This window comes from Ensifer sp. EB106-03-01-XG145 (assembly GCF_058792075.1).
In genome coordinates this window covers 10850-126192 of sequence record NZ_JBYTEC010000011.1, presented here as the reverse complement: position 1 = coordinate 126192, position 115343 = coordinate 10850, and the positions used below count along the sequence as shown (strand labels likewise).

At 62.5% G+C, this 115343-nt stretch carries 99 protein-coding genes and 1 pseudogene (1 of these 100 cut by a window edge); 61 read left to right on the top strand and 39 right to left on the bottom strand.

Annotated features, from left to right (window positions below):
* The 8 genes from AC3WWH_RS23760 to AC3WWH_RS23725 form a co-directional block, all read left to right on the top strand.
* A protein-coding gene (locus AC3WWH_RS23760) for an ABC transporter ATP-binding protein (protein WP_058324998.1) crosses the window boundary here: on the top strand, nt 1-249 show its final stretch. The gene continues 690 nt to the left of window position 1, outside the view; 249 of the gene's 939 nt are visible here — the last part of the coding sequence; its start codon lies off the left edge, out of view; the stop codon is at nt 247-249.
* The gene (locus AC3WWH_RS23755) at nt 249-986 is read left to right on the top strand and encodes an ABC transporter permease (protein ID WP_058324997.1); all 738 of its coding nucleotides are present in this window, start codon (nt 249-251) and stop codon (nt 984-986) included. Before AC3WWH_RS23760 ends, AC3WWH_RS23755 begins: the two co-directional genes overlap by 1 nt.
* Nucleotides 987-1063: 77 nt before the next feature.
* The gene (locus AC3WWH_RS23750; protein ID WP_058324996.1) at nt 1064-1876 is read left to right on the top strand and encodes a pirin family protein; all 813 of its coding nucleotides are present in this window, start codon (nt 1064-1066) and stop codon (nt 1874-1876) included.
* Nucleotides 1877-2117: 241 nt separating this feature from the next.
* Entirely contained in the window at nt 2118-3275 is a 1158-nt protein-coding gene (locus AC3WWH_RS23745) for a Gfo/Idh/MocA family protein (protein WP_058324995.1), read from the top strand.
* A 12-nt stretch (nt 3276-3287) separates the two neighbouring features.
* A complete protein-coding gene (locus AC3WWH_RS23740) occupies nt 3288-4172 on the top strand; it encodes a carbohydrate ABC transporter permease (protein ID WP_058324994.1) in 885 nt (294 codons plus the stop codon).
* The gene (locus AC3WWH_RS23735; protein WP_058324993.1) at nt 4169-5026 is read left to right on the top strand and encodes a carbohydrate ABC transporter permease; all 858 of its coding nucleotides are present in this window, start codon (nt 4169-4171) and stop codon (nt 5024-5026) included. The genes AC3WWH_RS23740 and AC3WWH_RS23735 overlap by 4 nt, the downstream gene beginning before the upstream one ends.
* A gap of 37 nt (nt 5027-5063) precedes the next feature.
* Entirely contained in the window at nt 5064-6293 is a 1230-nt protein-coding gene (locus AC3WWH_RS23730) for an ABC transporter substrate-binding protein (protein ID WP_058324992.1), read from the top strand.
* A gap of 95 nt (nt 6294-6388) precedes the next feature.
* On the top strand, nt 6389-7522 hold the full coding sequence (locus tag AC3WWH_RS23725) for an ABC transporter ATP-binding protein (protein WP_058324991.1): 1134 nt from the start codon (nt 6389-6391) through the stop codon (nt 7520-7522).
* 109 nt (nt 7523-7631) lie between these two features.
* Here the strand turns inward: AC3WWH_RS23725 and AC3WWH_RS23720 are convergent, their stop codons facing one another.
* Both AC3WWH_RS23720 and AC3WWH_RS23715 read right to left on the bottom strand, forming a co-directional pair.
* Nucleotides 7632-9113, bottom strand: a complete 1482-nt coding sequence (locus tag AC3WWH_RS23720; RefSeq protein ID WP_058325079.1) for a M81 family metallopeptidase — start codon at nt 9111-9113, stop codon at nt 7632-7634.
* 26 nt (nt 9114-9139) lie between these two features.
* Complete coding sequence (locus AC3WWH_RS23715; protein WP_058325078.1) at nt 9140-9631, bottom strand: hypothetical protein; 492 nt, start codon at nt 9629-9631, stop codon at nt 9140-9142.
* Between the two features lie 113 nt (nt 9632-9744).
* On the opposite strand from AC3WWH_RS23715, the gene AC3WWH_RS23710 reads away from it, so the two are divergent.
* From AC3WWH_RS23710 to AC3WWH_RS23675, 8 genes are all read left to right on the top strand, one after another.
* On the top strand, nt 9745-10134 hold the full coding sequence (locus AC3WWH_RS23710; protein ID WP_058324990.1) for a RidA family protein: 390 nt from the start codon (nt 9745-9747) through the stop codon (nt 10132-10134).
* 87 nt (nt 10135-10221) lie between these two features.
* The gene (locus AC3WWH_RS23705; protein ID WP_057249162.1) at nt 10222-11085 is read left to right on the top strand and encodes a MurR/RpiR family transcriptional regulator; all 864 of its coding nucleotides are present in this window, start codon (nt 10222-10224) and stop codon (nt 11083-11085) included.
* A 21-nt stretch (nt 11086-11106) separates the two neighbouring features.
* Nucleotides 11107-11883, top strand: coding sequence for an SDR family oxidoreductase (locus AC3WWH_RS23700; protein ID WP_058324989.1), 777 nt, complete (start codon nt 11107-11109; stop codon nt 11881-11883).
* A 21-nt stretch (nt 11884-11904) separates the two neighbouring features.
* A complete protein-coding gene (locus AC3WWH_RS23695) occupies nt 11905-13824 on the top strand; it encodes a beta-N-acetylhexosaminidase (RefSeq protein WP_058324988.1) in 1920 nt (639 codons plus the stop codon).
* Between the two features lie 11 nt (nt 13825-13835).
* Entirely contained in the window at nt 13836-15278 is a 1443-nt protein-coding gene (locus tag AC3WWH_RS23690; protein ID WP_058324987.1) for a M81 family metallopeptidase, read from the top strand.
* Between the two features lie 184 nt (nt 15279-15462).
* A complete protein-coding gene (locus AC3WWH_RS23685) occupies nt 15463-16689 on the top strand; it encodes an MFS transporter (RefSeq protein WP_058324986.1) in 1227 nt (408 codons plus the stop codon).
* Between the two features lie 46 nt (nt 16690-16735).
* Nucleotides 16736-17365, top strand: coding sequence for an IS607 family transposase (locus tag AC3WWH_RS23680; protein ID WP_492377292.1), 630 nt, complete (start codon nt 16736-16738; stop codon nt 17363-17365).
* Nucleotides 17359-18558, top strand: coding sequence for an RNA-guided endonuclease InsQ/TnpB family protein (locus AC3WWH_RS23675; RefSeq protein WP_492377291.1), 1200 nt, complete (start codon nt 17359-17361; stop codon nt 18556-18558). The genes AC3WWH_RS23680 and AC3WWH_RS23675 overlap by 7 nt, the downstream gene beginning before the upstream one ends.
* Nucleotides 18559-18602: 44 nt before the next feature.
* Here AC3WWH_RS23675 and AC3WWH_RS23670 read toward each other — a convergent pair whose 3' ends face one another.
* The 13 genes from AC3WWH_RS23670 to AC3WWH_RS23610 form a co-directional block, all read right to left on the bottom strand.
* Entirely contained in the window at nt 18603-19241 is a 639-nt protein-coding gene (locus tag AC3WWH_RS23670) for a hypothetical protein (RefSeq protein WP_058324983.1), read from the bottom strand.
* Nucleotides 19242-19509: 268 nt separating this feature from the next.
* On the bottom strand, nt 19510-21183 hold the full coding sequence (gene hutU, locus AC3WWH_RS23665; RefSeq protein ID WP_058325077.1) for a urocanate hydratase: 1674 nt from the start codon (nt 21181-21183) through the stop codon (nt 19510-19512).
* A 2-nt stretch (nt 21184-21185) separates the two neighbouring features.
* Nucleotides 21186-22004 (bottom strand): N-formylglutamate deformylase, encoded by an 819-nt coding sequence (hutG, locus tag AC3WWH_RS23660; protein ID WP_058324982.1) that lies wholly within the window; start codon nt 22002-22004, stop codon nt 21186-21188.
* A gap of 1 nt (nt 22005) precedes the next feature.
* Nucleotides 22006-23541, bottom strand: coding sequence for a histidine ammonia-lyase (hutH, locus tag AC3WWH_RS23655; protein WP_058324981.1), 1536 nt, complete (start codon nt 23539-23541; stop codon nt 22006-22008).
* A complete protein-coding gene (gene hutI, locus AC3WWH_RS23650) occupies nt 23538-24782 on the bottom strand; it encodes an imidazolonepropionase (protein ID WP_058324980.1) in 1245 nt (414 codons plus the stop codon). Before hutI ends, hutH begins: the two co-directional genes overlap by 4 nt.
* A gap of 319 nt (nt 24783-25101) precedes the next feature.
* On the bottom strand, nt 25102-25689 hold the full coding sequence (phnN, locus tag AC3WWH_RS23645) for a phosphonate metabolism protein/1,5-bisphosphokinase (PRPP-forming) PhnN (RefSeq protein ID WP_058324979.1): 588 nt from the start codon (nt 25687-25689) through the stop codon (nt 25102-25104).
* Entirely contained in the window at nt 25686-26825 is a 1140-nt protein-coding gene (locus AC3WWH_RS23640; protein WP_058324978.1) for an alpha-D-ribose 1-methylphosphonate 5-triphosphate diphosphatase, read from the bottom strand. The genes phnN and AC3WWH_RS23640 overlap by 4 nt, the downstream gene beginning before the upstream one ends.
* A 1-nt stretch (nt 26826) precedes the next feature.
* Nucleotides 26827-27534, bottom strand: coding sequence for a DUF1045 domain-containing protein (locus tag AC3WWH_RS23635; protein ID WP_113398809.1), 708 nt, complete (start codon nt 27532-27534; stop codon nt 26827-26829).
* A 127-nt stretch (nt 27535-27661) separates the two neighbouring features.
* Nucleotides 27662-29179 (bottom strand): phosphonate ABC transporter, permease protein PhnE, encoded by a 1518-nt coding sequence (phnE, locus tag AC3WWH_RS23630; protein ID WP_058324977.1) that lies wholly within the window; start codon nt 29177-29179, stop codon nt 27662-27664.
* Between the two features lie 9 nt (nt 29180-29188).
* Nucleotides 29189-30151, bottom strand: a complete 963-nt coding sequence (gene phnE / locus AC3WWH_RS23625) for a phosphonate ABC transporter, permease protein PhnE (protein ID WP_058324976.1) — start codon at nt 30149-30151, stop codon at nt 29189-29191.
* Nucleotides 30152-30332: 181 nt separating this feature from the next.
* The gene (phnD, locus tag AC3WWH_RS23620) at nt 30333-31238 is read right to left on the bottom strand and encodes a phosphonate ABC transporter substrate-binding protein (RefSeq protein WP_058324975.1); all 906 of its coding nucleotides are present in this window, start codon (nt 31236-31238) and stop codon (nt 30333-30335) included.
* 86 nt (nt 31239-31324) lie between these two features.
* Entirely contained in the window at nt 31325-32167 is an 843-nt protein-coding gene (gene phnC / locus AC3WWH_RS23615; protein WP_058324974.1) for a phosphonate ABC transporter ATP-binding protein, read from the bottom strand.
* 262 nt (nt 32168-32429) lie between these two features.
* Nucleotides 32430-32807 carry a YciI family protein gene (locus AC3WWH_RS23610; RefSeq protein ID WP_058324973.1) on the bottom strand — a complete coding sequence of 126 codons (378 nt, stop codon included), beginning with the start codon at nt 32805-32807 and terminating at the stop codon, nt 32430-32432.
* 420 nt (nt 32808-33227) lie between these two features.
* Between AC3WWH_RS23610 and AC3WWH_RS23605 the strand changes: the two genes are divergently transcribed.
* The 3 genes from AC3WWH_RS23605 (at nt 33228) to AC3WWH_RS23595 (ending at nt 36398) form a co-directional block, all read left to right on the top strand.
* Nucleotides 33228-34055, top strand: a complete 828-nt coding sequence (locus tag AC3WWH_RS23605) for a transporter substrate-binding domain-containing protein (RefSeq protein ID WP_058324972.1) — start codon at nt 33228-33230, stop codon at nt 34053-34055.
* A 73-nt stretch (nt 34056-34128) separates the two neighbouring features.
* Entirely contained in the window at nt 34129-35409 is a 1281-nt protein-coding gene (locus AC3WWH_RS23600) for an NAD(P)/FAD-dependent oxidoreductase (RefSeq protein WP_058324971.1), read from the top strand.
* A gap of 17 nt (nt 35410-35426) precedes the next feature.
* Entirely contained in the window at nt 35427-36398 is a 972-nt protein-coding gene (locus AC3WWH_RS23595; RefSeq protein ID WP_112997023.1) for an amino acid ABC transporter permease, read from the top strand.
* A gap of 101 nt (nt 36399-36499) precedes the next feature.
* On the opposite strand, the gene AC3WWH_RS23590 is transcribed toward AC3WWH_RS23595, so the two are convergent.
* Together AC3WWH_RS23590 and AC3WWH_RS23585 are read right to left on the bottom strand one after the other, a co-directional pair.
* The gene (locus AC3WWH_RS23590) at nt 36500-37312 is read right to left on the bottom strand and encodes a PfkB family carbohydrate kinase (protein ID WP_058324970.1); all 813 of its coding nucleotides are present in this window, start codon (nt 37310-37312) and stop codon (nt 36500-36502) included.
* Between the two features lie 84 nt (nt 37313-37396).
* On the bottom strand, nt 37397-38410 hold the full coding sequence (locus tag AC3WWH_RS23585) for an SIS domain-containing protein (protein WP_058324969.1): 1014 nt from the start codon (nt 38408-38410) through the stop codon (nt 37397-37399).
* A 239-nt stretch (nt 38411-38649) separates the two neighbouring features.
* On the opposite strand from AC3WWH_RS23585, the gene AC3WWH_RS23580 reads away from it, so the two are divergent.
* Complete coding sequence (locus tag AC3WWH_RS23580; RefSeq protein WP_057249142.1) at nt 38650-39381, top strand: GntR family transcriptional regulator; 732 nt, start codon at nt 38650-38652, stop codon at nt 39379-39381.
* A gap of 68 nt (nt 39382-39449) precedes the next feature.
* Here AC3WWH_RS23580 and AC3WWH_RS23575 read toward each other — a convergent pair whose 3' ends face one another.
* The gene (locus AC3WWH_RS23575) at nt 39450-40577 is read right to left on the bottom strand and encodes an NAD(P)/FAD-dependent oxidoreductase (RefSeq protein WP_058324968.1); all 1128 of its coding nucleotides are present in this window, start codon (nt 40575-40577) and stop codon (nt 39450-39452) included.
* A gap of 95 nt (nt 40578-40672) precedes the next feature.
* Nucleotides 40673-41626, bottom strand: a complete 954-nt coding sequence (locus AC3WWH_RS23570; protein WP_058324967.1) for a LysR family transcriptional regulator — start codon at nt 41624-41626, stop codon at nt 40673-40675.
* Between the two features lie 208 nt (nt 41627-41834).
* Between AC3WWH_RS23570 and AC3WWH_RS23565 the strand changes: the two genes are divergently transcribed.
* Both AC3WWH_RS23565 and AC3WWH_RS23560 read left to right on the top strand, forming a co-directional pair.
* Nucleotides 41835-43022: an acyl-CoA dehydrogenase gene (locus AC3WWH_RS23565; protein WP_492377290.1), complete on the top strand. Its 1188-nt coding sequence runs from the start codon at nt 41835-41837 to the stop codon at nt 43020-43022.
* 11 nt (nt 43023-43033) lie between these two features.
* Entirely contained in the window at nt 43034-44218 is a 1185-nt protein-coding gene (locus AC3WWH_RS23560) for a CaiB/BaiF CoA transferase family protein (RefSeq protein WP_113398806.1), read from the top strand.
* 93 nt (nt 44219-44311) lie between these two features.
* Here the strand turns inward: AC3WWH_RS23560 and htpG are convergent, their stop codons facing one another.
* A complete protein-coding gene (gene htpG / locus AC3WWH_RS23555; RefSeq protein ID WP_058324964.1) occupies nt 44312-46201 on the bottom strand; it encodes a molecular chaperone HtpG in 1890 nt (629 codons plus the stop codon).
* Nucleotides 46202-46563: 362 nt separating this feature from the next.
* Here htpG and AC3WWH_RS23550 point away from each other — a divergent pair, with 362 nt between their 5' ends.
* Genes AC3WWH_RS23550 through fabI form a run of 4 tightly spaced genes read left to right on the top strand, consistent with a single transcriptional unit; the run spans nt 46564 to nt 51745 of the window.
* A complete protein-coding gene (locus tag AC3WWH_RS23550; RefSeq protein WP_058324963.1) occupies nt 46564-48780 on the top strand; it encodes a DUF3141 domain-containing protein in 2217 nt (738 codons plus the stop codon).
* Between the two features lie 18 nt (nt 48781-48798).
* On the top strand, nt 48799-49755 hold the full coding sequence (locus AC3WWH_RS23545; RefSeq protein WP_058324962.1) for a phosphate acetyltransferase: 957 nt from the start codon (nt 48799-48801) through the stop codon (nt 49753-49755).
* A 2-nt stretch (nt 49756-49757) separates the two neighbouring features.
* On the top strand, nt 49758-50942 hold the full coding sequence (locus tag AC3WWH_RS23540) for an acetate/propionate family kinase (RefSeq protein WP_058324961.1): 1185 nt from the start codon (nt 49758-49760) through the stop codon (nt 50940-50942).
* A 17-nt stretch (nt 50943-50959) separates the two neighbouring features.
* Nucleotides 50960-51745 (top strand): enoyl-ACP reductase FabI, encoded by a 786-nt coding sequence (gene fabI, locus AC3WWH_RS23535; RefSeq protein WP_058324960.1) that lies wholly within the window; start codon nt 50960-50962, stop codon nt 51743-51745.
* 28 nt (nt 51746-51773) lie between these two features.
* Here the strand turns inward: fabI and AC3WWH_RS23530 are convergent, their stop codons facing one another.
* Both AC3WWH_RS23530 and AC3WWH_RS23525 read right to left on the bottom strand, forming a co-directional pair.
* Nucleotides 51774-53249 carry an NAD-dependent succinate-semialdehyde dehydrogenase gene (locus tag AC3WWH_RS23530; RefSeq protein WP_058324959.1) on the bottom strand — a complete coding sequence of 492 codons (1476 nt, stop codon included), beginning with the start codon at nt 53247-53249 and terminating at the stop codon, nt 51774-51776.
* A 222-nt stretch (nt 53250-53471) separates the two neighbouring features.
* Nucleotides 53472-54740, bottom strand: coding sequence for a 4-aminobutyrate--2-oxoglutarate transaminase (locus AC3WWH_RS23525; protein WP_058324958.1), 1269 nt, complete (start codon nt 54738-54740; stop codon nt 53472-53474).
* A 227-nt stretch (nt 54741-54967) separates the two neighbouring features.
* On the opposite strand from AC3WWH_RS23525, the gene AC3WWH_RS23520 reads away from it, so the two are divergent.
* From AC3WWH_RS23520 to AC3WWH_RS23500, 5 genes are all read left to right on the top strand, one after another.
* On the top strand, nt 54968-55777 hold the full coding sequence (locus AC3WWH_RS23520) for a MerR family transcriptional regulator (RefSeq protein WP_058324957.1): 810 nt from the start codon (nt 54968-54970) through the stop codon (nt 55775-55777).
* Nucleotides 55778-56104: 327 nt separating this feature from the next.
* The gene (locus tag AC3WWH_RS23515) at nt 56105-57304 is read left to right on the top strand and encodes an acyltransferase family protein (RefSeq protein WP_058324956.1); all 1200 of its coding nucleotides are present in this window, start codon (nt 56105-56107) and stop codon (nt 57302-57304) included.
* Nucleotides 57305-57319: 15 nt separating this feature from the next.
* Nucleotides 57320-58423, top strand: a complete 1104-nt coding sequence (locus AC3WWH_RS23510) for a glycosyltransferase family 2 protein (RefSeq protein ID WP_058324955.1) — start codon at nt 57320-57322, stop codon at nt 58421-58423.
* A 46-nt stretch (nt 58424-58469) separates the two neighbouring features.
* A complete protein-coding gene (locus tag AC3WWH_RS23505) occupies nt 58470-59453 on the top strand; it encodes a glycosyltransferase family 2 protein (RefSeq protein ID WP_058325075.1) in 984 nt (327 codons plus the stop codon).
* An 11-nt stretch (nt 59454-59464) separates the two neighbouring features.
* A complete protein-coding gene (locus tag AC3WWH_RS23500; RefSeq protein WP_113398804.1) occupies nt 59465-61261 on the top strand; it encodes an ABC transporter ATP-binding protein in 1797 nt (598 codons plus the stop codon).
* Between the two features lie 181 nt (nt 61262-61442).
* Here the strand turns inward: AC3WWH_RS23500 and fba are convergent, their stop codons facing one another.
* On the bottom strand, nt 61443-62486 hold the full coding sequence (gene fba / locus AC3WWH_RS23495) for a class II fructose-bisphosphate aldolase (RefSeq protein WP_057248781.1): 1044 nt from the start codon (nt 62484-62486) through the stop codon (nt 61443-61445).
* 768 nt (nt 62487-63254) lie between these two features.
* Between fba and AC3WWH_RS23490 the strand changes: the two genes are divergently transcribed.
* Genes AC3WWH_RS23490 through AC3WWH_RS23475 form a run of 4 tightly spaced genes read left to right on the top strand, consistent with a single transcriptional unit; the run spans nt 63255 to nt 68556 of the window.
* On the top strand, nt 63255-64853 hold the full coding sequence (locus tag AC3WWH_RS23490) for a peptide ABC transporter substrate-binding protein (RefSeq protein ID WP_057248532.1): 1599 nt from the start codon (nt 63255-63257) through the stop codon (nt 64851-64853).
* A 53-nt stretch (nt 64854-64906) separates the two neighbouring features.
* A complete protein-coding gene (gene oppB, locus AC3WWH_RS23485) occupies nt 64907-65830 on the top strand; it encodes an oligopeptide ABC transporter permease OppB (RefSeq protein WP_057248531.1) in 924 nt (307 codons plus the stop codon).
* Nucleotides 65823-66953 carry an ABC transporter permease gene (locus AC3WWH_RS23480; protein WP_057248530.1) on the top strand — a complete coding sequence of 377 codons (1131 nt, stop codon included), beginning with the start codon at nt 65823-65825 and terminating at the stop codon, nt 66951-66953. Before oppB ends, AC3WWH_RS23480 begins: the two co-directional genes overlap by 8 nt.
* 1 nt (nt 66954) lies before the next feature.
* Complete coding sequence (locus tag AC3WWH_RS23475) at nt 66955-68556, top strand: ABC transporter ATP-binding protein (protein ID WP_058324954.1); 1602 nt, start codon at nt 66955-66957, stop codon at nt 68554-68556.
* An 86-nt stretch (nt 68557-68642) separates the two neighbouring features.
* Here the strand turns inward: AC3WWH_RS23475 and AC3WWH_RS23470 are convergent, their stop codons facing one another.
* Together AC3WWH_RS23470 and AC3WWH_RS23465 are read right to left on the bottom strand one after the other, a co-directional pair.
* A complete protein-coding gene (locus tag AC3WWH_RS23470) occupies nt 68643-70001 on the bottom strand; it encodes a sigma-54-dependent transcriptional regulator (protein ID WP_058324953.1) in 1359 nt (452 codons plus the stop codon).
* Nucleotides 69998-71824: a sensor histidine kinase gene (locus AC3WWH_RS23465; RefSeq protein ID WP_113398803.1), complete on the bottom strand. Its 1827-nt coding sequence runs from the start codon at nt 71822-71824 to the stop codon at nt 69998-70000. The genes AC3WWH_RS23470 and AC3WWH_RS23465 overlap by 4 nt, the downstream gene beginning before the upstream one ends.
* Nucleotides 71825-72062: 238 nt before the next feature.
* On the opposite strand from AC3WWH_RS23465, the gene AC3WWH_RS23460 reads away from it, so the two are divergent.
* Both AC3WWH_RS23460 and AC3WWH_RS23455 read left to right on the top strand, forming a co-directional pair.
* Nucleotides 72063-72995, top strand: a complete 933-nt coding sequence (locus AC3WWH_RS23460) for a VOC family protein (RefSeq protein ID WP_058324951.1) — start codon at nt 72063-72065, stop codon at nt 72993-72995.
* Nucleotides 72996-73158: 163 nt separating this feature from the next.
* Nucleotides 73159-73761, top strand: coding sequence for an alpha/beta hydrolase (locus AC3WWH_RS23455; RefSeq protein WP_058324950.1), 603 nt, complete (start codon nt 73159-73161; stop codon nt 73759-73761).
* Between the two features lie 2 nt (nt 73762-73763).
* Here the strand turns inward: AC3WWH_RS23455 and AC3WWH_RS23450 are convergent, their stop codons facing one another.
* The 7 genes from AC3WWH_RS23450 to AC3WWH_RS23420 form a co-directional block, all read right to left on the bottom strand.
* Nucleotides 73764-74876 carry an ABC transporter permease gene (locus tag AC3WWH_RS23450; RefSeq protein WP_058324949.1) on the bottom strand — a complete coding sequence of 371 codons (1113 nt, stop codon included), beginning with the start codon at nt 74874-74876 and terminating at the stop codon, nt 73764-73766.
* A 1-nt stretch (nt 74877) separates the two neighbouring features.
* Nucleotides 74878-76026 (bottom strand): ABC transporter permease, encoded by a 1149-nt coding sequence (locus AC3WWH_RS23445; RefSeq protein WP_156433243.1) that lies wholly within the window; start codon nt 76024-76026, stop codon nt 74878-74880.
* The gene (locus AC3WWH_RS23440) at nt 76023-77753 is read right to left on the bottom strand and encodes an ATP-binding cassette domain-containing protein (RefSeq protein ID WP_058324948.1); all 1731 of its coding nucleotides are present in this window, start codon (nt 77751-77753) and stop codon (nt 76023-76025) included. The genes AC3WWH_RS23445 and AC3WWH_RS23440 overlap by 4 nt, the downstream gene beginning before the upstream one ends.
* On the bottom strand, nt 77750-78757 hold the full coding sequence (gene hlyD / locus AC3WWH_RS23435) for a secretion protein HlyD (protein WP_113398800.1): 1008 nt from the start codon (nt 78755-78757) through the stop codon (nt 77750-77752). The genes AC3WWH_RS23440 and hlyD overlap by 4 nt, the downstream gene beginning before the upstream one ends.
* Nucleotides 78754-79458 (bottom strand): CerR family C-terminal domain-containing protein, encoded by a 705-nt coding sequence (locus AC3WWH_RS23430; protein ID WP_492377289.1) that lies wholly within the window; start codon nt 79456-79458, stop codon nt 78754-78756. Before AC3WWH_RS23430 ends, hlyD begins: the two co-directional genes overlap by 4 nt.
* A 242-nt stretch (nt 79459-79700) precedes the next feature.
* Nucleotides 79701-81053, bottom strand: coding sequence for a sensor histidine kinase (locus AC3WWH_RS23425; protein ID WP_058324946.1), 1353 nt, complete (start codon nt 81051-81053; stop codon nt 79701-79703).
* Nucleotides 81050-81724 (bottom strand): response regulator transcription factor, encoded by a 675-nt coding sequence (locus AC3WWH_RS23420; RefSeq protein ID WP_057248518.1) that lies wholly within the window; start codon nt 81722-81724, stop codon nt 81050-81052. The genes AC3WWH_RS23425 and AC3WWH_RS23420 overlap by 4 nt, the downstream gene beginning before the upstream one ends.
* Before the next feature lie 271 nt (nt 81725-81995).
* On the opposite strand from AC3WWH_RS23420, the gene AC3WWH_RS23415 reads away from it, so the two are divergent.
* The 4 genes from AC3WWH_RS23415 to AC3WWH_RS23400 all read left to right on the top strand — a co-directional run bounded on the left by AC3WWH_RS23415 (nt 81996) and on the right by AC3WWH_RS23400 (nt 85972).
* The gene (locus AC3WWH_RS23415) at nt 81996-83708 is read left to right on the top strand and encodes a phosphoethanolamine transferase (RefSeq protein ID WP_162752529.1); all 1713 of its coding nucleotides are present in this window, start codon (nt 81996-81998) and stop codon (nt 83706-83708) included.
* Nucleotides 83709-83873: 165 nt separating this feature from the next.
* Nucleotides 83874-84245: a hypothetical protein gene (locus AC3WWH_RS23410; RefSeq protein WP_058324944.1), complete on the top strand. Its 372-nt coding sequence runs from the start codon at nt 83874-83876 to the stop codon at nt 84243-84245.
* A 264-nt stretch (nt 84246-84509) separates the two neighbouring features.
* The gene (locus AC3WWH_RS23405) at nt 84510-85178 is read left to right on the top strand and encodes a metallophosphoesterase family protein (protein ID WP_058324943.1); all 669 of its coding nucleotides are present in this window, start codon (nt 84510-84512) and stop codon (nt 85176-85178) included.
* Between the two features lie 80 nt (nt 85179-85258).
* The gene (locus AC3WWH_RS23400; protein WP_113398799.1) at nt 85259-85972 is read left to right on the top strand and encodes an HAD family hydrolase; all 714 of its coding nucleotides are present in this window, start codon (nt 85259-85261) and stop codon (nt 85970-85972) included.
* A 41-nt stretch (nt 85973-86013) separates the two neighbouring features.
* Here the strand turns inward: AC3WWH_RS23400 and AC3WWH_RS23395 are convergent, their stop codons facing one another.
* Together AC3WWH_RS23395 and AC3WWH_RS23390 are read right to left on the bottom strand one after the other, a co-directional pair.
* Entirely contained in the window at nt 86014-87603 is a 1590-nt protein-coding gene (locus AC3WWH_RS23395; protein WP_058324941.1) for an ABC transporter substrate-binding protein, read from the bottom strand.
* Between the two features lie 167 nt (nt 87604-87770).
* Nucleotides 87771-88457: a GntR family transcriptional regulator gene (locus AC3WWH_RS23390; protein ID WP_492377288.1), complete on the bottom strand. Its 687-nt coding sequence runs from the start codon at nt 88455-88457 to the stop codon at nt 87771-87773.
* Between the two features lie 240 nt (nt 88458-88697).
* Between AC3WWH_RS23390 and AC3WWH_RS23385 the strand changes: the two genes are divergently transcribed.
* The 4 genes from AC3WWH_RS23385 (at nt 88698) to AC3WWH_RS23370 (ending at nt 93560) form a co-directional block, all read left to right on the top strand.
* On the top strand, nt 88698-89729 hold the full coding sequence (locus tag AC3WWH_RS23385) for an amino acid ABC transporter substrate-binding protein (protein ID WP_057248512.1): 1032 nt from the start codon (nt 88698-88700) through the stop codon (nt 89727-89729).
* A 125-nt stretch (nt 89730-89854) separates the two neighbouring features.
* Entirely contained in the window at nt 89855-91003 is a 1149-nt protein-coding gene (locus AC3WWH_RS23380) for an amino acid ABC transporter permease (RefSeq protein ID WP_058324940.1), read from the top strand.
* 3 nt (nt 91004-91006) lie between these two features.
* Entirely contained in the window at nt 91007-92104 is a 1098-nt protein-coding gene (locus tag AC3WWH_RS23375; RefSeq protein WP_058324939.1) for an amino acid ABC transporter permease, read from the top strand.
* A 1-nt stretch (nt 92105) separates the two neighbouring features.
* Nucleotides 92106-93560 carry an amidohydrolase family protein gene (locus AC3WWH_RS23370; protein ID WP_113398798.1) on the top strand — a complete coding sequence of 485 codons (1455 nt, stop codon included), beginning with the start codon at nt 92106-92108 and terminating at the stop codon, nt 93558-93560.
* A 45-nt stretch (nt 93561-93605) separates the two neighbouring features.
* Here AC3WWH_RS23370 and AC3WWH_RS23365 read toward each other — a convergent pair whose 3' ends face one another.
* The gene (locus AC3WWH_RS23365; protein WP_058324938.1) at nt 93606-94193 is read right to left on the bottom strand and encodes a YqaA family protein; all 588 of its coding nucleotides are present in this window, start codon (nt 94191-94193) and stop codon (nt 93606-93608) included.
* A gap of 112 nt (nt 94194-94305) precedes the next feature.
* Nucleotides 94306-95208 carry an AraC family transcriptional regulator gene (locus AC3WWH_RS23360; RefSeq protein ID WP_058324937.1) on the bottom strand — a complete coding sequence of 301 codons (903 nt, stop codon included), beginning with the start codon at nt 95206-95208 and terminating at the stop codon, nt 94306-94308.
* A gap of 99 nt (nt 95209-95307) precedes the next feature.
* Here AC3WWH_RS23360 and AC3WWH_RS23355 point away from each other — a divergent pair, with 99 nt between their 5' ends.
* Nucleotides 95308-96051, top strand: a complete 744-nt coding sequence (locus tag AC3WWH_RS23355) for an SDR family oxidoreductase (RefSeq protein WP_058324936.1) — start codon at nt 95308-95310, stop codon at nt 96049-96051.
* Between the two features lie 48 nt (nt 96052-96099).
* Here the strand turns inward: AC3WWH_RS23355 and AC3WWH_RS23350 are convergent, their stop codons facing one another.
* On the bottom strand, nt 96100-98370 hold the full coding sequence (locus AC3WWH_RS23350) for a methyl-accepting chemotaxis protein (protein WP_058324935.1): 2271 nt from the start codon (nt 98368-98370) through the stop codon (nt 96100-96102).
* A gap of 154 nt (nt 98371-98524) precedes the next feature.
* Nucleotides 98525-99172: a TetR/AcrR family transcriptional regulator gene (locus AC3WWH_RS23345; RefSeq protein WP_058324934.1), complete on the bottom strand. Its 648-nt coding sequence runs from the start codon at nt 99170-99172 to the stop codon at nt 98525-98527.
* 145 nt (nt 99173-99317) lie between these two features.
* Between AC3WWH_RS23345 and ligD the strand changes: the two genes are divergently transcribed.
* The 6 genes from ligD to AC3WWH_RS23315 all read left to right on the top strand — a co-directional run bounded on the left by ligD (nt 99318) and on the right by AC3WWH_RS23315 (nt 105563).
* Complete coding sequence (gene ligD, locus AC3WWH_RS23340; RefSeq protein WP_058324933.1) at nt 99318-101780, top strand: DNA ligase D; 2463 nt, start codon at nt 99318-99320, stop codon at nt 101778-101780.
* Between the two features lie 26 nt (nt 101781-101806).
* Nucleotides 101807-102697, top strand: coding sequence for a non-homologous end joining protein Ku (gene ku, locus AC3WWH_RS23335; protein ID WP_057248502.1), 891 nt, complete (start codon nt 101807-101809; stop codon nt 102695-102697).
* On the top strand, nt 102697-103782 hold the full coding sequence (locus AC3WWH_RS23330; RefSeq protein WP_058324932.1) for a tetratricopeptide repeat protein: 1086 nt from the start codon (nt 102697-102699) through the stop codon (nt 103780-103782). The genes ku and AC3WWH_RS23330 overlap by 1 nt, the downstream gene beginning before the upstream one ends.
* A 1-nt stretch (nt 103783) precedes the next feature.
* Complete coding sequence (locus AC3WWH_RS23325; protein ID WP_492377287.1) at nt 103784-104425, top strand: alpha/beta hydrolase family protein; 642 nt, start codon at nt 103784-103786, stop codon at nt 104423-104425.
* Between the two features lie 13 nt (nt 104426-104438).
* Entirely contained in the window at nt 104439-105212 is a 774-nt protein-coding gene (xth, locus tag AC3WWH_RS23320; RefSeq protein WP_058324930.1) for an exodeoxyribonuclease III, read from the top strand.
* 135 nt (nt 105213-105347) lie between these two features.
* Nucleotides 105348-105563: a TOBE domain-containing protein gene (locus AC3WWH_RS23315; RefSeq protein ID WP_492377286.1), complete on the top strand. Its 216-nt coding sequence runs from the start codon at nt 105348-105350 to the stop codon at nt 105561-105563.
* Here the strand turns inward: AC3WWH_RS23315 and AC3WWH_RS23310 are convergent.
* A pseudogene (locus AC3WWH_RS23310) lies at nt 105545-105781 on the bottom strand (TrmO family methyltransferase domain-containing protein); the annotation flags it as partial. The gene AC3WWH_RS23315 and the pseudogene AC3WWH_RS23310 sit on opposite strands and share 19 nt — an antisense overlap.
* 248 nt (nt 105782-106029) lie before the next feature.
* Between AC3WWH_RS23310 and AC3WWH_RS23305 the strand changes: the two are divergent.
* From AC3WWH_RS23305 to AC3WWH_RS23265, 9 genes are all read left to right on the top strand, one after another.
* Complete coding sequence (locus AC3WWH_RS23305; RefSeq protein ID WP_058325072.1) at nt 106030-107799, top strand: cytochrome c biogenesis protein DipZ; 1770 nt, start codon at nt 106030-106032, stop codon at nt 107797-107799.
* A gap of 10 nt (nt 107800-107809) precedes the next feature.
* Complete coding sequence (msrA, locus tag AC3WWH_RS23300) at nt 107810-108547, top strand: peptide-methionine (S)-S-oxide reductase MsrA (protein WP_058324928.1); 738 nt, start codon at nt 107810-107812, stop codon at nt 108545-108547.
* Between the two features lie 223 nt (nt 108548-108770).
* Complete coding sequence (locus tag AC3WWH_RS23295) at nt 108771-108986, top strand: hypothetical protein (RefSeq protein WP_058324927.1); 216 nt, start codon at nt 108771-108773, stop codon at nt 108984-108986.
* A 406-nt stretch (nt 108987-109392) separates the two neighbouring features.
* On the top strand, nt 109393-110193 hold the full coding sequence (locus AC3WWH_RS23290) for an SDR family NAD(P)-dependent oxidoreductase (protein WP_058324926.1): 801 nt from the start codon (nt 109393-109395) through the stop codon (nt 110191-110193).
* Nucleotides 110194-110280: 87 nt separating this feature from the next.
* On the top strand, nt 110281-111624 hold the full coding sequence (locus tag AC3WWH_RS23285; protein WP_113398796.1) for an epoxide hydrolase family protein: 1344 nt from the start codon (nt 110281-110283) through the stop codon (nt 111622-111624).
* A gap of 52 nt (nt 111625-111676) precedes the next feature.
* The gene (locus AC3WWH_RS23280; protein WP_058324925.1) at nt 111677-112315 is read left to right on the top strand and encodes a VOC family protein; all 639 of its coding nucleotides are present in this window, start codon (nt 111677-111679) and stop codon (nt 112313-112315) included.
* A gap of 78 nt (nt 112316-112393) precedes the next feature.
* Nucleotides 112394-113335 (top strand): GlxA family transcriptional regulator, encoded by a 942-nt coding sequence (locus AC3WWH_RS23275; protein ID WP_058324924.1) that lies wholly within the window; start codon nt 112394-112396, stop codon nt 113333-113335.
* 161 nt (nt 113336-113496) lie between these two features.
* Nucleotides 113497-114549: an alpha/beta fold hydrolase gene (locus AC3WWH_RS23270; RefSeq protein ID WP_058324923.1), complete on the top strand. Its 1053-nt coding sequence runs from the start codon at nt 113497-113499 to the stop codon at nt 114547-114549.
* 284 nt (nt 114550-114833) lie between these two features.
* Nucleotides 114834-115250 carry an organic hydroperoxide resistance protein gene (locus AC3WWH_RS23265; protein ID WP_113398795.1) on the top strand — a complete coding sequence of 139 codons (417 nt, stop codon included), beginning with the start codon at nt 114834-114836 and terminating at the stop codon, nt 115248-115250.
* Nucleotides 115251-115343: the final 93 nt, after the last annotated feature.

Below are 115343 nucleotides of genomic sequence, written 5' to 3'. Positions count from 1 at the left end.
TTCGTCGAGAGCCTGATCGGGGTCAGCGAACGGCCTTATCGGTTGCTCGCGATCGAGCCGGTCTTGAGCGCCGTCGAACCAGGGTCAGCAGACGGCACAGCCATATCGAGCACGCTCAGCCAAAGGGAGGCGCTTGCCGAACTGCTTTGGTCCGGGCGGAGCGCGCTGCCGGTGGCTGATGCCGCGGGGGCTATCATCGGCAAGGTCAGTCTCGAAGGGCTGGCGAAACGGGCAGCCGGGCCAGTCTGATGCCGAAACTATCGACGCTTTTTCGCTTGGGAGTGTTCCTGGTTTTGCTCGCCTTCCTGCTGCAGCCGCAATGGTTCGAACCGTTGCTGCGGCCCCTGGTTCAAGCGAATGCGCCGGTGATCTACAATCAGGGCAGCCTGTTGCAGCTTACTCTATTGCACCTGCGCACCGTCGCCATCGCAGTGTCTGCTGCGGCATTGGTTGCGCTTGCTTTGGCAATATTGGTGACGCGCGAATCCGGGGCCGAATTCCTGCCGCTGTCGCGCAGCCTGGTCAACATCGGCCAAACCTTTCCGCCGGTGGCCGTTCTGGCGCTCGCCGTTCCCATCTTCGGTTTCGGTGAGAAGCCGACATTGATCGCGCTTTTTCTCTATGGCCTGCTGCCGATCTTCGAGAACGCGCTGACGGGGCTGACGACATTGCCGCCATCTGTCATGGAGGCGGCGCGCGGTGCCGGCATGACAGGCGGTCAGCGGCTCCTGAAGGTGGAGTTGCCGCTGGCGATGCCGGTTATCCTTGCAGGCATCCGACTTTCGGTGGTCGTCAGCCTGGCAACGGCCACGATCGGATCAACGGTCGCGGCGAAAACCCTCGGCGAAGTGATCATTGCCGGTCTGCAATCGAACAATCTGGCTTTCGTCGTTCAGGGTGGCCTGATCGTCGCGACGCTTGCGGTGCTGCTGCACGACGGATTGCAGGCGGCCGAAAGGAAACTCGCTACCCGAATGGGACGGTGAGGTGCCGTCGGAATGCGGGAAGCCCGGAAAGTGTTCACGGCCGTGCCAAATGCCGATGGCGCGTGATAGAGTGACCCATGCTCTACCGCGGCGCTAAAAGTCCTCTTGTCAGGGATATGGGCGGGTTCAAGGCCAGGCTCAACATGCCCGGTTGGCTGCTGCCACGGCCGCGTGATCACGGCTACGGCCCTCTGGCAATGGTTGTTGAGTCGATCCTGGAGCCGGGCAGGCTGATCGCCATGCACGAGCACCAGAACGATGAAATCCTTTCATGGGTGCCGGAGGGTGTCATGCGCCACGATGACCGCGCTACCGGGAGACTGGTCACGGACAGCGGGCACCTTATGGTGATGAACGCGGGAAAGAGCTTCTGGCATTCGGAGGAGACCCTGCCGAGCGATCCACCGTTGCGGATGCTCCAGATCCTTGTGCGCCCTCACGGTTTAGATCTCCCACCGGCCATCCAGCACGGCCCCATTGCAGTGGCACCTGTCAATCAATGGAGGCATCTTGTCGGGCCGGAAGGTGGCACAGCACCGTTTTTCGTGCGCAACAGCGTCGACTTTTTCGATCTCCGGCTCGAGGCTGAGACAAAGACTGCGTTTCCGCGGGCGGAGGGGCGACACCTTTACTTTTATCTCTTTTCGGGCTCGATAAAGGTCGGAGATATCGCCTTCGGTGAGGGGGATCAGGGGATATTCCTGTCGGACGACGCCCTGGAGCTATACGCCACTCGCAGCTCGCTGATCGTTGCGTTCCTGATCGAGCCGAGCGCGCGCGCCGCACGGCAGGGGACGGTTGGCGACCATCCCAAGATACCGCGACCTTATCTGGCTCGACCTTTACTGCGGCTGCTGCACTGGCGAAACCGGCTGGTCGGAAAGGGCTGAACTGATCAGAAGTCAACCACGCAACGTGCAGTGGTCTGGACCGCTTTCTTCCTGCCGTAGAGTTGCGGGATACGCACCCTTTTTAGTTGTCCATGAATTGCCTGCTTTCTCGGCATTTGCCTGTCGTATGAAAATGAATTTCACAATTTTACAAAATATGCGGATTTGAGTTGACTGCCTGAAAAAACTGTCCCAGTCTGCGAAAATAAATTACGCCAAAAGGCAGGGGAACGGGACGAGCATGAAAGTCGGCATCATCGGACTCGGATTCCGTTTGGGTTATCTGGGCTATGTCTTCAAAGCCATGGACGAGAACTTCGAGATCGCCGGCTACGTCGATCCGAACCCGGCTGGTCTGTCCACGCTCACCGAAAAAGGCATCTCGGCCGGCAAGGCTTACGCGACCCCCGAAGAGCTGATCGCCAACGAGAAGCTCGATCTCTTGATGATCGGCTCGCCGAACCACATGCACCTCGATCATATCCGGATTGGTCTCGAGGCCGGTCTCAAGGTGTTCAGCGAGAAGCCGATCGTCACGACGGTCCAGGAGAGCCTCGAACTCGCGGGGCTGATGGCGAAGTTCGGCCATGAGCGCCTGATGGTCGGTCTGGTGTTGCGTTACGCGCCCATGTATCGCGACCTGCGCGCAGCGCTTGCCGAAGGCACGCTCGGCCAGGTCGTCTCGATTGAGGCGTCCGAGCATATCGAACCCTATCACGGCGCCTTCTTCATGCGCGACTGGCGCCGCTACGAGCGCTATTCCGGCAGTTTCATGCTGGAAAAATGCTGCCATGACCTTGATCTCTACAATGGTGTCGTCGGCGCGCGGCCGGAACGGGTCGCGAGCTTCGGCGGCCGCAAGAGCTTCATTCCCGCCAACGATCCCGCACGCGAAGGTATCAACGACCTGGAACTCTTCCATCGCAAACCGAGCGGCTGGATGGGCTCCGACAAGGTCTTCGACAGCGACGGCGACATCATCGACTACCAGGTGGCGATCGTCGAATACGCTAACGGCGTCGGCATGAACTTCCACACCAATCTCAACGTGCCGGACCAATTCCGCCGCTTCTGCATCATGGGCTCGCGTGGCATGGCCGAGGGCGATTTCATCCGTGGCTATTTCGACGTTCACGAGATGCTGACCGGTAAGAAGGTCATCGAAAACAAATACGCCGCCACGGAACTGTCGCAGCACTACGGTGCCGACGAGCAGATGGCGACCGATATCATCGGCCACGTTCGTGACGGCCGGCCGCTGCCGGTCTCGACCCTCGATGCGCTTGAAGCGGGTATCCTGGCGCTTTCGATGGACGAGGCGCGACGCAGGAAGAGCGTCATAGATCTCCGGCCCATCTGGGACCGTTTCGACGAAGCACTGCATTCGCGCGCTGCGTAAGGGGAGGTGGGGATGAGTGTTCAACGCAGCACGGTCATCTTCGCCTGGATCCTGCTTCTTCCGGCTGTCCTCTACGTCACGGTGATCGTCGCCTATCCACTGGTCGACACCTTCATCCTGTCGTTCACGGACGCGTCGCTGAAGAAGACGACCAACTGGGTCGGCTGGGCCAACTACGATAAGATCTTCAACGAGACTTTCGCCGAAGTCATCTTCCGGACCTTCATCTGGACCTTCTTCTCGGTCTCGATCAAGATGATCATCGGCGTCTTCGGCGCGACGATGCTGAACGCCGCCGTGCCCGGCCGTGCGCTCTTCCGCCTGCTCACCATGCCGCCATGGATCGTGCCGATGGCGATCGGCATTTTCATGTGGGGCTGGATGTACAATGGGCAGTTCGGCATGATCTCGGGCGTGCTGCAGAACCTGGGGCTGTCCAACGGGCCCATCGCCTTCCTTGCCCACGGTTCCACCGCCTTCTGGGCGACGATCATCACCGACGTATGGATCGGCGTGCCGCTGGTGACGCTCTATATGCTGGCGGCGATGCAGGCGATCCCGCAGGATCTCTATGAAGCCGCCTGGACGGACGGAGCAGGGCGCCTCTATCGCTTCCGCCGCATCACGCTGCCGCTTTTGGTTCCGTCGCTGATCACGATGTCGATGCTGTCGCTGATCGCGACCTTCAATTCCTTCGACATCATCTGGATCCTCACCCAGGGTGGTCCCAACGGTGAGACCACCACGATGATCATCGATACCTACCGTACCGCCATCGGGTCGAAGAAATACGGTGAAGGCGCCGCGCGCGCCGTGCTGATCTGCATCTTCCTGTCGATCTTCTGCTTCGCCTATTTCCGGGTCACCAGCCGTCTTGCCGCGGGGGAGCAGAAATGAGCCAGCCTGCCATGATCAACCGTTATCGCTGGTACGAGCTCCTTGGCATCTATGCCGGTATCTTCGTCTTCCTGTGCTTCATTCTGGCGCCCTTCGTCGAAGGGTTCCTGGTGTCGTTGAAGCCGCTCGGGCTGCTGTTCTCCTCGCCCTATCGCTTCTGGCCGCAAAACGGCTCGTTTGCCGCCTACTCGACCATGTGGGTCAGCGTGCCCGGTTTTGCCCGCTACATCTTCAACTCCTTCTTCATCTCCACCATCGTGACCGCCATCGTGCTGATACTGGTGATCCCCGCGGCCTATGCCTTTGCCCGCTTCAATTTTCGCGGCGCCGGGCTGCTGCTCGGTGCCTTCCTCGCTGTCAACATGTTTTCGGGCGCAGTGCTGCTCATCCCGCTGTTCCGTCTGATGCGCACCTTGGGCGTGCTCAACACCTATCTCGCGATGATCGTGCCGGGCGTTGCCTTCCTGATCCCCTCGGCGATCTGGCTCTTGCGCACCTACATGACGCGCATCCCGCGTGAACTGGACGAGGCCGCTTTCGTCGACGGCGCCAGCCACTTCTATACGCTGCGCCGGGTGATCCTGCCGATCGCCATGCCGGGTATCACCGTAGTGGCGATCACGACCTTCATCGGCGCCTATGCCCAACAGTTCATCTATGCCCTGACCTTCAACTCCAAGAGCGAGTACATGCCGCTGCCGGTCGGCCTCTTCGCCTATTTCGGTCGCCAGGAGGTGGTCTGGAACGAGCTCATGGCCGCGAGCTTCGTCGGCATCGCGCCGGCTGTCGTCGTGATCTTCCTCCTACAACGGTATCTCGTCAGCGGCCTGACCGCGGGCGCGGTGAAACAATAAGACTTAAGTCAACCACCAGAGAACGGGAGCATAAAACGTGTCTATTCATTTCAAGACAGGGGTACTTGCCCTGGCGCTGCTCGGGTCGACCGCGCTCGGCGCTGTCACCGCGAAGGCGGCCGACCAGGAGATCAGCTGGATCTACTGCGGCGACACCATGGACGCGGTACACGCGAAATACATCAAGCAGTGGGAAGAAAAGAATCCGGGCTGGAAAGTCACGCCTGAGGTCGTCGGCTGGGCCCAATGCCAGGACAAGGCCACGACGCTCGCCGCCGCCGGCACGCCCGTTGCCATGGCCTATGTCGGCTCGCGCACGCTGAAGGAATTCGCGCAGAACGAGCTCATCGTTCCCGTGCCGATGACGGAAGACGAGAAGAAGACCTACTACCCCAACATCGTCGACACCGTGACCTTCGACGACAACCAGTGGGGCGTTCCGATCGCATTCTCGACCAAGGCGCTTTACTGGAACAAGGACCTGTTCAAGCAGGCCGGTCTCGATCCGGAGAAGCCGCCGAAGACCTGGGCTGAAGAAATCGAGTTTGCCAAGGCGATCAAGGAGAAGACCGGCATCGCTGGCTACGGCCTTCCGGCCAAGACCTTCGACAACACGATGCACCAGTTCATGCACTGGGTGTACACCAACAACGGCAAGGTGATCGACGGCGACAAGGTCGTCATCGATAGCCCGCAGGTGCTGGCAGCACTTCAGGCTTACAAGGACATCACGCCCTATTCCGTTGAAGGCGCTACCGCCTACGAGCAGAACGAGGTCCGCGCCATCTTCCTCGATGGCAAGGTCGGCATGATCCAGGCGGGCTCAGGTGCTGCAACGCGCCTGAAGGAAACCAAGGTCAACTGGGGCGTCGCGCCGCTGCCGCTCGGTCCTGAGGCCAAGGGCGAGGGCACGCTGCTCATCACCGACAGCCTGGCGATCTTCAAGGGCTCGGGCGTCGAGGAGAAGGCGATCGAATTCGCCAAGTTCATCACCTCGCCCGGTCCGCAAGGGGAATATGAGCTTCAGGGTGGCGCCGGCCTGACGCCGCTGCGTCCGTCGCCGATGGTCGACGAGTTCGTCAAGAAGGATCCCTACTGGAAGCCGTTCATCGACGGCATCACCTATGGTGGTCCGGAACCGCTCTTTACCGACTACAAGGGCTTCCAGAACGTCATCATCGAGATGGTCCAGTCGGTCGTGACCGGCAAGGCCGAGCCGGCCGACGCCTTGAAGAAGGCGGCCGCGGACCTCGAAGAATACAAGTAAGGCCACCGGGGTCGCGCGCCGATGGGATCGGTTCGCGGCCCCACCTAACTCTGCTATAAATGAGCCGCTTCTCGCCGGTGGCCGGAGACAGTTTCTTGGGACAGCTCAATCTCAATCGGATTCAGAAATTCTACGGGACTTTCGAGGTGCTGAAAGGCATCGATCTCGAAGTCAGGAACGGTGAGTTCGTCGTTTTCGTCGGGCCCTCCGGTTGCGGCAAGTCGACCTTGCTCAGGATGATAGCCGGTCTCGATGAGGCCAGCTCGGGGGACATCCTGATCGAGGGCAAACGCGTCAACGACCTGCCGCCGGTCAAGCGTGGTATCGCCATGGTCTTCCAGTCCTACGCGCTCTATCCGCACATGACCGTCTTCGAGAACATCGCCTTTCCGCTTCGCGTGGAAAAAATGGCCGAGGAGAAGTTGAAGGCGAAGGTGGAGCATGCAGCACGCATCCTGCACCTTGATCAGCGCCTGCAGCAGAAGCCCGGGATGCTTTCCGGAGGCCAGCGTCAGCGTGTCGCGATCGGGCGAGCGATCGTGCGCGAGCCGAAGATCTTCCTCTTCGACGAGCCACTTTCGAACCTCGACGCGGCGCTTCGGGCGGACATGCGCATCGAACTGGCGAAACTGCACCGGCAATTGCAGGCAACGATGATCTACGTCACGCACGACCAAGTCGAGGCGATGACGATGGCGGACCGGATCGTCGTCCTCAATGCCGGGCAGATCGCCCAGACGGGCGCCCCGCTCGAGCTCTATCATAAGCCAGCCAATACCTTCGTTGCCGGCTTCATCGGCAATCCGAAGATGAACTTCCTGCCGGTCACCTGCAAAGGCGTCAGCGACGCCGGCGTCGAGGTCGACTACAAGGGTCAGACGGTGGTCATTCCCGTCAACCCGCAGAGCGGCCTTGCCGGGCGGACACTGACGCTTGGTGTTCGGCCGGAGCATATCACGCTCGGAACCGGAGACGTGACCCTCAAAGTCACGCCAACGGTCATCGAACGCCTCGGCGCCCATACGGTCGCCTATGCGGCCATTGGGGGCGAAGGCGAGAACTACTGCGCCATGTTGCCGGGAACGGCCGCGATCCGGCCGGAGGAGACGATCCAGACCGGTATCAGGGTTGCGGATTGCCACCTGTTCGACGAGGCGGGCCTTGCGCTCGAACGTCGCGTCGAACTGACCGACATCGACATGGGCGTGCTCGATCCGGCGGCTGCCTGATCGTTCAGGACCAAGGAAAAAGACCGCTGTCTTGCGAAAGGCAGCGGTCTCTTTTGTCTGCGTACTAGGCCCGACGTACCCGGTGTCGGCGAGACGCGATGACCGCACTCTAGGCGCGGTTCCGGCCGTTCCCTTCTGCGTGCGGATCGGCGACCTTCGGCCAGATGTTCTTCGGTGCCCGCTTGTAGTCGGTCTTCGCAGGGTTGTTCGGATAGGGCGTGCCGGCCGAGCAATAGAGGATCTCGGACGCGATTTTCGAGAACGAGGCGTAGAAGTGATTGGTCGACTTGATGACCAGGATTTTCTTGGTCTTCGGGTCGATGCCCATCACCGAGAAGAGGCTCGGATCGAAGCTCTGCGCGCGCGTCGAATTGAGGATGATGTCGATGCCGTTGAAGACGATATGGGCGGCATCGCCGAACGGGGCGAAACTCTCGCCGAAGCGCATCTCTGCGTCGCGCACCAGCTTGACCACCCTGACCGTGCCATCGATCGGATGACCGGTTCCGGGAGCCGACTTGGCGCCGAAGCGCAGCGGGATCTCGGCGCCTTCGCCGGCGGCCATGCAGATCTGCACTGCCATCGGATCCCAGATCGTCCCGACCGCAACGTCGGTTGCGTCGCGCGCCAGAAGCTCTTCGAGAAGCACCGTTGCGTCGCCGGCGGTGCCGCCGCCTGGATTGTCCCAGACATCGGCGATCACGACAGGCCCCTTCGATGCAGCGAGTGCCTCGGAAACGGCCTGCTTCTCGTCGATCTGCGGCATGATGAAGGTTCCGCGGTGGGAAAAGAGTTCGAGACCCAGTTCCCGCGCGAGGTTTGCGCCCTTCTCCCTTTTGCCGTTGGTGACGGCAAGCAACTTGGTGCCCATTTCCGGAACGTCGCCCGCCATGAAGCCGTGGATCACGGAGAGCGAAAGAACATCCGCGTCTTCTCTTTCAATCCGCATCAGCTTGTCGACGAAGGAGCGCATCGGATCGCGTGAGGTCGGGTATACGTCGATCATCCGGCAGTCGAAGATCGACATGAGGGGCGTGACACGCCCGTCCAGTGTATCGACGACGATGCGCCAGAGATCTTCGGCACGGTCGACGAAGTCGGTGTGCGGAAACTCCTTGAAGTAGACGAAGAAGTTCGAGGCGGCTGCGCGCTTGGCCGTCAGGTGGCTATGGGGGTCGAGTTCGGCGCAGACGAGGATGTCGGGGCCAACGATCTCCCGGACGCGCGTTAGCAGGTCACCCTCGGGATCTTCGTAGCCGTCCGCGACCATGGCGCCATGCAGGCCGAGCACTACGGCGTCGATGGGCATGGCAGCGCGTAGCTGGTCGAGGATTTCGTCACGCAGGCCTTCGTATGTCTCCCGGTTGACGAGGCCAGCCGGGTCCGCCCAGGTCGCGGTGCCCTCGATCAGTTGCCAGCCCTTCTCCGCGGCGACGCGGCGGCCGACCGTGATCGGCGCGGTGCAGAGCGTCGGTGTTTCCGGGTGTTCTCCCGGCGGCGCGTAGAGCGAGGCTTCAAAGGCCCGGCGGTCGATGCAGATCGGGGAGAAGGTGTTGGTTTCGGTCGCAAGCGCCGCTGTGAAGATCCGCAATGCCATTGCCTTTTCTATCGCGTCTTTCAGGCCGGCCCCATCGGGTTCGGCAGGTAGCCGGTGAAGCCGGCAATCTTCCAGCGTCCCTCGTGCAGGCGGCAATAATAGACGGTCTGCCATTTCAGGATGTCGACGCTGCCGTCCGACTTCTTGAGGCTGCCATCGAATTTCTTGCGCGCCAGCGCCTGGTCGCCGTTGATCTCGATGTCTTCGAGAGTCGTCGTCGTGAAGATCGCATTGCGCGGATCTTCGGCGAAGCTCTGCGTCGCAAAGTCGTTAGCCTGGCGCAGCCACTCTTCGCGATAGGCCGCAAGCGACGGGAAGGTCAGCCGCCAATTGTCGGGATTGGTTTCGCGGCGGCCGTCGATGCCGATGAAGCCGTTCTCGACGAAATCACCTGCGACCATCGACCAGTCTGCGGCCAGGAAGGCGGTAATGTCGCGCGAGACGAGCATCTCCCAGATCGAGTGGCGTGCCGTGTCGGAGGAGGGGAATGGATTGAGGAAAGGATCCCGCATATTCGCGCCCTGGATTGAAATTCTTTTCATGAATGGTGTTTTTCGCTAGTCAAATTCAGCTTTCTATGGTCACTTGTCAACGATCAAAGAAAATAATTTGCACGAAGGCTGACATGACCATCAAGAGATATGGTGCGGAACAGGTTGGTGCTGGCGGTAAGCCCTTGCCGTTCGCACGCGCGGTCGAAGCGGACGGTTGGCTTTATGTTTCCGGCCAGGTTGCCATGGAAAACGGCGAGATCATCGAGGGTGGGATTATCCCGCAAACCCACAAGACGATTGCCAACGTGCTGGCCATCCTGACCGAAGCCGGCTACGGTCCGCAGCATGTGGTTCGTTGTGGTGTCTGGCTCGACGATCCGCGTGATTTCTGGACATTCAACAAGATCTACCAAGAGTATTTCGGTGCTCATCCGCCGGCGCGGGCCTGCGTCCAGTCGTCGATGATGGTCGATTGCAAGGTCGAGATCGACTGCGTCGCCTATAAGCCGAAGGAAGGCTGATCTTAGAGCGGGATGAGGAAAAGTGTATGCGGTTTTCCGCCCGCATCCCGCTCCCATTCATGATCTGAAGCAAGGCGCAAGCGGGCGATGGACATCTTCGCGACACTACAGGAAGAAAAAGGGCGGCTCTCCCAATCGGAAAACCGCATTGCCGACATTCTCCTGAATGATTTCGAGTTTGCGGTGAACGCCTCCATCATCGAATTGGCGAGCAAGGCGGACGTGTCGCCGCCCACCGTCACCCGCTTCTGTCGAAGGCTCGGCTGCGACAGCTTCTCCGATTTCAAGGTGCAGCTTGCCCGCACCGCCTATATCGGCATGCGCTACCTGAAGCCGGAGCCGAAGAGCCGCGAGACCGGTGACGTCGCCCAGGACATCATCACCAAGTCGCAGAACGCGTTGTTTCTGTTGCATCGCTCGCTTGACCTGGCGGCGATCGAGCAGGCGGTCGAGCGGATCGCCGCAGCGGAAATGATCTACGCCTTCGGTTCCGGTGGTAATTCCTCGATGATTGCCGGCGAGTTGCAGAACCGGCTGTTCCGCTATGGTCTTCGCATCACCTCCAGCTCCGATCACAGCATGCAGCTGATGATGACGGCGGCGGCGCGGCCGACCGACGTGCTCATCGGCTCGTCCTTCTCCGGCCGCAACGCCGAGCTCGTGCGCGCTTTTACGCTCGCCCGCGAACTGAAGGTGCCGACCATCGCGCTGACACAGAGCGGCAGTCCGGTGGCGGCCGCCGCCAGCATCACCGTGCCGGTCGATCTGCCCGAGGGCAACAATATCTACCGCCCCACTTCCACCCGCATCGCCTATCTGGCGCTGCTCGATATCCTCTCCAGCCTCGTCGCCTACCGGGTGCAGCCCCAGGCGACGACCACACTTCGGCGCATCAAGCAGCAGCTGGTCACGCACCGCGACGGTGACGATCGCCAGCTTCTCGGAGACTGACGTGCCGCGAAAGGTCAGCGCATGACGCAATCCCTCGCGATCGTAACCGGTGCAGCCGGCGATATCGGCCGCGCTATCGCGCGCAAGCTTTCCGACGATCACGATTTGATCCTGCTCGTCGACATCGACGCGGACGCCGCTGAACGGGCGGCGCGCATGCTCGGTGATGACAACCGCTTCGTGGCCGTTGCCTGCGACGTGACCGACGCGACAAGCGTTGCAGCGATGGCCGCGACGGCAAAGGAAAGGGGAGCGGTGCGCACGCTCGTCAACAATGCCGGCGCGGCCCGTGCCGTCAGCCTGCACGATACGACACCGGAGATCTGGCGCATGGACAATGCGCTGAATCTGGAAGCGGCCTTCCTGTGCTTCCGCGCCGTCGAGGATATGCTGAAAGAGACCCGCGGATCGGTGATCAATATTGCCTCGGTCAACGGCATGAACGTCTTCGGCCACCCGGCCTATAGCGCGGCAAAAGCGGGCCTCCTGCATCTGACGCGGCTCATCGCAGTGGAATACGGCAAGTTCGGCATTCGCTCGAATGCCGTTGCTCCCGGCACAGTGCGCACCCAGGCCTGGGAGGCGAGGGCGGCGTCAAACCCGGATGTCTTCGAGGAGGCACGTCGCTGGTATCCGCTGCAGCGGATCGTCAACCCTGATGATGTCGCCAATGCGGTGCATTTCCTGGCGGGACCGCTCGCTGCGGCCATTTCGGGCGTCTGCCTGCCTGTCGATTGCGGGCTCACTGCCGGCCAGGCGGAACTGGCCCGCACGTTTTCACAATCAAGCCACTACTGACACTGCATTTGGAGGAAGAGCATGCAGCCGGTTTCCTATCGTCTCGAGGCGTCTTGGCAGCCGGATGGCGGGCCCTTTGGTCGGTTCACCTTCACGCTGTTCAATTTCTCCGGCTCGCCGCTGTCCGGTTTCAGGATCGTCTATACGTCGCTCACGCGGGTCATTGATCCCAAGGCCTGCGAGAATGCGGTGTTCCTGCGTCGCAACGCCAATTTTCATGAGTTTGCGCCGCCCGAGGGTTTGACGATCGACAACGGCGGAAGCTGGACCTTCACCGTCAGCGGCCTGCATCGCAATGCACGCCATTGCACCGACGGAGCCAAGTCCGCCTATCTGACGCTTGCCGATGGCCGCCACGTCCCGGTCGCCGTCTCGGATTTGCTTCTTGAGAACGCCGTCAGCGAGCCGCCGCCGGTGCGGTTGCCGGAAGGTGAACTCGACCAGCCCTATGCGCTGCAGCCTTGGCCGGCGATGCTCGAGCTTTGGGCTGGAACTGGTTTCCCGGTCGTTCTCTATCCGGCCGCTGGGGCCGGGCAAGACGAGATTGCGGCGGTTGCTACCGTGCTGTCGATGTTCCATCGATTGTTCCCTGCGGCGCATGCGCCCTTCAGCCTTGCGACGTCGAAGCAGGGGCGGCCGGTCGTCTTCACGGCGGATGCCGGGTTGGCGGCAGAAGCCTATCGCCTTGAATTCTCCGAAACCGAAATTCGCCTGGGCTACGGCGGCAGCGCCGGCCGGCAATATGGCTTGACCAGCCTTGCCCAGCTTCTGGACGGAGCGCGCAATCATCCCGGCAAATTCCGCTTCCCGACGAGCGGTACAATCTCGGACAAGCCTCGCTACGGCTGGCGCGGCTGCCATCTCGATGTATCCCGCCAGTTTTATCCGGCCACCGATGTGGCGCGGCTGATCGATATCCTCGCCTGGTTCAAGCTCAACATCTTCCACTGGCACCTGACGGACGACGAGGCGTGGCGCCTGGAGATCAAGGCGTTTCCGGAGCTGACGACGCTTGGTGTGCTGCGCGGCCCAGATGAGGCGCTGCTGCCGCAGCTCGGCAATGGTGCAGAACCCGTCGGCGGCTTCTACAGCCAGGCTGACGTCAAGGCGATCGTCGCGCAGGCAAGCGCACTTCACATCGATGTCGTGCCGGAGATCGACATTCCCGGACACAGTGCGGCGACGCTCGTCGCTCTGCCGGATCTCTCCGATGGCCAGGAGGCGCCGGAGAGTTACCACTCGGTGCAAGGTTATCCGAACAATGCGCTCAACCCGGCCGTCGCCTTCACCTATGAGTTCCTCGAGAAAGTCTTCGATGAGATGGTCGAGCTCTTCCCGAGCAAGTATCTCCATATCGGCGGCGACGAAGTGGCGAACGGCTCGTGGCTCGCTTCTCCGCTTGCCAAGACGCTGATGGAGCAGGAGGGCATTTCCGGCACCTTCGCGCTGCAGTCCTATTTCCTGAAGCGGGTGAAACAGATGCTGACGGCGCGTGGCCGCAAGCTCGCCGGTTGGAACGAGGTGGCGCATGGCGGCGGTGTCTCGACCGAAGATACGCTGCTGATGGCCTGGGAGCGGCCGGAGGTCGGCATCGAACTGGCACGCGAAGGTTATGACGTGGTGATGACTCCCGGACAGGCCTATTATCTCGACATGGCGCAGGCCGATGCGTGGCAGGAACCGGGCGCCAGCTGGGCCGGGACCGCGACGCCGGCGCATACCTATGGCTATGAGGCTGAGGGTGAGTTCCCCGAGGATCTGAAGCCGCGCCTTAAGGGCGTCCAGGCCTGCATCTGGTCTGAGCATTACCTCTCCCGCAGCTATTTCAACCGCCTTGTCTTCCCGCGGCTTCCGGCGATTGCCGAGGCGGCCTGGACACCGAAGGCGGCGAAGGACTGGCTGCGCTTCGCGGCCATCGCTCCGCTCAGCCCCAATCTCTAAGAGGAAAGCCCATGCGCATCGCCGTTGGTGGCATCCACACTGAATGCAGCACCTATTCGCCCGTCCTGATGACGGAAGAGGACTTTCGCGTGCTACGCGGGCAGGCGTTGCTGGAGGCCGAATACTTCAGCTTCATGAAAGCCGAGGACGTCGAGCATCTGCCGCTACTGCACGCACGCGCCGTACCCGGCGGTCCCGTATCGCGAGGGGTCTACGACGCATTCAAGGCAGAGTTTCTCGAGGGACTCCGTGCGGCCCTGCCGATCGACGGGCTCTATCTCGCCATGCATGGCGCGATCAAGGTCGACGGCATGGACGACACCGAGGGCGACTGGATTTCGGCCGCCCGTGCCGTCGTCGGCCCAGATTGCCCGATTGCCGCAAGCTACGACCTGCACGGCAATGTCAGCCAGAGGATCATCGATCAGCTCGACATCTTTGCAGCCTATCGCACCGCGCCGCATATCGACACGCCGGAAACCATGACCCGCGCCTGGTCGATGCTCGTCTCGGCGCTCAGAGACGGAACGCGTCCGGGTATTGCATGGGCGCCGGTTCCGGTGCTTCTGCCCGGCGAATGCACCTCGACCGAAGACGAGCCGGCGAAATCGCTCTACGCTCAACTGCCGGAGATCGATAGGCGGCCAGGCATTCTCGACGCCAACCTGATGGTCGGCTACGTCTGGGCCGACGAGCCTCGGGCGACCGCCTGCGCGGTCGTGACCGCCACCGATAAGCCTGCCGCCAAGCGGGCGGCCGAAGAGATTGCCGCGGGCTACTGGGCCGAGCGCAGCAACTTTCGCTTTGGCCCGGTGACCGGACCGCTCAACGAGATGCTGGATATCGCCGAACGGGCGACGACGACGCCGATCATCCTCGCCGACTCCGGCGACAATCCGACCGGCGGCGGTGTCGGCGACCGAGCCGATGTGCTGAAGGCGCTGCTGGCACGCGGTTGGCGCGGCGCCCTGATCGCCGGCATCACCGATCGCCCCGCGGTGGAAGCCTGCTTTGCTGCCGGTGCCGGCGAAACGCTGATGCTCAAGATCGGCGGTAGCCTCGACCCGGCAAGCCCCTGCGCCGAAATGTTGGTGGAGGTCGTCAGGCTCGACAATTCCGGTCTGGAGCGTGAGCGGCAGGCGGTGGTGCGCGTCGGCGCCATCGATATTGTTATTGCCGCGCGCCGCAGGCCCTATCACGATATCGAGGATTTCCGTCGGCTCGGTCTCGATCCTGAAGCCGTGCGGCTGCTCGTCGTCAAGTCGGGTTACCTCTCGCCTGAACTCGCGCCGATCGCCAATCCCAATCTGATGGCTTTGACCGAAGGCGTCGTCAATCAAGGCATCGCCGGCCTTGTGAGCTTGCGCCGTCAGCGGCCTGCTTATCCGTTCGACCAGGACTTTGCCTTCGAGCCTGTCGCCCGCTTCTCGTCCCGTTGGTCGAGCGGCGACTGAGGCTTTACTATCTGCATTTTTCCTACCCGAATTTTCGGGTAGGCCCTCCTCTGCGGCGCCGCACGTCGTTCAAGACGCGTCAGGTCGCTGTAACGCTTTAAGTTGCTGCATGTTTGTCCTTAACTCGGTCCCGATTTAAGGAGCCATCAGGTGCCCTTCACGCGCTTCGCGGACACGTTCTAGCATGACTTCCACCATACTTAGCGCCATGCGCAACCCGGCCATGCGGATCAGCATGCTGGCAATCTTCCTGTTCGGCTTCGCCGGCGCTGCCACCTCGCCCTATCAGTCCGTTGTCGGCATCAACGAACTGGGTCTCAGCGACGCCATCTACTCGCTGCTGATCCTTCTTGCTTCGACCGTGAATGTCATCGTCAGCGTCTCGATCGGTATCCTGGCGGACCGCGTCGGCAATTATCGCGTGCTGATGTCGACGGCGATCCTGTTCGGCGTTGTGGGCTACGGCATCGTTTATATGCTGCCTTACCAGACGAGCTTCGTCGTCAGCGTCCTCTTGCTGCTGCCGATTTATGGCGCGCTCTACACGCTGCTCTTTGCCAATGTGCGCAGCATCGCCCGGCGGATGAGCGGGCATGACGCCGCGTCGCTGACGACCGGCGCGCGCGCGGCCATATCGGTGTCCTGGGTTCTGGTGCCCGGGCTGGTCGGCTTCGCGCTGGCAGGCGGCGAAAGCATGCTGCCGGCCTATCTGCTGGCCTGCCTTGGTTGCCTCGCCAACCTGCTGATCGTCTATTTTTCGTTGCCCAATGAAGGCGGCGCCGATCCGTCGCTCGGCAAGCGGCTGTCCTACTGGACGTCGTTCCGAGAGATCCTGACGCCGCGCATCTTCCTGCGGGTGATCGCCGTTGCGACGATCACGTCGAGCCTGCACGTCAATGCCGCCGTGCTGCCGCTGATCATGACGGATGAGATCGGCGGTAGCGTCACCGATATCGGCATCATCGTCGGCATCGTTGCTTTCCTGGAAGTCGTCTTCATTTTCGTCTGGGCGCGCATCCAGTTGAGCCTGGTGCCGTTCAAGGCGCTGGCGCTGGGGACGGCCATCTACATCGGCTATATGGTGCTGCTCGGCTTTTCCACGGCCACGTGGCAGATCTACGCGCTCACGCTCATCAGCGCCTTCGGTGCAGCGGCGCTGATCACCATCCCGATCAGCTACCTTCAGGACCTGATTACCGATCGGCCGGGCTTGGGAAGCTCACTGATCGCCGTGAACCTTTTCCTGAGCGGCGGGCTTTGCGCCGGGCTTTTTGCGCTCGGCACCCGGATCAGCAACTATTCCGGAACGGCGCTGCTCGGTGGTGTTGCAGGATTTGCCGGGTTGTTGCTGCTGCTGGCGCTCGATGGCGATAGAAAAGGAAAGAGGACGGTCAGCCGCGAACCGGGTTGAAACAGTTCGCTTGAAATCTATCCATACCTGAATCACACTTTCCAAAATGGAGAGGTTGGTCAGCATAGGCGAAGCGGCTCAGGCGCTGGGGGTGTCGATCACGACGCTGCGGCGCTGGGAGGCAGAAGGCCGGTTGTTGGCGGAGCATACGGCGGGTGGGCATCGTCGGTATGACCTGGCGAAGCTCCTGCCGGAACGCTTTCGGGCGGCACAGCAGTCGAGCCGCAAGACCGTCGCCTATGCCCGTGTGTCCAGCCATGAGCAGAAGGACGACCTCGCGCGCCAGACGCAGGTTCTGGAACTGTATTGCGCCCGGCAAGGCTGGATGTTCGAGGTTATCGCTGACCTTGGTTCGGGGATGAACTCCCGCAAGAAGGGCCTTAAGCGGCTGCTGGACGCCATCATTGACGGTCAGGTCGGGCGGCTGGTGATTGCTCACAAGGACCGGCTGCTGCGCTTCGGCGCGGAATTGGTGTCCGCGATCTGCGAGGCGAAGAACGTCGAGGTGGTGATCCTCAATCAGGGCGAGGTTACGCCCTTCGAGGAAGACCTCGCCAAGGACGTGCTGGAGATCATCACGGTGTTCTCGGCCCGACTCTATGGCTCGCGTTCGCACCGGAACCAGAAGCTGCTAGATGGTGTCCGTCGGGCCGTCGAAGCGTCCGCGCCATGCTGATCGCGCACCGCATCGCGCTGGACTCGACCGACAAGCAGCGGACCTATTTCGCCCGCGCATCCGGCGTGGCGCGCTTGGCGTGGAACTGGGCGCTGGCCGAGTGGCAGCGCCAGTACGCGGCGCGACGTGACGATCCATCGTTGCCGCAGCCCTCCGACGCCGCACTTCGTCGCCAGTTGAACAGCCTCAAGCGGGAGCAATTCCCGTGGATGTTCGACGTAACCAAGTGCGCCGTGCAGGAAGCTATCATCGACCTTGGCGCAGGCTTCCGGTCGTTCTTCGAGAAGCGGGGCCGCTATCCCCGGTTCAAGAAGAAGGGTGTCCGGGACAGCTTCTGCGCCGCCAACGAGGCCGGAACCTTCCGGGTGGATAGCCAGCGGATCAAGCTGCCGGTCGTGGGCTGGGTACGGATGCGCGAGGCCGTGCGCTTCACCGGCAAGCTCAAGCGTGTCACCGTCAGTCGGGAGGCTGACCGCTGGGTCGCCAGCATCATGGTCGAGACCAACGACATCAAGCCGGTCGAGCGACCGCATGACGCCGTTGGCGTCGATCTGGGCGTGACGACGCTGGCGACGTTGAGCCAGGGCGATCCGATCCCCGGTCCGAAGGCCCACACGGCATTGCTGGGGCGGTTGCGCCGGACAAGCCGGGCACTGTCCCGCAAGCGGAAAGACTCTGCCAACCGGCGCAAGGCAAAGGCGAAGCTGGCGCGGCTGCACAGCCGCATCGCCGCCATCCGCCGTGACGCCACCCACAAGACGACGACCCTGTTGGCGAAGACCTATCGCCTCATCGGCATCGAGGACCTGAACGTACGCGGAATGGTGCGCAATCGCCACCTCGCCCGGTCGATGATGGACGGCGGATTCTTCGAGTTCCGCCGCCAACTCGACTACAAGGCCCGGTTCTATGGCGCGACCGTCGTGGTCGCGGATCGCTGGTTTCCATCGAGCAAGACCTGTTCTTGTTGCGGTTCGGTCAAGGCCGAACTGGCGCTGTCGCAGCGGACCTATCATTGCGACACCTGTGGGCATGAGGTCTATCGCGACCGCAACGCCGCCCATAATCTCGAACATCTGGCCGCAAGCTCTGCGGTGTCAGCCTGTGGAGAGGAACGCTCTGGCGTGGTGCGCAAGCCCCGCGTGAAACGGGCCTCGGCGAAGCAGGAACCGAACAGCAACCTCGCCGCATAGCTTTAATCAGCTACGGTTAGGTATGTGTAGGTTTCGGAGAGCGGTTAGTCCCAGGGCTCATCGACAAATTTGCAGGTCAATGTGGTTTGGTTGTCTTGGAGACATCTCTTCTTCTGATCGACGAGGATCATAATCCTCGCGAAGAAGCGCGAGAAGTCGGCCTTGCTGGAGTTAAAGGTGGCTATCCCCAGCGCATGCGCCTGGGCCTGAGCCACGCAGGTCGCCAATTCCTGATCGGGGACATCGCTGTTTGCAACGACGACGGCGCGGTCAAACCGCCCTTCCGCAGAATAGTTCACGGCGGAGGCGCAGTTTCCTGCGCCGCTTCCTGCGGTGTCGTTGAGCAATTTGCTGTAGTAGGGGTCGAAGCCGAAATCTTCAATTTTGCGAACGTCGACCCGGCCATTCTGGACGACATCTTTTCTAAATATCACGCCGATGGTGTTTCTTCCGAGGCCCGGTTGGGCTCGCACCTCAATTCCGGCAGTGATGGCGAGCATTTGAATTGTTGAGAAGACCACGTCCCTCTTGTTGGTCTCCCCTTGGCTCATTCCGACGCCGATATACTCCGGGAAGGCGGTAAAATGTCGCTCTCCGTTGCGAACAGGGCCGAAGAAACTCACGTTCTGGGCGACCGAAGACGAAGCAATAAAGACGCTCGTAAGAAGCCCCACGGCAAACATAGGAAGTCTAATGGTTCTTCTCTTGTTTCTGCCCTTACACATGAAGCCTTCTCATAAACAATCAGCGCTCGCTTGAGCGAAAAGAAATCTTCTGCAACGCGTCGCCAGCAATGCGATGGCATCATTATTTTCTAGCATTGCTATCAACAGTTGCAAGGCGCCGAAGCAAGGAAGACGCAGTCCCGGTACTTGTCTCATCAAAAAGTGATAGGGGCGCCTTGCGGCGCCCCTATCAGCATTTCCGTTGAGTATGTCAGTCGAAAGCGTATCAGTTGCCGAGGATACCCGGCAGGCGCAGGCCCTTGTCCTTGGCGCAATCAAGAGCGATGTCGTAGCCCGCATCGGCATGGCGCATGACGCCGGTTGCCGGGTCGTTCCAGAGCACGCGCTCAAGTCGCTTGGCCGCATCATCCGTGCCATCGGCGCAGATGACGACGCCCGAATGCTGGGAGAAGCCCATGCCGACGCCGCCGCCGTGGTGCAGCGATACCCAGGTCGCACCCGAGGCTGTGTTGAGCAGCGCGTTCAGCAGCGGCCAGTCGGAAACTGCGTCCGAGCCGTCCTTCATCGCTTCGGTCTCGCGGTTCGGCGAGGCGACCGAGCCGGAGTCGAGGTGGTCGCGGCCGATGACGACCGGGGCCTTGAGTTCGCCATTCTTGACCATCTCGTTGAAGGCGAGGCCGAGGCGATGGCGGTCGCCGAGACCCACCCAGCAAATGCGTGCCGGGAGACCCTGGAACGAGATGCGCTCGCGCGCCATGTCCAGCCAGTTGTGCAGGTGCTTGTTGTCGGGCAGCAGTTCCTTGACCTTGGCGTCGGTCTTGTAGATGTCTTCCGGATCGCCGGAGAGAGCCGCCCAGCGGAATGGTCCGATGCCGCGGCAAAACAGCGGGCGGATATAGGCCGGAACGAAGCCCGGGAAGGCGAAGGCGTTTTCAAGGCCCTCTTCCTTGGCGACCTGGCGGATGTTGTTGCCGTAGTCGAAGGTCGGGATGCCCATGTCCTGAAAGGCGATCATCGCTTCGACATGCTCGCGCATCGAGGCGCGTGCGGCCTTTTCGACAGCCTTCGGGTCGCTTTCGCGCTTGGCCTTCCACTCGGCCATGGTCCAGCCCTTCGGCAGGTAGCCGTTGACCGGGTCGTGTGCCGAGGTCTGGTCGGTGACCATGTCGGGGCGGATGCCGCGGCGAACCATTTCCGGCAGGATTTCAGCGGTGTTGCCGAGCAGGCCGACGGACTTCGCTTCGCCGTTTTTCGTCCAGCGCGCGATGATCTCCATCGCCTCGTCCAGCGTCTCGGCCTTCTCGTCGAGGTAGCGGGTCCGCAGGCGGAAGTCGATCGAGTCCGGGTTGCATTCGACTGCGAGGCACGAGGCGCCGGCCATGACGGCTGCGAGCGGCTGGGCGCCGCCCATGCCGCCGAGGCCGCCGGTCAGGACCCATTTGCCCTTGAGGTTGCCGCCATAGTGTTGGCGGCCGGCCTCGACGAAGGTTTCGTAGGTGCCCTGAACAATCCCTTGAGTGCCGATGTAGATCCACGAGCCGGCGGTCATCTGGCCGTACATGGCGAGACCCTTCTTATCCAGCTCGTTGAAATGATCCCAGGTCGCCCAATGCGGCACGAGGTTGGAGTTGGCGATGAGAACGCGCGGCGCATCCTTATGGGTGCGGAAGACGCCGACCGGCTTGCCGGACTGCACCATCAGCGTTTCGTCGTCGTTGAGGTCCTTGAGCGTCTCGACGATCTTGTCGAAATCGGCCCAGGTGCGCGCCGCTCGGCCGATGCCGCCGTAGACGACCAGTTCGTGCGGATTTTCCGCAACGTTCGGATCGAGGTTGTTCATCAGCATGCGCAGCGGCGCTTCGGTCAGCCAGCTCTTGGCGTTGAGCGTCGTGCCCTGGGGGGCGCGCACGTCGCGAATGTTGTGGCGCGGATTGTTCATGGTCATGCCTCGCTCCCTGTCTGTCTCTTGAGGTCAAATGCGATGGTTTCGATGCGGTTCAAAATGGCTTTCAGCGGCTCACGCAGCAGTGCTGAACGGGCGGCGTCGAGCGCGAAGGGTGGTTCTTCCGCTGCCAGATGGGTCGATTGCGCGAGTTCCATCTGGATCGCATGCACGCCAGTCTCGGGGCGCCCATAGTGGCGGGTCGTCCATCCACCCTTGAAGCGACCATTGAGAATGCTGCTGTAACCTTTTGCTGCAGCAGCGATTTCTGCTGTTTCCTTCTCGATTTCCGGTGCGCAGGTCTTGCCCATGTCGGTGCCGATGTTCAGATCCGGCAGCTTTCCTTCGAAGAGGAACGGGATGTGCGAGCGGATCGAATGGCAGTCATAGAGCACGACGACGCTATGGATCGCCTTGACGCGCTCGATCTCGGCGGCAAGCGCGGCATGATAGGGCGCGTGGAACGTCCGGAGGCGTTCGGCGATATCGGCTTCGGTTGGTGCCTCTCCATCCTTCCAGATCGGCTTGCCGTCGAAATCCGTTTCCGGGATCAGGCCGGTCGTGTTCTGGCCGGGGTAGAGGCTGGCGCCCGCGGGATCGCGGTTGGCATCGATCACGTAGCGGTGGAAGGTGGCGCGAACGACGGTCACCTCCGGCAGCAGGCCGTCATAGAGCTGGTGGATATGCCAATCGGTATCGGCCAATATCCGGCCGTTGTCGTTGAGCCGATCCCAGATCGCAGCCGGCACGTCAGTGCCGGTGTGCGGAAATCCGAGGATGACCGGGGAGTTTCCCCTTTTGACTTCGAAGACCGCCATCTCAGCTCTCCAGGCCAGGCAGGATGCCGGCGGAGATCGCGGCGTTCAGGCGGCCCGAGGCGACGAGATCGCCGGCAGCCTTGAGGTCGTTGGCCATGTAGCGATCTTCCTCGATCGTCAGAGAGACGGCGCGAAGTGCCGCGGCTGCCTTCTGCAACTCGGGGCTCGTCTTCAGCGGCGCGCGGAACTCGACGCCCTGGACCGCGGTCAGGGCTTCGATGCCGACGATAGAGAACAGGTTTTCGGTCATCTGCAGCAGGCGGCGGGCGCCGTGGCAGGCCATCGAAACGTGGTCTTCCTGGTTGGCCGAAGTCGGTGTCGAGTCGACCGAGGCCGGGTGCGAGAGCTGCTTGTTCTCCGACATCAGCGCGGCGGAGGTCACCTCGGCGATCATCAGGCCGGAGTTGAGACCCGGCTTCTTGGCGAGGAAGGCCGGCAGGCCGTAGGAGAGTGCCGGATCGACGAGCAGCGCGATGCGGCGCTGCGAGATCGCGCCGATCTCGCAGATGGCCAGCGCGATCTGGTCGGCGGCAAACGCAACCGGTTCGGCGTGGAAGTTGCCGCCGGAGACGACGGAATTGTCCGAAAGGACCAGCGGGTTATCGGTGACGGCGTTCGCTTCGATCTCGAGCACGCGCGCGACCGAGCGCAGGAGATCGAGGCAGGCGCCATCGACCTGCGGCTGGCAGCGGATGCAATAGGGGTCCTGTACGCGCTCGTCGCCTTCGATATGGCTTTCGCGGATCGCGGAGCCGGCAAGCAAAGTGCGCAATGTGGCGGCCGTATCGATCTGGCCGCGATGACCACGCAGCGTGTGGATGTCGGGATGGAAGGGGGCGGACGAACCCATGGCGGCGTCGGTCGACATAGCGCCGGTGATCAGTGCTGCCTGCGCGGCGCGGTGGGCGCGGAAGAGACCGGCAAGCGCCAGCGCCGTCGAGGTCTGGGTGCCGTTGATCAGCGCCAAGCCTTCCTTGGCGGCCAGCACGACGGGCGTCAGGGCAGCGGCGGAAAGCGCCTCGGCGCCGGACATGCGGCGCCCTTCGAAGAAGGCTTCGCCATGGCCCATCATCACGGCTGCCATATGGGCGAGCGGGGCGAGGTCGCCGGAAGCACCAACCGAGCCCTTCTCGGGAATGACCGGGACTACGCCCTTTTCGAGCATGGCTTCGATCAGACGCACGAGTTCGAGACGGACGCCGGAGGCGCCGCGACCGAGCGAAACGAGCTTCAGCGACAGGATCAGACGCACGACGTTTTCGGCAAGCGGCTCGCCCACGCCGCAGCAATGCGACAGGATCAGATTGCGCTGAAGCGTCGCGACATCGGCGCTGTCGATCTTGATCGAGGCGAGTTTGCCGAACCCGGTGTTGATGCCGTAGACCGGGGCATTGCCGGCGACGATTTCGGCGATGCGGCCGGCCGCCTTCTTGATTCCGGCGTCAAAGGACGGGTCCAGACGAGCCGGCTCTCCGGTCCAGTAGATGGTTTCGAGGTCGCGAAGGGGCACGGAGCCCGGATGTAGAATGATGGTCATTGACCGATCCTTTGCCCTCTGAAGATGCGTTCATGAAGTGGGTTGAAGCCGATGCGGTAGACGAGCTCGGCGGGATCCTCGATGTTCCAGAGCGCGAGATCGGCCGACTTGCCGACCTCGATGGTTCCGGTCTCCGCGAGCAGGCCGAGGGCGCGCGCGGCTTCGCGCGTTGTGCCGGCCAGGCATTCGGCTACCGTCAGCCGGAAGAACGTCGCCGACATGTTCATGGTGAGAAGCAGCGAGGTCAGCGGCGAAGTGCCGGGGTTGCAATCGGTGGCGATCGCGATCCGTGCGCCGGCGTCGCGCAGCGCCTGAACCGGCGGTAGGCGCTCTTCGCGGAGTGCATAGAACGCACCGGGGAGCAGCACGGCAACCGTGCCTGATTTGGCAAGGGCTGCTGCGCCTTCGGCGTCGAGATATTCGAGATGGTCGGCCGAGAGCGCACCATAGGATGCCGCGAGCTTCGCACCGCCGAGATTGGAAAGCTGTTCTGCGTGCAGCTTGACCGGCAGGCCCAGTGCCTTGGCGCGGTCGAAGACACGGGCGATCTGGGCGGTCGAGAAGGCAATGCCCTCGCAGAAACCGTCGACCGCATCGACCAGCCCTTCGGCGTGCGCTGCATCGAGGCCGGGCAGCACGACAGCGGTGATGTAGTCGCCGTTGCGGCCCTTGTAGTCTGCGGGCGTCGCATGCGCGGCGAGGTAGCTGGTGACGACGCGGACCGGGCGGAGCGTTTCCAGCTTGCGGGCGGCGCGCAGCATGTTGAGCTCAGCCGTCACATTGAGCCCGTAACCGGACTTGATTTCGACCGTCGAAACACCTTCGGAAAGAAGCGTGTCGAGCCGTGGCAGAGCGCTTTCCACGAGTTGGTCGACGCTCAGCGCATTGGTCGCTTTCACCGAGGAAACGATGCCACCGCCGGCCCGTGCGATCTCTTCATAGGTGGCGCCTTCGAGCCGCATTTGGAACTCGCGGGCGCGGTTGCCGCCGTGCACGAGATGCGTATGGCAATCGATGAGGGCCGGCGTCAAGACGCGGCCTTCGCAGTCAACCGCTTCGAGGCGGCCTGCGAGGTTGGCCGGCAGATCGCGATCGGGACCCGCAAAAGCGATCCGCCCATCGACGACAGCAACGGCCGCATTCTCGACAAGCCCAAGTCCTTCGGCGGCTTCGCTCAGCGTCACAAGGCGCGTGTTGCGCCAAACGCCGGATGCCTGCTTGCGGGTCGAGATATCGTTCATGAGGTCGCCTCCACTGGATATAATGTATATACATATTAATTCGCTCCACAAGAGGAAAATCGTGTGGCGGGAGGAAAAGGACAGGGCGGAAAGGCGAAGAAAAGAGGCGCGGCGCTGTTCAAAAACATGAGCAAGCGGCTTCAACAAATTGATTCTGTGAGCAACTTCTGTGCGATGTGCTTCCGAAGCGCGAGAACGCAAAAAAGCCCCGAAACCGGAATTCCGGGGCTCGCGTCAATCGATCGTCAGGAAAGATATCCGGCCGAAAGCCCTGCCATGTCGATTCGAGAGGCGAAGCCGACGGTACCGCTCGCCCCCGTCAGGCGGCGTGGTCCGCCTTGATGCGCAATCGTTCCACCAGGTCGACGAAGCGGGTGCCGGCGATGTCGAGCCTGCCGCTATTGTCGATGACGCTCACGCCGGGCCCCGACGTGACATCGGGGGCCTGGCGGCTCAGCCGTCGCAGGACTTCTTCCTCGCTCTCGCGGCCGCGTTCTGCAAGCCGCTTGGCCAGAACCGGTGCCTCGGCGGTGATCACGACGACGGCGATGTCGCCAAACGCTTCCCGGAACGCCGGCAAGGCACCGCGGCTGCCGTTGACGATAGCGGTCATGCCGTTTCGCACATTCCGTAGCACCACGGAGGGGATGCCGTATTTGAGGCCATGCGCGTCCCAGAAGACGGCGAAGGCGCCGTCCTTCTGCATGTCGACGAATTCGTCTTCCGAGACGCTTTCATGCACCTCTCCGCCGGCATCCGACGGGCGGGTGATGACGCGCCGGACGAAATGCACGTCGTGACAGTCGGCAAAATGCCGGGCGGCAAAGCCCATGACGCTGTCCTTGCCCGCACCGCTCGGTCCGACGACGACGACGAGTGCGCCTGCACCCTGTTCGCTCGCGCTCATGCGACACGCCGTCCTTCGCGCCAGACGGAGCGCACGACCGGAATGCCTTGCCTGCGGTGGACGCGGGCGATGTCTGCGCGCAGGCCGACTGCGACGCGGCCGCGGTCGTCAAGGCCGACGGTACGGGCCGGTGTCGAGGTCACCATCGCGATCGCCTTCGGCAGGTCGATGGCTTCGACTTCGTCGGAAAGAACGAAGGGCGCGTGGATCAGGCTGAAGGGCACATAGTCCGACGACAGCACGTCGAGAACGCCACGCTCCGCCAGGTCTCGGGCGGCGATGTTGCCGGAGTGCGACTTGCCGCGCACGATGTTCGGCGCACCCATGAGAACGCTCAAACCCGCGCGGTGTGAGGCTTCCGCCGCTTCGAAGCTCGTCGGGAATTCGGCAAGCTTGATGCCGAAGCCGACCGATTCTTCGACGTGGTCGACGGTCGCGTCGTCATGGCTGGCAATCGTGATGCCGCGGGCGGCGCAGGCCTCCGCCAGCGCAGTGCGATGCGGGCCGGCATATTTCGCCGAAAGCGCCTGCTGACGCTCGACGAAGCGGGCGAATTCCGCGTCGGAAAGGCCGCGCTTGGATTTGTAGTAGAGCGTGTACTGGTCCATCGTCTGGAACTGACGCTGGCCGGGCGCGTGGTCCATCAGCGAGACGAGCTTGACCTGTGGGTCGTTCCGGAAGTCCTCGTAGTGATCGAGCACGTCGGAGGTCGAGACCTCGCAGCGCAGGTGGATCAAGTGGTCGGCGCGCAGCCGACCTTCTTCCTTGGCCTGCGCGAGGGCGTCGGCCATGCTGCGCATCTCACCCTTCTGGAAACCGCCGTCTTCGTCGGAGCCGAGCCGCAGGCAGTCGAAGACCGTGGTGATGCCCGAGGTGACGACCTGCGCGTCGTGCGCCTGGATCGCCGCGATCTTCAGCCAGCGCACGCCCGGGCGCGGCGAATAGTGGGCCTCAAGGTGATCGGTGTGCAGTTCGATGAGGCCGGGAATAAGGTAGTCGCCTTCGAAGTCCTCGCCGCTGGCGACCGTCCCCCCGGAGATATCGGCAATCTTGCCGTCGCGGATCAGCACCGAGCCGTCGAGGATACTGTCCTCGAGGACGATGCGGGCGTTGGTCAAAACCTGTTCTTTGCTCATCTCATGCAATCTTTCGTTGGGTGTCGCTGCCGAGCGGCAGCAGGGAGCGGACAGTAAAGGGGGCGCCGCGCTCCGGTTCGACGAAGAGCGCGACTGACGTCACGTGAAGCGGTCTGCCGATATGTTCGGCAAAGGTGGATGCGAGCGCCGATCGCATGACGCCGCTGGTTTCGGTGGGCACCGGACCGGTCAAAGTCAGATGGAACTGAAATTCTTCGAATACATAGGGATAGCCCCATTCCCTCAGGTAGCGCCTCTGGCGTTCCGGGAGGCTCTCCGGCTTGCGCCGGGCGAAGTCCGCCTCCGACAGCGGCGCGCGGAACGGGTCGAAGCGGTAAACGGCATCTTCGGCCAGATCCTGCAGTTCGGCAGAGAGAGCGGACGGTACCAGGGCGAAGAACGGGCCGAGCTGGTGCAGGACGATTTCAGGGATTTCGAAGGGATCGAGGTCAGCGGCGAAGCATTCAAAGATGCTGAGGAGTTCGTCTTCGTCGCGGCCCTCGGCAAGCTCGAAGGGAGCCTTCAGCGTTCCGTGAAAACCGTAGCGTCGCGGGTCTGCTGTCAGTGTGCGTTGCGTCGCTTCGTCGATCCCGGCGATCGTCGGAAGAGCAAGATCCTGGCCGGTAAAGGCGTCACGGCCAAGCCAACGGGACGCGGTCTGCGACAGCCGGTCGTCCGCCGGCGGCGCGAAGTAGATTGCATAACGCACGGTCTTCACTTTCTTGTAGCGACCGGCCCGCCGGGGAGGCGGGTCGATTGTTTGCGGGATGCGATGCGCAGCTAGCCGATTTCCATGACAACATCATGATGGCGGACGCGCAAATGCTTGGCTGTCGTCAATGTGCCCTGCGACCCATCAGGCGTGAACGGCACGCGTTCGAGATGCTGTCGAAAATAAAGACAACCAGCAAGATCAGAAGCACCATGTAGGCGACATTTTCCCAATCGGAATTGGTGCGCATTGCTTCCCAGAGCTTGAGACCGATACCGCCCGCGCCGACGGCGCCGATGATCGTCGCCGAACGGGTGTTCGATTCCCAGAAATAAAGCGCCTGGCTGGCAAAGACCGGCAACACCTGCGGCAGCACGCCGAAGCGCTGTACGGCAAGCGGCGCGGCGCCCACCGACTTGACGCCTTCGCGCTGCTTGTCGTCGATATTTTCCAGCGCCTCGGAATAGAGCTTCCCGAGCGTGCCGGTGTCGGTGAAGAAGATCGCCGAGATACCGGCAAGCGGTCCGGGGCCGAAGGCGCGGGTAAAAAACAGCGCCCAGATGAACATATCGACCGACCGCAGGAAGTCGAAGAAACGCTTGACCAGTTGATTGGTCATGAAGCTTGGCGTGATGTTGCGGGCTGCGAGGAAGCAGAGCGGGAAGGCGATCAGCGATGCAAAGAGTGTGCCGACGAAGGCCATGACGACGGTCTGCAGGAGCTTCGTCCAGACATCCAGATGCTGCCACTCGGCGTTATAGAGGATGTTGTTCCAGGCAAGCGAGAGGTTCGAGCGGGACGGATCGATGCGCTCGCCAGATATGATGAGCGAGGCGACCTCGCCATAGCTCTTGCCGAAGAAGGGCGAGTTGGTGTCGAAGAGGAAGTTCGCCCAGCCGAAGAAGCGATTGCGGATAGAAACCTCGTCGCCTTCGACTTCCGCCCAGCCGGTGGCGCCGAATGCAAGCACGATCTTCTCGCCCGGACGCTTCTGCGTCGCCCAGGTGGGCAGCGTGCCCTGCGGCATCACCCTGTCGGCGCCATCGATGGCCATCACCAGGGTCTCGCCGCCATGCGTCGCCTTGACCAGGCTGTCGGCGATCTCGATCCTGGTTGAGCGGTCATAGGTCACGACGACTCGGGTCAGGACTTCTTCCGTGCGGGTTTCGACGCGGTTTTGAGCTTCGGCCGTGGTGGTGCCGCCGAGTGCTGAACCGGGCGTCATGAAGCTGAAGGACGAGCTTGCCTTCGGCTTTGCCGCCTGCGTCGTCGACGCCGGAGTTTCCACGCGGCGCGTCACCGTCTCCTTGTCGAGTTCCACCCAATCCGGATCGGGATTGGGCCCGAGCGGCGAATTGCGCTGATAGTTGAGGCTCATTGTCCGGTCGGAGGCGATGTGGATCTCGGGCCGCACCTCGTAGGAGACCCAGTCGGCGAGATAAGTGCCGGCGATACCCCAGTTGGCGTTTCCAAGCACCTGACCGATCGAGAAGAACCACCAGCTGAAGATGAGATAGACGACAATGCCGCCGGCGATCGTTGCCGTGCGTACACGCTTGGAGGTCGAGGATTTCAGGAGCTCGGGATGGCGGGCCGCGATCGCGTCCATCTCCATCGGGCTCAGTCGTGTGGTCGTGGTCATAGCGCGCACCTACTGGGCAAGCTGGAAGGCCTGTTCGCCAACGAGGCGACGGCGAAGCCAGGCGGAAAACTGGTCGACGGCGAAAATGGTCGCGAACAGCAGGATGACGATCGCAAGCGTTTTCGCCTGGTGGCCCTGGCCGATCGAAAGGCGCAGCAGCTCGCCGATGCCGCCGCCACCAACGGCGCCGATGATGGTCGAGGCGCGCACGTTGATTTCGAGGCGCAGCAGGAAGTAGCTGGTGAAGTTGGGCAGCACCTGCGGCACCATGCCGAACCAGACGCGCTCGATCCAGTTGCCGCCCGCAGCACGCAGGCCCTCATCCGGTTTCATGTCGGCGTTTTCGACCACTTCGTAGAAGAGCTTGCCGAGCGCACCGACCGTGTGGATCGAGACCGCGGCGATCGCGGGAATGGGGCCGAGCGAGAGGATGGCGAGGAAGAAGCCGGCAATCACCACTTCCGGAAAGGCGCGCAGGATCTCCATGATCCGGCGAACGGTACCGCGGATCCACGGATTGGGCATCAGGTTGCGCGCTGCGAAGAAGCAGAGCACGAAACCGAGTGCCGTGCCGATGATCGTCGAGAAGATCGCGATGTTCACGGTCTCCAGCATCTTGTCCAGGTATTCGGGGATATAGAAGCTGTCGGTCAGGTACAGCCGGCCGTCCGGGTAGTTGTATTTGAAGCTGCCGTCGTCATAGGGCGAGGGCAGGTCGAACATGGCACGGAAGATTTCCAGTCCGTCACGCGGTGCGAGATCGCCGACGAAGTCGAAGAAATGCGGCAGGCGATCGAAGAACTTGCCGGCGTTGGAATCGTTGGCGAACCAGAGCGAGCCTGAGAGCGCCAGGAAGAGGATGCCGAAGCCGAGCCAGGAGTAAAGCCGGCGGCGGGAACTCAGTTCCTGCCAATGGCGCTCGATGACGGCGCCGTTGTCGCTCAGATTCCGCGGGAGCAGGGAAGTTGCCATGACCGTTCCGGCTCGCGCCGGCCTCTATGGCATTTCAAGGAAAAGCACGGAGCGGCTTTCCGTCAGGAAATGCGTGAAAACAAAGCGGTAGGGTATGGTTGAAGGGCTGGTGTCGAGCACCCCTTCAAACAGTGAAACGCTGGCCGTTTGGGCGGCCAGCGTTCCCGGAAGATGCGGTCTATCAGCCGCCGATCGTTGCCTTGCGGGCGTCGATGATCGGCTTGTAGAAATCGGAGTTGACTTCGGTGTAGCCGGTGAAGTCACCGCCCTGGATGGCGGAGAAGCAGGCAGCGTCGGTCTTCGGCAGGTCGACCATGAACTGCTTGAACTTCGCCTTCATGTCGTCGTTCATCGAGGTGCGCACGACGATCGGGCCGTTCGGGATCAGTGGCGACTTCCAGAGCTCGACGAGGTCGTTCATGTCGAGGATGCCCTTGTCGACCATCTTCTTCAGGTTGCCCGAGGTGTAGCCGTCCTTGAATTCGCCGACACCCGAGCCGAAGGTCGTGCCGGCATCGAAGGTGCCCTTGACGACTTCGAGAACGAGGTTTTCGTGACCGCCGCCGAAGCCGGTTTCACCGAAGAATTCCTTGACCGGCGCGCCGATCGCTTCAGGCAGGGTGACGAGCGGGACGAGGTAGCCCGAGGTCGAGTCCGGATCGGCGAAGCCGAGCTTCTTGCCCTTCAGGTCTTCGAGCTTGGTGATGCCGGAATCCTTGCGGGCAACCATGATCGAGTGGTAGCCGGTCGAACCGTCGGTCTGAACGGTCGTCAGGATCGGCTCGACGGCGTCAGCCTTGGCGAGGTAGATCTTGGCATAGCCGGAAGCGCCGAGCTCGGCGTAGTCGAGCGTGCCACCGAGCAGGCCCTGGATAACGCCGTCATAGTCGGCGGCCGGGAACAGCGAGACCTTCTCTACGCCGATGGCAGCCGGCAGCTTGTCGACGAGGCACTGGAAGTTGCGCAGGCGGTCGGCTTCGTTTTCGCCGCCGAGAATGCCGATGCGGAATTCCTTGAGGTCTTCAGCCTGGGCGTGGCCGACGAGGGCGAGGAGCGCGACGGCGCCCAGCAGAGCTTTCTTCAGCATAAGGTTCTCCCGTGTGTCCGGCTTGGCCGGATCCTATTCGGTTTCAAAGAGGTGCCCTTGACGCGGGCTTTCGATCCTGGCGGGCGTCAGATGCCGGCCAGTGCCAGCGGCTTGAGGCCGGCAGATGCCGTTTCTTCCTGCGGTTCGGCCGCCGGAATGTTGATACTGGTGGAGGTCATCGATTCCTCGATGCCCGTGTCGGCGCCGTAGATCTCGGCAACCGCTGCCGCCGTCAGATCCTTGGGCTGGCCGTCGAAGACGACGCGGCCATGCGCCATGCCGATGATGCGTTCGCAATAGTTGCGCGCGGTATCGAGGGTGTGGAGATTGGTGATGACCGTGATGCCGTCGCGTTCGTTGATGTCGCGCAGTGCGTCCATGACGATTTTGGCGTTCAGCGGGTCGAGCGAGGCGATCGGCTCGTCGGCGAGCAGAACCTTCGGCTGCTGCATCAGTGCGCGGGCGATCGCCACGCGCTGCTGCTGGCCGCCGGAGAGCGTGCCTGCGGGCTGAAGTGCGGTCTGTTCGATGCCGAGGCGCTCGAGCGCGCCGATCGCCATGATGCGTTCTTCGCGGGTGAACATGTTGAGGATGCTGAGCACTGTCGAGCGGTGATTGAGACGACCGAGCAGAACGTTGGTGAGCACGTCGAGGCGCGGCACCAGGTTGAACTGCTGGAAGATCATCGCGCAGTCACGCTGCCAAGTGCGCAGTGCAGCGCCGCGAAGCGACGAAACCTCACTGCCGTCGAAGACGATCGAACCCGAAGACAGGTCGACGAGACGGTTGATCATGCGCAGCAGCGTCGACTTGCCGGCGCCCGAACGGCCGATGACGCCGACCATCTGACCCTGGGGGATGTCGAAGGTAACCGAACTTACGGCTGTCTTCTTGCCGAACTGGCGGGTTACACTCTTCAACTGAAACATTTCTAGCAGGTCCTCTTTCGGGGAGACCGGTCATCGGTATGACACCTGCCATATCGGCGCTTCATGAAAGCGAAATGTCAGTTTGTTGTAAGTTCTGTTACAGTTCACACCCGCGCGGGCTGGGTTAATCAAAAGTGAACGATATCGCGCCGGTGGGTGCCCGATTGGCCACCTCCCGCAAGATTGCAGCTTGAGATTCGGCTGGATCGAGGGCGGTCGCCTGATCGCGTCCTAGCACAGTAACGCCAGGCGATTCCTGGCTCTACGGTCCAGGCTCCAAGGTTGCCCCCGGAACATAGAGCGCAATCGGTCGGATCTCGTAGATCGCCGTTGGATTGCTGCGTCGCAGGTCGCGTGCCGCTGCGATGGCCGCCTCGATCGTCGGGAAGTCCACGACATAGAGGCCGAGAAGCTGCTCTTTGGTTTCCGCGAAAGGGCCGTCTGTGACGATGCCTTCGCCCTTGCCCCTCAGTGTCATCGCACCTTCGACGGGGCCGAGCCGTGCGGCCGGTCCGAATGATTTCTGCTGAACGAAGCGATCATGAACCTGGAGCAGCTCGGACATCAAGGCCGCATCCTCCTCCTCGCTCCAGGATTCGACGACGCCTGCGGTGTGATAAGCCAAGATCGCATAATACATGAACCGTCCTCCCGGACTCATTCCTGTCAGGTTTCGCCGATGGCTTCAATCGGTGTGGCGAGGTTCTGGCTTGAACTCCATTCTCGAAATCACCCAAAGGATGCTGTGGCCCGACGCTAGGCCCGGGGTCGATCCGGGAACTGCGCTTTTGAGTTCGCGCGCCGAATTGCCGCTTTGTCCTGTACTTGTCCGAAGTCGGAGACGGGATGCCCTGCTGCCTCTTGCCGGTATGACGGCGCCTCGGCGCCGGAGGCTCTTCATTGGCTCATTCATCACGAAGACACATGGTCCCATCACTTCGTTTCATGGAGCGGATGCGCTTCCGCCCTTGACTCGTCTTTATCGATCTTTTCTAACTTATGTTGTCAGACATCTTACATAAACGGGAACCCATTGCTGACGTTCAAACAGGAGGAATGCGTGAGGAAACTGGTTCTACAGCTTGCCGTCGGCGCTGCCGCGCTGGCGCTTGCCACCGCCGCGCAGGCAGGCGAGACGCTCGACCGTGTCATGAGCAAGAAGGCCATGGTGGTCGCCACCAATAGCGGGTGGCCGCCGCAGAGCTATCTCGACGACAGCAACCAGCTGGTCGGCTTCGACATCGATGTCTCCCGCGAGATCGGCAAGCGCCTTGGCGTCGAGGTCAGCTTCGAGACGCCGGACTGGGCAACCTTGACAGGCGGCCGCTGGCAGGGACGTTATGACGTCGGCGTCGGCTCCGTCACCCCCACCAAGGCACGCGCCCAGGTCATCGACTTCGCCGGCATCTATTACTACAGCCCCTATGTCTATGTGCTGCACAAGGACAGCGAGGCGAAGTCTGTCACCGACCTGAACGGCAAGGTCGTCGGCGTTGAAACGGCCACGACATCGGAGGATTTCATTCGCCGGCAGTTGGAAATCGACGCGCCGGGGCTTCCGCCGATCGAATACAAGCTGGAACCGGGCGAGATCCGCACCTTCGCCGATTCCATGCTTCCCTTCGACGACCTGCGCCTCGGCAATGGCGTGCGCCTTGATGCGGTCATCGCGCCGGAACAGACAGCGCTCAACGCCATCAAGAACGGTTATCCGCTCAGGGTCCTTGACGGCGAGTACGCGTTCAAGGAGCCGCTTGTCGTGATCGCGGAAAAGACCGACCCCGAGTGGACGAAGAAGATCGGCGACCTCATCGCGGAGATGAAGAAGGACGGCACGCTCGCGAGCTTTACCACCAAGTGGTACGGCAAGGACTATAGCGCCGACTGAATTGGACAAGTCTGCGCGGCGGCAGTTCGTGCCGCCCCGCAACCCTTAATCGCTGTCCGCAGAGCGAGAGAACATGTCCTATCCCGACACCTACTACAAAAATACGATGGTCGACCGGAAGGTCAGACCAGTGCTTTCGGAAACCATCGAATGTGACACGGTCGTTGTCGGCGGTGGGCTTGCTGGTCTGACAACGGCGCTTCAGCTTGCACGCGCCGGGCAGTCGGTGGTCGTGCTCGAAGCCGAGAGTATCGGCTTCGGGGCTTCCGGTCGAAATGGAGGCTTCGTCAGCCCCGGTTTTGCGACCGGTGGCGAGAATATTGCCCGAATGGCCGGTGCCGAAGGGGCGCGGCAGATCCACCGCCTGTCGATCGAAGGCGTGGATTTTGTTCGCGATACGATCGCGGCGCTGAAGATCGAGAGCGCGCATGCGCAGCCCGGCATCACCAGCGTGCTGCGCTATGACGACGACGGCAGCATGAAGGCACATGCCGACGCGATGCGTCAAAACTACGGATACGAATTGGAATACTTCGACACCGAGCATATTCGCGCGGTGTTGAAGTCGAAGCGCTATTTCCAGGGTCTGCGCGACCCCAAGGCATTCCACATGCACCCGCTCAACTACCTTCGTGCGGTGGCAGAAGAGATCGAACGGCTGGGTGGGCGGATCTACGAAGGCTCGGCGGCAACGGCGAGCACACTCGACGGGGCCGAAAAGACGGTGTCGACCGCCCGCGGCCGCGTCAAGGCCCGCCAGGTCGTCTTCACGACCGGCGGCTATACCGGCGCGCTCAACGGCCGGCTGCAGCGGGCGTTCCTGCCGATCGCCACCTATGTGATGCTGAGCGAAGAAGCGCCGGACCTGATCCGTTCTGCCATCGCCACCCGCGACGCGATCGGCGACAACCGCCGCGCCGGGGACTATTACCGGCTGGTGGATGGGGGCAAGCGACTGCTTTGGGGCGGGCGGATCACCACGCGGGCAGCTTCGCCGGCGGCCCTTGCTGCCGAATTGCGGCGCGAGATGACGGGCACCTATCCGCAACTCAAGGAACTGAAGACCGAACTCGCCTGGTCTGGGCTGATGTCCTATGCACGCCACCTGATGCCCCAGATCGGCGAGATGCGGCCGGGAGTCTGGCATTGCACCGCCTTTGGCGGCCACGGGCTCAACACCACGGCGATCGGCGGCAAGCTGGTAGCCGAAGGCATTCTCGGACAGTCAGACCGCTACAAGCTCTTCCGGCCGTTCGGTCTGGTCTGGGCCGGCGGCTATGCCGGGCTGGCGGTTGCTCAACTCACCTACTGGAAACTGCAGGCACAGGACTGGTGGCGCGAGCGCGCGGCCTGAACGCCGGAGATTTTGAGATGATTGGTCGTCTGATACTGACTTATCCGGATGTCGCGCGACGGTCCGGCATGTTTCTCATGCTGGCGCTCGTCACGCTGGCGATCTACGGGCTCGGCATCAGCCCCGCCTGGATTGGGCATCTGCTGCCGACTTCGGCAGGGTGGCTGGAAGCCAATCCAGCGCTCGGCCGGTTGGTCAGCGCCTTGATGGTCGCGCTGATCGCGGTAGCGAACTGGAAGGCTTTGCGGCAATTGCCGCGTAGCGGACAGGTGATCGGCGTCTGGGTCGAGCTCTTCGTCCTGCTGATGCTGTTCTTCTACTCGTTCGATCTGTCCTTCGCCTTCATCGCCAAGAAGATCGGCTACCTGGTCTCCCAGGGCGTCGTCACGACGCTCTATATCTCGGTGATCTCGATCGCGATCGCCACCCTCATCGCGCTGGTCGGGGCAATTGCGAAGCTGTCGAAGAACGGCGTGATCTACGGTCTCGCGACCTTCTACACCTCGCTCTTCCGCGGTCTGCCCTTGTTGATGCAGATCTACATCATCTATCTCGGCCTGCCGCAGGTCGGCTACGTCATCGGCGCGGTGCCGGCGGGCATCCTGGCGCTGTCGCTCTGCTATGGCGCCTATATGACGGAGATCTTCCGGGCCGGGATCGAGAGCATCCCGCGGGGCCAGACGGAAGGCGCGACCGCACTCGGCCTTAGCCCGAGCCAGACGATGGCGCTGGTGATCATGCCGCAGGCGATGCGCGTCATCGTCCCGCCGACCGGCAACCAGTTCATCGCCATGTTGAAGGACTCTTCGCTCGTCTCCGTCGTCGGGGTCTGGGAGATCATGTATCTCGCCCGCACTCAAGGGCAAACCGAGTTCCGGCACATCGAGATGCTGATCACCGCCTCGATGATCTACTGGATCCTGTCGATCGGTCTTGAGTTCCTGCAGTCGCGTGTCGAGGCCCGCTTCGGGCGCTTCGATGTCCGCTGAGTACGGTGCGCACGCGAATTTCTCGGGGTGGAAAGCCTGAAGACGCCCGCCATTTACCGGGCCCGTTGTTGAACTGGGTCGGGTGAGGCGGGCTCGTCTTGTTACAGAGTGTGCGGCTGTTGCGGAAACCCGCCGACATGGGTGCAGGTGCGTGCAGCGAGGTCGCGCCCGGCCTTCAGTCGCTCGCTCAGCGGGCGGCCTTCGAGATGAGCCAGAATGAACCCGGCGATAAAGCTGTCGCCCGCGCCGGTAGTGTCGACGACATCCACAGGATGGCTGCCGGTCGATACCAGTTCGGTTCCGTCGATTGCGAGCGAGCCGAGGGCGCCTCGCGTGACGACGGCCAGCTTAGCACCGCGAGAGAGGAAGCCATCAGCCAATCGCTCTGCGTCCTGATCGCCGTCGCCGCCGGACCCGAAGGCGATGTTGAGGCCCTCCACGCCAAGGTTGGCGGGGGCGGCGTTGACGGAGACATCCTGCGAGACGCTGACGCCCTCGGCTGCAAGTGCCCGGCGCAGCGCGCCGCCGTCGTCGAGCCAGCCTATATGCACGTGATCCATGGTCTTCAGGAGAGCGAGGTCTTCCGCGTCGGGTCGGTAACCGGCACAGGCGCCGAAATCCTCATAGAGGAAGACACGGTCGCCATCCGGCGTGATGCCGATGTCGGTATAGGCGGTGTTGACGTCGCGCTCCTTGAGGCCGTCAAGCCGCACGCCGTTCTGCTCGAGAAGCTGCCGCACCTGTGTGCCGCCGCGGTCACGGCCGACGGCGCCGAAGTAGAAAGATTGGTGTCCGAGAAGCGCCAACTGCACGGCGACATTGATCGCGTTACCACCGACATAGGTTTCCCCGACCGGCGCCTGGAAACGGTCGATGCAATTGTCGCCGACGGCAGCAAGGCGGAAAGTGGTCATAGCGTCTCCTGGCGGCCGCATGGAAAGGTCGCGAACGCGTTTTCGCATCCGCGATCGTCGGGCGAACGATTACGTCTCGAATGCTCAGTAGGCAACGCGCTTGTAGTAGCGCCGCGTCGTCAGCGGGTGATTGCGCATGACCTCCAGGTGGGCACTGATGCGCTCGAGCACCGTTGCAAGCACGATCGGCGAGACGAGACCGCGCGCGTCGGGAGAAAGGCCGGAGAGGGTAAACTCCGCCGTGTCGAGCACGGTGAGCTTGCTTGTGTAGCTAGGCACGAAGTTCTGAACGCGCTCGGCGAGTGGACGCATCGCATCTTCGCCCTTGAACAGGACGACGCTGACGTCCTGTTCGACCAGTTCGAGCGTTCCATGGAAGAAGTCGGAGGCATGCACCGGACGGGTGCGGATCCACTGCATCTCCTCGAGAATGCACATGCCGTAGTAGAAGGCTTCCGGCCACACGTTCCCGGCGCCGGTGATGATATGATAGTCGGAGCCGGCAAGAACCTTCGCGAAATCCTCTGCTCGGGGTTCGAAGCTTCGCTTCACCTCCAGCAGCGCCTGCGGCAGGGTTTCGAGTTCACCCACAATCCGCTCGTAATTTTCGAGTTCCCCGCGGTGGCGCATGATCGAAAGCGCAATGAACAGCGATTGCAGATAGAATGACTCGCAGGAGGTGTCGTCTTCGGCGAAATTGACGAAGACGTGGTCGCCGCCTTGGCCGAGTGGCGTGTCCCGATGCCCGACCAGCGTCAATACCGTCGCGCCAACCGCTTTTGCCTTCTCGAGCAGCGCCACGCTTTCCTTCGTGGTGCCGGAGAGGGAGGGAATGACCACGATGGACCTGGAATTCAGGTTTGCCGATCCGGAAAGGACGAGCTCTGCCGGCAGGTCGATAAAGGTGGGAAAGCGGGACTGGCGCTGAAGAAGCTGGGCTGCCGGCTGCATCAGGATGGCGGCGCCTCCCGTTCCCGTGAAAAAGATGTTCTCCGCGCCGGCGGCGAGACAAGCCGCGATGGTGGTGTCCAGTTGCTGGCGCAGTGCGCCAGCGCCCAACTGGATGCGAAGAAATCTCTGTTCGTCGAAGTTCAGCATGGCACGCTTTCCCGGTGATTGCCTCGGTCGGCGGTCATGGCGTCCGCCGTTCTCCTCAATGTTGTAAGACAACTGACAACAATGCGAAGCGGTGTCAAGAGAGATATCTCGCCAGCACCGCTGCACCTCGCGATGCACGCCGAGTAGCAGCGAAAATCCGGTTGGCCGGAGGCGCACTTGACCTTCCAGAATTTGTCAGACAAGAACATCCTTGTAATTGTTCAACGGAGTGAGAGGAATTGGACGAACCCCTTCGTGATACGCGCACACTGGTCATTCAGCTCCGCGACCGCATCGCAGATCTGATTCGCGACGAAGGGCTCAATCCCGGCGACAAACTGCCGACCGAGGCGCAGTTGACGCAGCGCTTCAAGATCTCGCGTCCGGCGCTGCGCGAAGCGCTGAAACTGCTTGAGCAGGACAGCATCATCTATGTCGAGCACGGCCGGGGGCGGTTCGTCTCGGCGATGTCCGCCGTGCAGGTCGATCGGCCGATCACCGTCTTCGAAAGCGTCACGGACATGGCCCGGCACTATGGCTACGCCACGGCCAACAAGGTTCTTTCGGTGGCGGAGGAAGCACCCGACGCCACCACGGCTGAGCAGTTGCGGCTCCAGCCGGGCGAGCGGGTGATCCGTCTCGAACGGCTGCGGCTGCACAAGGACGAGCCGATCCTCTATTGCGTCGACTTCATCCCGCGCAGCATCATCCCGTTGCGCCTTTATGATGTCGATTGGACAGGTTCACTGCTCGATCTGCTGGATCAGCACAGGAGCAGGCCCAGGATGTCGGCCGCGATTGTCTCCGCCGTCATGCTTCCAGATGATGTGGTGGAGCGCAACGACCTGCGCGATTTCGGGCCGGCACTGCTGATCCGCGAGACCTGTTTCAATGCGGCCGGCTTGCCGGTGGTCTACGCGCTCGACTATCACCGCGGCAGCCATTTTTCCTTCAGCCTAGCGCGTAAGTGATCCGGCCGACGGTCGAGGTCGGCCAGCAATCGACTTTGAACGACGTGACGCGGCGAGGAACAGCCTCGTTATTGCTCCAGACGCGCCGGGCTGAACTTCGATGGGTCGAGACCGACCGCGTCAAAGCCTTCCGGGGGCGAGGTGCCGACGACGAGGTTCGCGGCGAGTGCGCCGAGCGCCGGTGAGGTCAGGATGCCGTAGCCGCCCTGGCCGGCGAGCCAGAAGAAATCCGGTCGGTCGCGGGCAAAGCCGATGACCGGCAACTTGTCGGACGAGAAGCTGCGCATGCCGGCCCAGCTCTTGAAGATGCGGCGAACCGGTACGGTCGTTGCCTCTTCGATGTAGTGCGCCGCCCAGGCGACGTCGATTTCCTCGGGCTGGACGTCGGCCGGCTCGCAAGGGGTGGCGTCGGCCGGCGAGGCGAGCAGCCGCCCACCCTCGGGCTTCATGTAGAAGTCTTCATCGATCTCGTTGATCTCCGGCAAGGTGAGCGCATCGATGCCTTCGGGAAGATCAACGGTGATCGCCGTGCGGCGATGCGGCACGATACCGACGGGGGCGACGCCGAACAGGTCCGCAACCGGATCGGCCCAACCGCCGGCGGCGTTGACGATCGTCTTTGCGCTGACATCGCCGGCACTGGTCGTGAGCACCCAGCGATCGCCGTCCCGACGCGGCGCCAGCACGTCCGAGCGTTCGACGATCGCGGCGCCATGCCGGCGAGCGCCCCTGACGTAACCCTGCACGAGGTTCTCGACTTCGATGTCCCAGAAATGCGGATCGTAATAGGCCGCGGCAACGTAATCCCGCCGGAGAATAGGCACCCGTGCGATTACTTCGTCGATGGTCAGCCTTTGGATCTCGGCATTGGCGCGACTTTCCTCGGCGAAGACCTCTTCGAAGCGATCAGTCTTCTCGGCGTTGGCGATCATGACGCCGCCGCGCTGCTTGAGCAGCGCCACTTCGGAAAACCCCTCAGGCGGTTTGTCGAAGAAGGACTTGGAGATCGCCGCGAGCGCACAGACTTCCGGCGTGTTGTAGCGCAGCACGAATTCTGCGGCCGAGCGGCCGGTGCTGTGATAGCCGAGCCCTTCCTCCCGCTCGATCACCACGACGGAGCGACGTGGTGCCAGGAAATAGGCGAGTGACAGGCCGGCGATCCCGCCGCCAATGATTGCCACATCGTAGTCTCGCATGTCCCGCCTCCATTGGTTGTTGGCGGGACCATAGGCAAGCTGCCAACCGCGTTCAAATTTATAACCGGAAAGGTGGCTATCAATTCTGATGATGGTCAGGCTATCTCGTCAAGACAGTGGTCGAGGGGCTCGGTATCGGCGACATGGGAAAGAAAAGCAGCCTCCGCCGGATTGAGGATCGCGTTCGGGTTGGAAATGCGAAAGACATCAGTCGTCGGCAGGTCGGTGTAGGGCGGCAACTGCCAGAGCTGGCCCTCCGCAACGGCTGGCGCCGCCAGGTGGTCGGGCAGCATGCCGATGCCGACATTGGAGGCGATCAGCCGCATGACCTCTTCGACATTGCAGGAGACGGCGCGGACCTGCTGGCCGAAGGATCCGACGGCACGCACCGCCGTCACCGAGTTCATATGCTGCCCGCCAAGCACGTCGGCGATGAAGGCGATATAGGGATTGCCCCTGAGATCGTTGAAGTCGACGCCTTGAACGCCGAACAGCGGATGATCGCGGCCGCAGTAGAGCGCGTAACGTTCGCGTACATGGAAGCGTTTGTTGAGCCAGTCGGGTATGTTGCCGTCGCAAAGGCCGATGGTCGCGACGTTTCGCTCGACGGCGCTTAGAACGTCGACCGTCGTCGCGACAGTGACCGATAGCGTCACCTTGGAGTGCAAACGGAAGAAACTTTCGAGCTTGCGGTCCCAGGCAGGGTTGTGGGCGTGGCTGACTGAGTGGATGTTGAGGTGGCCGGTGATTTCCTCTCCGGCGATCTCCAGTACGTTCGGCAGCCGAATGACGGCCGCGAAGATATCGCGGCATTGGGCATGCAGGCGGGCGCCGGCATCCGTCAGGTTGAAGCGCCCGGGACGTCTGTCGATGAGCTTCTGGCCGACGGTCTGCTCCAATCGTTTCAGCGCCATGCTGACGGCCGGCTGCTGCAGGAGCAGGCGGTTCGCGGCGGCGGTGATGCTGCCTTCCTCGACAAGCACGACGAAAGTGCGCAGCAGATTCCAGTCGAGATTGTGGGCGAAGCGTTCGAGGCGGTCATTGGCCATGGTCGTGGCTTGCTTTTGATCTCTGGCGTTGCACTGGCCATTCGCTCCACGGTGGTGGCCCGAAGGACTTGAGTTCTTGTCGTCATATTTCAGCGATTTTGCAACACGGGGGCATTCCCTGAACGCATGAGGCGGTGCCTCAATTTCGTTTGAAACGGCATGCACCCCTTGCGATAACATGAGCCGAATAATCCGATGGGAGAGAAACATGGCCGGCAAGACGCAATTTCAATGGGATGATCCGTTCCTGCTCGAAGATCAGTTGACCGAGGACGAACGTATGATCCGCGACACGGCGCGGGCCTATGCGCAAGGCCGGCTGCAGCCGCGCGTCATCGACGCCTATCGCGAAGAATCGACCGATCCGGAGATCTTCCGCGAGATGGGCGAGCTCGGCCTGCTCGGCGTGACCGTCTCGGATACCTATGGCGGCGTCGGCGCTTCTTACGTCGCCTACGGCCTTGTCGCGCGCGAAGTCGAGCGCGTCGACAGCGGCTACCGCTCGATGATGAGCGTGCAGTCTTCGCTGGTGATCTATCCGATCTATGCCTATGGCTCTGAAGAGCAGAAGCAGAAGTATCTCCCGAAGCTCATCAGCGGCGAGTGGATCGGCTGCTTCGGCCTGACCGAGCCGGACGCCGGCTCCGATCCGGCCGGTATGAAGACCCGCGCCATCAAGACCGAGAGCGGCTACCGCCTTGTCGGCTCGAAGATGTGGATTTCCAACGCGCCGCTCGCCGATGTCTTCGTCGTCTGGGCGAAGTCGGAAGCTCATGGCGGTGCTATCCGCGGCTTCGTGCTCGAAAAGGGCATGAAGGGCCTTTCCGCTCCGAAGATCGCCGGTAAGCTGTCGCTGCGCGCCTCGATCACCGGCGAAATCGTCATGGACAATGTCGAGGTCGGCGAAGAGGCGCTGCTGCCGAATGTGGAAGGCCTCAAGGGTCCGTTTGGCTGCCTCAACCGCGCCCGCTACGGCATTTCCTGGGGTGCGCTCGGTGCCGCTGAATTCTGCTGGCATGCCGCGCGCCAGTATGGCCTCGACCGCAAGCAGTTCAACCGTCCGCTGGCACAGACTCAGCTCTTCCAGAAGAAGCTTGCCGACATGCAGACGGAGATCACGCTCGGCCTGCAGGGCTCGCTGCGTGTCGGCCGCCTGATGGACGAGGGCCGCATGGCCCCGGAAATGATCTCCATCGTCAAGCGCAACAATTGCGGCAAGGCGCTCGATATCGCCCGCATGGCCCGCGACATGCACGGCGGCAACGGCATCTCCGAGGAGTACCAGGTCATGCGCCACATGGTGAACCTCGAGACCGTCAACACCTACGAGGGCACGCATGACGTCCATGCGCTGATCCTCGGCCGCGCCCAGACCGGCCTCCAGGCCTTCTTCTGAGCGGCACGATCATGGAAGCGCCGCTGAAGGGCATTCGTGTCCTGGAACTGGCCCGCATTCTCGCGGGCCCCTGGATCGGCCAGACGCTGGCCGATCTTGGTGCCGACGTCATCAAGGTGGAAAGCCCGGCCGGCGACGACACCCGCACCTGGGGCCCGCCCTTCGTCGCGGGCGAAGATGGCGAGAAGCTCGATGCCGCCTACTTCCACGCCTGCAACCGCGGCAAGCGCTCCGTGGTGCTCGATTTCACCACGGAGGAGGGACAGGAGGCCGTGCGCCGCCTTGCCGCCCAGTCGGACGTTCTCCTCGAAAACTTCAAGGTCGGAGGGCTCGTCAAATATGGTCTCGACTACGAGAGCCTGAAGAAGATCAATCCGCGGCTGATCTATTGCTCGGTCACGGGCTTCGGCCAGGACGGTCCCTATGCTCATCGCGCCGGCTACGATTATATCGTCCAGGGCATGAGTGGCATCATGGACCTGACCGGTGAGCCCGATCGCGAGCCGCAGAAGATCGGCGTTGCCTTCGCCGATATCTTCACCGGTCTCTACGGTGTAATTGCCGTCCAGGCGGCGCTTGCCCAGCGCGAGCGCACCGGCGAGGGGCAGCAGATCGACATGGCGCTGCTCGACTGCATGACCGGCGTTCTTGCCAACCAGGCGCTGAACTTCCTGGTCTCCGGCAAGGCGCCGCGCCGGCTCGGCAATGCCCACCCGAACATAGCGCCCTATCAGGTCTTCCCGACCTCCGACGGCCACCTGATCGTTGCGGTCGGCAACGATCGGCAGTTCGTGAAGTTCTGCACGTTGCTCGACCGCGCCGATCTCGCGACCGACGAACGTTATCTGACCAACGCGCTGCGCGTGCAGAACCGCGACACGCTGACGCCCGAACTGGCAGCCGAAACCGTGAAGATCGAGCGCGACACTCTGTTGACGTTGCTGGAAGATGCCGGGGTGCCCGGCGGGCCGATCAACACCGTCGCCGACGTCTTTGCCGATCCGCAGATCGAGCATCGGAAGATGCGGGTGGATACGCCGCATTCGGGCGCTGCCGCCGGTACCTCGCCGGGTGTGCGGACGCCGATCCGCTTTTCAGCGGCCGAGCTTGCGCTGGACCGCGGCGTACCGCGGCTTGGAGAGCACACCGACGAGGTACTCGCCGAGATCGGGATGCAGGTCCCGAAGGCGGGCTAACGCAAGGTGAGGCCCCGAAGGCGCTTGTTAAGACACCACCTGAGAAAATAGCAAAAAACCCCGGAAATCCTGGAGATTTCCGGGGTTTTTCCGTTAGGCCTTGAGTGCGCGGTTGAAGACGCGCGACAGCCGTTCGGCAAAAGCGCGCGGATCCTGCGGCTTGTCGCCATCGAGCACGCGCGCCTGGTCGAGCAGGAGTTGTACGGCATCCGTTCGAAAAGCTGTATCGCCGGCAGGGCTGGCGGCCATCGCGGCGATCAGTGCGTGGTTCGGGTTAACTTCGAGGATCGGCTTGGCCGCATCGTCAAGACGGCCGGCGCCTTGCAGCATCTTTTCGAGCTGGCGATCGGGACCGTGTTCCGGCGCGACCAGGCAGACGGCACTTTCCGTCAGGCGGTCGGACGTGCGGACATCGGAGACCGCCGCGCCCAGGGTCTCCTTGGCGAAGGCAACGAAGTCGATGACCAGCTGGCTGGCCTTCGGCGGCTCTTCCTTGTCGCCTTCAGACTTGGCGATATTGCTGAGATCAGCCGCCCCTTGGGTGATCGACTTCAGCGGCTTGCCGTCGAAGTCCGGAGCCGAGGTCACCCAGAAGCTATCGACCGGATCGGTCAAGAGCAGCACTTCGATGCCGCGGGCGCGGAAACCTTCGAGCTGCGGCGAGGCCTTGAGCTGGCCGAGATTGTCGCCCGTCAGATAATAGATCGCCGACTGGCCTTCCTTCATGTCCTTGACGTAGTCGGCGAGACTGCGCTGGCCTTCATCCGAGGTGGTGGTACGGAAGCGTGACAGAGCGATCAGTTGTTCGCGGCGCTCGTAGTCCTCGTAGATGCCTTCCTTCAGCACGCTGCCGAAGTTCTCCCAGACCTTGGCGAAGCTCTCCGGTTCGTTTTCCGCCAGCTTCTCGATCGCCGTCAGCACGCGGTTGGTCACGCCCTTGCGGATACTTGCCAGCAGCGGGCTTTCCTGGATCATCTCACGCGAGACGTTCAAGGGCAGGTCGGACGTATCGACGAGGCCGCGCACGAAGCGCAGGTAGCGCGGCAGCAATTCCGCCTCGTCGGTGATGAAGACGCGTTTGACGTAGAGCTTCATCCGGCCCTTGCGGTCCGGGTCGAAGAGGTCGAAGGGCTTCGAGCCGGGCACGAAGGCAAGTGCGGTATATTCGTGACGGCCTTCGGCGCGGAAATGGACGGTCAGGGCCGGATCGTCATACTGCCCGGCGACGCCACGGTAGAAGTCGGCGTAGTCTTCCTTGGAAATCTCGCTCTTCTGCTTGGTCCAGAGGGCCGTGCCGTCGCCGACGGAAACCGGCTCGGCCCCGGGCTTCTCGACGATCGAGATCGGCACCGGCACATGGCCGGACTGATCCTTGACGATGCGCTCGACGGTCCAGCGCGACGTGTAGGTCTTGGCATCCTCCATCAGATGGAGCGTGATGCGCGTACCGCGCGCCGGAGCGTCCGCAAGTTCGGCGGCAGCAACGGTGTAGCTGCCCTTGCCGTCGGAGGACCACAGCCAGGCGTGTTCGGAACCGGCGCGACGCGACACGACATCGACCTTGTCGGCGACCATGAAGGCGGAATAGAAGCCGACGCCGAACTGACCGATAAGCTGTGCGCCTTCCTTGCCCTGCGCGGCCTCGATGCGCTCCATGAAGGCCCGCGTGCCCGAGCGGGCAATCGTGCCGAGCGCTTCGACCAGTTCATCACGGCTCATGCCGATGCCGTTGTCGTCGACGACGAGACGGCTGTTTTCCTCATCGAGCGTCAGCGTGATGCGCGGGGTGGGGTCTCCGGCAAGAAGCTCAGGCGAGGCGATCGCTTCGTAGCGCAGCTTCTCGCAGGCGTCCGCGGCGTTCGAAATCAGTTCGCGGAGGAAGACGTTCTTGTCGGAATAGACCGAATGCACCATCAAATGGAGCAGTCGCGCCACATCGGCTTCGAAGACATGTTTCTCTACGGACATTTCGGTTTCGCTCATCGCCTTGGCAACTCCTTGTGCTTTGCGCCCCAATTGGCAAGCTGCGTCCAGAATTTCAAGGGTCGTCTTGCGTGGTACCCATTTCTGTATGATGCTGCACTGCGAAGGAACGCTGAAAACTGGCCAACGTATGCTCCTTCCACGGGGTCCAAGGCGACGGTTCGCTATGCCGACAAATCGCCGTAACACTCCACTGTTATGCTCCTGCGACCTGAGCAGACGTTCTTGGGTCACCTATGTCGAGTTCATACCGCAGCTCTGCCACCCGTCTCTTTGACTAAAGTCAATGCGAGACGAATTGTATTGTTCTATTGGCTTCAAGCAGCGGGGCCGGCCTTCAATCGCACCGAGGAGTGGACACTATGCCCAAGCATTCCACCATCCCGACAATACCGACATTCGCCGATGCCTATTCCTATTCGCTCGATGCCTGGCAGCGCTCGGTCCTTTTTCTTGACGTGATGCGGCAGCGCGGCGCGCAATATGAGGAGCACCGGACGCAGACCGCTCCGAACGTGCTGGAGTTCGAGGCTCGGCTTGTCCGCGACGGACGCACGCTCGCTCGGCCGGTGAACTATGCGCTGGTGAGCATCGTTCCTCCCGAAGGTGTCGTGGTCGACCCGTCGAAACGTCCCTTCGTCGTCGTCGATCCCCGCGCAGGCCACGGGCCCGGCATCGGCGGCTTCAAGGCAGACAGCGAGATCGGCGTGGCGATGAAGGCCGGCCATCCCTGCTATTTCATCGGCTTCCTTCCTGATCCGGTTCCCGGGCAGACGATTGAGGATATTGCTCTTGCAGAAGCCGTGTTCCTCGAAACCGTCATCGCTCGCCATCCGGATGCTGACGGCAAGCCCTGCGTGATCGGCAATTGCCAGGCGGGCTGGGCCGTGATGATCGTTGCTGCACTCAGGCCGGAACTCTTTGGCCCCATCATCATTGCCGGCGCGCCGCTTTCCTACTGGGCCGGCGTCAAAGGGCAAAACCCGATGCGCTATTCCGGCGGGCTCCTCGGCGGTAGCTGGCTGACGGCGCTGACCGGCGATCTCGGCGCCGGCGTCTTCGACGGCGCCTGGCTGGTTCAGAATTTCGAGAACCAGAACCCGGCCAACACGCTTTGGACCAAACAATACAATCTTTATTCGAAGATCGACACGGAGGCCGCCCGCTACCTCGGCTTCGAACGCTGGTGGGGCGGGCATGTGACGCTGAATGCCGAGGAAATGCAGTTCATCGTCGATGAGCTGTTCGTCGGCAACAAGCTCGCCGCTGGCGAAATCCGGACGTCCGATGGAACGGCGATCGACCTTCGCAATATCCGCTCGCCGATCGTCGTCTTCTGCTCGAAGGGCGACAACATCACCCCGCCGCAGCAAGCGCTCGACTGGATCCTCGATCTCTACGACAGCGTCGACGAGATTCGCGCCTACGGCCAGACAATCGTCTATACCGTTCACGAGACTGTCGGGCATCTCGGCATCTTTGTGTCCGCCGGGGTCGCGCGGAAGGAGCATGACGAATTCGCATCCAACATCGAGTTGATCGATGTGCTGCCGCCAGGACTCTACGAAGCGGTGCTGACGCCGGCAGCCAATGTGGCTGAGGGCAGGGACCTTGTGTCCGGCGAATGGCTGATGCGCTGCGAGGCGCGAACGCTTGACGATATCCGCGCGCTCGGTGGCAACGATATCGAGGACGAACGTCGCTTCGCCGCCGCGGCGAAGCTTTCGGAAGTCAACCTGGCGCTCTATCGCACCTATCTGCAGCCGCTGATCAAGGCGGCGGCAACGCCGCCCGTGGCGGAGGCGATGCGGAACATGCATCCGCTGCGGCTGCAATATGCACTGTTCGGGCAGGACAACCCCTTCATGCCCTGGATGTCGGCGCTTGCGGACCATGTGCGCGAGAACCGCGAGCCTGCGGATGCAAGCAACCCGTTCATCGCCTGGCAGGAGGCCCTGTCGCAGCAGATCGTGGACGGCCTCGACACCTGGCGGCGGACGGCCGAGTATCTTTCGGAACAGAGCTTTCACGCCATCTACGGCGCTCCGACACTCCAGGCGGCACTCGGCATCGAAACGAATTCGGACCAGCCGCCGCGCAAGGCTGAGAAGAGCCTGCTTCATCAAGCGCTCGTCGAGGCGCGGATTGCCGAGCTCAGGACGAGATTTGCAGAAGGTGCTACGTGTGAAGGCCTTGCGCGGTCGTTGATTTTCGTCGGCATGGCGCGTGGCGGCGCCGACGAGCGCGGGCTCGAGGCAGTTCGCAGGCTTCGGCGTGCCCATCCCTCGGCGAAGCAACTGACACTAGCCGATTTCAAGGCGGTAATGCGCGAGCAGTACTTCATGTTGCTGATCGACGAGGACGCTGCCCTGGCGGCGCTTCCAAAGCTGCTGCCGGAAGCGATCGAGGAGCGTCGCGCGGCCTTCACCGCTCTTCGCGAGGTCCTCGAGGCCTCCGGTGTGCTGACAGGCCTTGCAGCCGAGCGGCTGCAACGGGTGGCGACGCTGTTCCGGCTGGACAGCGAGCCTCCGGTGGCGATCAACGCTGGCAAGGTCGTCCGCAATCGTGCCGCATCCTGATCGAGAAGGAGCTTCGACATGTCCGAGGAAACCGCACTGCCGCTTGAGCAGTCCAAATACGATCTCCTGATTGCCACCGCGCGAGACGAAACGCCGGCGGTCACCATCGTCGCGCACCCTTGCGACGAAACCTCGCTGCGTGGCGCACTTGAGGCGGCCGAGACGGGACTGATCAAGCCCGTGCTCGTCGGCCCGGAAGCGAAGATCCGCAGCGTCGCTGCCGAACACCGGCTCGACCTCGGTAGCTACGAGATCGTCGACGTGCCGCACAGCCATGCGGCGGCGGCGAAAGCGGTGGCCATGATCCGCGAGGGGTGCGGCGAACTGCTGATGAAGGGAAGTCTGCATACGGACGAACTGATGCGCGAGGTCGCAGCCTCCGCAACGGGACTCAGGACCGATCGGCGGATCAGCCACGTCTTCATCATGGATGTGCCGGGCCATGCCGAGACGCTGTTCATCACCGATGCCGCCATCAACATCTTCCCGGACCTCGAGGCCAAGCGCGACATCGTGCAGAACGCCATCGATCTCTGGGTTACAATCGGTCTTGGCGAACCGCGCGTCGCCATACTTTCGGCTGTCGAGACCGTGACGACGAAGATCCCATCGACGATCGAGGCGGCAGCACTTTGCAAGATGGCGGAGCGCGGCCAGATCACCGGCGGCCTGCTCGAGGGCCCACTTGCCTTCGACAATGCGATCGACCCGGAGGCAGCACATATCAAGGGCATCAAGTCCCCGGTTGCCGGCCGGGCGCAGATCCTGGTGGTGCCCGATCTTGAGGCCGGCAATATGCTGGCGAAGAATCTCACCTTCCTGTCCCATGCCGACGCCGCCGGCATCGTCCTTGGCGCCCGCGTGCCGATCGTGCTGACCTCGCGGGCGGACTCGGTGCGCACGCGTCTCGCCTCCTGTGCCGTGGCCTCGCTCTACGCGGCGCGGCGCCGCGCAACGCAAGTCGCGGCGGTGTAGCCATGGATGCGCTTCTCGTCGTCAACGCGGGATCGTCCAGCCTGAAGTTTCAGGTTTTCGGGATCACGGATGCCGGTCTTGAACGCCGGGTGAAGGGGCAGATCGGCGGCATCAGCACGCGTCCGCGCCTGCAGGCGAAGGCGGCCGACGGGACCGTGCTGGTCGATCGCAACTATGAAGCCGACGTCGTCGGCGACCTGCCGGCGGCGATCGCCGCGGCGCGGGACTGGCTGTTGACCCTTCAGGGCTTCACCTTGCGTGCGGTCGGTCACCGGGTGGTACATGGCGGGCCCGACTATGCCGAGCCTGTGCTCATCGATGCGACTGTGCTGGATCGTCTGGCGAGCTATCAGGATCTCGCGCCGCTGCACCAGCCCAACAACCTCGCGCCGATCCGTCAGGCCATGGCGATCAATCCGGATGTGCCGCAGGTCGCCTGTTTCGATACCGCCTTCCATCACGGCCACCCGGAAGAGGTGAACTGCTACGCCATGCCGCGCAGCTTCTATGACGAAGGCGTTCGGCGCTATGGCTTTCACGGCCTCTCCTACGAATACATCTCGGAGCGCCTGCGCGACGTGGCGCCGGAGGTGGCGGGTGGCCGTGTCATCGTTGCGCATCTCGGGAGTGGCGCCTCGATGTGTGCCCTCTACAACGGCCACAGCATCGAGAGCACCATGGGCTTCACCGCGCTTGACGGCTTGCCGATGGGAACGCGGCCTGGCCAGCTCGATCCGGGCGTCGTGCTTTACCTGATCCTCCAGCGCGGCATGAGTGCCCAGGCCGTTTCGGATCTGCTCTATCATGAGGCAGGTCTGAAGGGGCTTTCCGGCGTGTCGAACGATATGCGCGACCTTCTTGCCAGCGAGGACCCGCATGCCAAACTCGCGATCGATCACTTCCTCTATCGCAGCGGGCTCAATGTCGGGATGCTTGCGGCGGCGCTCGGCGGCATCGACGCTTTCGTCTTCACGGCGGGCGTCGGCGAGAACTCTGCTAAGATCCGCGCCCGCATCGCGGAGAACCTCGCCTGGCTCGGAGCCGAACTCGATCCGGCCGCGAACGCGGCGGGTGCCACGCTGATCTCCACGCCTTCAAGCCGCGTCGCGCTCTACGTCATTCCAACCGACGAGGAACTGATGATCGCGCGCCACACACTGGCGCTCCTTCGAACTCGTGCAGCCTGATCCATCGGAGACAATCCATGTCCATTCCTGTCGCCAAGGCCAAACTTCTGGATGGCCGCAAAGGTCTGATCGTCGGCATTGCCAACGATCGGTCGATCGCCTGGGGCTGCGCCCGCGCCTTTCGCGCCTTCGGGGCGGAAGTGGCCGTCACCTATCTGAACGACAAGGCAAGGCCCTATGTTGAACCGTTAGCGCGTGAAATCGAAGCGCCGCTGTTCCTGCCGCTCGACGTGGCCGTTCCGGGCCAGATGGAAGCCGTGTTCGAGGAGATCGAAAAGACCTGGGGGGAGCTCGATTTCCTCGTGCACTCGATCGCCTTTTCGCCGAAGGATACGCTCGGTGGCCGCGTGGTTGACGTGCCCCGCGAAGGGTTCCTCAAGACCATGGACATTTCCTGCTGGTCCTTCATCCGCATGGCGCATCTCGCCGAGCCGCTGATGAAGAATGGCGGCACGCTTTTCACCATGACCTATCACGGCTCACAGGTGGTGGTGGAAAACTATAACATCATGGGTGTTGCCAAGGCGGCGCTTGAAAGTGCGGTCCGCTATTTGGCAGCCGAACTTGGCCCCAAGGGCATCCGCGTCCACGCGATCTCGCCCGGGGCGCTTGCGACGCGCGCCGCTTCCGGTATCCCGGAATTCGACGCGCTACTCGAAAAGACGAAGGTCAAGTCGCCATCCCGCGAACTCGTCGACATCGACGATGTCGGCGTTGCGACGGCCTTTCTGGCGCATGACGCCGCCCGGCTGATAACGGGGCAGGTGCTCTATGTCGACGGTGGCTACCACATCATCGACTAGCCCGCCGCCGCCGCTCAGTCTGCATGGGTCAGATGTTGCCCATGCAGAGGTACTTCATTTCCAGGTAGTCTTCGAGCCCGTGGCGGGAGCCTTCGCGGCCGATGCCCGATTGCTTGATACCGCCGAAGGGAGCGGCTTCCGACGACATGCGGCCGGTGTTGATGCCGACCATGCCGTACTCCAACGCCTCGGCCACATGCCAGACCCGCTTCAGGTTCTCGGCGTAGAAATAGGCGGCAAGCCCATAGATCGTGTCGTTGGCTTCGGCGATCACCTGCTCGGCCGTCTCGAAGCGGATGATGGGCGCGATCGGGCCGAAGGTTTCTTCCTGCGCGACCCGCATGTCGGTCGAGATGCCGGTCAGGACCGTCGGCTCGAAGAAGGTGCCTGACGCGCCGATCCTGTGGCCACCGGCGCGCACCCTGGCACCCTTGGAGACCGCGTCGGTAACATGGGCGTCGATCTTCTCGATCGCGTGCTTGTCGATCATCGGGCCGATGGTGATGCCCGGGGTGAAGCCGTCGCCGACGGTGAGCTCGGCAACTCGGCTGACGAACCTCTCGGCAAAGGCGTCATGAACGCCGGACTGCACATAGATGCGGTTGGCCGAGACGCAGGTCTGGCCGGCATTGCGGAATTTCGCCTGGATGGCGCCGTCCACAGCCTCGTCGATGTCCGCGTCGTCGAAGACGATGAAAGGGGCGTTGCCGCCAAGCTCCAGGCTGACCTTCTTGATCTGGTCGGAGCATTGCCGCATCAAAAGCCGCCCGACTTCGGTCGAGCCTGTGAAGCTGATCTTGCGCACCTTCGGGTTGCTGCAAAGCTCGCGGCCGATCGCGGCACCCTCCGAGGCATAGAGCAGGTTGACGACGCCCGTGGGGAAACCGGCCTTTTCGGCGAGCACGAACATGGCGCCGGCAACGAGCGGGGTCTGCTCGGCGGGCTTCAATACGATGGTGCATCCGGCGGCAAGGGCCGGCGAGATCTTGCGGGCGACCATCGATGCCGGGAAGTTCCACGGCGTGATGGTGCCGACGACGCCAACCGGTTGCTTGATGACAAGCATGCGGCGGTCGTTTGCCGGTGCCGGGAAGGTCTCGCCATAGATGCGCTTCGCCTCTTCCGCGTACCATTCGATGTAAGCCGCGGCGTGCAGCACTTCGCCTTTCGATTCCGCGATCGGCTTGCCCATTTCGGCGGTCAGGATCGCCGCGAGATCGTCGGCATGTTGCACGATCAGGTCATGCCAGCGCCGCAACACCGCGCTTCTGTCCTTGGCGGGTTTTGCCGCCCAGAGAACCTGCGCCTTTGCAGCGGCTTCGATCGCCCCATGCGCCTCTTCGATCCCCATGTCCGGAAGGGCCGCCAGCAGCTCACCGGTCGAGGGGTTGAAGACGTCGAAGGTTGCGCCGGTCCAGCCTGCGGCGGCATGTGCAATGGTGTGTAGCGGCGCGAATAGCTCGGCGGCGCGCAGGTGCTTGGTCAAGGCGGGGGTCAAGGTCATTGGCGGGCATCCTCCGGCGATGGTCCGCCGGGGGGGCGGCAGACCCGCTTTTGCTTGTTTTTGCGGGTGCCGAACGACGTCGGCACCCGAGCTTCACGCGTTTGAATCGACGCGCTAAGTCGCTGTAGCACTTTGAATTGCTGCATAATTTTGTCCTCAAGTCGATCCCGATTTAAGGAATTATGCACCGGACAACCGCGTTAGCGGTCGCCTGGTGGGGCGTCAACCACGCGCCGCGAGGATCGACGCTTCGAGAATGTCGAGCGCTTCAGCGAAGACTTCGTCCTGGATGGTGATCGGCGCCAGGAAGCGAATGACGTTGCCATGCACGCCGCAGGTCAAGAGGATCAGTCCCTTTTCCAGCGCGATAAGGCGAACCTTGTTGGCGAAGTCGGCGCTCGGCAGGTTGGTCTTCACGTCGTTGAACTCGACGGCATTCATGAAGCCGGGGCCGCGGATGTCGGCGATCTCGGGTGCCTGTTCGCGGATGGCGGCAAGACGCTGCTTGAGCCGGCCGCCGAGCTGCTCGGCGCGTTCGCACAGCTTCTCCTCGGCGATGACGTCGAGCACCGCATGGGCGGCGGCGATACCGAGCGGGTTGCCGCCATAGGTGCCGCCAAGACCGCCGGGGGCCGGCGCATCCATGACTTCGGCGCGGCCGGTGACGGCGGCGAGCGGGAAGCCGCCGGCAAGGCTCTTGGCCATGGTGATGAGGTCAGGCGCAACGTCGTGGTGGTCCATGGCGAACATCTTGCCGGTGCGGGCAAAGCCGGTCTGGACCTCGTCGGCGATCAGAAGGATGCCATGCTGGTCGCAGATTTCGCGCAGCGCCTTCATGAAAGCGGCGGGCGCGGGGTAGAAACCACCTTCGCCCTGCACCGGCTCCAGGATGATCGCGGCGACACGGCCCGGATCGACATCGGCGGCAAAGAGCTTCTTGAGTGCTGCGAGCGACTGTTCGGTAGTAATGCCGTGCAGTTCGATCGGGAAGGGGGCGTGGAAGACGTCGCCCGGCATCGCGCCGAAGCCGACCTTATAGGGAACGACCTTGCCGGTCAGTGCCATGCCCATGAAGGTGCGGCCATGGAAGCCGCCGGAAAAGGCGATGACCGCCTGGCGGCCGGTCGAGGCACGCGCGATCTTGACGGCGTTTTCGACAGCTTCGGCGCCGGTGGTGACGAAGATCGTCTTCTTGGCAAAGTCCCCGGGCGTCAGCGCGTTCAGGCGCTCGGCGAGGTGCACGTAGGATTCGTAAGGCACGACCTGATGGCAGGTATGGGTGAAGCGATCGATCTGCGCCTTGACCGCCTCAATGACCTTGGGGTGACGATGGCCCGTGTTGACGACCGCAATGCCGGAGGCGAAGTCGATGTAGCGATTGCCTTCCTTGTCCCAGATCTCCGAGTTTTCCGCGCGATCGGCGTAGATCTGGGTGGTCATGCCGACGCCGCGGGAGATGGCGGCGTTCTTGCGGTCGGTGAGGCTGGTCATGGCGCGTTCCTGTCACGTCTGGAGTTAATATATTGCATTTTTTCTGCAAGTTTATTCTGGAAGTGGTACACCTTTCACAGTCGATTGCAAATCAAATTTGGTGATCGAGACAACACGGGCGCTGATGCGGCGTCCTTGTCAGATCTCAATCGTGACGGGTAAGGTTGCGGACACGTCGGAACTGCACGGATTCGTGCAGCGCCGGCGGGCGGTAAAGGGAAGTTGGAATGGGCGCTGTGCGCTACAAGGTTGCCGAGGCGGCGCGTCTGGCGGGGGTCTCCGCTTCGACTCTGAGGTTATGGGAGACGCAAGGGTTGGTCGTGCCCGAGCGCTCGCCGACGGGACATCGGCAATATACGGAGGGCGATCTTGCCCGGCTAAAGCGCATCGCCTGGTTCCGCGTCGAACGCGGGCTGAACCCGGCAGCGATCCGCGAGGCGCTCGAGGCGGAAGGTGCCGGGGACGACGCTGTTTCGAGCACGGGCGAGGGCGGCGATAACCAGGTCGGCCGCAAACTCAGGAGCCTCCGGCACGCGGCAGGAAAGACGCTCGAGCAGGTTGCCGGCGACATTGGCATCGCCGCATCGGTGCTCTCGACGCTGGAACGCACCTCGCAGGGCGTTTCGGTCGCCGTCCTGCACAACATCGCGGAATACTTCGGAACCACCGTTTCCAGCCTCTCCGGCGAGGAGGAAGCGGATGCGCGGGCCGTGGTGCGAGCCGGCGAATGGCGGACCTGGCCGCGCACGACGCCCGGCGTCACCGTGCAGTTGCTGGCCGACGGCCGCAACCAGATGGATTGCCACCGCTTCGTGCTGGAACCGGGGGCTTCCAGCGAGGGCGCCTACCGGCATGAGGGCGAGGAGTTCGTCTATGTTCTCTCGGGCCGGGTCGAGTTCATCCTCGACAGCGACCAGTTCTACGACCTCGGCGTCGGCGACTCGCTCTATTTCGAGAGCAAGAGGCGCCACGCCTGGACGAACCGGCACGACGGTGAAACCGTCCTTCTTTGGGTCAATACGCCACCGACATTCTAAGCCCCCGGCCGACTTGATGCGCTTTCGTTTCTGAAACAATACAAGAGCTTGCGGCCTCGGCCGGGCGGCGGTGACCGGCGCCTTGGTCGTCGCGGTCGACCGCCCGCAGGCGAACTCGGCGCGCTGCCGCCATCCCAGCGGTCAAAGTTTGGCCCTATTCGACCCTAGAGTTTTAGGGGCCGCCTTCAATGCGTCGTGCGACCGATCAGACCTTTCACGCTTCTCTTGAAGCAAATGGCAACCTCGCGGCAAAAATCGTAGCTGACCAGAGAGTTGGCTCCACAAGGAACAGGGCCCGCAAGGGTCGGAACTCCGAGGGGATGTTCAATGTTGAATACGCGCGACCGTCAGTTGGACGGGTTGCGGGCCGCTGCCGTTTCCATGGTTTTGTACGCGCATTTTTTTGCCGCGGACGATTCCCATTGGGGACACATCGGTGTGCGGCTGTTCTTCATTCTCAGCGGCTTTCTGATCACGCGGCTATTGCTTGACGCCCGTTCCGCCGCTCAGTTCGAACCGGCGACGGCTCTCAGATCCTTCTACGCGCGCCGGGCCTTGCGTATCTTCCCACCCTATTTCGGCATGCTGGGCGTCCTGTGGCTGTTCAACCTGGAAGGCGCCAGGGAAGGCTGGGTCTGGCACGCGCTTTACCTCTCGAACTTCTGGTACGCGGTCAAGGACGCGTGGACACCGTGGGTGCTCTGCCACACCTGGAGTCTCAGCATAGAAGAGCAGTTCTATATCGTCTGGCCGCTTCTCGTTCTGCTGACGCCGCGCCGTCTGCTCGGGCGGCTTTGTGTCGGTGTGATTGCCTGTTCGCTGGCCTACCGCTTCTATTGGCCGCTGACAGGCGACCCCTCGCTCGCGCGCGACCTGCTGCCGCCGGCCTCGATGGATGCGCTGGCGGCGGGTGCCCTCCTGGCCGTCCACCGATCGCATGTCACAGCCTGGCCGCGATGGATGGCGGCCAGCTGGCTGCCGCTTTCCATCCTGTCGCTCGTCCTCCTTTGGGCGCGCTCGACTGCAATGGGGCCGGTGCCCGATTGGCTGGTGTGGATCGGCCTTGAAGTTTCGCCCCTGGTTCCGCTTGCAATGTTGGTGGGCAGCGCCTCCGCCGGGTTCCGCAACGATTTCGGCAGGCTGCTCGAACTCCCGCCGCTGACGGCGCTCGGGCGCGTCAGTTATGGCGTCTACCTGTTTCATCCAGTCGTACTGGCGCTGGTCGTCAAGGCGCAGGCGTGGATACCGGTCAATGTTTCCGAACAGGGCTTCGGGCGTTTGCTCGTTGCCGGTTCCGCCACTTTGGTCGTCGCGGCCGTCTCCTGGCTCGCCTTCGAGAAACCGCTCAACGCCTTGAAGCGGCACTTCCCCTACCTTCGCGCGGGCGACCGGCGGAGTAGATCGGCCCCAAATGCCGGAAGCTCTGTTGACTGGCTGCAGGGGAAAAAGGGTGAGCGGCCGCAGCCGACCTATCGCACGGACGCCGCTGGCCGGGAAAATGCGCTTCATGCGTCAGATCTGCAATAACGTTCGAGAATGCCCATGACCGTTCCATTGGTTTCCGTCCTGCTGCCCGTCTACAACGCCGAGCCCTATCTGGCTGCGGCGCTTGAGAGCATTCTGAAGCAGGATTATCGACGGCTGGAGATCATCGCTATCGACGACGGTTCGCGCGATCGTTCGCTGGAAATCATGCGACGCTATCAGCAGGCGGACGACCGCATCACCATCGTCTCGCGCGAAAATCGCGGTCTGATCGCGACCTTGAACGAAGGCCTCACGCTGGCGAAAGGCGACCTCATTGCCAGAATGGACGCGGACGATATTTCCTATCCCTCGCGACTGTCACGCCAGGTGTCGCTGTTCCAGCGGCAGCCGGAGCTTGCTCTGTGCGGCTCGGGTATCGACACGCTCCTTGGCGACCGTATCATCCGCGGCACGCCCAACCCGATCTATCAGCCGGCGAGCCTGCGGGCGCTGTCGAAGTTCTTCACGATCTTCATCCACTCGACCGTCGTCTTCAACAGGCGCGTCATCCCGCAGGATATGCTGACCTATGATGCGCATTACGTGCATGCGGAGGATTTCGATCTCTTCCGAAGGGTTGCCGAGCGTTTTCCGGCCGTAATGATCGACGAGGCGCTGATCGCTTACCGCATTCACGGCAACAGCGTTACGAACACGCATAAGCGCCAGATGCGCCGCACGCATTTGCAGATCGTCGCCGAAAATCTCGAACGCGAAGAGCTTTGCGACGGTCCCTCTGCCTTGAATGATATCGGCCTCGCAGTGACGTCCGAAACGATAGGGCGAGCCGCTGCGTGTATTCTCTCGCTTGAGGCCAGGGTCTCGGCGCTTCCTGCGGAGACCCGCGCCGGATACGAGGCGGGCGCGCTGAATTTCTTCTATTTTCTCTATCAGCTCGTCAGCGACGAGCGGCGGCCGGAACTCACCCACGAGTTCTTGTCGCAGACGAGAAAATGGGGGCTCATCCGTCGCCGGGAACGATATGGCCTAATCGCCGGCGCTCGAGTGCCATGGTGCAGCCGCATGACGTTGGCTGCTTCAAGCCGGTTGGATGCCGTGTCGCGGTATCTGCAATCCGTGCCTGCGACGAGCGTCCTTCCGCAGCAGGGGATGCGCTAGCATGACCGTCGAGGGCCTGAAGTGGACAGCGGCGGAACGCAGCGACATGGTGGAGACGCCACGGCCGTCGTCGCCCCCCGCACGCAACGCGCTTTTCGCAAGCTTTATCGTCTGCACCCGCAATCGTGCGGCGGCGCTCGAGACCTGCATCCGATCGATCGAGACAGTTTGTGGCGCCCATGCTGCCGGCCGGTGCGAGTTGATCGTTGTTGACAACGGTTCGACCGATGACACGCCTGAGCGCATTGCCCGGATGGTTTCCGCTTCCCCGCTGGCAATCACGCACCTCATCGATACCCGACCGGGCCTCGCTGCCGCGCGCAACACGGCCATGGCACGCGCCCGTGGCGGCATTCTGGTTTTCATCGACGACGATTGTGAAATCGACACGAACTATCTGGCTGACCTGGAGCGCCACTACGCAAACGGCGAAAGCGGAATCATTCGCGGCGGCCGCGTGGAACTCGGAGATGCCAGAGACCTGCCCTTCACGATCAAACGATCGAACGCGCGTGAGCGGTTGACGTGTGACGTTCATCCGGGTGGCTTCGTCTTGGGCTGCAACATGACGATGCATCGCGAGGTCGCGCTGCGTGTCGGGGCCTTCGACGAACGCTTCGGCGCCGGCACCTCCCTGCAGTCGGCCGAAGACACCGACTATCTGCTGCGCGCCTACAGGCTCGGTATCCCGATCGAATACGTCCCCGACATGCTCGTCTTCCACCACCACGGCCGACGTACCCGCCTGGCAATCGAGAGGCTTCACCGCAACTACAGTTTCGGCAACGGCGCGCTATGCATGAAGCATATCCGCACGACACCGTGGCTGCTGCGGCATTTCTGTTGGACCGTCCGGTCGGCTATCAGGGAAGTCTTCGGCGGTCCCCGGTTCGACCCCGTCCTGCACCTGTCGCATTGGCCAATCGTTTTCATGAACCTGCTCGGCGCTCTCAAGTTCATGAGCCTGTCCGTCGCCGAGCGGACAACGGGCCCGGTCGAACAACGGGCCCGAGAGCAACTCCAGCGCTGAGGACGGCCGCGATGTTCAGAATTCTCTTGCCGAGCCTGCAGCTGTTGCGCAATGCACTGGATGGCCAGATGCGTCTGCTTCCGCTCGTGGTGGTCCTCGGCCTCTGCAGCGCGGCACTGGAGGGCGTCGGTATCGGCCTCATCATTCCCATGTTGGGCATCATTGCGGGCGACCAGGATCCGGCGGCACTGAGCGGCGTCTCCTCTCTTTTCCAGCAGGTGGGATCGGGACTGGACGATCGCGAAAGGCTGATCGTCATTGCCGCTGCTGCCTTTGGGCTGATCTGTCTCAAGAATGTCCTGGCTTTTGCCAACACGGTGCTTGCAACCTTCATCTACGGCAAGGCTGGCCACGCGATCCGAAGCGCACTGTCGGGTCAGCTGCTGCGCATCGGCTACCCGTTCTTCATGAAGGAGAGCCCCGGGCGGTTGCTCAACATCATTTCGAACGAATCCTGGCGAGCATCCGACGCGATACAAACCGTACTTGCGGCCCTTGTAAATGGCGCGGCCGCCGTCATCCTGCTCGCGTTCCTCCTGCTTTTGTCCTGGCAGATGACGTTGTTCGTGGCGCTCGGCCTCGTTCTCGTGCAGCTCGTACACTACGTCCTGTCCGCAACCCTCACGGGGCCGAGCCGCGATGTCACCTCCTTCAACGGCGAGCTGGCGGCACGCATGCTCCACCTGGTCCACGCCGGCCGCCTGATCCGGATATTCGGGCAGGAGGCGCGGGAGAAGGCCGCGTTCGATGGGGCGTCGGATTCGGTCAGGCGCGCCGCCTTCGCACTACAGGCCCGCCAGGGCATGCTGCCACCGCTGACCGAGACGCTCCACTCCGCTCTCTTCCTTGGAGTGGTCGTCAGTGCCTGGTCTGCCGGCATCAGTTTTCCTGTGATCGTTGCCTTCGTGGTTCTGCTCTATCGTTTGCAGCCGCATGTGCGTGCCTTGCAATTGTCCTGGAGCCAGATCCAGGGCTGGAGCGGCTCGCTGGAGGAGGTGCATTGGTTGTTGGACTCGTCCGGCAAGCCGCGGCCGCCGGAGGGGAGGGAGCCTTTCAGCGGGTTGCGGCAGCGGCTGAGATTTGATGACGTCACTTTCCGCTATCCGAGCTCGGATTCCCGAGACGTCGTGCTGCAGTCGGCGGCGTTCGAAATCCGAGGCGGGCGTTCGACGGCGCTTATTGGCCGGTCCGGTGCCGGCAAGACGACGATCGTCAATCTGCTATGCCGCTTCGTCGAGCCGGATGAGGGAAACATTCTCGTCGACGATGTCCCGCTGAACCGGATCGACCCGGTGCAATGGCGAAGCCGGATCGCGCTCGCGAGCCAGGACCTGGAACTGGTTGATGGAACGATCCTGGAGAACATCACCTATGGCCGGGAGGCGACTACCGCAGCCGAAGTGGAGCATGCGGCCAGGATGGCCGAAGCGCATGGCTTCATCGAAGGCTTGCCGCAGGGCTATCAAACCGTCGTCGGCTATCGAGGTGCCAGCCTTTCGGCGGGGCAGCGGCAGCGGGTCGCGCTCGCCAGGGCGCTGGTGCGTGATCCGGATATCCTAATCCTTGACGAAGCCACCAACGCGGTCGACGGGCTATCGGAAGCGGCCATCGTCGAGACGCTGAAATCGAGAGCGGGACGCCGCACGACCATCGTCATCAGCCATCACCGCAGCACGATTTCGTTCTGCGATGAGGTCGTCATTCTCGGCGGCGGCCAAGTGAAAGGTCAGACAGCTTTTGCCGACGTGGCCGCCTTGAGCATGGATCAGCTTTATGAGCACGAAACCGTGGAAACGCGTCGGGCTTGAGAGGGGCCTTGTCCGCGTTGTCTCCGGCTCGCTTGGCCGCTCCCAGCCTTCGATGATCGAAACGAAACCGGCGCGCGGCCGTATGATCACGGGCCGCGCGCCGGTTTGTTTCTCATAGGAATAGGCCGCCCGCTTCCCGTGGTCTCAATGATGTAAGCGGAAAGCGGGCGGGTTCTCGGAATCAGGCTGCCGCGTAGCGCTTTGCCATTTCCGGCAGGCGCAGCGTGCGGATCTTGGAGGCCTTGCCGGCGGTGCGGAAGGCTTCGAAGCGCTCCTTGCAGACCTCGGTCATCAGCGCGGTTGCCGGCTTCAGGTAGTTGCGCGGGTCGAAGTTCTCCGGGTTCTCGGCGAAGTTCTTGCGGATCGTGCCGGTCATGGCGAGACGCAGGTCGGTGTCGATGTTGACCTTGCGCACGCCAAGCGGGATCGCCTTCTGGATTTCCGAGACCGGAACGCCCCAGGTCGGCTTCATCTTGCCGCCATAGGTGTTGAAGAGGTCCTGCAGATCCTTCGGCACCGACGAGGAGCCGTGCATGACGAGGTGCGTGTTCGGCAGCTTCTTGTTGATCTTGGCGATCGTTTCGATCGACAGGATGTCGCCATCGGGCTCGCGGGTGAACTTGTAGGCGCCGTGGCTGGTGCCGATCGCGACGGCCAGTGCATCGACACCGGTCTTGGTGACGAAATCGAGCGCCTGGTCCGGATCGGTCAGCAGTTCCTCGCGCGACAGCTTGCCTTCGAAGCCGTGGCCGTCTTCCTTGTCTCCGGCGCCGGTCTCGAGGTTGCCGAGGCAGCCGAGTTCGCCTTCGACCGAAACGCCGGCCGCATGCGCGATCTTCACGACCTCTGCGGTGACGGCGACATTGTATTCATAGCTGGCGACGGTCTTGCCGTCCTTTTCGAGCGAGCCGTCCATCATGACGGAGGTGAAGCCGTTGGTGATGGCCGAGATGCAGGTCGACGGCTGGTCGCCGTGGTCGAGGTGCAGACAGACGGGGATATGCGGGTATTCCTCGGCAGCACCCAGGATCAGGTGGCGCAGGAACGCATCACCCGCATAGGAACGGGCGCCGCGGCTTGCCTGAAGGATCACCGGACTGTCGGTGGCATCGGCGGCGCGCATAACGGCCTGAATGTATTCGAGATTGTTCACATTGAACGCCGGCAGCGCGTAATCGTTCTCCGCCGCATGGTCGAGCAGTTGCCGCAATGTGATCAATGCCATTCGGTATTCTCCCTTGGTGCTCGGCGCAGCCTTCCCGGTGCGCCACAAAAACAATCCGGCTTGAAGCGCCGCATGAACATCATCGCAGGCAAGCGATGGCCGGAATTTCCGTGCGGCGTGACAGCGCGCGCGAATTGGTCGCGCCCACCGAAGTCAGGCGCACAATAGTTCATCGAAGTGGTTTGACAACCGGGCAAAAGGCAGGTTGCCAGAGGTCGAAACGCGCTTCAATCGATTTTACTGTGGACTGGATGCAACACCTTTCCGGTGAACTGGTTTCACTTTCTGGTGGTGCCTTTGAGGGGAGGAGGGCAAGAGTCGCATTTGCGACCTGTGCGTGTCTATTTCGTACTGCACACCATACCGGTCGAGTGCGCGGTGGAAACAGTCTGTCTACATGAAGTGAGGGGTTCGCAAGAAGATTGCGGCGAACGGCGCCATTCTTTGCGCACATTACGTAAACTGCCGGTAAAATTCACAAAGTTTGCACGGTCGATGATTCGACGGTGCCTGCGGCCGTGTTTTGTCGACAAAAATTGCCGACCTAAAACGTTGCAGGAGATTTCCCGAAATTGCCCTGCTTCCGTCACACGTCCGTCGCAAAGGCGACGAAAAGAATCGCAAACGAAATACAACCTATAGGATAGAAGGAATTCTGTCCTATAGATAAAGATGCAGACAGCCGCAGAATCCGCCTTGCGTTTGAGGACGATTTGCACTTCTCTCCTGCGATCACAAACCCAAAACAAGGGGAAGGAGAGAAACAAAATGGCATCACTGAAACTCAACCTTAGCGCTGCCGCGCTGATCGGTTCGCTGCTCATCGGAGCAAGCCCGGCGCTCGCCGAAGCTGTCCTGCATCGCGGCAATGCGGGTGAGCCGCAAACCCTGGATCAGGCCCATACCTCGATCAACATCGAAGCGTTCATCCTCAAGGACCTCTACGAGGGCCTGACGATCTATGACGCCGCTGCCAAGATCGTCCCAGGTGTCGCTGAAACGTGGGAGCTCTCGGACGACGGTACGGTCTACACCTTCAAGCTGCGCGCCGATGCAAAGTGGTCGGACGGTTCGCCGGTAACGGCAGAAGACTTTGTCTTCTCCATCCGCCGCGTCGAAGATCCGAAGACCGCGGCCGGCTATGCCAACATTCTCTTCCCGATCAAGAACGCCGAAAAGGTCAACAAGGGTGAACTGCCGACCGACCAGCTCGGCGTGAAGGCTGTCGACGAAAAGACGCTCGAAATCACGCTTGAGCGCCCGACCCCGTTCTTCCTGGAACTGCTGGCGCACCAGACCGCGCTTCCGGTCAGCAAGGCAAGCGTCGAAAAGAACGGCGCTGACTTCGTCAAGCCGGGTGTCATGGTTTCGAACGGCGCGTTCACGCTCGCCGCCCACGTTCCGAACGACAGCCTGACCGTCGTCAAGAACGCCAACTATTGGGATGCGGCCAACGTCAAGCTCGACAAGGTCATCTTCTACCCGATCGACGACCAGGCCGCTTCGGTTCGCCGTTTCGAAGCCAAGGAAATGGATCTCGTCTACAACTTCTCGGCTGATCAGATCGGGCGTCTGCGCACGTCCTACGGCGATCAGGTCCATGTTTCGCCGTCGCTCGCGACGTATTATTACGCCTTCGACACCCGTCAGGAGCCCTATAGCGACGTGCGCGTCCGCCAGGCTCTGTCCATGGCCGTCGACCGCGACTTCCTCGCCAAGGAAATCTATGCCGGTTCGCAGCTCCCCGCCTATTCGATGGTCCCCCCGGGCATCGAAAGCTACGGTGAGCCGTCCAAGGCCGAGTTCGGCACGCTGTCGCAGCTCGACCGTGAAGACAAGGCCGTCGCCCTGATGAAGGAAGCCGGCTACGGCGAAGGTGGCAAGCCGCTCGATATCGAGTTGCGCTATAACACCAACCCGAACCACGAGCGTGTTGCGACCGCTGTCGCCGACATGTGGAAGAACACCTTCGGCGCCAAGGTGTCGCTGGTGAACCTCGACGTGTCCTCGCACTACGCCTACCTGCAGGAAGGCGGCAAGTTCAACGTTGCCCGTGCCGGCTGGCAGGCGGACTACGCGGACGCAGAGAACTTCCTGGCACTCAGCGTCGGCTCCAACAAGACCTTCAACTACGGCCACTTCGAAAACGCTGAATTCGACGGCCTGATGAAGAAGTCCTACGACGAGCAGGATCCGGCAGCCCGCTCGAAGCTGATGCATGAAGCAGAAGCGCTGCTGATGAAGGAACAGCCGATCGCTCCGCTTCTGACCCAGGCCGACCTGTGGCTGGTTGCCAGCCGCGTCAAGGGCTGGGCGGACAATGCTCCGAACGAGCACCTCAGCAAGTTCCTGAGCATCGCCGAATAACGAACAGAGACGACGCGCGGTAACAGGCCGCGCGTCGTCTCCGGAGCACGTCCATGATTTCCTTCATCCTTCGCCGATTGGCGAGTGCGGTGCCGACCTTGTTTATCGTCGTCACCATATCCTTCTTCCTGATGCGGTTCGCCCCTGGTGGCCCCTTCAACCTCGAGCGTCCTCTTCCGCCACAAACGATGGCGAACCTGATGAAGACGTATCAGCTCGACCAGCCCCTTTGGCGCCAATACACGCACTATCTCAGCAATGCTGTGACCGGCGACTTCGGCCCGAGCTATGTCTATAAAGACAACAATGTCGCTGAATTGATCAGCAAGGGTCTGCCCTATTCGATGGAGCTCGGCTTCTACGCGCTGTTGCTTGCTCTCATCGGCGGCGTGACTGCCGGCACGATCGCCGCGCTCAGGCAGAACAGCATTCTCGATTTTGCGATCATGTCGGTCTCGACGATCGGCGTCACCGTGCCGAACTTCGTTGTCGGTCCGGTGCTCGTGTTGATATTCGCGGTCGGCCTTTCGTGGGTTCCCTCCGGCGGTTGGGGTGATGGATCGTTCCGCTCCCTGATCCTGCCGATGATTGCGCTGGCACTGCCGCAGGTTGCGGTTTTCGCGCGCCTGACACGCGGATCGATGATCGAGGCGCTTCACACCGACCACATCCGAACCGCCAGGGCCTACGGCCTACCTGCGCGAACGGTTGTGGTGACCCACGCGATGCGCGGCGCGATGCTGCCGGTCGTGTCCTATCTCGCACCCTGTGCCGCGGCGCTGCTGACCGGTTCGGCTGTCGTCGAGACGATCTTCACCATTCCGGGTGTCGGCCGTTACTTCGTCCTCGGCGCGATCAACCGCGACTATACGCTGGTGATGGGCACGGTCATTCTCGTTGCAATCTTCGTCATCGTTTTCAATCTCCTGGTCGACATTCTCTACGGCCTGCTCGATCCGAGGGTTCGCCATGACTGATATCGTCCAGACCCCGGTGGTGACACCGGAAACCAAAGGGCGCAGCCTCTTCCAGCTCGCCGCCATGCGCTTCAAGCGCAACCGTGCCGCCATGGCCGGTTGCGTGATGCTGGCACTGATCGCGCTGTTCTCGTTCTTAGGTCCGCTGTTTGTGCCGCATACCTATGACCAGGTGTTTCCGTCATACGTCACGAAAGCCCCCAGCCTCGAGCCGCGGCCCGACGTTTCGACGTTGCAGGGGGTGATGGAAGGCATCGCGACCCGCGCCCGCGTCACGCTCAAGGAGTTCAATCTCGAGGGTGAGACCTTCACCGCGACGATCACCTCGGAACAGCCGATCGATGCGCGCGCAACGCGCTATTTCGATCGCGCCAACGAGTTCCGCGACACCCAGGTGGTGGCAACGGAAGATGACGGCCGCACGCTGAAAGTGACCGGTCAGGTCGACCGGGAATACTTCCCCTTCGGCACCGATTCCAACGGTCGCGATCTTCTGGTCCGCGTCATGCTCGGTGGCCAGATCTCGATCGCCGTCGGCCTGCTGGCGAGCCTCGTTTCGCTCGGCATCGGCGTCGTCTACGGCGCGACATCGGGCTATATCGGCGGCCGCGTCGACAACGTCATGATGCGACTGGTGGAGATCATGTATTCTCTGCCCTTCGTCTTCCTCGTCGTCGTTCTCGTCGTGTTCTTCGGTCGCTCGTTCATCCTGATCTTCCTGGTGATCGGGGCGGTGGAATGGCTCGACATGGCCCGTATCGTGCGCGGCCAGACGCTTGCGCTCAAGCGGCGCGAGTTCGTCGGCGCCGCGCAGGCACTCGGCCTGACCGATTGGCAGATCATCCGCCGGCACATCATCCCCAATACGATCGGTCCGGTCATCGTTTTCGTGACCGTCGTCGTGCCCAAGGTGATCCTGCTCGAGAGCTTCCTCTCCTTCCTTGGCCTCGGCGTTCAGGCGCCGCTGACGAGCTGGGGAGCGCTGATCTCGGAAGGCGCAAACAACATCCAGTCGGCGCCGTGGCTGCTCATCTTCCCGGCCATCTTCTTTGTCCTGACGCTGTTCTCGCTGAATTTCGTTGGCGACGGCCTGCGCGACGCGCTCGACCCGAAGGATCGCTGACATGGCAGATACCAAGGAAACCATCCTGGCCGTTCGCGGCCTCAAGGTGAACTTCTCGACGCCTGATGGCACGGTGGAAGCGGTCAAGGGCATCGATCTCGACGTCCGTACCGGCGAAACGCTTGCGGTCGTCGGCGAGTCCGGCTCCGGCAAGAGCCAGACGATGATGGGCATCATGGGCCTGCTCGCCAAGAACGGTGAGGTCACCGGCTCCGCGCGTTACCGCGGACAGGAGCTTGTGGGCCTGCCGCCAAAGGCGCTGAACCAGGTGCGCGGTGCGAAGGTCACAATGATCTTCCAGGAGCCGATGACCTCGCTCGATCCGCTCTATCCCGTCGGCCGCCAGATCGCCGAGCCGATCGTGCACCATCGGGGCGGCACGTTCAAACAGGCGCGGGCGCGCGTGCTTGAACTGCTTGAGCTCGTGGGCATCCCGGAACCTGGGCGCCGCATCGACAGCTATCCGCATGAACTTTCGGGTGGCCAGCGTCAGCGCGTGATGATCGCCATGGCGCTTGCCAACGACCCGGATCTCCTGATCGCAGATGAACCGACGACGGCGCTCGACGTGACGATCCAGGCGCAGATCCTTGATCTGCTGAAGTCGCTGCAGAAGCGCTTCGGCATGGCGATCGTGCTGATCACGCACGACCTCGGCATCGTCAAGCACTTCGCGGACCGCGTTGCGGTGATGCGCCGCGGCGAAGTGGTGGAGAGAGGCACGACGGCTGACATCTTCGAGCGGCCGCAGGCCGACTACACGAAGATGCTGCTCGCAGCCGAGCCGAGCGGCCGCAAGGCGTCGCCGGCCGACAGCGCGCCGATCATTCTCGAAGGCCGCGACGTCTGTGTCGACTATCAGATCGGCGGCGGCCTATTCCGTGGCGGCAAGTCTGTCTTCCGTGCGGTGGACAACGTCAATCTGCGCCTGCAAGAGGGGCAGACGATCGGCGTCGTCGGCGAGTCCGGTTCCGGCAAGTCGACGCTCGGACGCGCGCTTCTAAGGCTTCTGCCGAGCAGTGGCTACTATCGCTTCGGGACTACGGATATTTCCGGCTTCGACCGCCGGCAGATGCGGCCGCTGCGTCGCACGCTGCAACTCGTCTTCCAGGATCCGTACGGCTCGCTTTCGCCCCGGCGCACCGTCGGTGAGATCATCACCGAAGGCCTGCACGTGCACGAGCCCGAGCTCAGCCGTGCCGACCGCGACCGCCGGGCGTCCGAAGCGCTGAAGGAAGTGGGGCTCGACCCTGCGTCCCGCAACCGCTACCCGCACGAGTTCTCGGGCGGCCAGCGGCAGCGCATCGCGATCGCCCGCGCAATGATCCTGAAGCCCAAGGTCGTCATTCTCGACGAACCGACCTCGGCGCTCGACCGCTCGGTGCAGGGTCAGGTGATCGAACTCCTGCGCGACCTGCAGCGCTCGCACGGGCTCTCCTACATCTTCATCAGCCACGATCTTTCGGTGGTGAAGGCGATGTCGGACTATGTGATCGTTATGAAGAACGGCAAGATCGTCGAGGAAGGCGAAACGGACGCGATCTTCGAGGCGGCGAAGCAGCCCTATACCAAGACGCTGATCGGCGCGGCCTTCAACGTCTGAGCCGGCCGATACCGCAGTTGACAGGGACGCGAGCGATCGCGTCCCTGCTTTATTTCGGGCACTTGCGGTTTCGGCGCGGGCTCTGATCAGAGTTCGCCATCGGCCGGGAAATCTGCAGCGACAAGCTTCTTGTCGAGCCCGAACTTCTGCATTTTCTCGTAGAGCGTCTTGCGCGAAATGCCGAGAGACTCGTAGACCGGCTTCAGGGCGCCCCCATGCGCGGCAATGGCGCTGGCGATGAGACCCTTTTCATAGGCTGCCACCTTGTCGGCAAGCCGGCCGCTATCTTCCTTCGCGGTATCGAGCGGTGCTGAATCAAGCCCGAGCACCAACCGCTCGGCGGCGTTGCGCAGTTCGCGCACATTGCCCGGCCAGTCGCGCTCCGCCATTTCCGCCAGCATGGCTTGCGAGACCTCGACTTCATCGCGGCCATAGCGTGCCGCAGATTCCCTGACCAGTTGCAGGAAGAGCAGCGGGATATCGGCGCGGCGCTGGGCGAGCGAGGGAACCCGAAGCGTTGCGACGTTGAGGCGGTAGAGCAGATCGGCGCGGAAGCGTCCTGCGGCAACTTCCCTTTCGAGATCGACCTTGCTGGTGGCGATGAAGCGCACGTCGAGCGGCACGACTTCGTTCGATCCGAGCCTGGTGATGACGCGTTCCTGGAGGACGCGCAGGAATTTTGCCTGAAGGTCGAACGGCATCGAGCCGATCTCGTCGAGCAGGATGGTGCCGCCGCGACCATGCTCGAATTTGCCGTAGCGCGGACGAATGGCGCCGGGAAAGGCGCCGGGCTCGTGGCCGAAGAGCTCGCTCTCGATCAGGTTCTCCGGCAGGGCCGCGCAGTTGATGGCGATGAACGGGCTGTTGGCGCGGGCGCTGAGATCATGCAGCGTGCGGGCCAGCACCTCCTTGCCGACGCCGGTATCACCGATGATCAGCGTGTCCGCGTCGGCTGCGCCGATCGCGCGAATACGATAGCGCAGATCGACCATGACCTGGCTGCGGCCGGGGAGCCGCTGCTCGATGTCGTCGCGTTTGCCGGCGACGGCTTTGAGCCGGCGGTTTTCCAGAACGAGCGCGCGCCAGTCCAGCGCCCGGCGAATGGTGCCGGCGAGCATCTGTGCCGCGAACGGCTTCTCGACGAAATCATAGGCGCCTTCGCGCATCGCGCGCACGGCAAGCTGCACGTCGCCATGGCCGGTGACGAGGATGACCGGCACCTCGGCATCGATCTCTCGGATGCGCTGTAGCAGCGTCATGCCGTCCATGCCGGGCATGCGGATGTCGCTGATGACGACACCGGCGAAGCTGTAGCTGATGAATTCCAGGGCACGTTCGGCTGCGGCGAAGGCATCGACGCGGAAACCCGCCAGTTCCAGCGCCTGCGCGCTCGAATGGCGCACCTCCTCTTCGTCGTCGACGAGCAGGATCCGGCTCTCGATCATTCGGCAGCCTCCCGGGCATTGCTGTTTTCAGCGGCAAGTTCGATCCGGAACTCGACGCCGCCTTCCGTTAGGTTGGTTGCGATAAGACTGCCGCCGAAATCCTTGATAATGTTATAGGAAATCGAAAGGCCAAGGCCCAGCCCCTTGCCCACGCCCTTTGTGGAAAAGAACGGATCGAAGATGCGCTCGGCAATCGCCGGCGCGACGCCAGGCCCCCGATCGCTGACCGTCAGCACCACCTTGTGGTCTTCCTGTCGGGCGCGAAGGCGAATGGTCCGGTCATCAAGCCCCTCGACTGCATCGGCCGCATTGGAGATGATGTTGACCAGCACCTGCTGCAGGCGCACGGAACCGGCACGGACGACGAGCGGTTTATCGCCGAGATCGATGTCGATGGTTGCCGCTGCGGCCTTCAGCCGAACCGATACGATCTCCATCGTATCGCGCACCACCTCTTCGACCGGAACCGGCCCAAGCTTTTCATTCGGCTTGCGGGCGAAATTTCGCAGATGCTTGCTGATCGCCGCCATGCGGTCGACGAGCCCGGAGATCCGGCGGATATTGTCGGTCGCCTCGTCGGAACGGCCACGTTCGATCAGCAGGGCCGCGCTGTCGGCATAGGTCTTGGCGGCGGCAAGTGGCTGGTTGAATTCGTGCGAAAGGGCCGCGGACATTTGGCCGAGACCTGCCAATTTGCCGGCCTGGATCAGGTCGGCCTGTGTCCGGCGCAACTGCTGTTCCGTCAGGCGACGTTCAGCGATCTCCTCCTCGATCTGGGCATTGACGCGCGCGAGGTCGGCGGTGCGTTCGTCGACACGGCGTTCGAGTTCGACCTGCGCTTCTGCCTGCATGGAGATGCGTTCGTTGAGCCGCGCACGCCGTTGCAGAACAATGGCCACGCCAAGGCCGGCAAGACAGATCAACAGCAGCGCTGCGGCGACGGCGGTCAGCGCTTGCGTATAGGCAGAGGCCGTATCCACCAGTACGTTCACGGTCCAGTCGGCATCCGGCATATATTGCGAGAGCACGAGATACTCGCGGCTCGAACCGCCGGAGGAGACGGTCATGAAGCGGTGGTCGGGCGCGTTGCTCTCTGCCATGGGCAGCGGACGCAGGGTGGCGTCGGCGTACCGCCTCGAGGCTTCGGTGCGTGCGAGGCGGTCTGAGGTCAGCGGCAGGATAGAGGAATAGAGCCAGTCCGGGTCGCCGGACATGAAGATGATGCCTTCGGGATCGGAAACGAAGATCCTGTATTCCCCGCCCTGCCAGGAGGCTTCGATGCTTTCGACATCGACCTTGAAGACGATCACGCCGCGAATTTCATCGCCGATCTGGATTGGCGAGCCGAAATAGTAGCCACGCTTCAGCGATGTAGTGCCAAGCGCATAGAACCGCGACTGCTGTCCACGAAGCGCTTCCTGGAAATAGGGCCGGTAACTGAAGTTCTGGCCGACGAAGCTCGTCGGCCCGTCATAGTTGCTGGCAGCGATCGTTTCGCCGTCCGGCGTGATGACATAGATATCGGAGGAGTGGAGCAGCGCGTTGATGTCTTTCAGATAGGCGTTCACCGCCTCCCTCAGTCGCCGATCACGCGGGCGGGTGACCAGTTCCTGAACGTCCTCGTGATCGGCGATCAGTGCTGGCAGCGCCTGATAGCGGTTGAGGTGACCATCGAGCGCCGTGACGGCGAGCCGGAGAGCGGTGGTGGCTTGAGCGGTCGCCTCGCGCAGATAGCTGTCTGTCGTGACCGCATAGCCTTTCCAGGCCAGCATGGTCGCAAGCAGCGGCAACAGCAGGAATCCAAGAGCCAAGCGAAATTTCACAGGTGTCCGCGCGCCTCCTCGCGTGCTTACGGCAACATGCCGCGAGCCGATCTTATGCATCGGCGCAACCGGTCACAAGCGCAGCGCTGCCAGGCATATGATTGTTGACGAGTCTCTGGCATCGTCAATGAAATGTTGACAATGCGTTTGGCCGCCGCCGTCTTTCGCCGACGGCCGGATGAGCGCATCTATGACCCAACGGAGCGCCCAGTGGCGCCGGAGAGAAAGGATCACGGCAATGCTCAATCAGATCAAGGGTCTGCATCACGTCACTTCGATGGCCGACGATGCGCGCGAAAACAACCTGTTCTTCACCAAGTCGCTCGGCCTGCGCCGCGTCAAGAAGACGGTCAACTTCGACTCGCCGGATGTCTACCACCTCTATTACGGCGACGAAGCCGGCACGCCCGGCACGGTCATGACCTATTTCCCCTTCCCGAACATGCCGCGCGGCCGTGCCGGTACCGGCGAAGTTGGGACCACCGTCTTCTCCGTGCCCGAAGGCTCGCTCGGCTTCTGGCGGGATCGCCTGACGGCATCGGGGGTCTCCGGTCTCAAGGACGAAGAAACCTTTGGCGAGAAGCGCCTGAACTTTGCCGGCCCTGATGGCGACGGCTTCGCGCTCGTTGAGGTCAAGGACGATCAGCGCACGCCCTGGACGGAAGGCGGTATCTCGGCGGATCATGCGATCCGCGGCTTCCACTCCGCCGCCCTCCGTCTTCGCGATGAAGGCGCGACGGCCGAACTGCTGAAGTTCATGGGCTACGAGGAGCTGGACCGCAAGGACGGCGTCACGCGTTTGATCGTGCCTGGCGGCAACGATGCGCGCGTCATCGACCTCGAGACGATGCCGAATATCGGCCGCGCTTCCCAAGGCGCCGGTTCGGTGCACCACATCGCCTTTGCCGTCGAAAACCGCGAAAAGCAGCTCGAAGTGCGCAAGGCGTTGATGGACACTGGCTACCAGGTCACCCCGGTCATCGACCGCGATTACTTCTGGGCGATCTATTTCCGCACGCCGGGCGGCGTGTTGTTCGAGATCGCCACCAACGAGCCCGGCTTCGACCGGGACGAGGATCTCGCTCACCTCGGCGAGGCGCTGAAGCTGCCGCAGCAGCACAAGCACCTGCGTCCGATCCTGGAAAGCCACCTGCAGAAGATCGACGACTAACACGTCGATGCAGAGAAGGCTCGCCGTTATTGCGAGCCTTCGGCACCGGATCGTACGGAAGAACGGTTCACAGTTTCGTCGAAACCGTGAATCTAACGCTTTGAAAACAGGCAATCTCGGACGGGTGTCTACCCGTTTCCGGAAATTGCTCCAGGAGACAAAAATGGTCGATCATGGCTACGTTCACAAACTGAAGGCCGGCAAGCCCGGCCAGCCGATCTTCTTCGTCTTTCACGGGACGGGCGGAGATGAAAACCAGTTCTTCAGCTTCGCGTCCGAGCTTCTGCCCGATGCGACGATCGTCTCGCCGCGTGGCGACGTGGCGGAATATGGGGCTGCGCGCTTCTTCAAGCGCACGGGCGAGGGCGTTTACGACATGGCGGATCTTGCACGCGCCACCGAGAAGATGGCCGGTTTCGTCAAGGCATTGGCCGCGGAGCATCAGGCTTCGGAGGTGATCGGCCTTGGCTATTCCAACGGCGCGAACATTCTTGCCAATGTGCTGATCGAAGACGGTGTCTTCGACAAGTCGGTGCTCATGCATCCTCTGATCCCGTTCCGGCCGAAGGACAACGCGGGCCTCAAAGGGCGCCGGGTATTGATCACGGCCGGCGAACGCGATCCCATCTGCCCGGCGCCGCTGACGCAGGCCCTGGCAGACTATTTCCAGGGGCAGGGCGCCGTAACGGAAACCGAATGGCACCCGGGTGGCCACGATATCCGCCAGAACGAGGTCGCCGCGATCGGGCGTTTCCTGAAAGCTTGACGCTATTCCAGCCGGCGGCGGAACAGCCATGAGGCGGCCGAGAGGGTGACGATGGCGATCAGCAAGAGCGGGATCGTCTGGCGCACCACCTCGACCGCCGGAATGTCCTTTAGGAATACGCCCTTCACAATTACGAGGAAGTAGCGCAACGGGTTGACGTAGGTGATCGGTTGCAGCCACGAGGGCATGTTCTCGATCGGCGTCGCGAAGCCGGAGAGCAGCATTGCCGGCACCATGAAGAGGAATGCACCGAGGATCGCCTGCTGCTGTGTCATCGACAGCGCCGAGATGAACAGGCCGAGACCGACGACGGCGGCCAGGTAGAAGACTGCGCTGCCGTAGAGCAGGAACAGCGAGCCGCGCAGCGGCACGCCGAAGATGAAGACGGCGGCCAGAATATAGATGGTGATGTGGAACAGGCCGATCATCATCGGCGGGATCAGCTTGCCGATCAGGATCTCGTGGGTTCGAAGCGGTGAGACCATGAGCTGATCGAAAGTGCCGAGCTCGCGTTCGCGCGCGATCGATAGCGCGGTCACGATCAGGCCGATCAAAAGAGCGATGCTCGCCACCAGGTTCGGCACCATGAACCATTGATAGGTGAGGTTCGGATTGAACCAGTTGCGCGCTACGACCGTGACGGCGCCCGACGCCATGCGCTTGCCGGCCGGAGTCTCGGCGGCAAGCGTTCCTACGATGCGGCTGAGATAGCCGGAGACGATCTGCGACGCGTTTGAGCGGCGCCCGTCGAGGATGAGCTGCACCTTTGCCGGCCGGCTCCCCTCAATATCGCGCGAGAAGGTCGGGCCGATTTCGATCGCGGCAATGACCTTTTGGGTGTCGATCGCCACGCGCACCTCGTCGGGGCTGTTGGTGAAGCGGATGCTGCGGAAGGTCGGCGATCCCTGGATCTCCTGAACGAGATCCTGGCTCCAATGGCCGCTGTCTCGGTTCAGCACCATGACGTCGACGTTCGTTACCTCCAGCGTTGCTGCGTAGGAAAACACCAGCAGCTGCATGATCGGCGGCACGATCAGCACGGTGCGTCCCTTGGGATCACGCAGCACCGCCAGCAATTCCTTAACGATCAGCGCTTTGAGCCTTGTCCACCACATCTCAGCCAATCCTCTTGCGGGTGCTGCGGGCAGCGAGTGCGAAGAAGACGCAGCCGATCAGGAGCATGACGGCGATGGCACGCGTGAACATCGGCCAGATGTCGCCGGCAAGGAACACGGTCTGCAGGCTTGGGATCAGATAACGCGCCGGCACGATGAGAGTGATCCATTGAATAACCGTCGGCATCGAATTGATTTCGAAGAGAAAGCCGGAGAGCAGGAACGCCGGCAGAAAGGCTGAGATCAGCGCGAGCTGTGAGGCGAGAAACTGGTTCTTGGTCGCCGCCGAGATCAGCAAGCCCTGGCCGAGCGCCGGCATCAGGAAGGTTGCCGAGAGCGCATAGAGTGCTGCGATCGAGCCGCGGAAGGGGACGCCGAAGAGGAAGACGGCAAGCAGAACGCAGAGCGTCATCGAGGTGAGGCCGAGGATAAAATAGGGCAGCAGCTTTCCGGCCAGGAGTTCGGCGGCCGAGACGGGCGTCGCCATCATCGCCTCCATCGTGCCCCGTTCCCATTCACGGGCAACGACGAGCGAGGTGAGCAGGGTACCGACCAGCGTCATGACGATGGCGATTGATCCGGGCACAAGGAAATTCCGGCTGGTCAGCTCCGGATTGAACCAGAATCGCTGCTCAGCCGAAATTGCCGGCGGCCGGCCGGCGCTGTCGCTCAAGCGCTGGCGCTCCCAGTTGGCAAGGGTCGCCTGGGCGTAGTTCTGCACGAAGTTGGCGGTGTTGGGGTCCGAGCCATCGACGAGCACCTGCACCGTCGGATGGCGCCCGGCGGCATAGTCCGTCGTGAAGGCGGCCGGAATCACGACGATGCCGCGCACGCGACCAAGCACCAGGTCTTCTTCGAATTCGCGCCGGTCGCGGCCGACCGTTACCTTGAAATAGCGTGACGCCTGGAAGCCGGCGGCGAGGTCGCGGGTCAGCGGTGCCTCCTCCTCGATGACGAGCCCGACGCGGGTCTGCGTCGTATCGAGCGAGACGCCGTAGCCGAAGAGAAACAGCAGGATCATGGGCAGCACGAAGGCGATCAGGATGCTGCTCGGATCGCGAACGATTTGATAGCTTTCCTTGCGCACGAGTGCGGCAAAGCGACGGGCTCGGGCGGCCCGGCTTTCGATGTTGGCGGATTGCACGTTCATGCCGCCTCCTTTTCCTCCGACCCCTGAACCAGGGCGATGAAAGCATCTTCCATCGTCGGGTCCGGAAGCTTGTCGCTTGCGACCTGTGCCTTCAGCTCATCCGGCGAGCCGAGCGCGATCGACCGGCCGCGATAGATGAGCGAGATACGATCGCAATACTCAGCCTCGTCCATGAAATGCGTGGTGACGAGCACGGTCACGCCCTTTTCGACCAGCCCGTTGATATGGGTCCAGAACTCGCGCCGGGTGATGGGGTCGACGCCGGAGGTCGGTTCATCGAGAAACAGTGCTTCCGGCTCATGCAGCACGGCGCAGGCAAGGGCCAGCCGCTGCTTGAGCCCAAGCGGCAGATCCTTGGCGGACATGTCGAGCAGCCGGCCGAAGGCGAAGATATCGGTCATCAGCTGGATGCGTTCCCGCTTGCGCGTGCCGGAAAGGCCGTAGACGCCGGCGAAGAAACTGAGGTTCTGCGCGACGCTTAGGTCGCCATAGAGCGAGAACTTCTGCGCCATGTAGCCAAGCCGGTTGCGCGCCTCCGCCGCGTCGCGACGCAAGTCGAAACCGGCGACGCGGCCTTCGCCGGCCGTGGGCTTCAACAGCCCACACAGCATCTTGAACGTCGTCGACTTACCGGCGCCGTTCGGGCCGAGCAATCCGAAGATCTGGCCGCGCGGGATATCGAAGGTGATGTCGTCGGCGGCGGTGAAATCGCCGAAGCGTTTCGTCAGGCCGTGGGCCTCGATGACCGGCTTGCTGTCCTCCATCGTGAAAGGTGTCTGTGTTTCCTCCAGTTTCGAGCGGCCGCCGGGGCCGCCGCCGAGCATGTCGATGAAAGCATCCTCGAAGCGGGGCGGGGTGGTCGTCACGTCAGGCGCAGACGAGCCGTCGTCCGGTGTCGGCGGTTTTGTGTCCGGCTTCATCACCAGTCGGATCGCTTCACCCTGGATGACACCGTCGACGACATCGTCGTCATCGAGCAAGCGAGCGAGCTTCTGGCGGCGTCCATGCGCGATACCGGAAACCTTGAAGACGCGGTCGGCGACCCGAGCGGTCAGATCGGCGGGACTGCCGGCAAAAAGCAACTTGCCCTCGTTCAGCAGGAGAACGCTGTCGCAGGCCTCGGCTTCGTCGAGATAGGCCGTCGACCAGACGACGCCAATGCCCTCGGCCGTCAGGTTCTCGACCATCTTCCAAAGGTCGCGGCGCGAGATCGGATCGACGCCGACGCCCGGTTCGTCGAGGAGAAGCAGGCGAGGCTTGCGCAGGAGCGCACAGGCGAGGCCGAGCTTCTGCTTCATGCCGCCGGAGAGTTTGCCGGCAAGCCGCGCGGTAAAGCGCTTGAGATCGGTGAATTCCAGCAGTTCGTCGAAGGTCGCGGCTCGCTCGGAAAGCGGCAAGCCGCGCAAGTCGGCATAGAGGTTGAGGTTCTCCTGTACGGAAAGATCTTCATAGAGGCCGAAGCGCTGCGGCATGTAGCCGATCGCTGCCTGGATGGCGGCGGCATTGGTCACCGTGTCGAAACCGAGAACCTCGACCTTTCCCTCGTCCGGCACCATCAGCCCGGTCATCAGCCGGATCAGCGTGGTTTTTCCCGCGCCATCAGGGCCGACAAGCCCGGTGATCCGTCCGCCGAGGATTTCGCCATCGATGTGGTCGAGCGCCGGCGGGGCATCGCCGAAGCGCTTGACCACATCCAGGATCCGGACGAACGGTGCGTCGTCGTTCATCGTATTGCCTCTGCGGATGCGGGCAAGTGCACTGTCACCGGCATGCCCTGCCTGAGATCGGGACCCGGCTTGTCGACCACGATGCGCAGGCGATAGACGAGATCGGTCCTGAGCTCTGGCGTTTCCACCGACTTCGGTGTGAACTCGGCGACGGGCGAGATGAAACCTACCGTCGCGTTGTAGGGGCGATCCGGCGCACTGTCCGACGTGATCTCGACGTTCATGCCCGGATGCACCCGGCCAAGATCCGGTTCTGCGACATAGGCCCGGACCCAGACGGGTTCGTTGAGCGAGACGACATAGACCATGTCGGACGGCGCGACGATGGCGCCGACTTCGCGCACCCGGGACAGCACCGTGCCCGCGCTTGGCGCGAGCAGGCGGGTATCGGCAAGCGACGTGCGGGCACTTTCGAGCTTGGCTTCGGCTGCGAGCACCTGTGCCTGACCCGCCTCGATGTCCTCAATCCGGCTTCCCTCCACGATGAGCGCCAGCGCCTCGCGGGCGGAGGTGGCGCGTGCAGCGGCGGCAGCCCTGTTGGCGCTTGCCTCATCCAGATTGGCTTGCGAGATGGTGCCGTTCGGACGCAATTGCCGCGCGCGTTCATAGGCAAGGTTGGCATTTTCCAGATCGGCGAGGCGTTCTTCATGGGTGGCCCGCGCCTGGGCGATTTCGGTCGGGCGGGCGCCCGCCTTCAGTTTTGCAAGATTGGCCCTGAGCGCGCCGAGTTCGGCTTCGGCCGCGGCCACCGCCTGTTCGAACGGAACGGCGTCAAGGGTCGCAAGGACATCGCCGGGCTTCACCGCGTCGCCTTCGTCGACGCCGAGGCTCGCAATACGGCCATTGACACGGAAGCCGAGAGAGACTTGGCGGATGTCGACATTGCCGTAAAGCACCGAGGTTCGCTCCGTGCCGGTCCAGCCGAGCCGCTGGGGGACGTCGAACCACCAGGCACCGGCAGCAGTGCCAGCGAGCAACAGAAGGGCGATTGCCGGCTTGTTCATGGCTGACCCTCCTTCTCGCCGCCAAGCGCCGCGACAAGCTCGGCGACGTGCCGACGCAGAATGTCGAGTTCGTCGGGGCCAACGGCCTGCCAGTTCATCTGCCGGAGCATGGCCGCATGGGCCATACGGAAGACGAGGATGCTGCCGACGAAGGAGAGAGTCTTCAGCCGGACATGTTCGGATTGCGGCGGTTCGTCGAGAATGGTCGCGACCAGTCTCCCGGCCATGCCGATGATCGGTCCCATGACGTTGGTGTAGACCCGTTCGAAGGCTTCGGTCGGTTCCATCTGTTCGCGGATGATGAAACGCGCCCAGCTTTCGGACTGCCGGCTGACGAAGATCGCGACCATGTGTTGCGCCGTCTGGGTCAGGAGTTCCCGGGCTTCCTCAGCCGACATCGCCTTGCCTTCGTTGTCGAGGCGGGCAAGGCGCTGGAGGATCACGTTTCTGAGATCGCCGACATGTCCAACGATAATCGATGCAAGGTGTTCTGCGGCGGCGATGTAAAGGCCTTCCTTGCCACCGAAATAATAGGGGATCGCCTGCAGGTTTACGCCGGCAGTCTCCGCGAGCCTCCGCGTGCTGGCGCCATCGAACCCGTAGCGGCCGAAGACATCGATGGAACTCGTCAAAAGCTTTTCACGCGTGACATCGCCGCGGTCCTGCTTGGGTGCTTGGGTCGAGGTTTTGTTTTTCATCATGTCCTGAAATTACATCATTCCATTGATTAAGTCAATCGAATGAATTTGTCATGCGCGGTTGTGCGGCTCCGGTCCGGGCCATGGGCGGATCAGCGAAACGTTCGCGGCTCACGGCAGAGCGAGGTAAAGGTTGGCTGTGATATTGCCATAGGGCGTAGATGGTTGCGCATGGCGCCTAATGACGGCGCTCGACCACAAGGGGATGGGGAGCATTTTCTGCCGGATTGGGGAATTGGCGGAGCCTAGACCGCGGCAGAGAAATCTATCGAAATCTTGGTGCCGCGCTCCGGGGCCGTATCGACCACGATGGTCGCCTGGTGGAGCTCGCTGATGCGCCGGACAATCTTCAGGCCGAGCCCGAGCTGACCGGAACTCTTCACGTAGCCGAGATCCTCGTGGTGTTCGGGCAAGTCGACGAGCCCCTTGCCATTGTCCTCGACGGAGACGACCGGGCCGGGACCGCAGGCGAGAACGATCCGCGTGCCCGGCGGATTGTGCTTCACCGCATTCTCGATCAGGTTTCGCAGCATGTTCTCGACGAGCGCCGGGATCGCGGTCACCGGCGGCGTGCCTTCGTCGACGAATTCGAGCGACTTGTCGTGGTCGAAGACGAACGGCGCGATCGCTTCCGCAACAGCGGCCCCGATTTGCGACAGGCTGGTGCGCTGGTAGGCGGAGGGATCGACTGCATCGGCCCGCGCCAGAGAGGTGAGCTGCTCCAGGATATGGGTCAGAGCGTCGAGGTCCCTTTCGGCATTGCGGGCCCTTGGGTCGTCGATGCGGCTCAGTTCCATCTTGGCGATCGAGACCGGCGTCCGGATCTCGTGGGCGATCGAGGATGAGAACAGCTTCTGCGACTGAATGAGATCGGCAACGCGCGTGAGCATGCGATTGACCGCGGAAACCAGGCGGGCGATCTCCTGCGGCATCCGCGTCAGTGGCAGGCGTGCATCGCTGTCGCGCGGATCCAGCGCATCGGCAGCCTGGGCCGCCATGGCGACGGGTTTCAGAGCGCTGCGAATGGACCAGATCGTCGCACCGATGACGAGGCAGAACATCAGCGTCATCGGTACGATCATCGAATCGAACATCTCATGCAGTAGGGCGCCGTACATGAAGCCGTTCGGATCGTTGAGGATCGCAAGTTCGATGAGCACGGTGGTCCCGCTCCGTTCGAAAGATTGGCCGCCGGCGACGCTGAAGGGCTTTCCGGGAGCGATCAGCCGCTTCCAGAACTGCGGTGCATCCATGCTGATGGGCAGGAAATGCTGGGCGCATTCGCTCGTACAGTTCGAATAGACGATCACGCCTGAGGCTGTGCGGATGCGCAGGAAGATCGAGCCATCGTCGTCATGGCGGTCCTGATAGCGCTCGCGCATCTCGTGATTGGGCTCGTAGCTCACGACGCCATCGCGGACCTGGACATAGCCGGCCAGGTTTTCGGTTTCCTGCTGGAGCATGAGCACGCTCAGCTTGTCGTCGTCGAACCAGTAGTCGGCAAAGACGACGCCAATCTGGATTGCCATGGCGATCAACGAAAAGGCGACGATGCGGCGGGCGACGATGCCGATCAGCGACGGGTTGCGGGGTTTCATGAGGCGCGCCTGAGCAGATAACCGATACCGCGCACGGTCTCGATCTGTACGCCGGTGTCAAGCGGCTGCAGGCGCTTGCGCACGCGTGATACCGCGAGCTCAAGCGCATTGGGCGTCATTTCCTGGCCATATTCGGAAAGCGCCGTTTCAAGTTTGCGCTTCGGCACGACGCGGCCGACTTCTCGCATCAGGATTTCCATCAGCGAACGTTCGCGCGGCGGCAACGGCACCACGATGCCGTCACAGGTAAGGTCTGCGGTCGCCGGGTCGTAGCGCAAGGCGCCAGCCTCCAGCACCGGCTGGACCGCTTGCGGGTTGCGTCTCAGCATCGCACGGCAACGGGAGAGAAGCTCCCGATGATGGAATGGCTTGACGAGATAGTCGTCGGCACCGGCATCGAGCCCGGCAATACGCTCGTCGACGGATCCCTTGGCGGTGATGATCAACACGGGCAGCCCAGGATAGTCGTGCCGGAGGCGACGAAGCAGGGACAAGCCGTCGCCGTCGGGCAAGCCGAGATCGAGCAATACGAGATCGTGCTCCTGCCCCGCGATTGCCGTTTCGGCGTCCGCAACGGTTGAAACGGAATCGAGGCGCCAGCCAGCGTCCCGCATGGTTTCTCCGACCAGTTCGACCAGTCGCGGGCTGTCTTCAACCAGGAGCAAGCGCATTGAATCGTCTCGATATTACAGGGGCCGCTGTCGACCATATGGGCTTTCGCTTGGGCTGCCAACTCCCGGTCGCAATACCCACCATCGCGTGCATGGAGCGGTCAATGAGCAATCTTGACGGGGTTTCGACAGCTTGCACGTCGTATCTCGACCGGTGAGGGGGAGGCTGCAACTAACAGGTGGCCGTATTGCGGTCTCCGCTTCGACTGAATGCCCGCGCCTGTATTGACCATCTCAGATGATCGTGCAGTCGCCGCTGGAGACGACCGCTTTGATTTTTTCGAGAATTCGCCGGCCAGAGATCGGTAGCATCGCTCTGAGCGCGATCGTCAGCGCCTATCTGCTTGTCGCCACCAACAATTCCTTCTGGACGCACACGTTTGCCTATTTCAACGATTCCGTCGTGGCGCTTGTGTCCTTCAGCGCGGCACTCTGCCTCCTGACCTTTGCTGGGCTTACGACCGCTTCCGTCAAATATGTGATGAAGCCGGTGTTGATCTTCTTCATCATGGTGTCGGCGTCGGCCTCCTATTTCATCGACACCTTTGGCGTCATCATCGACAAGGACATGATCGGCAATGCGGCCGTGACGACGCAAGCGGAAGCCGGCCACCTGCTGACCGGCAGCCTGGCGATGCACCTGCTGCTCTATGGCTTGCTTCCCTCGCTTCTCGTCATCTGGGTCAAGGTTCGCCGTCGCCCCTTCGTCGCGAATGCCGCGATCAACCTTGCGGTAATCATCCCCTGCATCGTCGTCAGCAGCGGGCTGGTTTATGCCAATTTCGCGAACGTCGCCTACGTGATCCGCGAACACAAGGACCTGATGAAGCGGTTCAATCCGACGGGGCCGGTCTCGGCCGCGATGCGGTATGCCGCTTCGACTTTCAAAGAGCGCAACATCGTCGTGCAGCCGCTCGGCACCGACGCTCGCCAGGGTCCGCGGATTGCGGCGGCCGGCAAGCCGGTGGTCGTTGTCGTGGTTGCCGGCGAGACCGCGCGCGCAATGAACTTCTCTTTGAACGGCTACGCACGCGAGACCAATCCGGAACTGAAGGCGCTCGGCGTCGTAAACTATACGGACACCACGAGCTGCGGCACGGCGACGGCGATTTCGCTTCCCTGCATGTTCTCCGTCTATCCGCGCAATGAATACAGCGACTGGAAGGCCCGTTCGACGGAAAATCTGATGAACGTGTTGACGCGTGCCGGCGTCTCGACCACGTGGTGGGATAACAACACCGGCAGCAAGGGCATTGCCGATCTCATCAGCTTCGCCAGCATGACCAACCAGAAGAACAGCCCCCTGTGCAAGAACGGCGAATGCCTGGATGAAATCTTCCTCGGCGAACTCGACAAGAAGCTCCAGGCGACAACATCGAACAGTGTTATCGTCCTGCACCAGCTCGGCAGCCACGGGCCGTCCTACTATCTGCGCTACCCTGAGAAGTTCCGCCGGTTCACGCCGGATTGCCGGACGCCGGAACTGATGAAGTGCTCGGTCGCCGAGATCACCAACGCCTACGACAATTCGATCCTTTACACCGACTACGTGCTGGCAAGTGTTGCCCGTCTCCTCGAAAAGCACCAGGACCGCGTGGCGGGCGCGATGATCTACATGTCTGATCACGGAGAGTCGCTCGGTGAAGACGGTATCTATCTTCACGGTGCGCCCTACGCAATTGCCCCGCGGGAGCAGACGCAGGTGCCGTTCGTCGCCTGGTTTTCGAAGCCCTATCAGGCGGCCATGCGGGTCGATACCGCCTGTCTCGCCAAGGACACGGCACAGCCGAAGTCGCACGATAATCTCTTCCATACCGTTCTCGGCATGATGAACGTCGAGACGAAGGTCTACAAACGTGACCTCGACGCTTTCGCAAATTGCACGCGGAAGCCGGCCGGTGGCCCGATATTCCAGTCGGCAGATACCGCCAACGATCTGCCGGCCAATACAACGCGCGCCGTCGCATTGCCGGGCGCACTCTGAGCGCAACCGCCACCGGTTGCCGCGATTTTTCCAGGGTCTCGGAACAAAAGCGCGTTTCGACGCTTCCTTGCTTACATGTCCTCGACTCCGCGCGGACGGTCGGCGACCCCTTTTGCCATATCAGTCCGGTGGACAGAGGCGCCAATCCGTACGCAGGAGGGTTAGATGCGCGTCGTCGGTATACAGGTTTCCCCAGAAAGAGGCGGTCGAGCCGGATTTAGCGTCGAGTTCGTCGGCGATGGCGGGGAAGTGGTGACCGTGATGTGCCCGCAGGATGATGCCGGCTCCTTGAACCGGCTCAACGTCATCGCAAAAGCAAAGGATATGCTCAGAACGGCGCTCGACGCAGACGAAGCGCTTCAGGCTGCGGGCGGTGCGAAGGGGGCCTTTCGCGGACCACTGCCGAATGCACGTCGGGCGCATGATCGGGACGCGATGGAAGAGCAGCTCGAAGAGGGGCTTGAAGATACATTTCCGGCGAGCGACCCGGTATCGATCGCCACTTCGACGATCGCAAAGGGCCATTCCCGCCGCTGAGGGCTCAGCGACGATGCCGCCTGTTCCGAGTGACGGCGAATACGGCTTTCGCGATTTCGCTCGAAGGCGTACCTCCGCCCAGTTTCGGCCATCTCGGCGGACTACCGGAAAAATTGTCGGGCAGTTTGACGTGAGTCGGTTCTTTCAATCGATATCGCGCGCATACGTTTCGACGAAAGACTTGTTATAGTGTTTTGATTTATCGATATTTTCCCTCGGATCCGCCCGGTTCGAGGGTTTGGAGTATGTGTGGAGAGTAGACGCATGGCCGGCCGGCAACTCACCTTCGCTATCGGCGACATTCATGGTTGCCTCGACCAGTTGCGTGTGCTTTTGCGCGAGATTGAAACCTATGCACCGGCGGGCAGGGTCATTTTTCTCGGCGACTTGATCGACCGGGGGCCGGACAGCCGCGGTGTCGTCGAGTTGGTCATGGGCGGCCCGTCAAAACCCGGTTGGACCTGGCTGACACTCAAGGGCAACCATGAAGAGATGTTATGGGGCGCCAGCAGCGGCGAGAGCGACGTTGATTGGTGGCTCATGAACGGTGGCCAGGAGACGCTGGTCTCCTACAATGGCGTCGTTCCCGGTCGGCATTTGAAGTGGATCAAGGAGCTTCCCACGATCCTTGTCGAACGGCATCGCATTTTCGTGCATGCGGGTGTCGATGAGACCTTGCCGCTCGAACAGCAAGGCGACGAGATCTTCCTCTGGATCCGGCGACCAGAGGACTATTCGGGCGAGTACTTTGGAAGACATCTCTGCCATGGGCATACACCCAGCATGGCCAATCCGCGCACGATCGGAAACCGGACCAATGTCGATTCCGGCGCCGTCTTCAGTGGCGTGCTGTCCTGTGCCGTCTTCGATGACGATCAGCCCGGTGGCCCGATCGATTTCCTCATGACGACGCAAATCCAGGCCGCAAGCTGAGCGACATCGCTGGCGGTTGCGGCGCAAATGCCATTGTGCGTCCGGCCGTCCGGTAGTAGGTGTGCCTTCTCCATAGGGCGATGTTGCTGCCGCCCGTTTCACCACCTCAGGGGATTGCCTTGGACGCCGCGCCTTTATCCGTGTTCACGAAGAATTTTGCTGCCCTGCTGTTCGATATGGATGGCACTCTGCTGAACTCCATGGCCGTCGTCGAGCGCGTCTGGGGCGCCTGGGCGGTGCGCAACGGGATCGATCCGATCGAGTTCATAAAGACCGTTCACGGCGTCCGTGCCGTTGATACGATCCGCAACCTCGAACTGCCCGATGTCGATCCGGAAAAGGAAGCCTTTGATCTGGCGCTCGCAGAGATCGCCGACGTCGAGGGCATCGTCGAAATTCCCGGTGCCGTCGCCTTCCTGAATTCACTACCGCCGGAAAAATGGGCGATCGTCACGTCCGCGCCGCTGGACTTGGCAGTGCGCCGCCTTGCTGCCGCCGGCATCCCAACGCCGCAGTTGATGATTACGGGCGAAGATGTTTCCGTCGGCAAACCCGATCCGCAGGGCTACCGGATGGCTGCCGAGCGCCTGGGTGTGCGTCCGGAGGATTGCCTGGTCTTCGAAGACGCACCCGCTGGCATTCTTGCCGGTCTCGCTGCCGGCGCCGACGTCGTCGTCGTTACCGGCGCACACGCGGCTGCGGAAGGTACTCCGCACCTGACGCTTGATCGCTATCACGAGATCGAGGTGGAACTCGCAAGCGACGGCATGCTGTCGCTGCGTCAAACATTCTGAAAGCCGAAGGTCGGTGATGACCTTCGGCCTCCCATTCGAACTCAGGCGTTGAGCCAGCATTTCGTCAGCGCGTGGCCGCCCATCAGTTCGCCGTTCGGATCGTCGACCCAGCCGCCGACCTTGTCGCTCGTTGCGTCGATGTAGTTGTTGAACATCGGCACGATGACCCCGCCCTCGTCACGCAAAATCATCGCCGACTGGCGATAGAGCGCCTTGCGCTTGGCTGTGTCGAGTTCGCCGCGCGCAGTGAAGATCAGCTTGTCGAAATCCTCGCGGAAGAAGCGCGTGTCGTTCCACTCTGCCTTCGATAGGTAGGCGATGGAATAGACCTGATCCTGCGTCGGCCGCCCGGTCCAGTAGGACATGCTGAAGGGCTGCTTGTTCCAGACATCCGACCAGTAGCCGTCGCCCGGTTCGCGCTTCAGGTCGATGGTGATCCCGCATTTGGCGGCACTCATCTGGAAAAGCTGCGCCGCATCGACGGCGCCTGGGAAGGCGACGTCCGAAGTTCTCAGCAGAACCGAGCCGCTGTGGCCGGACTTCTTGTAGTGGAACTTTGCCTTGTCCGGATCGAATGCCCGCTGTTCGATGTCGTTGTCGAAGAGCGGATAGCCCTTGATCATCGGCGTGTCGTTGCCGACGGTGCCGTAGCCGGCGAGCACCTTGGCGACCATCTCTTCGCGGTCGACGGCGTATTTCAGCGCCAGGCGCAGGTCGTTGTTGTCGAAGGGTGTCGTGTTGCAGTGGGCGATGAAGACGTAGTGACCCTTGCCCGGCACGTTGCGGATGACGACGCCCGGCAGACGCTGGATCAGGGCCACAACCTTGGGCTCGATGCGGTTGATCATATGGATCTGGCCGCTCTGCAGGGCGGCGGTGCGTGCCGTCGAATCGTTGATGACGGCGATCTCGATCTGGTCGGCATGGCCGCGCTCGGCGGACCCCCAATAGCCTTCGTGGCGTTCGGCGATGTGTTTCACGCCCGGCTCATTGGAGACCACCTTGTAAGGCCCGGTGCCGATGCCCGCCGTCGGATCGTCCTTGCCACCATTTGGCTGGATCATCAGGTGATAATCGCTGACGACATAGGGCAGGTCGGCGTTCGGTTGGCGAAGCGTGATGACGACGCTGTCGCCATCTGCCTTGATCGTCTCGAATTCCTGGACGAAGGGCAAGGCCGCCGACTTGGAATCGGCATCGCCGTGACGCTCGAGTGTCGCCACCACGTCCGCCGGGGTCAGTTCCTTGCCGTTGTGAAAGGTGACGTCCTTGCGGATCTTGAAGCGCCAGGTCTTGGCGTCGGGTGTTGCCTCATAGGATTCGGCGAGCCGATATTCGATCTCGCCGGCCGGAGATACCTCGAGCAACTGTTCTCCCCAGCAGCGCCCAAGTGTGTAGGGGACCTGGCTTGCCCATGTCGCGGGGTCGAGGCTGTTCGTCGACTCCCCGCCGACGAGGCCGGCCTTCAGTGTTCCCCCTTTTACAGGCCCGGCCGCTCGGGCTGCCTGGCCGAGCAGCAGGTTCGCCGACGCGACCGTAACGCCGAGCGCTGCGGCGCGCCCAAGAAACTCCCGTCGCGACAGCCGCCCTGCGGCCACCTGTTGGCTCATGAATTCCAGTTCTCTTGGCATGGCTCACTCCCTCCCTTGTAAGACCCGCCCGGCGCACCGGTATCGTTGCAGGATATTGGAGGCAGATATCGCGTCTGGATTCTTGCCGCGCGACAGTTGGTGCCGCAGATCGACTTGAGAACGTCGTATCCTCGACCGTCGGCACTACCCGACGGCGACAGGCAGCGTCAGCCTTTGCGGGCGTAACGTTGCAGAACGGCGGAGATATCCGGCTCGGTCTTGTCGATATCGAGTTCGGCGCGCAGTTCGACGGCGTGGAGATGCTCGAGCATGATCCGCTCTGCCGTGGCGGTGTCGCGCGACTGCAGCGCGCGGATGATCTGCACATGTTCGTCGACTGCGCATTCCGGAGAATGCAGCCGGGCGAAACGCGCTAGGATCAGCGAGCAGCGCGAGACGATCTCGCGGACAAAGCGCGCCAGGGCCTGCGAGCCCGTGAGTTCGGCGAGCAGGATGTGGAATTCGCCTGCGAGGCGGATCGAAAGCGGGCCGTGATCGGAAAGGGCTGCTTCTTCCTGCTTCACGTGCTGCTCCAGCCGCTTGACCTCGGCGCTGCCGAGATCGGCCACCAGCCGGCGGATCACTTCGGCTTCCAGCATGCGCCTTAGCGCGAAGATATCGCGGGCTTCTTCCAGCGTCGGCTCCGCCACGCAGGCGCCCTTGTTGGCTCTGAGATCGACGATGCCCTCGGCGTTCAGCCGGACCAGGGCCGCGCGAACGCTGGTACGGTTGACCTTGAAATGATCGGCGATCGTGTCTTCGGCAAGCTTCGTTCCCGGCCTTAATGCCTGCTCCAGGATGGCCTGGCGCAGGAGCCTGTAGACGACGTCGCTGCGGCTCGATTTCTCAGACAAGGTTGCCTCCCCCGACCGGCCGATCGAGGATCGGCCAAACATGTCCTGCATTTCGATAACGCCCGAATATTTCGTCGTCAATATTGTATACAATTATGTTGATGTTTGTATCCGTCTATCGTATGCAATTGATGGCGCTGACAATTACGGGTTGGTGTCGATCGGTTCGGGAGGAGGCGTGCGATGAGGACCGCACGACCAGGACCGGTCAGGACAAGGAAAACCAAAGGGAGGGAACTCATGAAAAACAGAATCCTACAGCTTTGCGCGACCGTTGCGGGCATCGCGGTCGGGCTTGTGGCCGCAACGTCTGCGAACGCGGCGACGACGCTTGAAACGGTCAAGGCGCGCGGCAAGCTGATCTGTGGCGTCTCGATGAGCACGCCGGGCTTTGCCACCGCGGATGCCAAGGGTCACATGGGGGGCTTCGACGTCGACGTCTGCCGTGCCGTGGCCGCCGCCGTTTTCGGCGATCCGGAAAAGGTCGATTTCGTCCTGACGAACATCAATACGCGCTTCCAGGCGCTCCAGTCCGGCGAGATCGACATGCTGTCGCGCCAGACGACCCTTACCTTCTCGCGCGAAGTCTCGCTTGGCCTCGATTTCGGGCCGACAGTCTTCTACGACGGCCAGGGGCTGATGGTGCCGAAATCGCTCGGCGTCAACAGCGCCAAGGAACTGACGGATGCCGCGATCTGCACGCTGCCGGGCACCACGACTGCGCAGAACCTCAGCGACTTCTTCCGTTCTATCGGCGGCAAGTTCGAACTGGTCGTCTTTGAAAACCCGGACGAAAACCGCAACGCTTTCTTCTCAGGCCGTTGCGAAGCGATCTCGTCCGACCGTTCGGACCTCGCTTCGATCCGCGCCGTTGCCAACAACCCGGATGATTACGTCGTTCTGCCGGAAACCATCTCCAAGGAGCCGCTGGCGCCTGCTGTTCGCCAGAACGATTCCAACTGGCGTGACATCGTATCCTGGTCCGCCTGGATGCTGATGGCGGCCGAGGAGCGCGGCATCACCCAGGCCAATGTCGACGAGATGGCCAAGAGCGAGGATCCGGAGATCCAGCGCATGCTCGGCGTCAATGAAGAACTCGGCAAGATGCTGAACCTCGACAACAAGTGGGGCTACAACATCATCAAGGGTGTTGGAAACTATGGTGAAGTGTTCGAGCGCAACCTCGGCACCAAGACCGCTCTCGGCCTGACGCGCGGCCCGAACACGCGCTGGAGCGAGGGTGGCCTGCTCTACGCACCGCCGTTCCGTTGAGGATTGACAGGCCCGCGCTCAAGCGCGGGCCTAGCTTTCTGCTGCAGAAATTCAAAGTGCCAAAGCGACCTCTGCGCCCGGCAAGACCCGCGGCGCTGTAGATCCTGCCTAAGGGACGGGTGCCGATGCCTCTGTTTTATGATGCGCGCATTCGCGCCTATCTCTATCAAGTGATCGCCGTCGGCGTCGTGCTGCTCATCGCCTGGGTGATGTTCAGCACCGCAAGCGCCAATCTTGCCAAGCAGGATATCGCGACCGGTTTCGGCTTCCTGGCGCGCCAGGCCGGTTTCGTCATCACGGAAACCGCGATCACCTACGAGCCGACCGATCCGATCGGTCGTGCGATCCTCGTCGGCATTGCCAATACGGTCAAAGTCTCGCTGCTCGCGGCACTGCTCGGCACCATTCTCGGTCTGCTGGTCGGCATCGGGCGGCTGTCGCACAATCCCGTGCTGTCGCGACTGATGCTTGCCTATGTGGAGGCCCTCCGCAACGTGCCGCTGCTGCTCTACCTGCTGCTCTGGTACTCGCTGATCATCTCCACCTTTCCGCCGGTCAAGCAGGCGATCCAGATGCTTCCGGGTGTGTTCCTGTCGAACAGCGGCCTGGTCATGCCCGCCCTGCACTGGGAGAGCGGATTTTCGGCAATGGTCACGGCTCTCGTTGTCGGCATCGCTGCGGCCGCTTCCGTTGCACGGATTCTCGGCCGCAGGCGCGTCGTCACCGGCAAGGACAGACCGATTGCCTTGATCGCGACGATCGCGCTTCTTCTGCCGCTCGTGGCAGCATTGCTGCTCGCCAACATTTCCGTCACCTGGGATGTGCCTGAGCTCGGCCGGTTCCGCTTGAGCGGCGGCTATCATCTGCGCCCGGAGTTCGTGGCGCTTCTCCTCGGGCTGACGCTTAGCGTGTCGGCCAACGTTGCGGAGATCGTCCGGGCCGGCATCCAGGCGGTCAGCAAGGGACAGTGGGAGGCCGCGACGGCGCTTGGTCTGTCACGCGCGCGCACCCTGAAGCTGGTGATCCTGCCGCAGGCGCTGAGGATCATCATCCCGCCTCTAACCAACACCTATCTGACCGTCTTCAAGAACAGCTCGCTCGCGATCGCCATCGGCTATCCGGACCTGGTGATGGTTTCGAACACGATTATGAACCAGACCGGGCAGGCGATTGAATCCATTGCCATTTTCATGGGCGTCTATCTCGGGCTGTCGATCCTCATCTCGCTGGTGATGAACTGGTACAATGCCAAGGTCGCGCTGAGGGAGCGCTGAGTAATGACACAGATCGATACCCTCATCGGCGACGCATCGCTTACGTCCCATCGCGAGGCGCCACCGGCACCGAAAGGTCGCTGGCTCAGCGCCTATTTCGGAACACCCGGCAACGCGCTGATCACCATCCTTTGCCTCGGCACGATCTTCGCGGTTGCGAAACTGGCGATCGGCTGGCTGTTCATCGATGCCACCTTTGTCGGCACGCCGGCGGAATGCAAGGTGACAAATGGCGCCTGTTGGCCGTTCCTGTCGGCGAAGATGCGCTACATCTTCTTCGGCTTCTATCCGTTCGAGGAGCAATGGCGACCGCTGACGGCGATGCTCCTGTTTCTCGGCGCCTGTGTCGTCTCGATGGTCCCGAAGGTCTGGGGACGGGCGCTGTTGATCGCCTGGATCGCAGTCGTCCTGCCGGTGCTCTATATGCTGATGGCGGGCGGGTTCTTTGGCCTGACGGTCGTGCCGACGACGCAATGGGGCGGGCTGCCGCTCTCCTTCATGCTTTCCTTCATCGGCCTTGCCTGCGCGCTGCCGCTTGGGATCGCGCTTGCACTCGCCCGCGCCTCCAGCCTTCCGGCCATCCGCATCCTGGGAGTGAGCTTCATCGAGATCGTGCGCGGCGTGCCATTGATCAGCATCCTGTTCATGGCAACGGTCATGCTGCCGCTGTTCATGCCCGATGGCATCACCATCGATAAGCTCATCCGCGCACAGGTGGCGATCATCCTCTTTGCCGCCGCCTATATCGCCGAGATCGTCCGTGGCGGCTTGCAGGCGGTGCCCAACGGGCAGGTGGAGGCCGGACACTCGCTCGGTCTGCACTACTGGCAGATCATGCGCAAGATCGTGCTGCCGCAGGCGTTGAAGAAGGTCATCCCGCCGCTCGTCAGCCTCTTCATCGGGTTCTTCCAGGATACGACACTGGTGACCATCGTCGGCCTACTCGACTTCCTCGACACCGTGCGCACCGCCATGCGCGATCCGGAATGGCAGGGCATTGCGGTGCTGGAAGGCTATGTCTTCGCGGCCGTCGTATATTTCATTTTCAGTGCTCTCATGGGAGCTTACAGCCGTTTCCTCGAACAATACTTCAGGACATAGCATGACTAAAGAGATTCATGTCATCCGCAATGTGCACACGCTCGTCGCCTTCGACAGCGAGCGCGATGGCCACGTCTATCTGCACAACGCCGACATCGCCTATGACGACAAGGGCTTCGTCCATGTCGGCGGTCACTACGAAGGTCCGTTCGACAGCGAGAGTTCCGGCCGTGACCGGATGATCATGCCGGGCTTCGTCAATGTCCATTGCCACTCCGGCGAAGAGCCGATCTCCAAGGGCATCTTCGAGGACATGGGCACGGCAGCCCTTTGGGGCAATGCGCTCTACGAATACTCCAACCTTCTGGAGATCGACGACGACACGATCGAGGCATCGCTGACCGTCATGGTCGGCGACCTGATGCGCAGCGGCGTCACCACGCTGCTCGATATTGCCGGCCCGCATGAAAGCTGGCTGCCGACGCTCGCGCGAAGCGGCGCACGCGCCTTCGTCGCGCCAGGCTTCCGGGAGGCGCAGTGGCATGTCGAAGACAGCCACCGTCTCGATTTCCGCTGGGACAAGGCGCGTGGGCGCGACGCTTTCGCTCGGGCTCTGGAGGTCGTCGATGCCGCGACAGCGCACCCCTCCGGTCGGCTTGGCGGCGTCGTCGCACCATCGCAGATCGAGACCTGCTCGCCGGAGCTGCTGCGGGATGCGGCGGCGGCGGCGCGCAAGCGCGGCGTTCCGGTCACCATCCACGCCGCCCAGACCATGGCCGAGCACGAGGAACTGTTGCGCCGGCACGGACTGACGGCCGTGCAGTATCTCGAAAGCCTGGGGTTGCTCGGCAAGGACCTGATCCTCGGCCATTGCATCTTCGTCGACAGCCATTCGTGGACGCGCCAACGCACGGAGGTCGATCTGCGTCTTCTGGCCGATCGCCAGACGACTGTCGCCCATTGCCCCGTCACCTTCTCGCGCAGCGGCATGGCGCTGGAATCGGTCGGCCGCTACCGTCGGGCAGGCGTCAACGTTGCGCTCGGAACGGACAGCTATCCCTTCAATATGCTGGAAGAAATGCGCCAGGCGATGATCTGCGCGCGACTGTCGGGCAAGTCCGTCTTCGATGTCGCGACCGGTGATATCCTGGAGGCTGCAACCATCGCCGGCGCCAGGGCGCTCGGCCGTGATGACATCGGCCGCATCGCCGTTGGCTCCAAGGCGGATTTCCTCGTGGTCGATCTTCGCCACCACGCGATGCAGCCAGTCTACGATCCGCTGCGCAATCTCCTGCATTGTGCAGCCGAGCGGGCGATCGAGCGGGTCTATGTCGACGGAACCTGCGTCGTCAGCGGCGGACGGCCAACCCTGATCGACTACGATGGAGCGCTTGCGAAGCTGCAGGAGGCACAGGACTACGCCTGCCGGAAGGCGCCCGCAAACGACCCAAAGGGCCGCGGAATGCAGACGCTCGCGCCGCTGTCCTTGCCAATGGCCGGTCCGGGAAGGGCGTAACCTCCCCACAATGCCGGCCGCCAGAAGAGGCGGGCGGTACAAATATCAGTAGAAAAGGCGGTGGGCGGCAAAGAGGCAGATCAGGATCGCCGCCGCCCCACCGGCCAACGCGCTCAGCCGCCGCTCAAGAAAATCACGGATCTCCTCGGCGAAGCGGCGCAGCAGCCAGGCAAGCAGGAAGAAGCGCGCGCCACGTGCAACGATCGCCGACACGATGAAAAAGCCGAGGTTGATGTTGGCCGCGCCCGAAAGGATGGTCACGACCTTGATCGGCGGCAGATGCGCCAGGCCCGAGGTCACGAGCAGCAATGCCAGCATTTCAGAGTCGACCGACGCCTTCAGATGCTCGAACGTGTCGAGCTTGCCGTAGAACTCCAGCAGCGGCCTTGCCAGCGTATCGAAGGCATAATGGCCGAGATACCAGCCGGTGACACCCCCGAGCACCGACGCGATGGTGGCCGCAAGCGCGTAGCGCCACGCCCGCTCCGGGCGCGCCAGCGCCATCGGGATAAGGAGCAGATCCGCGGGGACCGGAAAGATCGAGCTTTCGACAAAGGCGATGATGCCAAGCCAGACAATGGCGGTTTCTCGTGTCGCGAGCGACATCGTCCAATCATAGAGGCGTCGGAGCATGAGCTACAGTTCGCTGTTGGTGGTAGGCCTCTATAGGCGAGCGAGCAGGGTGTAAATGTGGCCGCCTTCGGCATTTGAGCGATTTCTTACGAAGTGCGAGGCATGGCCGCCGCTAAGCATCAGCCATGCGTGCATAACGGCTTGGCGGCTGCCCAACATGACGGCTGAAGGCTGTGCTGAAGGTACTGGCTGAACTGTAGCCGACACGTTCGGCGACGGAGGCGAGATCGACGTCGCGTTGCCGCAGCAGATCCTTGGCGAGCGCCATGCGCCAGACGAGCAGATATTCCATCGGCGGCACGCCAACAGCGCGGGTGAAGCGCTCGAAGAACACGGAGCGGGAGAGTGCCGCCTCGCTCGCGAGTTCCGCCACCGTCCAGGCATGGGCCGGATCGGCGTGGATCTGCCGAATGGCCGCCGCCAGCCGCGGGTCACCCAGGCCGCGCAACAGGCCGGGCGTTGCGCTTTCGCCTTGAATAGACCGAAGGGCCTCGATCAGCATGACTTCCACAAGCCGTGCCAGCACCAGGTCCCGGCCTGGTCGTTCGTCACGCGCCTCTTCGCCCACCAGACACACGAGTGTCGAAAGTCGCTCGATCCCGCGCAGATGCATCAATGTCGGCAGCAGCGAAACAAGCAGTCCGGCATCGGGCGAATCGAGGACGAAATAGCCGCCGAGCAGGCGCACGTCCGGTTCGCCGTGTTGCCTGCCGTGGCGAACCTCGCCGGTCGGCGCCGGCATCCCCTTGGGGTCGATGAAGGTCGGCTGAACCGGATCGAACCCCGAAAGGGTGAAACCCGGTGTTGCCGGCAGCAGCACGAAATCTCCGGCCTCCAATGTGACCGGTACCTCGCCATCGACAGCCAGGCGGCAAGCCCCCTCGATGACGGTGCAGAAGCTCGGCTGCCCGAAATCGGCATAGCGCACGGCCCAGCGGCCGGCGCCGCTGATACCCTTGGTGAAGACCGTGCGCGGACGAAGAAGCTGAATGAGTTGCGAGAGTGGATCGACCATGTCAGGACGATAGCAAATGAAATCAGGACTTCAAGCCGTAGAGCGTCCAGAGCGGAGGCGATATCTCTTCTCCATCGAAACAACTGACAGGAAATCGCGATGAATACCGTACTGATTACCGGCTGCTCTTCCGGTTACGGGCTGGAGACGGCGCGGCGCTTTCATGTCGAGGGCTGGAACGTGATCGCCACGATGCGCCGACCGCAGCGAGACATTCTGCCGAACTCCGACCGGTTGCGTGTCTTGGCTCTTGATGTCACCGATCGCGACAGCATCGCGGCTGCGATTGAGGAAGCCGGCCCGATCGATGTGCTTGTTAACAACGCCGGTATCGGCGTGGTTGGCGCCTTCGAGGCGACTCCGATGTCCCATATCCGCAAGGTTTTCGACACCAATACCTTCGGTGTGATGGCCATGACCCAAGCGGTGATACCGCAGTTCCGTGCCCGCCAGTCGGGCGTCGTGGTCAACGTTACGTCCACTGTGACGCTTGCTTCCATGCCGCTCGCCGCAGCCTATACCGCCAGCAAGTCGGCGATCCAGGGCTTCACCGGCTCGCTCGCTCACGAACTGGAAGCTTTCAACGTCAGGGTTAAGCTGGTCGAGCCCGGCTACGCGCCGACCACCCGCTTCGCCCGCAACACCACTATGCGCGTCGAGGACCTGATCCCGGCGGCCTATGCGGATTTTGCCGCACCCATCTTCGCGCAGTTTGCCGCCCCACCCTTGGTCACGACCGAGACCGATGTGGCGGAGGCCGTTTGGCAGGCGGCGAACGATCTGTCCGGCCAGCTCCATTTCCCGGCTGGCGCCGACGCCGTGGCGCTTGCCAAGGCGAGCTGATCTCGCCTTGCGATACGGGACCGCGACAGCACGCGGCCCGTGCAGGCGCTAAGCGATTAGTCGGAGACGCGCGTCTGTCTCCGTCTGGTTGCGTACGCCGGATGTCGTGCGGAAGCGCTCGACGAGATCGAAGAGGCCGGATGCCTGGCTTGAGAGCCGAAGAGTCATGGCGGTGCTGTCTTCAACCATCGCATTGTTCTGCTGCGTCACGGCGTCCAGCGACAGCATGGTCTGGTTGATGTGCTGCAGGTCGCTCGCCTGGTCGCGCGCGTCGCCGGCAATCTGCTGTGTCTGCTCGTTGATGGCATGGATCTGGCCGGAGATCTCGTCGAGCGCATCGCCTGCCGCCCGCACCAGCGAAACGCCCTTCGTCACTTCCTCTGCCGACGTGGTGATAATCGCCTTGATTTCCCGGGCGGCGAGGGCGGATTTCTGTGCCAGCTCCCGCACTTCATGCGCGACGACCGCAAAGCCCTTGCCCGCTTCGCCGGCACGGGCCGCTTCGACCCCCGCATTCAGGGCCAGCAGGTTGGTCTGGAACGCGATGTCGTTGATGGTGCCGATGATCTGGGAAATGGCGACCGACCCTTTCTCGATCTGGGCTATGGCGCCGACGGCGTTCATGACCACCTGACCGGAGCGGTCGGAGCTCGCCTTGGCGGCGGCGGCGATCGTCGTCGCCGATGAGGCGTGTTCGGCAGTGCGCCCGATGGTGGCGGTAATTGCGCTCAGGGCCGCAGTTGCTTCTTCCAAGGTTGCTGCCTGATGCTCGGTGCGTTTGGCGAGTTGGCCGATGGCGTCGCGCATCTCGCCGGTCTCGCCGTCGATTTCAGCGCTTCTCGCCTTCACGTCGCCAAGCGTGACGGCAAGGCTTTCGAGCGACAGATTGAAGTCCGAGCGCAGACGGTCGAAACCGGCGCCGAAGGGCCGGTCGATGCGTGCGGTCAGGTCGCCTTGCGACAACCGTTCGAGCCCCGACGCCAGCATCTCTACGGCCTCGTTGATCTGGCGCGCCACCTCGGACTGGGTCATCTCTCGGACTTGTCGTTCCTCTTCGATCATGGTCCGCGTTTCCGTCGTCTCGGTTTCAAGGCGGGCGCGATCGAGAAGCGCGTCGCGGAAGACGAGGACGGAACGGGCCATGTCACCGATCTCGTCCTTGCGGTTCCGGCCGACGCCGCCGATCGTCGTGTCGCCCTCGGCGAGTTGGCTCATGTCCTGAACGAGGCCGGTGATCGGGCGCGTCAGCCGGCGTGAATACCAGATGGAAATTGCCAGCGCTGCCGCGAGGACGGCCAGAGCCGTCGCGAGCGTCCAGTTGCGCAAGGCGGTGACGGCGGCAAAGGCTTCCCGTGACGTCATGACCGCGGCCATGGTCCAGCGAGTGCCGAAAGCATCGAGGCTTGTGGCAGCCATCTGCGCTTCCTTGCCGCGGAAATCGGCGAGCCTGCTGCTGACGATGACATCTTCCGCCGGCTGGTCCGGCGAGACCCGGGCCTTGAGGATATCGTTGTCGGGTGTGGTAGCGCTGTCAGTGAGGAAAAATCCGTTGCCGTCGAGAAGGATCGTTTCGCCAGTCTCGCCAAGGCCCGTGCGGTTGCCGACGATCTCTCCGATGCGCGCGTCCGGCATCTCCAGGATCAAGGTACCGATCTTGCCGTCGATCGATTCCAGCGGGATGGCGATGAACGCCGCGGGGCTGCCGCCGAGCGGTGCATAGGCCTCGTAGGACGCAAAGGCCAGTTTGCTCTTGTCTGTTCCCTCGGCGGTTTCGCGGAAGATGCGGCCGAGCCCCGTGTCCTTCCAGGAGCCGTCCTTGAGACTGACGGCAAAGTTGCCCTTCTTGTTGAGGGAGTAGACAACGTCACCGCTGAGATTGGCGAGCAGCACGTCGCGATAACCGTGGGCTTCCGCGAAACGGCGGAAAAACGGGTGAAAGCGCGCATGCAGCGCGTCGTAGTCGTCGACGCCAGCGGTGCTGTAGAGTGCGCGCTTGTCTTCGGGATTGGGGTTTTCCGTCAGGTAGCGGCGCTGCAATTCGCTCTCGGTCTTGTCGCCGAACTTGGCAGCAGCGCCATTCAGATCGCTGAGCGCCTTGGCGACGGATTTCTGCGCTTGCAGATTGCGCAGGTCGTTTTCCACGGTGGTGAGATAGTGGCGAAGCTCGTTGCGGCGGGCATCGGCGAGCGCCTCCAGCTTCTCGATCGCCGCGCGGGACGACAGGTCGCCGCTGACGGTCAGGCTGGCAAGACTGGTGGCAGCGATAGAGAAGGCAGCCAGAGCCGCCGCTGCGAGGGGTAGCTTCGCGGACAAACGCATAACAATCACCGGGCTTGAAGGAGAGGAGGCCATGCCAAAGGGCTGGTCGCGACGCCTCATGCGCCCGGCGGGAGAGCTCCCGCGCGGAGAGTTATACGGTCGCATGTTACAGTTTGATGACGTCCGGATGACGAGGCGAAAGTTTAGCCGTGACTTATCTCGGCAGGGTGCCGGTCAGAAAGACCTCCGCGCAGCTCTCAGCGCGCGCCATGATCGTCGCTTCGTCAATGCTGCCGATGCGGCCCATCATGACGGCGCGTTGCGGCTCCATCGCCATCATGCCGCGCAGCATACCCGCCGCCAGATACGGATCCTCGATCACGAGGCGACCGAGAGCTGCTTGCGCCCTGAGCCAGCGCTCCAGCGTTGCGTTTGTCCGCTCGATTGCCTGTTCCCAGAAGGTGGCGGCGATCTCCGGAAAGCGCTCCGCCTCGGCGAGTACCAGACGTATGATGGCGATCGTGTCTGCCGCCAGGACGAGGTGCCCATAGGCGGCAAGCAACTGCACGAGACCGGTCTTCACGCTCACGGCGTCGAGATGCTCTTCGTCGGCTTCGAGCGCGAACTCAGAGATCCTGAGGGCGATGACACGTTCGAAGAGATCGGCCTTGGTGGGAAAGAGGCGATAGAGCGTCTTGGTGGAGACGCCGGAATTCTGGGCGATGACGTTGATGTTGGCGGTCTCATAACCGAGGTCGCAGAATTGCCTTTCGGCGGCAAGGATGATCACCTTGCGGGTCTCGTCGTCGGATCGGACCTGGGGTCGGCCGCGGGAACGCGGCGATTTCTTCTTTTCGACCATGGCGACTTTCCAAATTCCTTGGCGATTTTTAGTCGTTGCCAGATGGGAAAGCAAATGTTTTCCGAAGCAGGCGTGTGCATAGCCGCACAGTTCCCTGTCTTTGGCGGATATTGCGACCTCTGCGAACACGCCGTAGCTTTGCGATATGGCGACGTCGAAGCTCACGGCCTACCGCGCGAAGCGGGATTTTTCCAGGACGCCGGAGCCTGCCGGGAGAGCCGGCGGGGAGGGCAATCGTTTTGTCGTGCACAAGCACCACGCCACGGCCGATCACTATGATCTCAGGCTCCAGGTCGGTGATGTGCTGAAAAGCTGGGCGGTCCCCAGGGGGCCGTCACTCAATCCCGCCGACAAGCGTCTGGCGGTCGAGACCGAAGATCATCCGCTCGACTATATCGACTTCGAGGGCGTCATTCCGGAAGGCGAGTATGGCGGTGGGCCGATGATCGTCTGGGATACCGGCGTCTGGGCGCCGATGGACGATATCGACAAGAGCCTCAGGACCGGCGCCTTCAAGTTCCGTCTGGCCGGCGAAAAGCTCAATGGCGGCTGGATGCTGACGCGGCTGAAACCGAAGCAGGGTGAGGAAGACCAACGTAACTGGCTGCTTTTCAAGGAACATGACCTTGCAGCCGAAGCTGATGTCGACATCCTGACGTCGCGTCCCGAAAGCGTGAAAAGCGGCAGGCGGATCGAGGAACTGGTCGAGCCGCCGAAGAGGCCGGCAAAGCGGGTCGTTCTCAAACCCGGCGCGCTGCCGGCTGCGGTGAAGGGCCCGAAGCCGCAGCGGATCGAGCCGCAACTTGCCAGCCCAACACCGAAGCCCCCGGGCCGCCCGCCGGACAGGCAAGTCTGGCTGCATGAAATCAAGTTCGATGGCTACCGGACGATGGCAGATGTCTCGGATGGCAACATCAGGCTGATCACTCGCAGCGGGCTGGACTGGACGAAGCGCTACGGCGACCTTCCCGATGCCTTCCGGAAACTGCCCTGCCGCGAGGCGATCATCGACGGCGAGATCGTCGTACTAGATGACAAGGGCATCAGCCGCTTCGCGCTCTTGCAGGACGCGCTTTCGACCGGTGTCGACAGCAAGCTCGTCTTCTATGCTTTCGATATCCTCCATCTCGACGGGTGGAACCTGACCGAGGTTCCGTTGGAAAGGCGCAAGGCGCTGCTGGCGCAATTGCTCGAGGGGCAGGTTTCCAGTCGTTCGGCCATCCAGTTCAGCGACCATGTCGAAGGCGATGGGCATGGGCTTTACGACCAAGCCTCGGAACTGGGGCTGGAGGGGATCGTTTCGAAGCGTGCCTCGGCACCCTATCGGAGTGGTCGCACGCAGACCTGGACCAAGACGAAGGCGCTCCAGTTCGGTGATTTCGTGATCGCCGGATACACAACTTGCGAGGCGGCCGAAGGCCTTGCTTCTCTCGCTCTCGGTGAGTGGGAGGAGGGCGAGCTGCACTATCGCGGCAAGGTCGGAACCGGTTTCGATGCGGCGACGGCCAAGCAGTTGCTGACCCGGCTGGAGGTATTGCGCGGCGACGCGGCGACGCTGGAGGGCGCGCCGAAGGAAATCACCTGGGTTCGGCCGGTGCTGAGCGCCCGCATCCATTATTCCAACCGCACGACCGACAATGTCCTGCGCCATGCGGTGTTCAAGGGGCTTCGCGATGTCGAGCTTTCCGCACCGGCGCGTGCAACGCGCAAGCGGCTGATCACGGATGCCGATCTCGCAAGCATCCAGGTCACCAATGCGGACCGTCGGGTGTTCGGCAAGTCCGGGCCGACCAAGCTCGACATTGCCGTCTACTACGCACTCGTCGGTGACTTCATGCTGCCTCATATCCTCGGTCGGCCAGTGTCGCTCTTCCGCTGCCCGACGGGAAAGCGTGCAGACTGCTTCTTTCAGCGTCATCCCTTTACCGGCATGCCGCCCTCGATCATCAGCTTCAACTCGACCAACTCCGAGGGCGAAACCAATTCCTTCCTCTCGATCGAAGGCACGAAGGGCTATCTGGCGCTCGCTCAGTTCGGTGTAATCGAGCTTCATAGCTGGGGCACGAAGCGTGAGCGGCTGGAAAAACCCGACCGCATCGTCTTCGATCTCGATCCCGGCCAGGGCATCGCCTGGCGCGATGTGGTCGAGGCAGCCGTCCATATCCGCGGTGAGCTGGAAGCGCTCGGCCTCGTTCCCTTCGTCAAGACATCAGGCGGCAGCGGCATCCATGTGGTCGTGCCGGTGACGCCGAAACTCGACTGGAAGAAGACGCACCAGGCGACGAGCGCGATCGCGACACGGCTGGCGGCAAGCGCACCGCAGACCTTCACCACCACGATGGGCAAGGAGAACCGCATCAAGCGGATCTTCATCGATTTCCATCGCAATGCCCGCAGCCATACGGCGGCGGCGCCCTATTCGCTGCGTGCACGCACAAATCTGCCCGCCTCGACGCCGCTCAACTGGGCGGATCTGGAGACTATCGACGCTCCGGAGGATTTGAATTATTCTTCGCTGCCTGGACTTCTGGATACTTTCGGCGATCCCTGGGCGGATATCGACGACTTTGCCAAGGATTTGCCGCTTCTGTCCGAAACGAGGACGTAATGCGTTTGGCCGCGTAGGAGACAATCATGGCGCCCAGGGCAAGTTGGAAAGGTTACCTTAAACTCAGTCTCGTCAGTTGCCCCGTGAGGCTCTATCCGGCGACCAGCTCGAGCGAACGCATCAGCTTCAATCAGCTTCACAAGGACACCCACAACCGGATCAACATGAAACCGGTCGACCCGGAACTCGGCCTCGTCGAGCGCTCGGACCTGGTCAAGGGTTACGAATACGAAGACAAAAAATACATCATCATCGAGGACGCCGACCTCGAAAGTGTCAGGATCGAGTCCAACCACACCATGAACATCGAGGCCTTCGTCGATGAAGGGTCAGTCGATGTGATCTACCAGGATGCGCCCTATTATCTGGCGCCCGATGGCGCGATGGCCGAGGAAACCTTCGTTGTCCTGCGCGAGGCGTTGAAGAAGAGCGGCAAGCTGGCGATCGCGCGGCTGGTTCTTTCGAGCCGCGAGCGGGTGGTGACGATCGGTTCACGCGAAACCGGTATGTTCGTGTGTACTCTGAGAAATCCGAGCGAAGTGCGCGGAACCGCAGAGTATTTTGGCAACATCCCTGTCGGTCATCCAGATCCGGAAATGCTGCAGCTTGCCGAAGCGCTGATCCAGCAGAAGATGACGGTCTTCGATCCGAAGAACTACGAGGACCGCTACGAGATCGCGCTGATGAAGATGATCCGAGAGAAGCTTAAAGGTCATAAGCCGATCATTGCCGCCGCGCCGGAACGCGGTAACGTCATCAATCTCATGGATGCCCTGAAGGCGAGCCTGTCGCAGTCGAAGCCACCGGCAAAGAGCAAGTCCAAGGCCGAGCCGGCGGCGAAGGAAACGGCCAAGGCGGCAACCCCGGCTGCGGCCAAGCGGACGGCGGCAAAACCGACCGCGAAGAAGAAAGCCTGATGGCGGTTGCAGGCCAGACATTCGGTATCGTTGGGGGCCTCTCGGCATTCCCGCGGCGGCTTGTGGCGCGGGAAGTGGAGCGACAGTTCGGCCATTTGCGGCGCGGCGTTACGCGTCAGACTACGTATCTGGTGTTCGGCCGGAACCTGCTGGCGAAGTCGAGCGAGGCGGAGATCGAAGCCCGCTTCGATGCGGAACATGCGGCGGGGCGATGGCTCGTCAGCGAGAACGGCTTCCTCCGGCTTCTCGGGCTCTTGCCGGTGCCGGTGGCCTCCGCGCTCACACGTCAGTCTCTGATCGATCAGGCCAAGCTTTCTCCGCGGACCTTCGATCTCCTATCCCTGTTCGATGCTTTCGAGCATGACAGCGAGCCGTATTCGTTCCGTGACCTCATCCTCGCCAGAAAGTATGCGGAACTGATTGGAAGCGGCGCGAATTGGAGCGCCATCGCCCGATCCGTTCATCGTTCAGGACAGGTCGCTTCGTTGACGGCGCTTTCGCTGCATAGTGGCGGTCCCGATGCGATCTACGCCCGGAGTGCCGAGGGGCTGAGCGAGCTCAATGGGCAATTGCTCTTCGATCTCGGCACGCCCGATGATGCCGCTTTGGAAGACCTCTTCGACTTGGCCGAGGAGGCGGAGGCGAATGGAGACTACGAGGAGGCGGCCGCCTTCTATCAGCGCTATCTCGCCATGGACCGGACGGATTCGGTTGCCGCTTTCAACCGTGCCAATTGCCTGAAGGCTGCGGGACGGGAGCTGGATGCGGCGCATGAGTACGCCCGCGCCATCAAACTCGATCCATCCTTCGTCGAGGCTTGGTTCAACCTCGCCGGGCTGATGAGTGAACGGGGACGGATCGACGCTGCCCGCAGGCACCTCAGGAAAGCAATCGAGCTCGACGGCGACTATGCCGACGCCGTCTTCAATCTCGCGAAACTCGAATTCGATGCCGGCGATCTCGGGGAGGCACGCCGCTGGTGGAGCCGCTATCTCGAACTCGATAGCGATAGCGAATGGGCGCGAACGGCGGAACGCGGCGTGCAATATGTCGATCTGCAAGGCCGTCCAAGGACAGCGGGCTGATATGGGCGACAAATTCCTTTTCGACGGACCTGATGATGCAGCCGGCACCATCCTTCTTGCCCATGGCGCCGGCGCGCCGATGGATTCCGCCTCGATGACCGCGACCGCCAAGGCGCTTGCCGCCGCCGGCTTCCGCGTCGCCCGCTTCGAGTTCGGCTACATGGCGGCGCGGCGGACGTCGGACGGGCGCAAGCCTCCGCCGCGCGCGGAAACGCTCAATCCGGAATATGTCGCCGCCATCGAAGCGCTTGATGCGAAGGGGCCGCTCATCATCGGCGGCAAGTCGATGGGTGGGCGAGTTGCGAGCATGGTCGCCGACCAGCTCCACGCGGCCGGCAAGATCACCGGATTGCTCTGCCTCGGCTATCCCTTCCACCCGCCGGGCAAGCCCGAGCAGTTGCGCACCAAACATTTGGCTGGGCAGAAGACGCCAACCCTGATTTGCCAGGGAACCCGTGACGAGTTCGGCACGCGCGAGGAGGTTCCGGGCTATACGCTTTCCGACGCGATCGAAGTCCTGTGGCTCGAGGACGGCGACCATGACCTGAAGCCGCGCAAGAGCCTTTCCGGCTTTTCGACGGCCGATCATCTGAGGACCGTGGCCGATGCGGTGGCGGCCTGGGCCGCCCGACTGACGCGCTGATCTGTTTGCCGGGATGAAGATCGTCACCTTCAACATCAACGGCATCAACAAGCGGCTCGAAAACCTGATCGCCTGGCTCGGCGAAACCAAGCCTGACATCGTCTGCCTGCAGGAATTGAAAGCGACCGACCGGCAGTTTCCGCGATCGGCGATCGAGGCGGCCGGCTATGGCGCCGTCTGGCAGGGACAATCCGCCTGGAACGGCGTGGCGATCCTCGCTCGCGACAGCGCGCCGGTCCTGACCCGCGTCGGGCTCGACGGCGACCCTTCGGATGACCAGGCTCGCTACATCGAGGCTGCCGTCAGCGGCGTCCTGGTCGCCTGCCTCTATGCGCCCAACGGCAACCCGCAGCCCGGCCCCAAGTTCGCCTATAAGCTCGCGTGGCATGAGCGCCTGGCCAAGCACGCCGCCGAGCTGTTCGCCCTCGATCTGCCTGTTGTGCTTGCCGGCGACTACAACATCGTGCCGGAGCCGCGCGACGTCTACCCGACAAGCTCCTACGACGACAACGCGCTGGTGCAGCCGGAAAGCCGTGCGGCGTTCCGTACGCTCCTCGACCACGGCTGGCTCGATGCGCTGCGCAAGGTCCATCCGAAGGAACAGCTCTTCACATTCTGGGACTATCGCCGGAACCGGTGGCAGCGCGATGCCGGGCTCCGGCTCGATCATATGCTGCTCAGCCGCAAGCTGTCCCGCAAGCTCGTTGGTGCCGGCATCGATCGCGAGGTTCGCGGCATGGAGGGCGCGAGCGACCACGCGCCGGTTTGGATCACGTTGCGCGATTGAGCTGGCGATATTGCGGGAACGAAGCTGCCGCATCGTCCGCGGCTATTCGCAGCCCTCATCCGGATTACACCCGGTCCGGCAGGTGGATGGATGCGGTGCCCGCGAACGTCCAAGGTAACCAACACGAAGAACCGCATGAAAATCAGCGCACGCAATCGCCCCAAGGGCAAGTTCGTCGAAGTGATCAAGGGCGCTACCACCGCCCACGTTCGTATCGACGTCGGCGGCTCGATCGTGACCGCAGCGATCACCAACGAGTTCGTTGACGAACTAGGATTGAAGTTCGGCGGCGAGGCGGATCTTTCGTCGCGCCCATCCAGATCGTCATTGGATCACGCCTTCTGGCAATGATGTGGGCCGCGGTTGCCGGTCTCGAAATCACCGCGCTGAGGCGGCGCAATCGGCTTGAACAGGGTCCGGTCCGGCTTGAGGTCAATGAGCGGTGTGCCGTCGAGGCAATCGAGGCCGCGCACGAGCAGCGTTGGGCCTTCCACAGCTTCAAGCTTGACGATCGACGTGTCGATCGGATTGGGGCGCACGGGCGAGCGCAGTGAAAAGGTGCCGTGCACCGCTATCTGACAATCGAGGCCGGGACCGTCCCGGCCTCTTTTGCTTTGGTCCATCTCACCGGGTCGAGCGAGCATCTGGCCGCGATCGTGTGTCGCGACGTGCCGCCGCCCCGCAAACGCCGCGGCGGTTGCACTGAGATACAAATCTCCGCAGATCGGAAACATCCGCGATACGTCGCGATGGTCCTCTGCCGCTCATGTCAAGTGATCACTGCCTCGGGGCATTGATCCAGTGCGGAGAGACGATGATGCTCCTCTTTGTTGTAGCCTATCTTGCAGGCGTCCTGACGATCGTCAGTCCCTGTATCCTGCCGGTCCTGCCATTCGTGTTTGCCCGCGCCGGCCAGCCCTTTTCCACCAGCATACTTCCGATGCTGCTCGCCAAGATCGTGACCTTTGCGGGCATCGCCTCGCTTGCCGCGCTCGGCGGCAACTGGGCGGTCCAGGCGAACGCGTTCGGCCGCTACGCCGCGATTGCACTGCTGGCGGTATTCGGCGTAACACTGCTCTCAACGCGTGCCGCAACTATCGTGACTGGCCCGCTCGTGGCGCTGGGAAACCGGCTGTCGAGAAAGGCTGCGACCGGGGAGAAGGGCGGCGTCGGCGGCGCCATCCTGCTCGGTGTTGCGACCGGATTGCTCTGGGCACCCTGCGCCGGACCGGTGCTCGGCCTGGTGTTGACCGGCGCGGCGCTGAACGGCGCGAATGTGCAGACGACGCTGCTGCTTGTTGCTTATGCCGCAGGTGCCGCGACCTCGCTGGCGCTCGCTGTCCTTGCCGGCGCACGCGTGTTCGCGGCGATGAAACGCTTCCTCGGCATTGGCGACCGCATCCGCCAAGGTCTCGGCGTTGCGGTGCTGGCCGGCGTTGCAGCTATCGCCCTTGGGCTGGACACCGGCCTGCTGGCGCAACTTTCCTATGCGAGCACTTCGGGCTTCGAACAGTCGATCCTCGATCGCCTGCGCGGCAATGCGGCGCCTGCCGACGTCACCAGCACCCGCATGACGCTTGCCGCTAAGGATACGAGACAGGCGGCCTATCGCAGCGACCTCCCGGTCGAAGGTCCGTTCCCGTCGCTCGACGGCGCCGTTCAGTGGCTGAATTCCAAGCCGTTGACCCCGGCCGAGCTTCGCGGCAAGGTCGTCCTTGTCGACTTCTGGACCTACTCCTGCATCAACTGCATCCGCACCATCCCCTATGTGCGGGCCTGGGCCGAGAAGTACCGGGATCAGGGCCTGGTCGTCATTGGTGTTCACGCGCCGGAATTTGCCTTTGAAAAGCAGATCGGCAACGTCGAAAAGGCGGTGCGTGACTTCAAGATCACCTATCCGGTGGCCATCGACAACGACTTCGCCATCTGGCGCGCTTTCTCCAACAGCTACTGGCCGGCCCACTACTTCATCGATGCCGAAGGGCAGATCCGCTACACGCACTTCGGCGAGGGCGACTATGAAGGTTCCGAGCGGGTGATCCAGGATCTGCTGGCGGAGGCCGCGGGAAAGCGGAAGGCCGAAAACAACTTCGTCAAACCGGATGCAAAGGGAGCCGAAGCCTCGCCCGACCTCTCCCGGCTTGGATCCGGCGAGACTTACCTCGGGTATGAGCGGGCCTCGAATTTCGTGTCTCCGGAGGGCGTCTCCGCAGACAGCGCCAAGCGCTATACGGTCGATAGTCCGGGTCTCAACGAGTGGGGCCTTACCGGCAACTGGACAGTCGGGGCAGAGCAGGCCCGTGTCAACGAAGCGGGCGGCGGTATCACCTACCGGTTCCGCGCTCGCGATCTGCATCTGGTGCTTGGGCCTGGCGCCGGCGGCAGGCCGATCCCGTTTCAGGTGACGGTGGATGGTGCAGCGCCCGCAGCTGACCGTGGCTCGGATATCGACGCGTCCGGCAGGGGGACCGTCACGGAGACCCGCCTCTATCAGCTCGTGCGCCAGTCAGGCGCGGCGCGGGAACGGACCTTCGAGATCCGCTTTCTCGAGCCCGGCGCGGAAGCCTTCGTTTTCACTTTTGGATGAGAGTTCAGAGATGGTCTACAAACAGCAGCAGCATAGGCGCCGCATGCCCGCCCTTTCCCGACGTGTGCTCGTCGCGCTGGCAATGGTTGGCGGCGGGCTGACGTTCGCCTTCGACGAACAAACGGCGGCGCAGCAGGCCAAACCCATTCCCAAGGCGCTCCATGACGTCGCTTCAACGAGGACAAGGCAGACGGCAGTGCTCGCAGGCGGTTGCTTCTGGGGTGTGCAAGCCGTGTTTCAGCATGTGGCCGGCGTCACCGGCGTCAGGTCCGGTTATTCCGGCGGCAGTGCGGAGATGGCGACCTACGAACAGACGGAAACCGGCACCACCGGCCACGCCGAAGCGGTGGAGATTACCTTTGATCCCAAGACGATCAGTTATGGGCAGCTTCTCGAGATCTATTTCTCGGTTGCGCACGATCCGACGCAGCTTGGCGGACAGGGGCCGGACAGCGGCCCGCAGTATCGATCGGCGATCTTCCCGCGCAATGAAGCGCAGGCGAAGGTCGCTTCCGACTACATCGCGCAACTGAACGCGGCGGACGTCTTTGCCCGGCCGCTTGTGACGACCGTCGAACCCGGCAAGGCTTTCTATCAAGCGGAGGCCTATCACCAGGATTACGTCTACAACAATCCAGGCCAGCCCTATGTGGTCCTCTACGAGCAACCGAAGATAGAAGCGCTGCACCGCCTGTTCCCGAGCCTCTATCGCGAGAAGCCGGTGCTTGTCGCTGACAGCGCGTCGTAGCCGATCATGAGCTTGTGTGGATCGCGAGCACGACCAGACCCGTGACGTTTCGAACGGATCTTGCAAGGGGTCGGGCCAAGTCGGCCTTCTACACACGGATACAGTTTTGCGGCCGCCCGCACACATCCGCGATACGCCCAAAGGACACTCTGGCGGTGAGCAAGGCTTGGGCCCGTGGTGACGGGACGCGTCGCTGCCGCCATGATCAACGGAAGGAGCCATCATGCGCATTTTCGCAACAGCTTTCGCCATAGTCGTCCTCGCGGCGGCGCCATGCGCCTGGGACAGCGGCCCGGGAGAGCCCTCGCTTCTTGCCGCGCTCGTCGCCAATCCGGCGTCCGCAACGGCCGCGGCGCGGCCGCAGCCGGCGGCGATTGAGGACGGAGGGTTGCTACCGGAGGCTCCGCACGAGGAGCTTGCCAGCCCGTTCTTCGATTGATCACCGCACCGCGAAAGCTGGCGGCGCGAACGTTTGAAGCCAATCAAGGCGGATTCTCGCGGCGAAGCCGATGGGAGCGTGAAGGTTCTGGAGCGGGTCGACGCTGTGCCGGCCCCGTCCTCTTTGCCGATCTCCACGGCCCCGTTCGCTTTGAACGCCAGAGCATTTCGTATCGCTCTGCGGTCGCGCACGGCCGTTCAAACATTGAGATACACAGACGCCGCTCCAGAACACATCTCCGATACACCGCCCACGCATGGTCACGGCGAAGTTTGGTTCTCATCCCTCCGACACGGCGTTGCAGTCGGTGAAGGTGGGTGTGGCCTAAAACGTCGGAATTACGACATTTGAGCCACTGGCGTTTCGTCTTACTATCGAGGCTCCAACCAAGGCAAAGGAGCTTGAAATGAGCAGGAATTCCAAAGGTACGGCACTTATCACCGGCGCGTCCTCCGGTATCGGCGCGATTTATGCCGATCGTCTGGCGCGCCGCGGTTTCGATCTAATCCTCGTTGCCCGCAACCGTGAGCGCTTGAATGGGCTCGCCAGCCGGTTGGCAGATGAGACCGGGCGCGCCATCGAGGTCGTCGCTGCGGACCTCGGCATCAAGGACGATGTCAGGCGGGTCGAGAAGATCCTCCGGGACGACGCGAGCATCACGGTGCTGATCAACAATGCGGGTGTTGGTGCCACCGCACCGCTGCTCGCATCCGATGTCGACAAGATGGAGGAGATGATCACGCTCAACGTCAGCGCGCTGACGCGGCTGACCTATGCGGCCGCGCCCGGATTTGCCGCCCGCGGTGCCGGCACGATCATCAACATCGCCTCCATCGTCGGCGTTGCGCCTGAACTGCTGAACGGCGTCTACGGTGGCACGAAGGCCTTCGTTTTGGCATTCACCCTGTCGCTGCAGAAGGAACTTGCCGACAAAAACATCCGCATCCAGGCCGTGCTGCCGGGGGCGACGGCGACCGACTTCTGGGGCATTGCCGGCACGCCGCTCGAACATGTTCCAAGTGAGATCGTCATGCGGGCCGAAGACATGGTTGATGCCGCGCTTGCCGGTCTCGATCAGGGCGAAGTGATCACCATCCCGGCGCTGCCGGAGGCCGCTGATTGGGCGGCCTATGAGGCGGCCCGGCAAAAACTCATGCCGAACCTTTCCAGGAGCGCACCCGCCGCTCGCTACAACATCGGGGGATAGCCCCGATCTGCTCCGGGCTCCTCCCATCCCGGAATCGCTCGGCGATGCCTCTGGCATCGCCTCAACACTCGAACCAGGAGAATGATGATGTCCAGACGCTATTTGCCAACTGCCAAGAGCAGTCGCTTGGCCGCCTTCGCGCTGTCCGGAGCGATCGCGATCCTGCTTCCTCCGCTCGCCGCCCATGCCGCAGGTGCCTCCTCGGCGGGTGGTACTCAGATCGTTGTTGCCGCTAAGCCGGCGGCCGACGAGTCCATCCGTCCATTCCAGTTCCATGCCAGTGATGCGGCGCTTGCCGACCTCAAGCAGCGCATCGCGGCCACCAAGTGGCCGGACCGGGAACTGGTGAACGACGGCACCCAGGGCGTGCAGCTCGCCACCATGCAGAAGCTCGCCGACTATTGGGCGACCAAGTACGATTGGCGGAAGGTGGAGAAGAAGCTCAACGACCTGCCGCAGTTCGTCACCAACATCGACGGCGTCGACATCCATTTCATACACGTGCGGTCGAAGCACAAGAACGCGATGCCTCTCATCGTCACCCACGGCTGGCCCGGCTCGATCATCGAGCAACTGAAGATCATCGATCCTCTGACGAACCCGACAGCCCACGGCGGCTACGAGGCCGATGCCTTCGACATTGTCATTCCATCGCTCCCCGGCTACGGCTTCTCCGGCAAGCCCAATGAACGCGGTTGGGATCCGGTGCGCATCGCCCGGGCCTGGGCGGTGCTGATGCAACGTCTCGGCTACACCCGCTACGTCGCGCAGGGCGGCGACTGGGGGGACGCGGTTACGGAGCAGATGGGGTTGCAGCAGCCGACCGGCTTGCTCGGAATCCACACCAACATGCCGGCGACCGTTCCGGCCGAGATCCAGAAGAGCCTCGACGCCGGCGAACCGGCACCATCCAATCTCTCGGCCGACGAGCGCCGTGCCTATGACCAACTCGATTTCTTCTACAAGAACGGGCTCTCCTATGCGCAGGAGATGAGCAAGCGTCCGCAGACGCTCTATGCCATCGAGGACTCGCCGATCGGGCTCGCCAGCTGGATGCTGGACCATGACGCCCGCAGCTACGAACTGATCGCCCGCGTCTTCGATGGTCAGTCGGAGGGCCTGAGCCGTGATGACGTGCTCGACAACATCACGCTCTACTGGCTGACCAATACCGCCGTGTCGTCGGCGCGTCTCTACTGGGAGAACAAGCTCGCATTCTTCCAGCCGAAGGGCATTCAGATTCCCGTGGCCGTCAGCGCCTTCCCGGACGAACTCTATCAGGCGCCGAAGTCCTGGACGGAGAAGGCGTTCCCCAAGCTTATCCATTATAATCGGCTCGCCAAGGGCGGACACTTTGCGGCCTGGGAGCAGCCGGCAGCCCTGGTCGATGAATTGAGAGCTTCCTTCAAGTCACTGCGTCAACCGAGCTGACAGAAAGGGGCGCGCGAAAGCGCGCCCACCGTCGCAACAAAGGAGAAGTGTCATGACAGGTGCAGGTAGCGACAACAGAGCGCCATCGATCGATCTGAAGTTCGAGGTCGCCGTCATTCCGGTCTCGGACGTCGATCGCGCCAAGAATTTCTACGGCCGCCTTGGTTGGCGGCTCGACGCCGACTTTCCGGTCGGCGACACGTTTCGAGTCGTCCAGTTCACGCCGCCCGGCTCACCGGCGTCGATCCACTTCGGCACGGGGTTGACCCCGGCCACTCCCGGTTCGGCAAGCGGGCTCTATCTCGTCGTCTCGGATATCGTTGCCGCGCGTGCTGAGCTCGTCGAACGCGGCGCTGAAGTCAGCGACGTCTTCCACCGCGAAGGTCCCGGAAAGCCGCCGATCAGCGGCCGTGACCCCGGAGGCCGCAGCTACCGTTCCTACGCGACCTTCAGCGACCCCGATGGTAACGGCTGGCTGCTGCAGGAGGTGACCGAGCGTCTGCCCGGCCGCGTGGACGCGGATGTCACGGACTTCGCTTCGGTCGCCGATCTTGCGGCGGCACTGCGTCGTGCGGCAGCCGCGCACGGCGAGCACGAGAAGCGCAACGGCGGTCAACACGACCACAACTGGCCGGATTGGTATGCCGCGCACATGGTCGCGGAGCATGCCGGAAAACCGTTGCCCGAATGAAATAGAACCCATGACCGCCGCGTTCCCTTCATGGCGTAAATCTGCTATAAGCGATCATTCCGGACGGAGTGGTATGACGTGCACAGGATCGGCTACGTTGTCTTTCCGAGGTTTCAGCTCATGGGGTTCGCGGCGGTCACTGCCTTCGAGGTCGCCAATCTGACGCTCGGGGAACAGGCCTACGAGATCGAATTGCTTTCCGAGGCCGGCGGCGAGATCAAGTCGTCCGCTGGCTTCGGCGTGCTGACGAAGGCCTTCGACAACACCGCCTTTGATACCGTCATGTTCGGAGCGGGCACCGAGATCGAACCGGTAACACCCGGGCTGGTCGCCTTCGCGCGCCACGCGCTCAAGGCCTCACGGCGGGTGGCCGCCCCTTGCACCGGTGCCTTCATCCTGGCCGAGTCCGGACTGCTCGACGGGCGTCGCGCTACGACCCATTGGGTGTTTGCGCGTCAGCTGCGGGAGCGTTTCCCTGAGGTGCGGGTCGAGGAGGATCGCATCTTCATCGTCGACGGCAGCGTGTGGACCTCTGCGGGCATGACGGCCAGCATCGATCTGGCCCTGGCGATGATCGAGAAGGACCATGGCGAGGAGGTCGCCCGCCAGGTCGCCCGCAAGCTCGTCGTCTATCACCGGCGCGCCGGCGGCCAGTCGCAGTTTTCAGCCTTACTCGAGCTCGATCCGAAGTCGGACCGCATCCAGAAATCGGTCAACTATGCCAAGGCGAACCTGCGCAGCGTCTTGTCGGTCGAGGAGCTGGCGGACGCCGCCGGATTGAGCGCGCGGCAATTCAGCCGCGCCTTCCGCTCCGAGACCGGCCAATCGCCGGCCAAGGCCGTCGAGCATCTCCGCGTGGAAGCGGCGCGCCTGTTGATGGAGCAGGGACGACACTCCATGGACGTGATCGCGGAGGAGACCGGCTTTGCCGACAGCGATCGCATGCGCCGCGCGTTCCTACGCACGCTCGGGCAACCGCCACAGACGGTCCGGCGCAATGCCCGCGAAGGCATTGTCTGAACCTGACGGCACTGCGATTGGTCGCGCCTCAGGAGAATTGTATCGCCGTGTATCCCCGCTTGACGTTTCTACATGCGCTTTCAATAGGAGCCGCAGAGCACACGGCCGGGATACACCGGCACTCCATTTCTGATGTCAGTTCAGTTCACGGGAGGCAATCAATGTCGGACGAAATCAACCACCCACGCCGCCGTTTCATAGGCGCAATCGCGCTCTCGCTGGCCGCGACGCAATTCGCTTCAGCCGGAGCCGCCAGAGCGCAAGCGGGAAACAATGAGGCGCCGCGCGTGCCGGCAGTTACCCCCGGGACGAACAAATCCTTCGCAAACCTCAAGCAGATCGATGCCGGCGTCCTGAACGTCGGCTACGCCGAACTTGGCGCGAGCGAGGCGCCGGTCGTGATCCTCCTGCACGGCTGGCCCTATGACATCCACACCTATGTGGACGTGGCGCCGCTGCTGGCAGATGCCGGCTACCGCGTCATCGTTCCCTATCTGCGCGGCTACGGCACGACACGGTTTCTCTCCGTCGATACGCCTCGGAACGGCCAACAGGCGGTGATCGCCACGGACATCATTGCCCTGATGGACGCGCTCAAGATCGAAAAAGCGGTCATCGGCGGCTGCGACTGGGGTGCGCGAACCGCCAACATCATCGCCGCAACCTGGCCCGAGCGATGCAAGGCGATGGTCTCGGTCAGCGGCTACCTCATCGGCAGCCAGGAGGTGAACAGAAAGCCGCTGTCACCGCAGGCTGAGCTTGCCTGGTGGTACCAGTTCTACTTCGCCACCGAGCGTGGGTATGCCGGCTACAAGCAGAACAACAAGGAGTTCGCCCGGCTGATCTGGAAGCTTGCCTCGCCCAAGTGGGATTTCGACGATGCCACCTTCGATAAGAGTGCCGAGGCACTCGAAAACCCCGACCATGTCGACATCTCGATCCACAATTACCGCTGGCGCCTCAGCCTCGCCGAGGGCGAAGCGAAGTATGACGGTCTCGAAAAGCAACTCGCTGCGTTCCCGGCCATTACCGTTCCGACCATCACGCTCGAGGGCGATGCCAACGGCGCTCCGCATCCGGATCCATCGGCTTATGCCAAGCGCTTCTCCGGCAAGTACGAGCATCGGCTGATTACCGGCGGCATCGGCCACAACCTGCCGCAGGAGGCGCCGTCGGCCTTCGCCAAGGCGATCGTCGACGTCGACCGTTTCTAGTTCTTCTCCAGCAGATTGCGTGGAGGCGCGGGTTCCGGTTCGCCGGGCCCGCGTTTTCTTGTGCGCTGATTCTCGTTGGGCTGCTCGGGGAGGGGCCGCTCACGCCCGCGCACCGAGATGGCCGCCTTCGTATCAGCGTGTATCCGTTCCCGTACTTGGCAGACTTGCACACATTTCCGCTTCTCGGTGAAACATCCCATACACCTGCGAAGCGCCATCTGTGTCTCGACGGTCGCACAGGGCAATCGGGCCCGAAAAGAACACCTGTCGAAAGGAAGAACATGATGAGCGAAGCTGAAAAGGTACTCTACACCGGCAAGACCCACACGACCGGCGGCCGCGACGGCGCCTCCCGAAGCGACGACGGGCGTCTGGACGTCAAGCTCTCTTCACCCGGCGGTTCGCGGCCGGGCACGAACCCGGAGCAGCTCTTCGCCGCCGGCTGGTCGGCCTGCTTCATCGGCGCAATCGGACTGGCGGCTGGCCAGATGACGGTTGCACTCCCTGCAGACCTCGCCGTCGATACCGAGGTGGATCTGCGCAACCGCGACGGCGGTTACTTCCTGCAGGCTCGGCTCAATGTCAGCCTGCCTGGGGTCGACGCGGATGTGGCGCGTCAATTGGTGGATGCTGCGCACCAGACCTGCCCCTATTCCAAGGCGACGCGTGGCAACATCGATGTGACGATCAACCTCGTCTGACGGAGCTCCGATTGCCGGAGCATCCTGCAACATGACCCAACGGAAGCGGGGGGGGGGGGGGGGGGGGGGTTTTGGTTGGGGGGGTGGGTGTTT

Excerpts from the sequence above, each read along its gene's own strand:
- AC3WWH_RS23690 (WP_058324987.1), top strand. The coding sequence starts at position 13,836 with ATGCGCATCGCCGTTGGTGGCATCCACACTGAATGCAGCACCTATTCG.
- AC3WWH_RS23540 (WP_058324961.1), top strand. The coding sequence starts at position 49,758 with ATGGATGCGCTTCTCGTCGTCAACGCGGGATCGTCCAGCCTGAAGTTT.
- AC3WWH_RS23530 (WP_058324959.1), bottom strand. The coding sequence starts at position 53,249 with ATGACCTTGACCCCCGCCTTGACCAAGCACCTGCGCGCCGCCGAGCTA.
- AC3WWH_RS23280 (WP_058324925.1), top strand. The coding sequence starts at position 111,677 with ATGACAGGTGCAGGTAGCGACAACAGAGCGCCATCGATCGATCTGAAG.
- AC3WWH_RS23410 (WP_058324944.1), top strand. The coding sequence starts at position 83,874 with ATGCGCGTCGTCGGTATACAGGTTTCCCCAGAAAGAGGCGGTCGAGCC.
- phnD (WP_058324975.1), bottom strand. The coding sequence starts at position 31,238 with ATGCTGAAGAAAGCTCTGCTGGGCGCCGTCGCGCTCCTCGCCCTCGTC.
- AC3WWH_RS23430 (WP_492377289.1), bottom strand. The coding sequence starts at position 79,458 with ATGATGAAAAACAAAACCTCGACCCAAGCACCCAAGCAGGACCGCGGC.
- AC3WWH_RS23740 (WP_058324994.1), top strand. The coding sequence starts at position 3,288 with ATGAGTGTTCAACGCAGCACGGTCATCTTCGCCTGGATCCTGCTTCTT.
- AC3WWH_RS23330 (WP_058324932.1), top strand. The coding sequence starts at position 102,697 with ATGGCGGTTGCAGGCCAGACATTCGGTATCGTTGGGGGCCTCTCGGCA.
- AC3WWH_RS23420 (WP_057248518.1), bottom strand. The coding sequence starts at position 81,724 with ATGCGCTTGCTCCTGGTTGAAGACAGCCCGCGACTGGTCGAACTGGTC.
- AC3WWH_RS23355 (WP_058324936.1), top strand. The coding sequence starts at position 95,308 with ATGAATACCGTACTGATTACCGGCTGCTCTTCCGGTTACGGGCTGGAG.
- phnE (WP_058324976.1), bottom strand. The coding sequence starts at position 30,151 with ATGGCAACTTCCCTGCTCCCGCGGAATCTGAGCGACAACGGCGCCGTC.
- AC3WWH_RS23425 (WP_058324946.1), bottom strand. The coding sequence starts at position 81,053 with ATGAAACCCCGCAACCCGTCGCTGATCGGCATCGTCGCCCGCCGCATC.
- AC3WWH_RS23360 (WP_058324937.1), bottom strand. The coding sequence starts at position 95,208 with ATGGTCGATCCACTCTCGCAACTCATTCAGCTTCTTCGTCCGCGCACG.
- hutH (WP_058324981.1), bottom strand. The coding sequence starts at position 23,541 with ATGACCATCATTCTACATCCGGGCTCCGTGCCCCTTCGCGACCTCGAA.
- hlyD (WP_113398800.1), bottom strand. The coding sequence starts at position 78,757 with ATGAACAAGCCGGCAATCGCCCTTCTGTTGCTCGCTGGCACTGCTGCC.
- AC3WWH_RS23270 (WP_058324923.1), top strand. The coding sequence starts at position 113,497 with ATGTCGGACGAAATCAACCACCCACGCCGCCGTTTCATAGGCGCAATC.
- AC3WWH_RS23315 (WP_492377286.1), top strand. The coding sequence starts at position 105,348 with ATGAAAATCAGCGCACGCAATCGCCCCAAGGGCAAGTTCGTCGAAGTG.
- AC3WWH_RS23640 (WP_058324978.1), bottom strand. The coding sequence starts at position 26,825 with ATGAGCAAAGAACAGGTTTTGACCAACGCCCGCATCGTCCTCGAGGAC.
- AC3WWH_RS23525 (WP_058324958.1), bottom strand. The coding sequence starts at position 54,740 with ATGACCAGCCTCACCGACCGCAAGAACGCCGCCATCTCCCGCGGCGTC.
- AC3WWH_RS23675 (WP_492377291.1), top strand. The coding sequence starts at position 17,359 with ATGCTGATCGCGCACCGCATCGCGCTGGACTCGACCGACAAGCAGCGG.
- AC3WWH_RS23490 (WP_057248532.1), top strand. The coding sequence starts at position 63,255 with ATGGCATCACTGAAACTCAACCTTAGCGCTGCCGCGCTGATCGGTTCG.
- AC3WWH_RS23565 (WP_492377290.1), top strand. The coding sequence starts at position 41,835 with ATGGCCGGCAAGACGCAATTTCAATGGGATGATCCGTTCCTGCTCGAA.
- AC3WWH_RS23705 (WP_057249162.1), top strand. The coding sequence starts at position 10,222 with ATGGACATCTTCGCGACACTACAGGAAGAAAAAGGGCGGCTCTCCCAA.
- AC3WWH_RS23570 (WP_058324967.1), bottom strand. The coding sequence starts at position 41,626 with ATGGCCAATGACCGCCTCGAACGCTTCGCCCACAATCTCGACTGGAAT.
- AC3WWH_RS23305 (WP_058325072.1), top strand. The coding sequence starts at position 106,030 with ATGCTCCTCTTTGTTGTAGCCTATCTTGCAGGCGTCCTGACGATCGTC.
- AC3WWH_RS23375 (WP_058324939.1), top strand. The coding sequence starts at position 91,007 with ATGACACAGATCGATACCCTCATCGGCGACGCATCGCTTACGTCCCAT.
- AC3WWH_RS23745 (WP_058324995.1), top strand. The coding sequence starts at position 2,118 with ATGAAAGTCGGCATCATCGGACTCGGATTCCGTTTGGGTTATCTGGGC.
- AC3WWH_RS23550 (WP_058324963.1), top strand. The coding sequence starts at position 46,564 with ATGCCCAAGCATTCCACCATCCCGACAATACCGACATTCGCCGATGCC.
- AC3WWH_RS23685 (WP_058324986.1), top strand. The coding sequence starts at position 15,463 with ATGACTTCCACCATACTTAGCGCCATGCGCAACCCGGCCATGCGGATC.
- AC3WWH_RS23595 (WP_112997023.1), top strand. The coding sequence starts at position 35,427 with ATGATTGGTCGTCTGATACTGACTTATCCGGATGTCGCGCGACGGTCC.
- AC3WWH_RS23560 (WP_113398806.1), top strand. The coding sequence starts at position 43,034 with ATGGAAGCGCCGCTGAAGGGCATTCGTGTCCTGGAACTGGCCCGCATT.
- AC3WWH_RS23365 (WP_058324938.1), bottom strand. The coding sequence starts at position 94,193 with ATGCTCCGACGCCTCTATGATTGGACGATGTCGCTCGCGACACGAGAA.
- AC3WWH_RS23700 (WP_058324989.1), top strand. The coding sequence starts at position 11,107 with ATGACGCAATCCCTCGCGATCGTAACCGGTGCAGCCGGCGATATCGGC.
- AC3WWH_RS23575 (WP_058324968.1), bottom strand. The coding sequence starts at position 40,577 with ATGCGAGACTACGATGTGGCAATCATTGGCGGCGGGATCGCCGGCCTG.
- hutU (WP_058325077.1), bottom strand. The coding sequence starts at position 21,183 with ATGAACAATCCGCGCCACAACATTCGCGACGTGCGCGCCCCCCAGGGC.
- AC3WWH_RS23695 (WP_058324988.1), top strand. The coding sequence starts at position 11,905 with ATGCAGCCGGTTTCCTATCGTCTCGAGGCGTCTTGGCAGCCGGATGGC.
- AC3WWH_RS23445 (WP_156433243.1), bottom strand. The coding sequence starts at position 76,026 with ATGAACGTGCAATCCGCCAACATCGAAAGCCGGGCCGCCCGAGCCCGT.
- fba (WP_057248781.1), bottom strand. The coding sequence starts at position 62,486 with ATGGCATTGATCACATTGCGGCAACTGCTCGACCATGCGGCGGAGAAC.
- oppB (WP_057248531.1), top strand. The coding sequence starts at position 64,907 with ATGATTTCCTTCATCCTTCGCCGATTGGCGAGTGCGGTGCCGACCTTG.
- ku (WP_057248502.1), top strand. The coding sequence starts at position 101,807 with ATGGCGCCCAGGGCAAGTTGGAAAGGTTACCTTAAACTCAGTCTCGTC.
- AC3WWH_RS23350 (WP_058324935.1), bottom strand. The coding sequence starts at position 98,370 with ATGCGTTTGTCCGCGAAGCTACCCCTCGCAGCGGCGGCTCTGGCTGCC.
- AC3WWH_RS23505 (WP_058325075.1), top strand. The coding sequence starts at position 58,470 with ATGGTGGAGACGCCACGGCCGTCGTCGCCCCCCGCACGCAACGCGCTT.
- AC3WWH_RS23290 (WP_058324926.1), top strand. The coding sequence starts at position 109,393 with ATGAGCAGGAATTCCAAAGGTACGGCACTTATCACCGGCGCGTCCTCC.
- AC3WWH_RS23710 (WP_058324990.1), top strand. The coding sequence starts at position 9,745 with ATGACCATCAAGAGATATGGTGCGGAACAGGTTGGTGCTGGCGGTAAG.
- AC3WWH_RS23370 (WP_113398798.1), top strand. The coding sequence starts at position 92,106 with ATGACTAAAGAGATTCATGTCATCCGCAATGTGCACACGCTCGTCGCC.
- AC3WWH_RS23475 (WP_058324954.1), top strand. The coding sequence starts at position 66,955 with ATGGCAGATACCAAGGAAACCATCCTGGCCGTTCGCGGCCTCAAGGTG.
- AC3WWH_RS23385 (WP_057248512.1), top strand. The coding sequence starts at position 88,698 with ATGAAAAACAGAATCCTACAGCTTTGCGCGACCGTTGCGGGCATCGCG.
- AC3WWH_RS23265 (WP_113398795.1), top strand. The coding sequence starts at position 114,834 with ATGAGCGAAGCTGAAAAGGTACTCTACACCGGCAAGACCCACACGACC.
- hutI (WP_058324980.1), bottom strand. The coding sequence starts at position 24,782 with ATGAACGATATCTCGACCCGCAAGCAGGCATCCGGCGTTTGGCGCAAC.
- phnE (WP_058324977.1), bottom strand. The coding sequence starts at position 29,179 with ATGACCACGACCACACGACTGAGCCCGATGGAGATGGACGCGATCGCG.
- AC3WWH_RS23750 (WP_058324996.1), top strand. The coding sequence starts at position 1,064 with ATGCTCTACCGCGGCGCTAAAAGTCCTCTTGTCAGGGATATGGGCGGG.
- msrA (WP_058324928.1), top strand. The coding sequence starts at position 107,810 with ATGGTCTACAAACAGCAGCAGCATAGGCGCCGCATGCCCGCCCTTTCC.
- AC3WWH_RS23345 (WP_058324934.1), bottom strand. The coding sequence starts at position 99,172 with ATGGTCGAAAAGAAGAAATCGCCGCGTTCCCGCGGCCGACCCCAGGTC.
- AC3WWH_RS23480 (WP_057248530.1), top strand. The coding sequence starts at position 65,823 with ATGACTGATATCGTCCAGACCCCGGTGGTGACACCGGAAACCAAAGGG.
- AC3WWH_RS23400 (WP_113398799.1), top strand. The coding sequence starts at position 85,259 with ATGTTGCTGCCGCCCGTTTCACCACCTCAGGGGATTGCCTTGGACGCC.
- AC3WWH_RS23585 (WP_058324969.1), bottom strand. The coding sequence starts at position 38,410 with ATGCTGAACTTCGACGAACAGAGATTTCTTCGCATCCAGTTGGGCGCT.
- AC3WWH_RS23380 (WP_058324940.1), top strand. The coding sequence starts at position 89,855 with ATGCCTCTGTTTTATGATGCGCGCATTCGCGCCTATCTCTATCAAGTG.
- AC3WWH_RS23755 (WP_058324997.1), top strand. The coding sequence starts at position 249 with ATGCCGAAACTATCGACGCTTTTTCGCTTGGGAGTGTTCCTGGTTTTG.
- AC3WWH_RS23610 (WP_058324973.1), bottom strand. The coding sequence starts at position 32,807 with ATGTATTATGCGATCTTGGCTTATCACACCGCAGGCGTCGTCGAATCC.
- AC3WWH_RS23440 (WP_058324948.1), bottom strand. The coding sequence starts at position 77,753 with ATGAACGACGACGCACCGTTCGTCCGGATCCTGGATGTGGTCAAGCGC.
- fabI (WP_058324960.1), top strand. The coding sequence starts at position 50,960 with ATGTCCATTCCTGTCGCCAAGGCCAAACTTCTGGATGGCCGCAAAGGT.
- AC3WWH_RS23590 (WP_058324970.1), bottom strand. The coding sequence starts at position 37,312 with ATGACCACTTTCCGCCTTGCTGCCGTCGGCGACAATTGCATCGACCGT.
- hutG (WP_058324982.1), bottom strand. The coding sequence starts at position 22,004 with ATGGCGGTCTTCGAAGTCAAAAGGGGAAACTCCCCGGTCATCCTCGGA.
- AC3WWH_RS23470 (WP_058324953.1), bottom strand. The coding sequence starts at position 70,001 with ATGATCGAGAGCCGGATCCTGCTCGTCGACGACGAAGAGGAGGTGCGC.
- AC3WWH_RS23325 (WP_492377287.1), top strand. The coding sequence starts at position 103,784 with ATGGGCGACAAATTCCTTTTCGACGGACCTGATGATGCAGCCGGCACC.
- AC3WWH_RS23735 (WP_058324993.1), top strand. The coding sequence starts at position 4,169 with ATGAGCCAGCCTGCCATGATCAACCGTTATCGCTGGTACGAGCTCCTT.
- AC3WWH_RS23515 (WP_058324956.1), top strand. The coding sequence starts at position 56,105 with ATGTTGAATACGCGCGACCGTCAGTTGGACGGGTTGCGGGCCGCTGCC.
- AC3WWH_RS23520 (WP_058324957.1), top strand. The coding sequence starts at position 54,968 with ATGGGCGCTGTGCGCTACAAGGTTGCCGAGGCGGCGCGTCTGGCGGGG.
- AC3WWH_RS23405 (WP_058324943.1), top strand. The coding sequence starts at position 84,510 with ATGGCCGGCCGGCAACTCACCTTCGCTATCGGCGACATTCATGGTTGC.
- AC3WWH_RS23450 (WP_058324949.1), bottom strand. The coding sequence starts at position 74,876 with ATGTGGTGGACAAGGCTCAAAGCGCTGATCGTTAAGGAATTGCTGGCG.
- AC3WWH_RS23295 (WP_058324927.1), top strand. The coding sequence starts at position 108,771 with ATGCGCATTTTCGCAACAGCTTTCGCCATAGTCGTCCTCGCGGCGGCG.
- AC3WWH_RS23455 (WP_058324950.1), top strand. The coding sequence starts at position 73,159 with ATGGTCGATCATGGCTACGTTCACAAACTGAAGGCCGGCAAGCCCGGC.
- xth (WP_058324930.1), top strand. The coding sequence starts at position 104,439 with ATGAAGATCGTCACCTTCAACATCAACGGCATCAACAAGCGGCTCGAA.
- htpG (WP_058324964.1), bottom strand. The coding sequence starts at position 46,201 with ATGAGCGAAACCGAAATGTCCGTAGAGAAACATGTCTTCGAAGCCGAT.
- AC3WWH_RS23600 (WP_058324971.1), top strand. The coding sequence starts at position 34,129 with ATGTCCTATCCCGACACCTACTACAAAAATACGATGGTCGACCGGAAG.
- phnC (WP_058324974.1), bottom strand. The coding sequence starts at position 32,167 with ATGTTTCAGTTGAAGAGTGTAACCCGCCAGTTCGGCAAGAAGACAGCC.
- phnN (WP_058324979.1), bottom strand. The coding sequence starts at position 25,689 with ATGAGCGCGAGCGAACAGGGTGCAGGCGCACTCGTCGTCGTCGTCGGA.
- AC3WWH_RS23460 (WP_058324951.1), top strand. The coding sequence starts at position 72,063 with ATGCTCAATCAGATCAAGGGTCTGCATCACGTCACTTCGATGGCCGAC.
- AC3WWH_RS23545 (WP_058324962.1), top strand. The coding sequence starts at position 48,799 with ATGTCCGAGGAAACCGCACTGCCGCTTGAGCAGTCCAAATACGATCTC.
- AC3WWH_RS23395 (WP_058324941.1), bottom strand. The coding sequence starts at position 87,603 with ATGCCAAGAGAACTGGAATTCATGAGCCAACAGGTGGCCGCAGGGCGG.
- AC3WWH_RS23510 (WP_058324955.1), top strand. The coding sequence starts at position 57,320 with ATGACCGTTCCATTGGTTTCCGTCCTGCTGCCCGTCTACAACGCCGAG.
- AC3WWH_RS23680 (WP_492377292.1), top strand. The coding sequence starts at position 16,736 with ATGGAGAGGTTGGTCAGCATAGGCGAAGCGGCTCAGGCGCTGGGGGTG.
- AC3WWH_RS23715 (WP_058325078.1), bottom strand. The coding sequence starts at position 9,631 with ATGCGGGATCCTTTCCTCAATCCATTCCCCTCCTCCGACACGGCACGC.
- AC3WWH_RS23500 (WP_113398804.1), top strand. The coding sequence starts at position 59,465 with ATGTTCAGAATTCTCTTGCCGAGCCTGCAGCTGTTGCGCAATGCACTG.
- AC3WWH_RS23670 (WP_058324983.1), bottom strand. The coding sequence starts at position 19,241 with ATGTTTGCCGTGGGGCTTCTTACGAGCGTCTTTATTGCTTCGTCTTCG.
- AC3WWH_RS23285 (WP_113398796.1), top strand. The coding sequence starts at position 110,281 with ATGTCCAGACGCTATTTGCCAACTGCCAAGAGCAGTCGCTTGGCCGCC.
- ligD (WP_058324933.1), top strand. The coding sequence starts at position 99,318 with ATGGCGACGTCGAAGCTCACGGCCTACCGCGCGAAGCGGGATTTTTCC.